Below are 115343 nucleotides of genomic sequence, written 5' to 3'. Positions count from 1 at the left end.
ACAAGTTACCATAGTCATAAATAAACAAAATAATTTAAATTGTAGATAATTGTTTTTAAAACTCTTTTGAAATATTCAAAATTTATCTACACAATAATCTTGTTAGTTATTTATAATATTAAAAGAGAGAGGGGGAATAAACTTTTGAAAAATATATTTAATCCATTACAGAGGCTTCATTTCTATGCAGCGTTATTTATTACGCCGCTACTGATTACGTTAACAATTTCGGGCATTGGGTTTCTGTTTTTCCAAGAAGTAGAAAATAATATTTATAAGACAGAATTTTTCGGTGATAGTCCTGTAAAAGAACATCAATCACTTAATCAGGCAGTCGATCAAGTAGAAGATAAATTTGATGGTTTTTACATAAGTAAAGTTAGTATTTTAGAAGAGCCTTATAATAGTAGAATTACATTAGATGATATGGCAGGGAACCAACGTTATGTTTTTCTAGATCAAAATAATCAAATTGTTGCTGATCAAAATGCAAAACATACGTATGCGAACGTTGTACGAAATATACATAGCTCATTATTTACTGAAAATACTTTTATTAATTACTTGGTAGAACTGACAGCGTGTTGGACTGTTTTCATGATATTGTCTGGAACGTATATGTTAATTAAGAAAAAATTAATTACAAATAAAAGTAAGCGATTAAGATTCCAAAAATGGCATGCTACACTTGGGATTATCATTGCCATACCGGTGTTTGTGCTTGTATTGACTGGCTTGCCATGGTCTGGATTTATGGGGGCTAAAATTGCGAGTGTTATGGATAATTCTGGAGAGTTGGGACAGTCAGAATTGGCTGTTAATCCACCTAAATCAGATGTGAATGAAATACCTTGGGCAACACGTAAAAATAAGCAACCAGAGTCTGAGAGCGGATCTGCGCATCATGGTAGTGGTGAAATGCCAAGAACAGATATTGAAAAACAAATTTCGATTGATAAAGTTGTTGCAGAAGCACAAAAAGATGGCATTACGAAGCCATTTTCAATTGTTTATCCAACGAGTGAAGAAGCGGCATTTACAGTTTCGAAAGGTAGTAATACAGGTGTGACAGGCTTAGACGTGTCACCTTACGATGAACAGACGTTATATATAGATCAATATAATGGTAAAGATTTAGGTAAGGTGAAATATCAAGAGTACGGCATAATTGGTAAATGGTTCACATGGGGTATTCCTCTGCATGAAGGTCATTTGTTCGGTATTGCCAATAAAGTGATTAACTTGCTTGTATGTATCGCATTACTTGCTGCGGTAGGACTGGGTCTAACGTCTTGGATTAAGAAAATGAAAGCAACGCAAATTAAAATACCAAAAAGAGTTAAAAAGCCAATGTCTATTCCATTGGTTATCATACTGGTTATATTAGGGATATTGATGCCATTATTTGGTTTTTCTCTTATTATCGTTTTCTTAATAGAGCTATTGCTTTATTTTAAGGATAAAAAGAATCGATAGTGCACGAACGGAATTTTACTGCTTTCAGACTGTCGACAAAGTCTCCGACTTTGTTGGCAGTTTTTTTATGCACACTTTCCGCGGCACTGCCTTAGCCTGTAGTCTTTGGCTAGTGCTATTCCCACAGGAGTCGACATAAATCACTGTCAATAAAATATTGACTTGATTGCATAGGTGAGCCTACGAGAACTCTATTAGAAAATTTGATTTCTGCCCCACTCTCATTCTGTATTAAAAATAAGACTAATAATTAAAATAGATAAACTCCGCGCATATACTTGCGCAGAATTTGTCTACATTCAAAAAGCAGGGAGGTCTCTATGAGCCTCCCTGCTTTTTGTGTAGTAATCACATTAAATGTATAGATTACATTTCCATTTCATGTATTTTCATCATTAAACCATGTGGAATATCGTCGTGTTTTACAACTTCTTGTTTATAGAATGTTTTGCCGTCATCTTTAGAAACTAATTTAACAAAGTCACCTTTTTTAGGTTTGAAATCGTCATTTTTATTGTCTATTTTAACGTTTTTAGTCACGAGACCATCTTTTTCACTGACTACTTTTTCAGCAGTTGTACTATCTGACATATAGCCATAATATGTGCTCTTTTGACTCGATGTAATCATAAAGATGGTGAAGACGACACCAATAATGACTAAAATACTAATGATAGAAATTGTTAATTTTTATTCATATACTCTGTCTCCTTTTATGTTAAGCATAAAGGATTAAAGTAAATTCGTATATAACCTTTTAAAATGTTGCTAATTTTGTCAAAAAATAAATTGCTATTCAGTTTAGGGATGGAAATAAGCGTGTTCAGAGATCAATACTCTGACACCACGATAAATATTTTTGATCGTATACCAAACGGTTATGACGAATAAAATAATTGCCACTGTAATCATTATCACACTGGTAATGGTAGAACTATTATTGATTAAGACGCCACCAAATCCAATGCTGAGAATTAAAAGTATCGGTCCAATATACGTTATAATATGATAAGCTAACGATTTAGCTGCGTGGTTAGAAGTAGGTCTATCAGCAAAAATCCATATAAAAATAGGTAATATGATTGGTGCAAAAAAGATACTAAAATAACTCAGTGCTGCGAGAACGCGTTCTCCTTGTCTACTGTTTTGTATAACTCTGTCATTCATTTGTATCACCTCATTTAGTATACTAAATGAGGTAGTTTCAAAAAATATAGAGTAAAAGCTTAACATGACAGTATTGTTAGTTAATCCAATTGATTATGGTAATCATGCGCATATGCATACGAAAAGAGAGGATGGTTAATATGAAAATATATTTGGTAAGACATGGTGAGTCACAATCAAATTATGATAAGAAACAAGGGAAAAATTATTTTTGTGGACAATTAGATGTACCACTTACTGAGAGAGGCACATGGTCAGCTCAATTATTACAGAGCTATTTTGACAAAAAAGCAATAGATCATATTTATATTTCGGATTTATTACGGACACGTCAAACTTATAATGCGATATTTGATAAATCGATTCCGGCAAGCGTGACCCCTTTGTTAAGAGAGCGTTCGCTTGGTGTTTTTGAAGGTAAAATTGTTGAAGCAGTGGAACAAAATTCATCTTATACACGCTATTTTGAAGATCAAAATTATCTTGAATTTCGTCACAGTTTTACGCAAAAGGCGCCAGAGGGAGAAAGTTATGCGGATGTTATGGAACGTGTTAAACAATTTTTTGAAAATGAAATTGATGATTCACTCGATTCCATTGCTATCGTAGCACATCAAGTTGTTATACGTTGTTGCTTCGTATATTTAGGATATGATTCGGAAGCTACAGTGATTGATAGAAAAATTGAAAACTGTGTACCTTATGAACTAGAAAAATAGCCATTAACATAAAAAGCCTGAACTACGACATCGTCGGTTCAGGTTAATATCTTTTAGCTGCTGTTAAGCTATCATGAAATCCTTGGAATAGCGTGTTGAAATTGTCTAAAAAACTTCCGACAATTACGGCAAGTATGACGTAAGTTACACTAAGTGCGATTGTTTTATAAGAAACAACGCCATATTTTTCTTTCTTCTCAAAGAGATTAAAAGCTATGAAGATAGCAGCCATGGCACCTATTAAAATTGTTAATATCATAAAGGTGTTTCTCCTTAAAATTATTACTTGATTGGCTGAGCTTCGATTCATTTGTTCTTTAACTTATAAATAAGCATAACAAATGTTACTTTGTGAAAAAAAGGGATATCATATTAAAAAAACTTACAATTAAGTAAGGTTTTTTACAGAAATAAGTCATAGACCATGGTTAATATGGATATAAATAGGCTTGAGCCCTTTATAAATATGAAAAGGCGTCATGTAATCTCTTTGTAACTTAACCGAATATTTTGTAAATACTTAGGTAGCGACAGAGTTGGAAAACATATCTAAACTATAAGTTTGTCACTTATTTGTCGACGGCGTCAGATTTAATGCCTTTATCTTTTAAGAATTTTTTGATTTTATCTTGTTGTTTCCCGTTAACATCTCCAGCATATTTTGTTGGTACATCTGCAACATTAAGTTTGTTTTGTGGCTGGTAATCTAATTGCTCAATGTCTTCGTCAGCATTTTTGATTGTACTATTTAAGGCTGTAAAGTAATTAACGATTCGATCGAGGTTTTCTTCATACCCATCTGGGAATTTGTTGTTTTTTACGAACTTTTTGAAACGCACATCATTTTTAACTGAGTTATGTGATAGTTCGGATAAACGTTTTGCTTGTTTATCGGTAATCTTTGTATCTGTACCTGTTTGCTTATCTAATTGGTATTGGATTAGATACTTATTGTCTATAATATCTGAGTTCACATCTAGATATTTTTTAATTGCTTTTTTAGCTTCTGCTTCGCTTAGTGTTTCGCCACTTTTGTCAGAATTAAAGATGTCTTGTTCAGTAATTGTTTTAACATTTTTAGGTGCGTTTTTTCCACTGTAACCTTTGTCATCATCGGATTCATCATTTGAACATGCTGCGAGTATCACAGTTAGCACTAAGACCAATGAGAGTAATATACTTTTTTTCATAAATAAAAACTGCTCCTTTAAAAATAATCATACGTATATAACAAACTAATGAATGTATAAACACGTTCTTAAAAATTATAACTTAAGTGTATCATGTAGTGCTATTTATTTGAATGATGTATTAAATAATAAAACGCACAATCTTTTGAACAAAATATAAAAGAAAAGAGATGAACTTAGTAATTTTAAAAATATTCATTAGAATTTCATAATAAAATGTTACTTAGATATGTGCTGTATTTCAATTAATCATCAAATAAGCTATATGATGTGAAAAAGCATATGGGAGATGAATACCTCTAGTTGACACGGTGATTCGTTTTACAATGAGATGTCAGTCATTTCCTTATGTGAAAAAGTCTTAATTTTTGGGCATTCATATATTGTAGTGATTTTGTAATTTGCTGACGCCGTGGGGAAATAGTATGAGTGAGAGACTATAGATTTGAACCAGATTTTAGGCAAACATGGACGGTCTAAATAGTGAGATTTTAAATATAAAGAGGAGCCTAAAACATCTATTTATGTCTCAGACTCCTCTTATTTGAGAATGGGGGGATTTATATCTCAAATTTTTAATTTTCAGTGACGATAATGGGTATTACTAATGTCTGATAATATAATCAAAAGCATTTAATGCTGCATTAGCACCTGCGCCCATTGAAATAATAATTTGTTTATTGCGATCATCAGTGACATCGCCTGCCGCAAATATACCTGGGATACTTGTCGCATTCGTGCGGTCTACTTTAATTTCTTTGGCATCATTTAGTTCTACATAATTGTTTAACCACTCTGTATTAGGTAGTAATCCAATTTGTACAAAGATACCTTCTAAATCTAGAGTATGTTCCTCACCTTGTGCCTTATCCTGATATTTAATACCAGTCACTGCATCGTCTCCAAGTACTTCGGTTGTTTGAGCATTTTTAATAACTGTTACATTAGGTAAGCTGTTTAAACGTTCCTGTAAAACATTGTCTGCTTTAAGGTTAGCGTTACGTTCAAGTAATGTAACATGTTCAACGATGCCAGCTAAGTCGATTGCAGCTTCGACGCCTGAATTTCCGCCACCTATAACAGCGACATTTTTATTTTCAAATAACGGGCCGTCACAGTGTGGACAGAATGCAACACCTTTATTGATTAATGCTTCTTCACCTGGGACTTCTAGTTTACGCCAACGCGCACCTGTTGAAATAATAACCGTCTTACTCGTCAATTGAGCACCATTATCTAATGTTACGACAATACCGTCATCCGTTTTTTCAATATCACTGGCACGAATACCTGTCATGACATCGACATCATATTGCTTGATATGATCTTCTAATGCAGATGAGAATTTAGGCCCATCTGTTTCTTTAACAGTGACAAAGTTCTCAATGGTAGCTGTATCGTTGACTTGACCACCAATACGGTCTGCGACGATACCAGTACGTAAACCTTTACGTGCAGTGTAAACTGCAGCACTACCACTTGCAGGACCACCACCGACAATTAATACGTCGTATGGTGCTTTATCATTAAATTCAGCTGGATCTGCTTGGCTACCAAGATTTGCTAAAATATCTTGGATCGTCATGCGTCCATTTCCAAATTCTTCGCCATCTAAGAAAATAGCGGGTACTGCCATAATATTTTCAGATTCTTCTCTGAAAATAGAGCCATCTATCATTGTATGAGAAATATTTGGATTTAATAAACTCATCAAATTTAATGCTTGAACTACGTCGGGACATTTTTGACACGTTAAGCTAATATACGTTTCAAAATGTAGTGGACGATCGATTGCTTTAATTTGATCTATAATGGCTTGTTCTTCTTTTGGTGGACGACCACTTACTTGTAACAAAGCAAGAACTAGAGAATTAAATTCATGACCCATTGGTAAACCAGCAAAAGTAATGCCTGATGTTTCATTAGGTTTATCTACTGAAAAGCTTGGTGTACGTTTCAAGTCAGATGCTTCTATAGTAATGTAATCGGACGCGGCAGATACTTCATCTAAAAGTTCTTTCAGTTCTTTAGATTTATCATCTGAACCAAGGCTCGCTTTTAGAACTACGTCGCCTTCCATCAATTGAAGTAATTGTTGCAATTGTGATTTAAGCTGATTATTTAGCATTTAAATCAATGCCTCCTTAGATTTTACCTACTAAGTCAAGACCAGGTTGTAATGTTTCTGAACCTTCTTCCCATTTTGCTGGGCAAACTTCGCCTGGGTGTTGACGTACATATTGTGCTGCTTTGATTTTGTGTACTAATGTGCTAGCATCACGGCCGATACCGTCAGCGTTAACTTCTGCTGCTTGTACAACGCCATCTGGATCTACGATAAACGTACCACGTTGTGCAAGTCCTAGTTCTTCATCTAATACATCAAAATTGCGTGTGATTGTTTGAGAAGGGTCACCAATCATAGTGTATTGAATTTTACTAATTGCATCTGAATGATCATGCCAAGCTTTGTGTACGAAGTGTGTATCTGTTGATACAGAATATACGTTGACACCTAATTCTTGTAATTTATCATATTGACCTTGTAAGTCTTCTAATTCAGTAGGGCATACGAATGAAAAGTCTGCTGGGTAGAAGCAAACAACACTCCATGAACCTTTTAAGTTTTCATCTGAAACTTCGAAGAATTCATCCTTTTGTGGATCGTATGCGTTAGCTGTAAATGGTAAAATTTCTTTATTTATTAATGACATAAAAATATCCTCCTATTTAATAATGTATTTTCAATTAGAATTAAGTAAGGGTAGATTTTTCTGTTTCTTAATTATAATAATTCTAATCTTCGTATTCTATTATTGCATTTCCCTCATTATTCGTCAACACAGAAGAATTTTGAGAAAACGCTTAAAAAAACCACTTTGACTCTGTGTTTCAGTATACAATCAAAATGTATTTTTACATTAAAATCGAGCGTTATACTTTATAAAATAACGCTGTATAAATAATAAATAGCCTTTAAATTCTCAACTAAAACATGAAAATGAGAAGAAAGGCTATTTAAAAAAAGTATATTATTATTGGGTGCTGATTAAATTCATATAGATGAATATTTACGTGCTTATGGTCTGTTCATATTTTATAAGCTATATAGCAATCAATGATTTCATTGTTTAGACGGATAGCAGACTGTCCTGAGCGGTGTTATTCAATTTGTTAAATAAAATAACGCAACATCCACCAAATCATGCCCGCGATCGGGAAGAATAGCCACCAGTGTCCAGCTAAAAATTCCCAACCATTCATGCCTCTTTTTTGATGATGATACGATACAGGATCTTGATATGTTTCAATGATTGTTTTTTTAAACTGTTTGTCGCCTTTGATTAGTTCGTCTAAAGAGATATCAAACAAATCACTCATTTTAATGAGCATATCAATACTTGGATAAACTTTGTTTAATTCCCATTTTGAAATACTTTGCCTTGAAATATTCAATATCTCTGCAAGTTCGTCTTGAGACCAGTGTTTTTGTTCGCGTTTTTCTTTTGTTTTTGATCCGATTTCCATAATAATCACTCTCTTTACGAATAATTTAATATAGAGCCTTTAATGCGTCACGCACCAAATCATATATTTTAAAGCAACCTAAAGGTGCATCTGTGATTTAAAAGTATTTCATAAAAAAATATAGAAAAATTATGTATAACATATCGCAATTATTGATTGAATGATTTTAATTATATTATACCCATTAATTGGATTTGTACCGTGATATAAAATAATTTAACTATTAATAAACCATGCATGGTGCGATTTTTTTATAATGATACGATTAATCTGTATTGCAATAAGTAAGTTATTTACCTCTAAGTCTTTTAATAGTAATGAAAACGGGTAAACATAATGTAAACAAAGCAGTCGCTGTTTTGTTATGCTATGAGTAACTTTATGTAAAGAGGAGCGGTTAACATTGTCTGAGCATGTATACAACTTATTGAAGAATCATCATTCAGTTAGAAAATTTAAAAAGGAACCAATATCAGAAGCGCATATAAAACAACTGGTAGAAGCTGGTCAAAATGCATCAACTTCAAGTTATTTACAAGCCTATTCAATTATTGGTATCAATGATCCAGAAATTAAGGAAGAATTGAAAGAAGTATCTGGGCAACCTTATGTTGTTGAAAATGGCTATTTATTTGTTTTTGTAATGGATTATTATAGACATTCCATTATCAATGAGGAATCTAAACATGATATGCAAACATCATTTGAATCTGCTGAAGGATTACTTGTAGGCACTATTGATGCGACATTAGTAGCTCAAAATATTGCAGCGACAGCTGAAGATATGGGCTATGGCATGGTGTATTTAGGTTCATTGAGAAACGATGTGGAAAGAGTAAGAGAAATTTTAGAATTACCTAAACATACTTTCCCACTTTTTGGTATGGCATTAGGTATTCCAGAAGATGATGAAAATGGTAGCCCTAAACCAAGATTGCCATTTGAACATGTATTTCATGCTAATAAATATGATAGTGATAAAGATAGCCAACGTGAAACATTAAAAGCATATGATCAAACAGTGAGTGACTATTATAGTTCACGTACAAATGGCGAACGTACTGAATCATGGTCTAATCAAGTTGCTAACTTTATGAGCGCGAAGCAACGACTAGATATGTTAGAACAACTGAATAAATCAGGATTTATTAAAAAATAATTCATTGAAAAACTGAGATTTACTTATAATAATTTCAATATTTTTAATATCCTGAGATAACTCGAAAGGGGGGATTAAGTTGAATATGTTTGATAAGATTTTTAGAAAAAAATCAGATGCTTCGGAGCTTCAGAATAAAAATGAAAACTATATTTATTCATCAAATAGTAAACTCACGCCCGATGAAGCCCAACACTATTGGGAAAAGATGGCTCAAAAATTAATTGTCGGTGTTATTAATTCAGTAGATTATACGGCAGAACGCATCTTCATCTTGATCTCCTTTGATGAAAAAGACCCTACGATTGATATATTCTTCCAAATGAATGGACAGTTAAGAATCTGGAATGATTTAGATAATGAAGCGCACAAAAAGGTCATTTCAAATAGTATCGTTACTCAGGCGCCTAATATGGTTAAACAAATAAACTGTATATATAATAGTGTAGATATGAAGAGACTCGCGTATTCTCAAGTTCAATATGAATTTGAAAGTAAAGCGTGGTATCTTCACGACATTACCGAAGACAGTATAGAAGCACAATTAGAGAAAACACCTGCATTTCTAAAGTGGTTTGATGATGTGTCAAAATCAATCGATACACTGTCGCTCGATGGAAAACATAAAATCACGTGGGGACCTTTTAAACCAGAGTATTAGACGCAATTAGTGATATTAAATAAGAAGTTGATAAAAACTATAAAAAAGGTTGGAACACAACGTTCAACTATCTCTTGTGAGACAGTGAAACGAGCAGTATGTGTTCCAACCTTTTTCCATTTACTTGAATTATGACTAAACTTGCTACTCGGATTTAGTGATTAATTCAAATATATTAGTTTGTAATCTCGGCATATTCATTGTCGTTATAAGTGTCTTTGTCTAGGTTGTTTGTTAATTTTGCTGTACCTGTACCTGCAAGCATAGAGTCATTAACATTCAATGCTGTACGACCCATATCAATTAATGGTTCAACAGAGATTAAGACACCTGCAAGTGCGACTGGTAAGTTTAATGTAGATAATACAATAATGGATGCAAATGTTGCACCGCCACCTACACCAGCGACACCAAATGAACTGATAATAACGACACCGATGACAGATAATATAAATTGTAAGTTAACTTCTACACCAGCTGCTGGCGCTACCATAACAGCAAGCATTGCTGGGTAAATACCCGCACAACCATTTTGCCCGATTGATAAACCGAATGAAGCAGAGAAGTTAGCGATACCATCAGGTACACCTAAACGGTTCTTCTGAGTTTGCACATTCAGTGGTAATGATCCTGCGCTTGAACGAGAAGTGAAGGCGAACATAAGCACTTCGCCAGTTTTCTTAACAAATGTGACAGGGTTGAGACCTAAACCTGAAACAATGATTAGGTGAATGATATACATAACAATGAGTGCTGCGTAAGATGCAATCACGAACTTACCTAATGTCCAAATAGCACCAAAATCACTTGTCGCAATGGTAGATGTCATAATTGCTAAAATACCATAAGGTGTTAAACGTAAAACAAATGTCACGATTGCCATTACTAAATTATATAATGCATCGATACCACGTTTAAGTAAGTGTCCACTTTCAGGTTGTTTACGCATAACACGTAAAAATGCAAAACCGATAAACGCTGCGAAAATAACGACCGCAATTGTTGACGTTGTACGTTGACCAGTGAAATCTAAGAATGGATTACTTGGTAATAATTCTAAGATTTGTTGTGGTAATGTATTAGCAGCCATATCTTTAGCTTGGCTTGCGATTTCACTACCTCTTGAACTTTCGGCACTGCCTAAGTCAATAGATGAAGCATCTAGTCCGAATACGAGTGCTGAAATAATACCAATGATTGCTGCAATAGCAACGGTACCAATTAAGAAAATAAAAATATAAATTCCAATCTTAGCGAATTTGTCCCCAATTTTAATTTTAGTAAATGCTGAAACGATTGAAATGAAAATAAGTGGCATTACAATCATTTGTAGTAATGCAATGTAGCCATCACCAACGATGCTAAACCAATCCATGGACTGTTTAGTTACTTGTGAATCCACGCCGTAAATTAAATGAATAACGACACCAAAAACAATTCCTACCCCTAAGGCAGAGAATACACGTTTAGGAAATGATACATGTCTTTTAGCCATTACATATAATCCAACGAGGAAGGCCACAAAAATAATAATGTTAAGAATAGTTAATAACATAAAAAAAGACCTACACTTTCTTAATAATAATTTTTTGAAATCCGATACGTATACTAAGGATATTAGCAATTTCAATAATATTCAAGTCTATGACTCAAGAAATTCATGAATTTTAAATGACTTTATTTTCTGATAATTTAAAGGTAGCAAAACGATGATTTCACCGTTTAGAGAATGAAATAAAAAAACGAATTCTAAATCACATTTCTGTGATTTAGAATTCGTTTAGTTTGATAGTTAATTAGCACCATTTATTAAATAGTTTATAGATTGAATAGGCGTGCGAAGAAACCTTTACGTTCTTCTTTTGGTGTGTCATTTGCAACTGATGAAGACTGCGCATGTGTATCTTCAGTTGGCTGCGTTTGTGTGTTCGGTTTCGTTATTTCTTCATTAATAGATGAATTATCAGTAGATGATGTAGAAGTTTCATCTGTTTTGTCATCTGCTTTGACTTGTTCAGCAGAAGCCATTTCTCTTTTTGTAGCTGATGTTGAAGCATCTGTATCAGCTGTTGTCGTTTCAGTTGGTTGTTCGCTGATTTGAGTGATTTCAGATTCTTCAGTCGCAACTTGCGCAGATGATTTATCAGTTGGGTTAGAAGCAGTTGCATCAGTTGTATCAGCTACAGTTTCAGAAGTTGTAGAAGTAACTTTATCATCAGATTTTTCGTCATTGCTCGCACTCTCAGTTGAATGTTCTGTTAGCGCGTCGCTGTTATTCGTTGTTGTATTAGCAGTGCTAACATGTTCAGTTTCAACATTTGATTTAGCTAACTCAGATTGTTCTTTTTGAGAATCTTGGATAACGCTCTGTGTCGTTTTGATTTCATCTGTTGACGTTTGAATCGCTTTTAGAGATTCTGTATTTGCGTCTAATTTTGTAGTGATTTGGTTCTGCATTTCGTGTAATTCCTGTTGTTGTTGATGTACTTGGTTAATCATTTGACCAAGCATATGACGTTCATCACGCATTTTTTGAATTTCCGAACGTAAATCTTCAACAAGTTTAGAAACATTTTGATCTGTAGGTAAATGATTACCGTCATCTTTGACTAATACTTGTAAGAAGTCTTTTTCTTTTTCTAATTCTTCAAAAGCTAAATCATAACTATTTGTTTGTTTAACTTTATCGGCGATATCTTGGAATAGTTCGATATCCTCTTCTTGGAAATCTGTAGCTTCACGGCCACGGTATTCTGTTTTACTAAGTTGGTAACCGCGTTCTTCTAAATGCTGAACGATTTTACGGACTTGTTTTTCACTTAGCTCCACGCGTTGTGCAAATTCTTTGGTTAACATAGAAATAAGTCCTTTCATTAATTAATTTATGTATACCGACGTTTGTCTTCGGTCAGTGAAACGTCAGTCTTACCTCTATGTTAGTTTAAACTGTTTTAACAGTGATTTCAAGTGGTGATAACTATCGTTTGCGTAATTCCATTTGTTCAAGCAACGGATAAATAACACTTCGAGAAATTCTGTTTGCAAAAACATACTTGAGAATATAATTTGATTTCACGCTTGGTCCATAGATATCTTTTGTTAATTCAATATTTGACTTTATAAATAAATCCATAGGTTCGCCGCTCGCATAATCTTGGATATTAGGGGCTAAATAATCAATTTCATATTGTTTTTCAAAACCATGTTCATATAAAAATTGGCGTCTGTTATCCATGATTTGAACGACATCTTCAGAAATGTCTTCGGGTTCTTTAGGCACTTCCAACATAATGAAATTGACATCATGTGCATGCAGTTGATTCGACAGAATGTTTATTTCTTTTTGAATACGTTCAAGCGTTTTTGTGATAATTTCATCATGCTCGTGTTTATCTTTAGCAATTAAATAAATTAAAAAAGATGAATTTGTCGTAGCTTCATAATGCGCTGTGGCTAAACTCACTACTTCATCTGATTCAACGCCTACTAAAAAGATGTAATCATCTTTTGTACGTTCGTTTCTTAAGGACTGTTTAAAAATTTGTTCGTCTTCAGATAGACCGATATCAAATTTAGCATCATATAACTTCAATGCAGATTTAAATAACGGATCATCGATTGATGTTATTGTCTTAAACTCCATAGGTACACCCCCAAATTATTGCGTTCATTATAACATAATAGAGAAAATATGAATCGAATTGCAACTTAATTTAATTTGCAGTTAAACATAAAAAGGGTCGAGACATCAATATGTGTGTCTCGACCGACTAAATTATAAGGGCGTTATATGTTTACGTTAGTACTGCTTATACAAATGTTGTAGTATTAATCAAACAGTATCTCAGTACTTAATCTAACTTCGCAAATGCGTCTCAAAATGGTTTTGGTGAAATGAGAGTTTAAGCTGACGCCTCCAGTACCATCTTTGATTTACGTATAACGTTTGGATTATGATTTTGGTCCGTTTGTTTCTTCGGAGTAATGGCTATTACTTTTAGTTTGGTTCGTTTCGAAAGCAACGTTGGCTTTGTCGGCTTCTACGTGTGAAGTCGTATCCTTTGTAGCAACAACGAGATAATTATCGTTTAATATTTCTTTCTTATAGCGTTCTAATTCTTCTTCAGGTAGCTTGTAGTGAGCCAATACGGCTTCTTCACCGTCTTCGCCAGTTAAAATTTTAGCCATCTTATCACTGAACGAACCACTTGTAGCAGTTAGATTGACTTCAGAATCATGTAACGCATCAATGTGTAATTTTGTTTTACTAATTACGGTCATTTCCGATTCTTTATAACCCTCTGATAGTTTAGATTTTATTGCATCGATAAGATCTTCTTTGTTTTGTACAATAGTGAATTCTGACATTTAGTGTTCCTCCGTTCATTATTATATGAATTATTTTGTGTTTACCCTTAAGTTATTATATAAAACGAATACAATTACATTGTATAATGAACTTACACAACTGACAAACGATATTTTCATGCATATGTGAATGTTTTCTGAAAAAATATGAAAAAGAAGTAAAAGCTTTTGTGAAGCGTTTACAATCAATAAGTGTATTGAAAATATTGCCAAAATTTGCTATCATCAGTTAATAATTTATCTAACTCATATAATCTGAAGGATACGGCTTTAGAAGTTTCTACCATGTTGCCATTAACAACATGACTATGAGTAACCAATACAATACACTAGCGATTCAAATTGAGAAGTTATGAAAAGTTGTGAAAGAAACTAGACTTTTTAAAGCGCTCATACATATAAGCTTTGTTCATTAAGAATACTTTTTTTACATAGTTAAAGGGAAATGAATGTAAAAAAATTAATTTTAAGGACATATATTGTAATTGAAACGATGCTGCTTTGGTATTGCACGTTCACTCATAGATCCTGAAACTAAGTTAGTTTAGGATTTTTTTGTACACAAAATGAGGAGGTTTTTTTCGAGTGGATTTGTTGAAGCAGAAAGTTGAAGCAGATGGTGTTGTGATTGATGAAAAGATATTGAAAGTTGATGGTTTTTTAAATCATCAAATAGACGCAAGGTTAATGCACGATGTGGGACAAACATTTTATGAGCAATTTAAAGATGAAGGTATTACGAAGATATTAACGATAGAAGCTTCAGGTATTGCACCAGCAATTATGGCCGCGATGCACTTCGACGTACCTTGTCTTTTTGCTAAAAAAGCGAAGCCGAGTACATTGAAAAAAGGTGTTTATCAAGCAGAGATTCATTCTTTCACAAAAAATACGACAAGTACCGTTGTCGTGTCTGATGAGTTTTTAGGTGAAAATGATCGCGTATTAATCATCGATGATTTCTTAGCCAATGGTGATGCTTCACTTGGGCTAAATGAAATTGTGAAACAAGCTAAGGCTACAACGGTAGGTATAGGTATTGTCGTAGAGAAAAGCTTTCAACCAGGCAGAGAACGTTTAGAAGAAGCTGGTTTAACCGTTTCATCTTTATGTAAAGTGGCATCATTAAGTGGTAATAAAGTGACGTTTGTAGGAGACGAAGCATGAAAACGTTCATCTTAAGCTTACAACATTTATTAGCGATGTATGCAGGTGCGATACTGGTTCCTATTATTGTAGGTACTAGCTTAGATTTCACGCCAGAACAAATCGCTTTTTTAGTAACAGTTGATATTTTCATGTGTGGTGTAGCAACCTTCTTACAAGTATGGAAAGGCACAGGAACAGGACTGCCAATCGTATTAGGCTGTACATTTACAGCTGTGGCACCGATGATTTTAATTGGACAAACAAAAGGTATTGGTGACTTATATGGTTCATTATTCTTATCGGGTATACTAGTAGTTCTTATCGCACCATTCTTTTCTTATTTAGTTAGGTTCTTTCCACCCGTAGTTACAGGAAGTGTCGTTACGATTATTGGTATCAATTTGATGCCAGTTGCGATGAACTACTTAGCAGGCGGTGAAGGTGATAAACATTACGGTGATCCTAAAAATATCATCTTAGGTGTCGTTACGCTGATCATCATTTTAATTGTACAGCGTTTTACTGCTGGATTCCTAAAATCTATTGCCATACTTATTGGACTGATTGTTGGCACAGTATTAGCTGCACTCTTTGGTATCGTGGATGTTAATCAAGTTGGCACAGCACATTGGTTCTCTTTACCACAACCATTTAGGTTCTCAACGTTTAGCTTTGACTTAGGTGCAACGCTCGTATTCTTTATTGTCGCATTAGTCAGCTTAATAGAATCAACTGGTGTATATCACGCATTGAGTGAAATTACAGGTAAAAAATTGGAACGTAAAGATTTCCGAAAAGGTTATACAGCAGAAGGTATTGCTATCATTTTAGGGTCAATCTTTAATGCGTTTCCGTATACCGCTTATTCACAGAATGTTGGGTTAGTGTCATTATCTGGTGCGAAAAAGAATAAAGTTATCTATGGCATGGTTATCTTGTTAATCATTTGTGGTTGTATTCCTAAATTGGGTGCACTTGCTAATATGATTCCTCTACCAGTATTAGGTGGAGCGATGATAGCAATGTTTGGCATGGTCATGGCATATGGTGTTAGTATATTAGGTAATATTAATTTTAAGAATCAAAATAATTTATTGATTATTGCTGTATCAGTTGGACTAGGAACGGGTATAAGTGCAGTACCGCAAGCGTTCAAAGCTTTGGGTGAGCAATTTGCATGGTTAACACAAAACGGTATTGTTCTTGGCGCAATTTCAGCAATTATTTTGAATTTCTTTTTTAATGGTATAAAACAGCAACAAGATACGGAAGTTATGAAATAATGATGTTATCAAACAAATATTAGGAGGCTGTAAGCGTATGTGGGAAAATAAATTTGAAAAAGAGTCTTTAACTTTTGACGATGTGTTATTGTTACCAGCAGAATCAGATGTGTTACCGAAAGAAGTGGATTTAAGTGTGCAATTATCAGAAGGTATTAAATTAAACATCCCTGTTATATCAGCAGGTATGGACACAGTAACTGAATCAAAAATGGCAATCTCAATGGCACGACAAGGTGGACTTGGTGTTATTCATAAAAATATGAATATTGAAGATCAAGCTGATGAAGTACAAAAAGTAAAACGTTCAGAAAATGGCGTTATTTCAAATCCATTCTTTTTAACTCCAGAAGAAAGTGTTTTTGAAGCAGAAGCATTAATGGGTAAATATCGTATTTCAGGTGTGCCAATTGTGAATAATAAAGAAGACAGACAATTTGTCGGTATTATTACTAACCGTGATTTACGCTTTATTGAAGACTTCTCAATTAAAATTTCTGATGTGATGACAAAAGAGCAACTCGTTACAGCTCCAGTTGGTACGACATTAGATGAAGCAGAAAAGTTATTACAACAACATAAAATAGAAAAACTTCCATTAGTTAAAGAAGGCCGTTTAGAAGGTCTGATTACAATTAAAGATATTGAAAAAGTACTAGAATTCCCTAATTCTGCAAAAGATGAACACGGCCGCTTATTAGTTGGTGCTGCTATCGGTATTGCTAAAGATACAGACATCCGTGCTCAAAAATTAGTAGAAGCTGGTGTAGATGCATTAGTTATTGATACAGCTCATGGTCACTCTAAAGGTGTATTAGAGCAAGTTAAACATATTAAAGAAACATTCCCACAAGTTACATTAATCGCAGGTAACGTAGCTACAGCCGAAGGTACAAAAGCGTTATATGAAGCGGGTGCTGATGTAGTGAAAGTTGGTATTGGTCCTGGTTCTATTTGTACAACACGTGTCGTTGCTGGTGTTGGTGTACCGCAAATTACAGCAGTTTATGACTGTGCAACAGAAGCGCGCAAACATGGTAAAGCAATTATTGCTGATGGCGGGATTAAATTCTCTGGAGACATCATCAAAGCATTAGCGGCTGGTGGCCATGCAGTTATGTTAGGTAGTCTACTTGCTGGTACTGAAGAAAGCCCAGGGGCTACAGAAGTATTCCAAGGCAGACAGTACAAAGTATATAGAGGTATGGGCTCATTAGGCGCAATGGAAAGCGGCTCAAACGACCGTTATTTCCAAGAAGATAAAGCACCTAAAAAATTCGTGCCAGAAGGTATCGAAGGTCGTATTGCATATAAAGGTTCATTACAAGATACAATTTATCAACTTATGGGCGGCGTAAGATCTGGTATGGGTTATACAGGTTCTAGAAACTTAGAAGCATTAAGAGAAGAAGCACAATTTACGCGCATGGGACCTGCTGGACTAGCAGAAAGTCATCCACATGACGTTCAAATTACAAAAGAATCACCAAATTATTCATTCTAAGTTAAAAGGAGATAAAAAAGATATGGAAATGGCGAAAGAGCAAGAGCTCATACTTGTTTTAGACTTTGGTAGCCAATACAACCAATTAATTACACGACGCATTCGTGAAATGGGTGTATATAGTGAATTACATGACCACGAGATTAGCATGGAAGAAATTAAACGTTTAAATCCTAAAGGGATTATCCTTTCTGGTGGTCCTAACTCAGTTTATGAAGAAGATTCATTCACAATTGACCCAGAAATTTATAACTTGGGAGTACCTATTTTAGGTATTTGTTATGGTATGCAACTAACTACAAAACTTTTAGGTGGAAAAGTAGAGCGTGCCAATGAACGTGAATATGGTAAAGCCATTATTAATGCGAAGACTGATGAGTTATTCTTTGGTTTACCAGAAGAACAAAATGTTTGGATGAGCCACTCAGATAAAGTGATCGAAATTCCAGAAGGTTTCGAAGTGATTGCTGATAGCCCAAGTACCAACTATGCAGCAATTGAAGATAAATCTCGTCGCATCTATGGTGTGCAATTCCACCCAGAAGTACGTCACACAGAATACGGAAACGATTTACTTCGTAACTTTGTACGTCGTGTATGTGACTGTATAGGTGAATGGTCAATGGAAAACTTCATTGAGATTGAAATTGAAAAAATTCGTAATCAAGTTGGCGACCGTAAAGTCCTATGTGCGATGAGTGGTGGCGTAGACTCATCTGTAGTAGCTGTATTGTTACACAAAGCGATTGGCGACCAACTGACGTGTATCTTTGTAGACCATGGTTTATTACGTAAAGGCGAAGGCGACATGGTTATGGAACAATTTGGTGAAGGTTTCAACATGAATATTATTCGTGTCGATGCACAAGAACGATTCATGAGCAAATTACAAGGTGTTTCTGATCCAGAACAAAAACGTAAAATCATTGGTAATGAATTCATCTATGTATTTGATGATGAAGCATCTAAATTAAAAGGTGTGGATTTCTTAGCACAAGGCACATTATATACAGACGTTATCGAATCTGGTACGAAGACAGCACAAACAATCAAATCACACCACAATGTGGGTGGTTTACCAGAAGACATGGAGTTCCAATTAATCGAACCCATCAATACACTGTTTAAAGATGAAGTGCGTGAATTAGGTATCGAGTTAGGTATTCCTGAACATTTAGTATGGAGACAGCCGTTCCCAGGTCCTGGATTAGGTATCCGTGTACTTGGTGAAATCACAGAAGACAAACTTGAAATTGTACGTGAATCAGACGCCATTTTAAGACAGGTCATCCGTGAGGAAGGTCTTGAACGTGAGATTTGGCAGTATTTCACAGTGTTACCTGGCATCCAATCTGTAGGTGTTATGGGAGACTACCGTACATACGATCACACGGTAGGCATCCGCGCTGTTACATCGATTGATGGTATGACAAGTGACTTTGCACGTATCGACTGGGAAGTCTTACAGAAGATTTCTAGTCGTATTGTAAATGAAGTGGACCACGTTAACCGCGTTGTCTATGACATTACATCTAAGCCACCAAGCACAATTGAGTGGGAATAATCGTATAGAATGAAGTAACCCCTTAGGCATAGGCTTAAGGGGTTGTTTTTTTATGTTTTGAAATTACAAAAACCAAATTAAAATTTTCTGACCACGTATATATTACAAAAGTCGCTATCTAGCTAAAATATCCTATGTAAATAAGTAGTGACACAAATGATATGCCAGCTAATACAAAGAAGAATGCTTCGACGTAGATGCGTAGTTTAGACATCGGTTCTACATTATAATGTTTTCTTTTATGATTATGGTGTTTGAGTGTTAATTTCATACCGATATAAGTATAAAGAATAACAAAAATAATTCCCAAGACAATCGCAATTGGTATTGGTAAATGCATGAATAGCCACCTTTTTTATCTAAGCGTAGCATAAAGATAATATGTTGTTAACAATACAATAAACATCTGTTTAAAAAGTGATTAAGTAAAATTGGTGAAAAATAACTATTAAAATAGCCGTTTTCAAAAAACTATTATGGATAGTTTTAATGTTGAATACAATGTAAATGGATTAGAAATATGTTATTGTAAACTTAATAATTTGATAAGAGGGGTTGGCTGCTGTTATGAAAAAGACTATTATTGCTACATTTGCCGTGAGTCTATCAGTTCTATTAGCAAGTTGTAATAACGAAGCTTCAGAAAATAACGAACCTAAAGAAAAAAGTGAAAATACAGATAACACGAGCAACTCAGATAAAGACAAATCGGAAAATAACAAAGACAACAGCAAACAAAATGAACAAAAAACAGAGCAACAAAATACCAATACAAACAATGATGGACGTAATCAGTCTGCTCAAGACAAGAATGAAACAACTGATGAAGACGAAGGTGCTTTAAATCAATACAATAATGAAGAAATTGAGTATGCTCGCGTGTGGAATCAACTAGGACCACTGAAAAATAATATGGATGGTATGGATTCATTAAATGTAGAAAAATTGCCAAAAGGTTCTAAAGTAAATCCACAAGCTGAGGACAGTGCTGTCTTTAAAGAAGACGTTGTAAAATTAAAAGCTCCTATGCGTGTAGGTGGTTCAGTGACATATAGTAGCAATGGTGATGGGTCAATCAATGTATATAAAAATGTTCCATATGATTGGCGTGATTCAAGGACTGATGCAAATATGAAAGAAGCAACAACAAAAGCGATTGAAGAGAATGTTGAAACGGTCACGATTAATCAAGGGGATGACCAGACAATCGCAGATTTAGCTGGAAAAATTAAGTACAGCAATTAATTTAAAATCGCTTTAGATGGGGTATACAGTTTTGTTTGGAAAAGTATAAATTTTAATGAGGTATGGCAAGAAAGCTTAACCATTAAGGTTATTAATTCAAGGCGAGTGATTAATTAATAGTAAGTGGGTGTTTATATGAGTATATTAAAAATGATATTATACGTGGCATTGCTCGTTTCATTTTGTATTTTAATGTTCCAATCCATCTATTTTGTACTTGTATTTTGGAAATTGAAAAATAAGAAAATTAGCGAATATGATTATGAGCAATATAAACAAAAATATGAAAAACCAACGTTTATCAACTTAGGAGTTTTAATGGCTGTAACAGCGTTATTTAACTTATTAGAATGATGTACTTGGTGATTTCATTGAATGAGTAAAAAGCGTCTTTTCGAAATTAAAAAGGCGCTTTTTGATTCATAGATTACAAGTTTTAATCAGTAGTCTTGTATTTTTTCTTAACAAACAAATAGTTCAAAACCCCAAGTATAATCAAGGGAATTAAGACCGTGATTAGGGGGTACTTAGATATTAAATCAAAGTTTGTGTTTGACGGCCCTAAATACCTTGTGAGAATTGAAATGACTAAAAAATAAATGAACCAAGTGCAAGTTCTAGACAATGTTTCTAAAATGATTAAACGCTGTTTTTCACTGTAACGTGTCTTATCACGTTTATTAGCAGTTGCTGCATCCGGTAAATAGTTAATGATAATCATTGACCAAATCATTGAAAATACAAAAATTGTGACGAAGAATAATGCTGTTTTCAATATAAATACTCCTAAATATTTTATAAATGAAATTTAACGTATTTATATATAAAGTGTCAAACTGTGCAAAGGCATCATAATGAAGTGCGTCAAGAATCATTCAAGATCTATTTCTTTATTCACTTGATTATAGATAGCAGATTTTATATCATCTGCAATTGGTTTGAGTTCTGGTAAATAATTATTAGCAAAGCCAATGATAATTTTATGTTTGATATGAAGTGATAAGTCTCGTGGCATCTTGTCTTCTATTAAAGCTAGTAAATTCTTATATGAGATAGCTTCTCCTTTATGCCTGCTCACATATTGTATGAATGATAGAAATAGTTTGTCAAAGTATTCATGTTCGATATCTAGATCTAAAAATATGAGACTAATAGATTTAGTTTCAAACTGATTATCTCCCATTTCTGCTGCAAGTTCACTAATAGCTTGATAGAGTAATCTAAAACTTTCTTTGTTTTCTATCAAGATACCCCTCCTTAAATATTTCTACACTATATTTTAAAAATAACATATATTCAAAAGTAATTTAAATAACATCAAACCAACCATGTATATCATGAAATGAGGTAGCATGATTTTACAAAATCACGTTTATATTTATTCAATATTAGGCATTTAAATAAACAAATAAGCCTGAATTTTGATGATTATTTTATTATTGTTCACAAATTTGTTCACAATTAAAAAATGACCTTTAAAATACTTATATATGCGTAAATAACCTTTGGTGACAGGGTTTATCAGTTTATAACCCCTTTCAAAATAATTTATAAATTCTTAATTGAATGTCTGCATAAAATTAAAAATCATAAATATTTTTAAAAGCATGTAAATTTAATATATGAGTGGAATTTTGTTTATGATAAAATATATTTTGTAGAAAACTAGCATTTGGACAATGTTAGGTTGAAAAAGGGGATGAACAAGAGTGAAAGTTATCAAAAAAATAAACTTACCGACCCAAATTATCATAGCATTAGTGCTAGGGGTAATTTTAGGGAGTATATTACATGGAAATAAAGATGTAATTAATTATATACAACCTTTTGGCGATGTATTTATAAATTTAATTAAAATGTTAGTCGTACCTATCGTATTCTGTTCTTTAGCGTTATCGATCTCAAATGTAGGGGATACAAAAACGATTGGACGTTACGGTGGTAAGACATTATTATACTTTGTTATTATGACAAGTTTCGCGATATTTATGGGCTTGATTTTTGGTAATTTATTCAAACCAGGTGTTGGACTAAATCCTGATTTGCTTCCAAAAGGTGATATTTCTAAATATGAATCAACTGCAAAAGCTGCAGAACAATCTACATATGACAATCACTTGATCGATACAATTGTAAATATTATACCAACGAATATCTTCGAGGCATTTGCTTCTGGAGAATTATTACCAGTTATATTCTTCTCAGTATTTTTTGGTTTAGCATTAGCGGCAATTGGACAAAAAGCACAACCGGTTAAAGACTTTTTAGGCGGTGCACTAGAAGCAGTATTCTGGATGATTGGAAAAGTATTATTATTAGCACCAATTGCAGTATTTGCATTTATTACTACAACGATTATTACTTTCGGATTATCTGCATTAATTCCATTGTTCAAATTGTGTTTAACTGTGGTAATTGCAATGCTATTCTTTATTTTTATTGTATTAGGCATTGTTTCAAGAGTTTGTGGTGTAAGAATTACACAAGTTATCAAACTATTAAAGAACGATTTAATGTTGGCATTCTCGACTGCAAGTTCAGAAGCAGTATTACCTACAGTAATGAAAAAAATGGAGCGTTTTGGTGTGCCGAGAGATATTGCATCTTTCGTACTACCAACCGGCTATTCATTTAACCTTGATGGTGCGGCCATGTACCAATCTATTGCGGCGCTATTTGTTGCTCAATTATATGGTGTTGATTTAAGTATTGGTGAACAGATCTTATTAATGATTACATTAATGTTAACGTCTAAAGGTATGGCGGGTGTACCAGGAGCCTCAATCGTAGTATTACTAACTACATTAGGATCTGTAGGATTAAATCCACAAGGTTTAGCATTGATTATCGGTGTAGATAGAATACTTGAAATGCTTAGAACATGTGTAAACGTATTAGGAAACTCAGTAGCTACAATCTTTATCGCTAAAACAGAAGGTGTTTATGATAAAAAACAAGGCGAAGAGTATCTGAAAACAATTTAACAAAATAATAAATCTACAAGCACGCCTTATAAATAAAAATAAGGTGTGCTTTTTTCTGAAAAAAATGGATGATATACTGCAATTATTAAACTCATTTTAAATAGGGTATACAATTAAAACGTTTATAAATTGGAGGAAGATAAAATGAGTAATATAAGAGGTATTAACCATATTGGCATGACAGTGCCTAATATTGAAGCAGCATTTAAATTTTTGAAAGATGCCTTTGATGCGAAATATGCATATGATGGCTTAACTTACGATGATGAACCTAGAAAAGGTCCAGAAGTAGAGCGCATGTTAGGCCTATCTAAGGGGTCTGCTATTGTTAAACAACGTATGATTGTGATTGGCAATGGTCCGAATATTGAGATGTTTGAGATAGAAAGTGACGATAAAAGGGAACCACTTGATTTGGAAGATAATGGGTATCATCATATTTCGTTATTTGTCGACGATATGGATCGTGCAATTCAACAAGCTGTTGATGCAGGAGCGAGCCCTTTATCTGAGAAACATGATAACTCTAGATATGAAGACAGTGAAGGTAGCAGTAGTGTATATTTAAAATCGCCATGGCATAGTCTGATAGAGTTACAATCAATTCCAAATGGTTATTATTATCCTGAGGATAGTGAAAGTAATGTATTTATTCCATAATTTCGAGTTATTGTATGTACTTAAGCACTGAATTTTATACTTTTAATTAAAAAAGGTATGAACCAAAAGTAAATAAAAACCAGTAGACATCGTCACATTTAGAAAAAACATGAAACGAAACTGTTCCCCTGTCATTGGTTCAGTGCGATGTTTTTCAGCTTTTTTATTAACCTTCTGTCGTGTAGAAATGGTGTTGTTCCAAGAACTGATACTGACGAAAAGTATACCTAAAAGGATTTTTAATAGGAAGTTGATTTTCGACACACCTTCCAGCATTTAATAACTTAAATAATATATGTTATTAAAAGTTATATTATGTTACTTTGTAAATAAGATAACATGCTGTTTTAAAATTGAAAAATGTTAAAATGAATGTCCTTGTACTGTAATAAGTGCGAGGATATTTTTAAATTAAGAAAACTAAAAGTATTAAATTAAGCACATAATTAAAATGATTTGGTATTGAGAAACATAATGTAACAACAATGAAAATGGAGTGGACTGAAATAATTATAGGGAGAGCAAATTAGTGAAACAAAAACTTAAGCATAACTTAAATAAATATGTAGAAAACGGTAAGTTAGAACAAGGCTTGTATAAAGTAAGCCATAAAATTAGAGACAAAAAGGAAAAGATTATTCTAAGTATGTTAGCAAGATCATGAATTTTATAAGAAAAAAGTGTGATGATATAGGTTCTGGTTGTATCATTACAAATTAAACGAAAATAAATTGTGTAATTCGGAGTTAAAAGTACCGCTATTTTATAGCTTATGTAATAATATGCAAAGCAAGTATAAATTAAACAATGGGGTGTCAGGATGACAACAATTTTTCCTTATTTGAATTTTGAAAATACAAAAGAAGCATTAGCATATTATGAAGAAGTATTTGGTGCTACAAATATTACAAGATTACCAGTTGGTAAAGATCAAGCAGCTCATTTTAATATGAGTGAAGCAGAAGCAGCTAATGCGACAATGCATGCGCAATTTGATATTGCTGGTACTACAGTGCTTGCATCTGATTCATTTGGTAGAGCAGAAAGAATTAACAATGGTATTTCATTATTAATAGACTATGATATTAATAATGAAGATGACACAAGAGAAGTTGAAGCGTTATATCATCGTGTTAAAGAAGCGGTAGATGTTGAAATGCCTTTAGAAGAACAATTCTGGGGTGGTAAAATGGGCGCATTTACGGATAAGTACAATGTACGTTGGATGTTACACGGTCAGGATTATACAAAAATCAACAAATAGCGCTCAGGCGGTTACGGATTAAACTTAAGAAAGTGTGGACTTATAGATTAAGTTGCCTTTCTTTTTATATTGTGAACTCATAAATCATAAAAATTGTCTTGATCTTTAAATTAACTGAGAACAATGCATGAATCGTGTGAAAATTAAGTCGGTCAATACAATATAATGACGAGAATGATTAAATAATAAAAGTTATTTTCAATTAGGGGTGTACAAACTCAGAAGTAAACGCTATAATAGGTATTAAGTAATTTAGTTCGTGAAATTGATTTGTAGTTTTATTCTTTTGAATTTACTCCTTTTGATTTTTTAAGACAGATTACAAATATTCGTGCAAAAGCACATATGGAGGAATTTAATATGAATAACGGTACAGTTAAATGGTTTAATGCAGAAAAAGGTTTTGGTTTCATCGAAGTTGAAGGTGGAAACGACGTATTCGTACACTTCTCAGCAATCGCTCAAGAAGGCTACAAATCATTAGAAGAAGGACAAGCTGTTGAATTCGAAATCGTTGAAGGCGACCGCGGTCCTCAAGCAGCTAACGTTGTTAAACTATAATAACGGCTAAAAGACGAGTATAACTCGTCTTTTTTTTATGCCCAAAATACAAATATTGAATAATTAACCCCTTCATGTAGTGAAAACATATGAAGGGGTTTTTGCTTTTTATGAAGTTATTTCAAACTGCTTAAGCTCCCTGTTTCTTAAGTAGATAAATAAAATATTTATCATACAGGCCAGTATGCCAATAAAGATAACAAAATTCGATCCTAAACTTGCAATAAATATGCCGCCCAAAAATGTACCTATGGTTGTACCAGAATTCACAGCAGATAGAAAAATACCATTTGATAAATCAGGTGCATCGGGCGCAACTGAGATAATGACATATTGTGTAATATTTGCTGAAATACCTGCGAGTATACCCCAAAGTACTGAAATCATCATCATTGGAATTAAAAATGAGCCAATACCAAACATGGCCACATAAATAATTATCAATGAAAAAGGTAAAAGAAAAATTGCTTTTTTGGGAATCGTTGTTAATAGCTTACCTGCAATGACATTGCCTAAAATATTAGAGGCACCATATAAAAAGAGAATAATAGATACTGCATGACTTGGCGCGTTAGTTACAATATTTAAAAAATCGGTCAAATAACTATAGACACCAAAAACTGCAGCATTAAACAATATAGATACAATAATGGATAGCCAAGTTAAAGGGCGTTTAAGTACACGTAACTGTGTTCCATATGTTACTGCTTTTTTAGCGGGCATTTTAGGTATAAAGATTATAGTGAGAATCAATACAATCATATTAATTAATGCGAAAAATGCTAACGCAGCATATAAATTGAATTGATTTGCCAAGAAATTAACGATAGGCACACCCACGACTATGCCAGCAGAGACACCAATAAATACTCTAGCTACTGCTTTTGGAGCATCTTTTGAATTAACGGAATCAGAAGCAACAGAAAATGCTAACGCAATGTATACAGGATGAAATATGGCCGGTATGATTCTTGCAATGAGTAATATGCTGAAGCTTGTTGTGAATAATGAGACAATGTTACTGATAATAAAGATAACAAGTACAGCAATCATTACTTTTTTACGTTCTATTTTTGAAAGTAATAAAGGCATAATAGGTCCAGATATCGCAATGCCTATAGCAAAAACGGAAACTAACCAACCAGCAGTAGATGTACTTACATTAAAATGTTCAGCAATCTGAGGGATTAATCCAATAAACCCCATTTCAGTATTTAATATACCGAAGACGCCAATAGTTAAGATGAATATGATTAATTTATTATTTTTCATCATTTGTCCCTCCCAAACTTTAATAATTTTAGTTTAGGCGGTAGAATAAGATATGACAAATACTTATTTTAAAGTTTTAGTTATGCTTATTTTGAATAACTCAAAGGAGATGCCTTATGGAACTAAAGACACTTCAATATTTTGTGAGAATAGCGAGGGAAGAAAGTATTACGCGTGCTGCGAATGCGTTACATATCACGCAACCAACATTATCTAGACAAATAAAAGAATTAGAGAAAGAGCTAAATGTGAAACTTTTTAAAAGAAGTAATCATAATATTCAACTAACGGATGAAGGACAACTATTAAAAAATAGAGCTGAAGAATTACTTGAAATGTCTAATAAAATACAAGAAGAATTCAAAGTAATTGATAGGAGTATTGAAGGTAATGTGTATATAGGATGTGGTGAAACAAAAGGTATGGAAGTTATCGCAAATATTTTTAAGGATATTCACAATGAACACCCTAATATTCAATTTCATATTTATAGTGGTAATGCGGACGATATCGCAAATAGGCTTGATAAGGGATTATTAGATTTTGGAATTCTGATTCAACCAGTAAGTTTAAATAAATATAAGACATTGTATTTACCTACTTCAGATCATTGGGGTGTTGTGGTTAAAAAAGGTGATCCATTGTCATAAAATAAATATATTAATAATAAGTATCTAGTAGATAAACCATTAATATGTTCAAGACAAGTATTAGATACAACATTGGATAAAAATGATTTTGCAGAATGGTTTGGTACACAATTTGACGATTTAAATATCGTTAGTACTTTTAATTTGGCTTACAATGCTGGGTGGATGGTAAAGGCAGGATTGGGTTATGCGATTACATTGGACAGTATTATTGATACGTCTACAGAAAGTGAACTTACTTTCATTCCATTGAAACCAAAATTAGTTTCGAAACATAATTTAGTATGGCGTAAGGATCATACATTTTCAAAAGCGGCACAATTATTTTTAGACAAAACCAAAGCAACATGTCAGTAAATACATCATAGACCAAATCAAATGAATCCCCTCACATTACTGATGTGAGGGGATTTTTTATATTAAATTTCACGGCTATTGATTGTTTCTTTTTTAGTGCGAATCATTAAGGTTAAGACGAAACCGATGATCATTAAAATTGCCGTGAAGGCAAATGCAGCATTGATACCAAGCACTGTAGCATGTTGCATGATTTCTGTTTTACTTTGCGAACCACTAACATGTTCAGTGTAATTAGATCTAACAATCGTTAATATTGTAATCATAACTGCTGTACCAATAGCGCCTGCAATGATTCTTAAAGAATTAATAATGGCAGTGCCGTGGGAAATATTTTTTGCTTCTAATGCGTTAATACCAATCGTATTTAACGGCATAATAATGAGTGCTACTGCAAACATTCTGATAGCGTAAATAATGACAACATACCAATAAGGTGTGTCTGTAGTTAAGAAACAATGTAAAATTGTCATAATAATTAATATGATGAATCCAGGTACGGCTAATATTTTCAAACCATATTTATCATAAATTTTGCCGGTATAAACGGACATAAATGCATTGACAATGGCTCCGGGCAAGATGACGAGTCCGGATAAGATAGCCGACAGTCCTAGACCAGTTTGAATATACATGGGTATTAATAAAGCCGGACCTACGATACCGATAAATAGTACCATAGATGCGAATGCAGATAGTGAAAAGGTTCTATTTGCAAATACACGCATATTTAATAATGGGTTATCGATTCTAATTTGTCTCATGACAAAGATACCTACGATGATAATACCAAGTATTAATGAAATGATAACAATGGGTGAAGAGAAACCAAGATTACCGGCACTACTAAAGCCGTAAAGCATTAGTCCAAAACCAAACGTGGAATACATAACAGACGTTTTATCTAGTTCTGTACGTTTTGTTTCGTTATTACTTTCGACAAATATAATACCAATAATAAAGGCAATGATAGCAATTGCTGCAACTACGATAAAAGGAGCTCTCCAACTAAAGGTGTCTATGAGAAATCCAGTTAATGTAGGGCCAATTGCAGGTGCTGATTGCGCAACAATTCCTGTAAGCCCCATGGCAAATCCTCGTTTTTCAGAAGGAAAGAGGGTGAAGACAGTGAATTGCATTAATGGTAGTAAAATACCTGCCCCAATAGCTTGAATCACTCGAGCAAACATAAGTAAACCAAATGATGGTGAAAAAGCAGCTATAATGGAACCGATTAAGAATGCACTCATTGAAAAAATATAAAGTGATCTTGTATGAAACCGATCCATAAGGAATGCAGTCATAGGAATCATAATTCCGTTAACAAGCATGAATCCTGTAATGAGCCATTGAGCAGTTGTTTCAGTGATTTCAAGACCTGAAATAATGGCAGGAAGTGCAGTGTTGAGCAATGTTTGGTTGAGCATCGCGACAAAAGCACTGCTGAGCATAACTAAAATAATAGTATTTCGTTTCTTATTTGATATTGTAATTTCCGACATTACGATTACCTCTCCTTTTATAACATCCCAACGATAAATTTTATGCCTTTTAAGTTAGCAAAGCAAACCATTAAGGTTAAAAATCTAATATTTTTTGCAATTATTTTTTAAAAAATAAGGATGGTATCAAGTTGTTCGGAATATATTTAATAGCATATAAAATATAACGGATAGGTAATCGAAGCATGATAGGACAATGGTTGTTCATGTATACTATAAAAAAATAGGTGAGGAAGTGTGCAATTATGAAAATAGATGTTCAATCACATCAAAAGCAATGGATAATGCAATTTGAAAATGAAAAGCAAAAAATCCTTTCAATATTGGGTGATGAAGTTATTGAAATACATCATATTGGTAGTACGTCAGTTCCTGGCTTAAAGGCAAAGCCTATTATAGATATATTGCCTGTTGTACAAGATATAAATAAAATAGATCATTTTAATGAAGCAATGGCAAATATAGGTTATAAGGCATTAGGAGAAAATGGGATAACAGGGAGACGCTTTTTTAAAAAAGGAGAAAATCCTCGAACACATCATGTGCATGCATTTCAACAAGAAAATCATTATGAAATTAATCGTCATTTGGCAGTTAGAGACTATTTAAGAACAAATGTGGCAGTTGCACATGCATATGGAGAATTAAAAGTAGCGTTAGCACACCAGTTTCCATATGATATAGAAGGATATTGTGACGGAAAAGATGCATTTGTAAAACGGCTGGAAAGCCAAGCACTTGAATGGTATCTTAAATAAAAGTGTCTGTGATTCAAATTAATAGTAGTAAGTGTGTGTATAAAGCACATGAACCCTCTTAAGTGTTATCTGGACTAATGCGAGTGGTTAGAAATCTGTTCAGAGAATAGAATAATCGTCATTTTATTAAGTCGTATGCGATTAACGATGTCAAAAATGTGTTGTATACTTACATCAGTATATAAGTATCAGTTTATTAAATGAAAATGAGAAAGTTGGTGGAGAATGGCTGAATTAACTCAGAACCATAAAGTTCAAAAAATTGGATTGTTGTTATAGCAATCATTCTTATTGCATCAACTTTAAGAGCGCCATTAACTTCTGTAGGACCTGTGATTCATGAAATTAAAGAAGCGATGTCAATCAACGATAGTATCGCAGGTTTTCTAACAACGATTCCACTCATTATATTTGCAATCGTTTCACCCTTAGTATCTAAAGTTACAACACGTTTGACCATGTCCTATACATTACTTTACTCGACGTTATTGTTAATTGTAGCTTTAATATTACGTATTATGGGTGACTTTAATGTGTTTATTATCGGTACTATTTTATTAGGGGTTGCCATTGCATTTGGAAATGTTGTCCTACCGAGTTATGTAAAGTGGTACTTCCCAATGCAGATAGGACTTATGACTGGCATTTATAGTGGGACAATGAATTTTACTGCAGGATTGGGCGGAGGGTTGAGTCATCCTTTATCTGAAATGACGCTATTAGGATTCAGATTGTCGTTAGTGTTTTGGGTCATATTAGGGCTGGCTGCAATAACGCTTTGGCTATTAACCGTGCGCAGTGGATCGAATCTCGAAGCAAGAACGATTGAAAATGCTGAATTAAACAAAAATAAAAAATTAAATATGATAAAATCTAAAATCGCATGGATGGTTGCATTAACGATGGGATTTCAGTCAATGATTTTTTATACGATGGTCGCATGGGTGCCCTCTATTTTGATGGACAGAGGTATAGATCCTAATACTGCAGGTTATTTATTGATGTTGAATCAATTTGCGCAAGTACCAATGACATTTATATTTCCAGTAATAGCTGCGAAATTAAAAAATCAACGTATTTTAGTGATTATTGTCACATTGCTCTTTTTAATAGGATTTGGATTAATTTTTGCACAATCCTTACCAGTACTTATTATGGGTATGGTTATTGTAGGTTTAGCAATGGGGGCATGTTTTAGCTTATGTATGACTTTCTTTTCAATACGTGCTCGTACTAGCAATGGTAGTATTTCGTTGTCTGGCTTTGGACAGTCTGTTGGTTATTTCATAGCTGCATTTGGTCCATTTTTGATTGGATTGCTTCATGACCTTACAAACAGCTGGGACATTGTCATTATTGCATTTATTATGATGTCTATTTTAGTTTTCATTTTTGGGTTCGCAGCCGCTAAAAATAGAGTGGTGGAAGAAGAAACTTAATACTTTTAAAAAGATATGAATCGAACACAGTGATGATATGAACAGTGACTGTGATTGATTCATATTTATTTTGCTTCAATCGCGTCCTTAAGGGCCTGAGCAAAATCATATAGGGTCATACTCCAATTACTTTGATCAGAACGCGAATTAAATGATAAATCTTGGTTATTAAAGAAAGATTGACGTAAACCTGTAGTCAATTCTAACTGTACACCTGCATTTTCAGCGTTCTTATTGGCAATGTTTTGGCTGTATTCACCTTCTAGATGACTAGGAGATACCTCTACATTAAAGCCATTTTCAGTTAGTTCATTTTCAATTGAATCTTTAAGTGTTTCATCTTTGCCCCCAATGTATATTGTGGCATCATTACCATCTGCCCCGTGAATCATTACAGAACTGGAAACCTTTTGTTGCATTGATTCAATGATAGGTTCATCAAAATTTGTGGAAGTTACATGGAGATCAGAATTGTCTGATGGTCGAATACCTTCAAACGCATAGTAGCGATATGCGCCTTTATTCGCAGTTAATTTTGCGGCTTCAGAAGTTCCAGCTTCAATGTTACCACCGTGAATAGCACCGATAAGTGTGTCACTATTATTATCGTTATAACTGAGTTCCCAATCTGTACCTTCGTTTGTATTATCCATTAAGTCAGTCATAGACTGATAAGTATCTTCAGCTCTTAAATCTGGAGAGAAAATAATTAAAAGCAACATTAACAAGATAGTTATAACAGAGAGACGGAAATTGTAAATTTTGATGAATAAGCGTAATTTATTATTTTGAAAAGACATATATTGCTCCTATAGATGTTAATAAAAATTATATAAATATAATATTATCACTTTATAATGATAAAAATAAAATATTTATATAATTTAAGGGGAGAATGTATAGATGTTTTAGTTGAAAGTTAAATGGGATATACACATGATGTTGTTATTAAAATGTAGGAAATAACTGAATGATAAATATAAATTTAATAACAAAGAAAAGGAGGCTTAAAAATTGATAAAAATTATATCAGCCATAGGTTCAATTGGTACCTTTGTTATGGCATTGTTTTATTTTGTTTCAGTCAGTATTCAACTCTATCAAATGAAGGTCAGTTTTTACCAGCGCTGGATTTCAATCAAATTTTAATTAAACGTAGTAATGAGCAATTACAATTGAAAAATGTTGGTATTGAAAGCGATTCCGAACAAGATTATTTGAAATTATATAACCTAGGTGGCGGAGCAGCTAAAAATATAAAAATTGAAATTTATATTGGCGAACAAGATGTATTACAAAAGAAATATGTGAATATACAACCTAGTAATGAAGGTTATTTATTGCCAATTAATCGTGATGTTTTTAGTGAAATTGAAAAGACAATCAAAAATAATGGCTATGAATCAGATTTAAATGTAAAAATATCATATCAACATAATGTAAGTCGAAAAACACAAGTACTGTATTTAAATGGTATTATTGATAGCTTTAATGTTTATAATGATGAATCTATTTATGAATTACAGTTTTTCAGTAAGAATTAAGCATAGGAAATTGAATTTGTAGTACTTCCTTTTAAAGTGATATGTTGTGTCTATCATTTTGAAAGGAAGTTTTTTAATTGTATGATTAAAATGAAAGATTTTGTTGGACAAGTTCTTTTCAATTACAATACATAAAGAAACTAAAATTTGGAGTGACAAATAATGATAAATGTGAAGGCACCGAATCCAATATTTTTGGAACATGAAGCGTCTGAAAAGGCGATATTATTGCTTCATTCTTTTACAGGAACCGTACGAGATGTAAAACTATTAGCAACAAAATTACATGAAGCGGGATTTACCTGTTATGTACCAGCATACAAAGGACATGGTTTAATGCTTGATGAATTAATGGCATTTGATGTTGATGATTGGTTAGCAGATGCAACGGCCGGTTACCAATTTTTAAAAGATAAAGGATATTCAGAAATTAGTGTGTGCGGTATTTCGCTAGGTGGTATCTTGTCATTGAAATTGGCAGAAAGCAAAGAGATAAGTTCAATAGCGATTATGTCTACACCTTATAGAAAAAGTGATGCGGGTCTTTCGGGTAGACTTGAAGTTTATGGACAGCGTATGGGGAGTTTAGTTGGTCTTGAACAAGCAAATATTGACCAACAGTTGGCTGAAATTGAAAATTATAGTCCTCAGCTATATAAGTTTCAATTATTGGTAGAAAATGTCATGGCGCATTTAAAAGATATTACTGAACCGATTGCAATTAAATATGGCGAGCAAGATGATGATGCTTATGAAACGAGTGCACGTTATATTTATGATCGCATCCAACATGAAGACAAAGAAATGAAAGGCTATGGCCCGTCTAAACATTTGATGACTTATGGTGAGGGTCATCTCGAAGTAGAACAAGACATCATCGCATTTTTTGAAGATTATTAGATAAAATATTCAAAAGGGTGGTATGTGTCAATGAAACAAGTAGAGAGAAGACTTGATAAGTTCGATAAAATTGCACTTGTGATATCGGTAATACTTTTTATCGTGAACGGGGTGTTCATGTTTAATATCATATCTGTTCATAGAGGCGTCTCGTCACTTGTTTTAGCACTATCCATGATAGTACTTTATTATGTCATAGTTAAGAAACAATCGAAAAAACTAGGATACTTGTATCTAATCTGCGCTATTTTATTTTTAATATCTGGAATTATGGCTTTTATATAAAAATAGAACCTATAAACATTTGCTTTAGCCATTTAAAAAATATTTCCAATTTATTATTAAAATGATAGTGAAATATTTAAATAACTCATATGAAGTGATTTTACTGAATAAATAGAATCATGAACAGAACCCCCTCACTGGAAAACTAGGTGAGGGGGTTTTGTATGTGGTTTTCGTCTTTAGTGAATCAGCACAAAAAAGAAAGATGTATTTTTCAAGTTATGGTCTCCAGAATGTATCACAATGGGATTTATCATCTATATTGTATTGAATTATAGATTTTAATAACGTGTAATTTACGTCTTGACTCCATTTTATTCGAAAAAGGTTGCTGGTCTGCGAGTAACCAGCTGCCTCAATTTGTTGTGTATATTCCTTTAAAGCTTTAGCTTCGGGAGCGATTGAAAAATGTTGTTTCGCAACGCTAAATCCAATGATAAATGTGCCGTGATCCGTAAACATAGGTTGATTCCATTTTATTGTTGTTTTTAAGTTAGGAAACGTATCTGCAATCCAGTTCAAAACTTCAGACAATGTTGCTTTGTGTTTGTCGTTATCAATTGTTTCTAAAAATGTATTGAATGTATCCATGATAATGCTCCATTCTATATGTTTTATTAATCAAATGACAATTGCATATATTTGTTTATACTGATTATAACAAATGACGATAATATATATCTTCTTGTAGCTAAAAAAGAGTATTCGTCTACCTCATTTAATCTAGGTAACGAATACTCAATGAATTTCAAATCATATATTTAAGTATGGCATGTCAGACTATTTAAGATGTACTGACGGTTTTATTTTTTAAGAAATAATCAATGATTAATCCAATAAATAATAAAATAATGAATGGAAGTAACCAGCTTAATTGTATATCTGATAATGGTAGCACTTTATATAATGAAATTAATGGTTGGAACAGGTTAAAATCATTAAATATTTGTAACAACGAAATGAATAGTGTCATAAGTGTTGGTAATATAAATGCATATTTCATCTCAAATGGGATGAAAATACTTACCAATGATATAAGGACTAATACAATCGATGTTGGATAAATAAATGTTAAGAGTGGCACAGCGATTTGTAAAATCAATTCTAAGCCTAATGTTGAAACTAAAAAGCCTAATAAAGAAAAGATTAAAACAAACATCTTGTAGGATATTTTTGGTAATTTCTTCATAGCAAAAGCTGCGCAAGCATTAACTAAACCAATACATGTTGTTAAACATGCCAAGATAACGATAACGCCAAACAATAAGTTTCCGATTGAACCAAATACGCGTAACGAATTGAATGTTAATATACCAGTTCCATCTTTAAAGCCTTCATGACTTGTAGTCGCACCCACATACGCCAGTGCAAAATAGATAATTAATAATAATATGGCTGAAATCAGTCCGGATTTAATTACATTTTTTACAAGCGTCTTATGATCGTTTACACCGCTCATTTTAAACATTTGAACGATGACTACGGAAAAGGCTAATGCCGCTACTAAATCCATGGTGAAGTAACCTTCTAAAATACCTGACACGATAGGTGTTTGAGCATATTCGCCACTCGCTTGTCCGATTGAACCTTCAGGATTAATGATTACTAATATACATAAGACTGCAATAATAATAATTAATATCGGCGTTAAATATTTTCCAAGGTTATCAATAATACGATTTGGATAAAGCGCAATTAGATAAACAACTAGGAAAAAGATAAGCGAGAATATAATTAAAGTGAAATGATTATGTACCGGTAAAACATGGTTGGTTCCGATTTCATAGGCAACGTTAGCCGCCCTTGGAATACCATAAAGTGCTCCAATAGATAAATAAATACAGATAGCAAAAACAGTACCAAAGATTGGGTGTACTTTATTCCCAATACTTTCAACGCCACCGTTCATATATGCCACAACGATTACAGTTATGTAAGGAAGTAAAATACCTGTAATAGCGAATCCAGTCATAGAAACCCACATATTTTCTTGAGCTGTATAACCTAACATAGGTGGAAATATTAAATTTCCGGCCCCGAAGAAAAATGAAAATAACATAAGACCAGAAATTAGTATGAGTTTATTCATTCTTAATACCTCGATTTCAAGGAGATTGTCTTGTACAAAACACATGCTACTTTATCATAAATTGAATATATATTCAATGAAATGTCAGATAATTTATAATATTTAAAGTATTTTTCATATGAAAGTTCATGAAACATTCATATGTTATTATAGCTTGCTATGATTGGTGTCATGGTTTTAATAAGGAAATCATGTGTAAAAATATATTGAGTCAGTCATAAAAAAATGTTATAGTAGATGCTATGTCACGCGAACGCTTTAACGCAATAAAGCTTTGTAAAATATAAAGGATGTAAAAATAATGAATAAACAATCACAATGGAAATCCTCGACAGGATTTATTTTAGCAAGTGCTGGCTCTGCTATCGGACTAGGAGCTATGTGGAAATTCCCATATATGGCTGGCATATATGGTGGTGGTGCGTTTTTACTAATGTTTCTAGTATTTACGATATTTGTAGGATTGCCACTACTTATAATGGAATTTACTGTAGGTAAAATGGGGAGAACCTACACAACTAAAATATATGAAAAATTAACGAAAAAGCGTTGGCTTAATGTCATTGGCTGGAACGGTAATTTAGCAGTATTTATATTATTTGGTTTTTATAGTGTCATTGGTGGCTGGATCGTTATATATATCATCAATGTAGCGTTTCAAATATTAACTTTTAGTAATGATCAATTAGGAAGTATAGCATTTGAGACGATTATAGGAAATCCTTGGTTAACCATTACAGGTCAAGGTATCTTCATTTTATTAACAATGATTATTGTTATGATGGGTGTCGAAAAAGGCTTAGAGAAAGCATCTAAATTTATGATGCCATTACTGTTTATCTTTTTAATTGTGATTGTGATTAAATCATTTTCTTTAGAGGGTTCAATGGAAGGCTTGAAGTTTATCTTAGAACCACGTTTAGAAGATATATCCATGGAAGGTGTCTTATTTGCACTTGGACAATCATTCTTCACTTTATCTTTAGGAACAACGGGCATGATTACTTATGCCAGTTATGCTTCGAAAGAAATGACTATTAAGACTTCTGCAGTTTCAATTGTTGCTATGAACATTTTGGTGTCGGTATTAGCAGGAATGGCGATATTCCCAGCAATCGCTGCATTTGGTTACAGTCCAACTGAAGGTCCTGGCTTATTATTCAAAGTATTACCCAAAGTATTTGATCAGATGGCTTTTGGACAAGGATTCTATTTAATTTTTCTAATTTTATTCTTGTTTGCAGCACTGACTTCTTCTATATCATTACTTGAATTAAACGTCTCAAACTTTACTAAAAATGATAATTCAAAACGTAAACCTGTTGCTTTTTATGCTAGTTTATTAGTGTTTATGATTAGTATACCTGCTACATTGTCATTTAGTAGTTTAAGTGGTATTCAATTTGGCGCAGGTTCAATATTTGATAATATGGATTTTTTAGTTATTAACATATTAATGCCTTTAGGTGCATTAGGGACAACGTTAGTGGTAGGACAAGTGCTAAACAAAGATGATTTAAAAGCCCATTTTGGAAAAGATAAATTTAAATTATTTATGCCGTGGTATTATCTAGTGAAATTTATTTTACCGGTCATCATCGTACTAATATTTATTGCTCAATTTATCTAAAATGTACTCGTCGTTATTTGGCGAGTGCTTTTTTGATTGCGCAAAATTAAATTGCACTCTATCGTTGGCTTGATAGCAGTTATTTAGTAAAATCTAATTAAATTATTTATTAAAAGTTTTAATTTTTTAGATACGATGTATGGACTTAATGTCTTAAATTATTCTTTTGATAAATAAAAATTTTCGGAAATGATGTAAGCGTTTTCTTTTAAAGGAGTTGAGTCGTATGAAAGCTTTAATTGGTAAGTTTTTTGAACTGATACCACGTTTTATCGTTAATCTTTTCATATAGTTTTATTTGAATGTGTATAAAATCATTAACCAAGAGGTGTTGAATATGGATAAAAGACAAAACAAGTACAGTATACGTAAATTTACTTTCGGCGCTTCTTCAATTTTAATAGGTTCATTACTATTTTTAGGTGTAGGGACAGCTCAGGCTGCTGAAGAAGACCATCATACTGAAACAAAGGTACAACAATTGAATGGGAATCAATTGGGGAATGATAAACAAGAAAAATTAGTGAATGAAACATCAGCAATACCGGTTGAAAATGATCATACACAAGCGAATGATGAAAAAAATACGAATAATGCAAGCTTACATACTGAACAACAATCCGATCAAACAAAAACAATTGATAATAAAAATACAGTAGATCCGGAATACAACGCAAAAGATAAAGTGCAACAAGAGCATGCAGATGAAGTAGATCCAGAATACAACGCAAAAGATAAAGCGCAACAAGAACAAGCAGACTAAGTAGATCCGGAATACAATGCAAAAGATAAAGCGCAACAAGAGCAAGCTGTTAACAAAACAGCTGAACAACCAAATAAAACTGCTAAACAAGGACAGTATAAAAAACAAGACCCAATCATTTTGGTTCATGGCTTTAATGGTTTCACAGATGTTATTAATCCATCTGTTTTATCGCATTACTGGGGTGGCGACAAATTGGATATTCGCCAAGACTTAGAAAGTAATGGATATGAAACATATGAAGCAAGTATAGGTGTATTAAGCAGTAACTATGACCGTGCTGTTGAACTTTATTAATACATAAAAGGTGGTACTGTGGACTATGGTGCAGCACATGCTGAAAAATATGGACATGACCGTTACGGAAAAACATATGAAGGTGTGTATAAAGATTGGCAGCCAGGACAAAAAGTACATCTAGTAGCGCATAGTATGGGTGGACAAACGGTAAGACAATTAGAAGAACTGTTGCGTAACGGCAACAAAGAAGAAATAGAATATCAAAAAGCGCATGGTGGTGAAATTTCACCATTATATCAAGGTACGAATGACAATATGATTAATTCTATTACGACTTTAGGTACGCCACATAATGGTACAATTGCCGCAGATAAATTGGGTAATGAAGCCTTTGTAAGACAGTTGGCCCTTGATTATGCGAAATTCAAAGGTAATAAAAACTCTAAAGTAGATTTTGGATTTGGACAATGGGGACTTAAACAAAGAGAAGGCGAATCATATGTTAAATATGTACAACGTGTACAAAATAGTGCACTTTGGACAACGCAAGATAATGGTTTCTATGATTTAACACGTGAAGGCGCAGAAAAGTTAAATAAAAAAACGTCCCTAAATCCTAATATTGTATATAAAACCTATACTGGTGAATCTACAAGACCGACATTATTAGGTAAGCAAAAATCTGATATCGGCATGTTCTTCCCGTTCACTGTTACAGGTAATGTGATTGGGAAAGCAGCAGAAAAAGAATGGCGTGAAAATGATGGTCTGATTTCTACAATTTCAGCACAACATCCATTTAATCAGGCATATACAGAAGCAACAGATCAAATTCAAAAAGGTATATGGCAAGTAACACCTATCAAACATGGTTGGGATCATGTAGATTTCGTTGGCCAAGATGAAACGGATTATAGCCATCCAACAGAAGAACTACAACAGTTTTGGCATGGTTTAGCCGATGATTTAGTACGTAACGAACAATTTGATGCATAATTTGTGCGATAAATTTTGCGAAGGAGGTTATGATGACGTCAGGTGACTTATTCGATTTATTAGGTTCTTTCTTCAGAGTAATAAAATCTTTATTCTTTTAATAAAATAGTAAAATATGATATCAGTTCGCTAAGATGATTTGAACATCTAAACGTAAGTTAGCTATTCACGTAAAGCTTATTAAGTAAAATCGTATTTAAGCTATATATCACAAGCTCTTTCTTAAAGTAGGCACGCAATATGTGTAAACTTTTTAGGAAGAGCTTTTTTATGGATGAAAGTATATTTATTAAATGATCATGCGTATAATATGTACTAATAGTTGGGAGGCGTTTCAATGATTCCATTTTCAAAAGGTGAATTAGCAGTCATAAACGATGCTATAATTGATGAAATTTATTATTGGAAGTATGAAGAAAAGCTACAAGCAGCTAAAAAATGGAATGGACCGTATATTAATGAACCCAAAATAGATAAATCTACATTTTTTGAGCGAACGAAACAAGGGCGTTACATTTATCCAAATGTAGAAAGTACGTTAGCTATTATGGCTGATGGTCAATTTATAGGTACAGTTGGATCGTACTGGGTGGATAAAAATACAAATTGGTTAGAAATAGGTATTGTCATCTATGATACAAAGTTTTGGGAAAGTGGTATTGGTTCTGAAGTATTTAAATTGTGGGTAGATTATTTATTTGAACAGAACTTTGTACATCGACTTGGTATTTCCACTTGGTCTGGTAATAAACGGATGATAAAACTTGCAATGAGGGTAGGTATGAAAGAAGAAGCTTGTATTCGCCAAGCAAGAATTGTAGAAGGCCACTTATATGATGCGATTAAAATGGGCATACTGCGTGAAGAATGGGCAAACGTAAATGATTAACATGGAAAAGGTTAAAAAGGAGTCAGCGCTTGCACCTATGCTCTAATAAAAAAGGGGCTTGAGACAACAATTTATGTCCCAAACCCATCAAATAATTTTTAAAAATTATTTACCTGTGAATAAACCAACGATTTTTTTGATGATATCAATGATAAAGCTCATGTAACTCACCTCGCTTTGTTTTGTTACCCTTACTTTAATATAATTGCGCTCAATTGTATTGAGTAATACCTAAATGGTAAAAAAGCATTCGCAAATGGTATAGCGAGGAAAAATAAAAACAATTGCGCATGCTAAAGTGTCTTGAATGGAATTGTTTTATTTTTTCAGCAAAATGAATAGGCCGAAACTTCATTAGAAGTTTCGGCCTATTCATTCATATACACAGCAGTTAGCTGTTTTTTTAAATGTAAAACACAAGTTCATGAAATAGATTGCTAGTATAACTAGAACATGATATTAAAATCGTTTAGTCATGTTTCAAATGTGGTTCTAGTGCTAGAAATAACTATTAATAACAAGCGACATTACGCTGCTACTTGCCTATAAAGAAAATTTAGTCTGTGATAGCTCCTTTTGAAGCGGATGACACAAGCTTAGCATACTTAGCTAGCGTACCTCGATTGGCTTTTAAAGGTGGTGCTTGCCATTGTTTGTTACGACGCTCAAGTTCTTCGTCTGATACATCAAAACTAATTTCAAGTTTTTCTGCGTCAATGGTAATCGTGTCGTTTTCTTCTAATAATGCCATCGGACCGCCAACTTGTGATTCTGGCGCTGCGTGTCCGATAACAAGACCATGAGAACCGCCAGAGAAACGGCCATCTGTGAGTAACGCTACAGATTCACCTAATCCCTTACCCACAAGAATGGATGATGCAGATAGCATTTCAGGCATGCCAGGTGCACCTTTAGGGCCAGCATATCGAATAACGACCACGTCACCTGGTTTGATTTCGTCATTTAAGATGGCTTTGGTAGCCTTAGATTCGGAATCAAATACGCGTGCGGGTCCTTTGATATAAGTTACGCTCAGACCTGAGATTTTTGCAACGGCGCCTTCTGGGGCAAGATTTCCTTTCAAGATAACAAGCGGTCCAGTAGCATGTTTTGGATTGTCAAAATCAATGATAGATTTATTATCGGTTAGGTCAGGTTGTTGTTCAAGGTTTTCAGCAACAGTCTTGCCAGTTACGGTCAAGCAATCTCCATGGATTAAGCCTTTGTCATGTAATAATTTCATAACTGCTGGAATACCACCGACTTCATCAAGATGTGCCATGACATATTTACCACTTGGTCTCAAGTCAGCGATATGTGGGACACGCTTACGAATTTTTTCGAAATCATCAAGTGTTAAATCGACTTCGATTGTATGTGCAATAGCAAGTAAATGTAAAATTGCATTGGTAGATCCTCCAAGTGCCATGACTACAGTAATTGCATTTTCAAATGCTTCTTTAGTCATAATATCTTTTGGATAGATGCCTTTTTCTAATAGTTTATAAACGGCTTTACCTGCTGCTCTGCTGTCTTTGGATTTATTTGTAGAAACTGCTGGATGCGAAGCACTTCCTGGTAAACTCATGCCCATGGCCTCAATAGCAGATGACATCGTATTGGCAGTGAACATACCACCACAAGCACCGGCCCCTGGACAAGCGGCACATTCTACTTTGTGAAGTGCCTCTTTATCTATTTCGCCATTATTATACTGTCCGACGCCTTCAAAGGCAGAAACAGCATCTAAATCTTTACCATCCAATTTCCCAGGCAATATTGTGCCGCCATAAACAAAGACAGCTGGTAAATTAAGACGAGCGATACCAATCATACATCCCGGCATGTTTTTGTCACAACCACCAATAGCGACAAGTGCATCTAAATTTTCAGCACTGACAACTGATTCTATAGAATCCGCGATAATTTCACGACTTGGTAAAGAGAAGCGCATACCGTCTGTTCCCATTGAAATACCATCTGATACTGTAATGGTATTGAAAATAAGTGGCGAAGCACCTGCCTCACTAATGCCTTGTTTTGAAGCACGAGCTAAACCATCAATATGCATATTACATGGCGTGACTTCACTCCAAGTACTTGCAACACCAATCATTGGTTTTTGAAAATCTTCATCTTCAAAGCCGAGTGCCCGTAAATAAGCTCGATTGGGTGTACGACTGACACCTTCACTAATTACTTTGCTGCGAATACGTAAATCTTTTTGTTGTTCGCTGTGTTCTTTAGTCAAATAATTACCCCCATTAAAATAGTTTGATAGATATTGAAATATGAATTTAAAAGTTTGAAAAATCAGAAAAATTGAATTGTTAAGCTATAACAACTTTAAAAACATCGAATATACACCGTATCTATTTATTAGTCTAGTGTCAAATCTATCAATACATATATGTATTGTCTTACCCGTTTTTGTTATTTGCAAATAATAAAAATTGAAAAAATCGATAAATGTGTAATGTAGATAAATTGTATTAGTCTAGCAAAATTTATTAAAATGAATTGTATTAGTCTAGCAAAATTTATTAAAATGAATTGTATTAGGGAGTATTTTAAATTTAAAAAGGGTGAAGACAATGACCGATTTTAAACCATTAGAAGATTACTTAAATATTAATACAGAAAATTATCGTGACAATGATTTAACAACAATAAATCATTATATATATCAATATGTTATTAATGTACCTTTTGAAAATATCAATGTGCAAAATAAACAACCGATTGCTTTAGACGATGAGGCGATGATTTATAAAATTGTTTCAGAGCACAGAGGTGGTTATTGTTACGAACAGAATCGTTTGTTCCATAGTTGGATAACGTCCAAAGGGTTTGATGCTTATATGATATCAGCAACAATCAATACGGGTAATGGGTGGGCCATGGCCGGTTCTCATATGGCATTAATTGTACAAATAAATCAAGAAAAATATTTAGTGGATGTGGGTTATGCCGATGTACCTAAACAAGCGATGCCATTAAAAAATGAAACGGAAGTGATTGAGGATGTGAATGGAAAATTTCAAGCGTCGTGGATTGATACGCAAACGATTGATATGAGCAAATATAAAGATGAGGCTTGGGAAATTCAATATCGCGCGATTGACAAAGCGCAAGCAATCATGGATTTCGATGAAGCGATTCATTTTAATCAGTATGATGCGCATTCTATATTTGTAAAAAAATTAATTGTTAGTAAAGCAAAGTTGTATGGACGCGTAACATTATCTAATAATCATTTAACGATTACGGATCATGGTGAAAAAGAAAAAATTCCTGTAACACAAAGTAATTATCAGACACTATTAAAAGCATATTTTGGTATAGAAAATATAAAATTACGACCTTTTGAATAAATCTTTGTTGTTTGCGGTTTAATTTGAACGCAACCGAGTTGTTCTCTTTTGTAATGATAATGTAATATAATTAATATACTCATTTACAGGTCGAGGGTGTATAATAAACAGGTGAGTATAGAGATGAAGCGAAAAAAGAGAATATTTGGGAGGTTTACATAAATTGCGTAAAAAAATTATTGCAACTGTAATCGGGACAAGCGCATTAGCTGCAGTTACTTGGACAAACGCAGATGCTGCAACAACTTATAAAGTTAAGAGCGGCGATTCATTATGGTCAATAGCGAATAAATATAATATGTCAGTGGCTAAGTTAAAGTCGCTTAATAATTTAACGTCAAACGTTATTTTTCCGAATCAATCGTTGAAAGTATCTGGTTCAACAAGTTCTAGTACATCGTCAAATACATCTACGGGATCAACATACACGGTTAAATCGGGTGACACTTTATCAGGGATTGCTGCAAAATATGGCACAACGTATCAAAAAATTATGAGCCTAAATGGTTTATCAAATTTTAATATTTATCCGGGACAAAAATTAAAAGTATCAGGTGCAGCGTCTTCAAGTAGCTCAAATACTTCAGGGAACACAAGTAGTGGCAGCACAACAACCTATACAGTTAAATCGGGTGACTCATTATCAGCGATTGCTGCAAAATATGGCACAACGTATCAAAAAATCATGAGTTTAAATGGTTTAACTAACTTTAATATTTATCCAGGTCAAAAATTAAAAGTATCAGGTAAAGCATCTACAGGTGGTTCAGGATCAAGTTCTACTGGATCTGCTGGGTATAAGACACCTGTCTTTAATCATTCAAATTTATATGACTGGGGTCAATGTACGTGGCATGTATTCAATAAACGTGCCCAAATTGGTAAAGGAATTAGTACATATTGGTGGAATGCCAATAACTGGGATACAGCTGCTGCAGCGGATGGTTATACAATAGACCGCAAAGCGACTGTTGGTTCTATCTTACAATCTGATATGGGCTATTATGGTCATGTAGCGTTTGTAGAATCTGTAAATGCTAACGGTAGTATAACGATTTCTGAAATGAACTATAGTGCATCACCAGGTATTGTGACTTATAGAACAATTCCTGCTTCACAAGTAAGTTCTTATGTATATATTCATTAATAATAAATTAAAAAAAAGACTCGAAGCATAGTATGGATGTCCATATTGTGATTCGAGTTTTTTTAAATAGAACTTGGGTTGGTTTGTTGGTGACTAGATACTTACTTCACCTTTACGAACAGATTTTAAGCGTTTTACTGTTGAAAATAGTGTGCTCGCAAGTGTGAAAGTTGAAAATACTTTTGCGAATTTACGTGGTGATTTTAAAGCTGTATAAAAATCTAACACAGCCCCAACACTAGTGATGGCAATGCTTGCGTAAATTAATTTTTTATTTCTTGATTGATAGGCATACCAATTAAAGCCTTCTACAGCAATGCCTACAAAATTAAGTGTGTTAGAAATGCGATTTATTTTAGTTTTTTTAGCCATTTATCGTAAAGCCTCCATTTTTGAAAATAGTTATCTTGTTTCGTATTATACCATTAATATACATTCAATTAAGATTGTCTGAAATTTAATGTGTATGGATAATAAAATATGATAACATAAGCGTTGATAGTATAAAACCAGTTTGATTCATTAATATAAAGTTAGTATGGAACGGAAATTGATGCTGTGGGGTGTTGAGTAATGATTAAATGTGTGTGTTTAGTAATTGAAGAACAAGAGAAATTATTGCTTGTTCAGTCAAGGAATAGAGAAAAGTATTATTTTCCAGGCGGCAAGATTGATATAGGAGAGACGTATAAACAAGCGTTACAAAGAGAATTAAATGAAGAACTACAATTAGATATACCTGAGTCATCTTTAATTTATATGCATACCGTTGTTGGCGAAGCCTACCCACAAAAAAATATGAAAACAGAACTCAATTGTTTTTATACGACGGCAGATATAGATTGGTCTACCTTGGTACCAAGTCAAGAAATCACTGATTTACAATGGATAGATAAAAAGGATGAACATAAAATTGCGCCTGCCGTTATTACATGGATAGAAGAACAGCAACATTTTAAAAATATAGAACGAGAGATATCTTTCGTTGAGCTTGTTCCCTATACTGAGAAATTAATAAGTGATGTGAAGCATATAGCGTTAGATATTTCCGATCGTCAATTCACTAAGACACCTGTTGAAAATATCAAACTCGCAGCGCATGATAGTGAAAGGCATCCTACGCTAATTTATAATCATAAGCACCAATGTGTTGGCTTTTTTACTTTACATGAGGGGCAAGGCGTGGCACCATATACTACAAATAAAGTCGCAATATTTTTTAGGTCATTTAGCATTGATAAAAACCAACGTGGGAAAGGTTACGCTAAAAAAGTAATGGATGCACTGCCAGGCTACTTGAGTAAACAATTTCCAGATATAGATGAAATTTATCTCACTGTTAATAATGACAATATCGTAGCACAAGCATTGTATAAACAGGCCAATTATGAAAATGCGGGAACATCTACTTTAGAAGGTCGATCTATTTATATTTTAAGGCGGACAATTAAATAGTTATGATATGGAATGCGTTAGAAAAGGTAACATAAAGTGTTATTTTTCCTGACGCATTTTTGCTATTCATATGGAATGGGTTTATGCTCCGGTATAAAGGAGTGAGTGCTATGAATATGAATGATACATTATTTTTGTTTCTTTGTACGTTACTAGTGTGGTTAATGACACCGGGGTTAAGTTTGTTTTATGGGGGATTGGTTCAATCTAAAAACGTATTGAATACAGTCATGCAAAGTATGTCGGCAATTGTTATAGTAACGTTTGCATGGATGTTATTTGGATTTAGCTTTAGTTTTGGATCTGGGAATTCATTTTTTGGAGATTTTACATATATAGGTTTAGCTCATGTTGGTTTTAGTACACAATCAGCAATTTCACCGCATATACCTTTAGCGCTGTTTATGCTATTTCAGTTGATGTTCTGTACCATTGCAGTTTCAATTTTATCAGGATCAATAGCTGAAAAAATGAAGTTTATACCTTATTTAATTTTTGTGTTTTTATGGGTTATCTGTGTATACAGTCCTGTTGCACATTGGGTATGGGGTGGAGGTTGGATTGATCAATTAGGTGCGATTGATTATGCAGGTGGAACAGTTGTGCATATAACGTCTGGTATATCTGGTTTGGTCTTAGCAATTATGATTGGTGCAGGGAAAAACTTTGATAAAAGACCGCCACATAACCTTATTATTACACTTATTGGCGCAATTTTCGTTTGGATTGGGTGGTATGGATTTAATGTAGGGAGCGCATTGTCGTTTAATAAAATAGCGATGATTTCATTTGTGAATACGGTGCTCGCAGCGAGTGCAGGTGCCTTAGGTTGGTCAATGATAGAGTATTGCATGAAGAAAACGACGAGTTTGATAGGTATGTTGTCGGGCATGCTTGCAGGATTAGTTGCTATTACACCAGCTGCCGGTTTCGTAGGATATATGAGTGCTGTGGTGATTGCGCTTATAGGCGGTGTGTGTTGTTACTTCGTCATTAATTACATTAAAGGGAAATTACATTATAATGATGCCTTAGATGCATTTGGCATACACGGTGTAGGGGGGGTGGTCGGTGCACTTTTAACTGGTGTATTTCAGTCACATCATATTAATGGCGATGTGGTAAATGGGCTTTTATTAGGCGGAGGTATGATGCCCGTAATCAATCAGTTGATAGCTGTAGCTATTACCATTGTATTTAGTGGGATCATGACTTTTATTATTGCGAAAGTGATTGCCCAATTTAGTGAACTAGGGACAGATACAGAAGAAGAGGCACAAGGCTTGGATTATGTTGTACATGGGGAGCGCGCTTATTTTAGTGGCGAATTAAATAAATTAAATAGACGTAAATAAATATAAAAAACCAGTCTGAAACAATCGTTGATGTTTCAGACTGGTTTTTAGTTAGTTATGAGATGGCAGCACTGAACATACAATTTATGACATCTATGATTACATCCACAGCGCAACATAATATGAGGTAGGATGATGCTTTGAAACAATACAAAGAAGAACTGTGGATACGCTGTCCTTAAAATTAACGATGGGTGTCTGGTGCTTTTTGATTTTTGATTAATAATGCTGTTAACCATGCAGTAATTGGGATGCTTATAGCAACTGCGATACCGCCAAGAATAATAGAAATGAATTCTTGTGCGAAAATTTTAGAATTTATAATGTGCCCAAAGGAATAGTTAAGCTTGAAAAACCAGAAAAACAATGTCAATTGACCACCGAAATAAGCGAGATATATCGTATTGGCTGATGTTGCTAATATTTCACGACCGACCCGCATACCTGAATGAAATAATTCTTTTTGTGTTAAATTAGGATTTGTTTCGCTTAATTCATACATTGGAGAACTGATTGTAATAGCTAAATCAATAACAGCGGCGATCACGGCAAGTACGATGGTAAATACCATAAATTTCACCATATCTATACCGATATTCATAGAAAAGATATAAGTTTCGTCCTGTTGTTCGGTTGTAAACCCTTGTAAATGTCCGATTGAAACGGATAAATATATAGCTGCGATTAATATGACTGTCGTAACGATTGTAGCGTAAAATGCAGCTTTTGTTTTTGTATTATAGCTATTTAGTACAAACAAATTACAGGCTGCAATAACAATGCAGAATATAAGTGTAACTAGATAAATAGGCACACCGAATATGATGAGTATAATTGAAATAAATAAAATGACAAAATTTAAAAACAGTGTCAGATAAGAAATCAATCCCTTTTTCCCACCAAAGATCAACATTAATATAAATAATATGAGACCTAATAATGTTATCGCACTCATGATTTAACACCTCGCAATTTAAACCAAACTTGCATCAATAGAATGGTGATGGGAATTGTTAAGACAATGCCAATACCACCCGTGATTGCCCGGGAAATTTCCAATGACCAATTCATAGAAATTGTATACGTAATGGTGTTTGCATTTTTTAAGTAAATTAGGAGCATAGGCAAACTTCCGGATAAATATGAAAATAGTAATATATTTGTCATTGTTCCCATAATGTCTTGTCCGATGTTACATCCTGCAAGTGCCCAACGTCTCATACTGATATCAGGTGTACGACGTAGAATTTCAGCCATACCACTGGCAATTGTAATAGCAACATCCATGACAGCGCCTAGTGAACCAATCATGACAGAAGCTAAGAATACTTCCTTTGGTGGCAAGGTTAGAAAACTCATAGTTTCGAATTTTAAACCAGAGCCATCAGTTATTTGAATGATGCATTGCGTAATACCTACGCATAAGAATGTGCCAAGTAAAGTGCTGATAATGGTGATGAGTGTCCGCCATTGCCAGCCTGTGACGAGGACTAGCGTTAATGTCGTAGAAATGAAGATGGCGATGCTCATTAGGCCGAACAGACTGATATTTGGCGATTGATTATGAATATAAATCGCTAATAATACAATACATGTATTGAGCGCAAGAGATAGAATCGATTGTAAACCTATTTTTTTACCTACTAGTAACACGGTTAATAAAAATATACCAGTTATCGCAACGACTAAACTATCGCGTTTCTTTTCCGTTATATAGGCGGTGGTGAGATTTTTGTCAACGTGCAATAAGACTTTATCATTTTTTGAAAATGCTTCACTGTCTGCTTGTGACTCGGTATATTCATGTGTGATTGTAGTTGTTTTACCTTCGAATTTACCATTTAAAATATGAATATGTAATGTTTCTTTATGCTTAGTATCTTTGTTGTGATGTTCATCTGACACTTGTGTTGATTGAGTATTGTTTATTTGTGTAATTTGCCCAATCGGTGTGTCATAGAATTTAGCATTAAAAAAAGTGAATATGAATAATCCAACAAAAATAATGCAAAAGGTAAGTACAACCCAATTGAAGGGGCGTGTTAATAATGTTTTAACAGACTTCAAATAAATTCAGTCCTCTCTTTATAGACAATGCGATTATACGCGCATCGAGAACTGAATTCAAAGATTTATGAAAAGTATTTAATGATATGTGGCGCTACGACTTAATAACTGGTCAATCGTAGATAACATGAGTTGAATATCATTTTTTCTATTATCACGACGAATGATGCTACATATGGTCCGTTTTAACTCTGTGTGTTCTAATGAGATATCTATCCATTTTTGGGGATTTTTATCTAAGAGTTGATAAGATGGTGCGATGATATAGCCTCGACCTTTATTTAATAAGTATTGAGCTAACTGTGTACTAGTTACAGTGCGAATAGGCGTTTCTACGACATTAGCTAATGTTTGTTTGATGTGCGGTGGCAAAGCATAGAGTTCATAAATCGATTTGTTTGAAAATTGTATTAAAGGTGGATTCGTTGCCATAGTAATTGGATCATCTTTAGGGACGTAGATATGAAAATTTTCTTCAAATAACGGATTTATTTTTAATGATGTATTTTGTTTGATTTTTTGTGTTAAATCCATAAAGGCGATATCGATTTGGTTTGTAATGAGAGCGTTCAATATTTCGCTTTCTTTCATTAGAATAGGTTCAATAATAGAATCACTGTTATTTTCAAATGCTTGTATCAATAAAGTGAGTACTTGAGAAATATAACATTCAACATAGCCGATTCTTATAATGAAGTGATTTGACTCTGATTGATTGTGGAACAAACGGATTGTTTCATCAAGTTGGTCGATAATTTTGGTTGCTTCGGAGAAAAACTGTTTTCCTTCATCTGTTAAATAAATATTTCGACCTTCTCTTTTGAATAGGGTAACTTGAAGTTCATTTTCAAGATGAGCAATTTGGCGACTGATTGCTGATTGTGCAATATTTAATTCTAATGCTGCTTCTGATAAATGTTCTCTTTTTGCAACTTCTATAAAATATTTCAATTGTTTAATTTCCATGTATAACCCTCTTTTCAACAATTGTTCTAATAATTAGAATGATATCATCTATTATATATATTGAACAGATTGATCAACTGCTATATAGTTTACTTACTTATTTAATTTTCAGAATTTTCGTAAAAGAGGTGAAGATCATGGTCGAGTATAAAGAGAAATTGGGGTTATATGATAGTCGCGAGGAACATGACGCTTGTGGTATAGGATTTTACGCCAATATGGATAATAAAAGAAGTCATGATATCGTGGAAAAATCATTAGAAATGTTACGTAGATTAGATCATCGTGGTGGTATAGGTGCTGATGGTGTCACAGGTGATGGTGCAGGCATTATGACTGAAGTACCATATGCATATTTTTCACGACACCTTGATTTTGATATACCTGAAGAAGGTCAATATGCAGTAGGTATGTTTTTTACAAACGAAAAAATTAAAGGTTCTCAACATGAAGCGCAGTTTAACGCGCATTTTGAAGCGGAAGGTCTAACTGTGCTTGGCTATAGAGAAGTGCCTGTAGATATTAACGCGATTGCAGCACATGTAGCAGAAACAATGCCGTATATTCAGCAAGTATTTGTTGCGTTAAATGATACTTCACATATAGAGCGCACATTATTTTTAGCGAGAAAACAAATTGAAAATTACGCAAATCAACAACAATTGGATTTGTATTTCACGAGTTTATCGCATAGAACAATTGTATATAAAGGTTGGTTGCGTTCAGATCAAATTAACGCATTATATGAAGATTTGAATCATGAAGATTTCGTGTCAAAACTAGGTCTGGTTCATTCTCGTTTTAGTACAAATACTTTCCCGAGTTGGAAACGTGCACATCCTAATCGATTGTTAATGCATAACGGTGAAATTAATACAATTAAAGGTAATGTAAACTGGATGCGTGCAAGACAGAATGAGCTTATAGCTACCATTTTTGGTGAAGATAAGGATAAAGTCAAAGATATTGTAGATGAAGATGGTAGTGATTCTGCAATTGTTGATAATGCATTAGAATTTTTATCTTTAGCTATGGAACCAGAGCGAGCGGCAATGCTGATGATTCCAGAACCTTGGTTATACAATAAAGCAAACAACGCTAATGTACGTGCGTTTTATGAATTCTATAGTTATTTGATGGAACCATGGGATGGACCGACGATGATTTCATTCTGTAACGGCGATAAGATTGGTGCGCTAACAGATAGAAATGGTTTGAGACCAGGTCGCTATACCATTACTAAAGATAATTATATTGTCTTTTCATCAGAAGTAGGTGTAGTAGATGTACCAGAAGACAATGTTGCATTTAAAGGCCAATTAAACCCAGGAAAATTACTATTAGTTGATTTTAATGCACATAAAGTGGTTGAAAATAATGAATTAAAAGCACGTATTGCAGATGAACATCCATATGAGAGTTGGTTGAGTCAATTTAAAGTTGATTTGAATTTAGAGCATGTGTCTTATCAACCATCTTCTTGGAATGAAGCAACATTAACACGTATGCAAAAACAATTTGTCTATACCAAAGAAGAAATAGATAAATATCTTACAGAATTGGTTGAAAGTAAGAAAGATCCTATTGGTGCGATGGGTTATGATGTGCCGATAGCAGCATTAAATGAACATGATGAATCACTCTTTAATTATTTCAAACAATTATTTGCACAAGTTACTAATCCTCCTATTGATGCTTATCGTGAAAGGATTGTAACGAGTGAGTTGTCTTATTTAGGTAGCGAGGGGAATTTGTTACAACCGAGTGAAGATGCGTTAAATCGTATTCAATTAAAACGCCCTGTCATGACGGAAGCGCAGTTAAATGTCATTGAAGAAAGCCGATTTAATGTCGCGCGTTTATCAACGGTATATCATGATGATTTAGAAGACGCGCTAGATGTACTTGGTAATAAAGCTATTCAAGCAGTAAAACGTGGAGAAGAAATTTTAGTTCTCGATGATAGTGTTTTAGTTTCAGAAAAAGGTTACGCGATGCCGATATTATTAGCTGTGAGCCATGTTCACCAATTGTTGATCAAAGAAGGATTGCGTATGCGAACAAGTATTGTTGCTTTGTCGGGCGAAGCAAGAGAGGTTCATCACATTGCTTGTTTGCTAGGTTATGGTGCTAATGCGGTTGTGCCATATTTAGCGCAACGAACAATTGAAGAATTAGTGCAAAATGAACGTTTAGAAGGGGATATTTCTGAAAATGTTCAAACTTATACAGATACATTGTCTGAAGGTGTAATTAAAGTAATGGCTAAAATGGGTATTTCAACAGTTCAAAGTTATCAAGGGGCACAAATCTTTGAAGCAGTTGGATTATCAGATGAGGTTGTTGAAAGATATTTCACTGGAACGCAAACAAAATTATCTGGCATATCACTTGAGATGATTGATAAAGAGAATAAATCTAGACAGACACCAAAAAGTGAGTACATTGAATCGGGGAGTACATTCCAATGGCGTAAGCAAGGTCAACGCCATGCTTTTAACCCTACATCTATTCATTTATTGCAACATGCGTGTCGATTGAATGATTATGAAAAATTCAAAGCATTTTCAAACGAAGTTAATCATAAGCGTACGGATCATATTCGTCACTTGATGACATTTAAATCATCGCAAACACCAGTCGATATCAGTGAAGTAGAACCTGCAAGTGCAATTGTTCAACGTTTTAATACAGGTGCAATGAGCTATGGTTCTATTTCTGAAGAAGCCCACCAAACATTAGCAGAAGCAATGAATCAAATGGGTGGTAAAAGTAATAGCGGTGAAGGCGGAGAAAATCCAGAGCGCTTTATAGTTGATGAAGAAGGACGTAATCGTTCAAGTGCGATTAAACAAGTGGCATCCGGTCGTTTTGGTGTGACAAGTGACTACTTGCAACACGCAAAAGAAATACAAATTAAAGTTGCGCAAGGCGCTAAACCAGGGGAAGGCGGACAATTACCAGGAACCAAAGTATATCCATGGATAGCTGAAGTAAGGGGCTCAACACCAGGTATTGGCTTGATATCACCACCGCCGCATCATGATATTTATTCGATAGAAGACTTAGCACAGTTAATACACGATTTAAAAAATGCCAATAAAGATGCCAATATAACAGTTAAGCTCGTATCTAAAACAGGTGTTGGTACCATTGCAGCGGGCGTAGCAAAAGCCTATGCCGATAAAATTGTTATTAGTGGTTACGATGGTGGTACAGGGGCATCACCGAAGACGAGTATTCAACATGCAGGCGTGCCATGGGAGATTGGATTAGCTGAAACGCATCAAACATTGATGATGAATAACTTGAGATCACGTGTGAAGGTAGAAACAGATGGTAAGTTACTCACTGGCAAAGACGTAGCCTACGCTTGTGCGTTAGGCGCTGAAGAATTTGGCTTTGCGACTGCACCATTGGTTGTTTTAGGATGCATCATGATGCGTGTTTGTCATAAAGATACATGTCCGGTTGGTATTGCAACACAAAATAAAGACCTACGCGCACTATTTAATGGTAGAGCGGATCACGTTGTGAATTTTATGCATTTTGTTGCTGAAGAATTGAGAGAGATTCTTGCGGAACTAGGATTGAGAACAGTGGATGAATTAGTAGGTAGAACGGATTTGTTAACGCGTAAAACCAATCTTGCAACGCGTCAACCTAAAGCTGCATCTATGAATGTTGAAGCATTATTGTATCAACATGATGGAGATAGATATAAGAAGATTGAACAAAATCATCATTTAGATATAGGATTTGACTTAACTGAATTGTATCCTGATGCACAAACAGCGATAAGATCTGGCCAATCATTCGAAGGTCAATATCGCTTAAACAATGAACAGCGTGATGTGGGTGTTATTACTGGCAGTATGATTACAAGAGCGCATGGAGCAGAAGGATTGAGTGAAGACACGATATATGCACAAACGACGGGTCATGCAGGTCAAAGTTTAGCTGCGTATACACCAAGCGGACTGACAATTCATCATACAGGTGATGCTAATGACTATGTTGGAAAAGGCTTATCGGGCGGAAAAGTAATTGTTAAAGCACCTAATCAACAACGTGAAAATGAAATTATCGTAGGTAATGTTTGTTTTTATGGCGCATCTCACGGTAAAGCTTTTATTAATGGTAAAGCTGGCGAGCGTTTCTGTATTCGTAATAGTGGTGTCCAAGCCGTCGTGGAAGGTATCGGAGATCACGGTCTTGAATACATGACTGGAGGCAGAATCATTATATTAGGAGACGTAGGTAAAAACTTTGGTCAAGGTATGAGTGGTGGCGTTAGTTATGTTTTTCCATCTGATGTAGCGCAATTTAAAGCGCAGAATCAACTTGAGAGTTTAGACTTTGATGCGATAACAGTAGATGAAGAACGCAACGTCGTCAAAGATATGTTAGAAGCACACGTTAAATATACCGACAGTACTAAAGCGAAAGAGATATTAGCAGATTTTGATCATATTGCAGATAAGGTAGTAAAAGTGATACCAAAAGATTATAAATTAATGATGCAAAAGATAGATTTGCAAAAACAACAGACGGATGCTTTGGATGAAGCTTTATTAAATGCCTTTAATGATAAGCGTACGCACTTAATGTCAGAACAACAAAAAACAGCCGTATATTAAATCGTAAAGGAGGGATTGTCATGGGTGAATTTAAAGGATTTATGAATTATGACAAACAACAATTACACGAATTATCTTTAGTTGATCGTTTGAAAAATCATGACGCATTCCAGCAAAGGTTTACAAAAGACGAAGCTGCACAACAAGGTGCACGTTGTATGGATTGTGGTACGCCATTTTGTCAGACAGGTGAACCATTTGGCAGAGAAACGATTGGTTGTCCTATCGGTAACTATATACCTGAATGGAATGATTTAGTTTATAGACAAGATTTTAAGACGGCATATGAGCGATTAAGTGAAACGAATAATTTTCCAGAATTTACAGGTAGAGTATGCCCAGCGCCATGTGAACAATCATGTGTTATGAAAATAAATCGTGAATCAGTAGCTATTAAAGGTATTGAAAGAACGATTATTGATGAAGCATATGAAAACGGTTGGGTTAAACCAATTGTGCCAGAACAACGTAAAGATGAGTCTGTAGCCATCGTTGGTAGTGGCCCAGCAGGATTAACGGCAGCAGAAGAACTTAATAAATTAGGTTATCATGTAACGGTATATGAACGTGCGCATGAAGCGGGCGGTCTACTGATGTATGGCATACCTAATATGAAATTAGATAAAGATGTCGTGCGTCGTAGAATATCTATTATGGAAGCTTCGGGCATCCGATTTGAAACAGATACAGAGATTGGTGTCGACGTGAGTAGAGAAGCATTAGAAGAGAAACATGACGCAATCATCTTATGTACAGGATCTCAAAATGCGAGAGATTTACCATTAGAAGGGCGTATGGGATTCGGCATACATTTTGCGATGGATTATTTGACGGAGCAAGGTCAGTATTTGAATGGTGAAATCAAGGAACCAACGATTTCTGCAGAAGGTAAAAATGTGGTCGTTATTGGAGCGGGAGACACGGGAGCCGATTGTGTTGCAACAGCACTTCGTGAAAACTGTAAGTCTATCGTCCAATTTAATAAGTATACGAAACAACCTGAAGCGATTGAATTTGATGAAAATACCTATTGGCCATTAGCAATGCCAGTATTCAAAATGGATTACGCGCATAAAGAATATGAACAGCGCTTTGGATTTGAGCCGCGTGCTTATGGTGTGCAAACGATGCGTTATGATGTTGACCGTATTGGTAATGTGAAAGGTGTTTATACTCAAATTCTGGAAGAAACAGACGAAGGCATGGTGGTCGTAGATGGAACAGAACGCCATTGGCCTGCAGATCTAGTATTGTTATCGATTGGTTTCATAGGTACAGAAACAACAGTACCGCATGCTTTTAATATTCAAACAGAAAGAAACAAAATTGTAGCTGACAACAAAGATTTTAGAACCAATCAACCGAACATTTTTGCTGCTGGAGACGCTAGAAGAGGTCAAAGTCTTGTGGTATGGGCTATTCAAGAAGGAAGAGCTGTCGCAAATGCAGTGGATGAATATTTAAAAGAAAAAACATTAGTATAAGGTAATGATTTTAATTGACTTTTGTCATGGACTATAATATTATAAATATTGTGTTTGGAGGAATACCCAAGTCCGGCTGAAGGGATTGGTCTTGAAAACCAACAGGGGCTTAACGGCCCGCGGGGGTTCGAATCCCTCTTCCTCCGCCATTATATTTAAAATACCAAGACTAATGATATAGATAAAGCAAGTATTCAATGAAAAATTTGGATGCTTGCTTTTTTAATGCGCTTTTCTACATATTCGAAATTTAAGTTAGGCTAAGTACTTTTATATAGAAAAAAGATGTAAGGTCATTTCCGTAAATTTATCAAAGAAGTACATGATTATGATGTAACCATCTATAATTTGAGCCCCCTAATAACGCCAACTCATTGTTATAGGTGGTTTTAAATATTTAGATTGTAGCCCTGTAGTCGACGAGCAAACCACCCTTTTATGAAAACCTTTACAAAACTTGTATAGACAAGTTATACTTCTAGTAATATCTAAAGTTTAATTATAAGGGAGTGAATCATCATGGCTGTTAAAAAGAAAGATGTACAAGATATCGTCGAAGCTATTGGGGGCAAAGACAACTTGGACACAGCAACACATTGTGTGACACGTCTAAGACTGGTCTTGAAAGATGATGATAAAGTAGATAAAGATAGATTGAGCAATAATGATTTAGTGAAAGGACAATTTAAAGCAGACAACCAATACCAAATCGTTATTGGACCTGGCACAGTAGATGAAGTTTACAAGCAATTCATCCAAGAAACAGGTGTCAGTGAAGCATCTAAGGATGATGCAAAAGCGGCAGCAGCGAAGAAAGGAAATCCGATTCAAAGGTTGATTAAGTTATTGGGAGATATCTTTATACCGATTTTACCTGCAATCGTAACTGCTGGTTTACTGATGGGGATTAATAACTTACTGACGATGGAAGGGTTATTTGGTCCAAAGCCACTGGTAGAACAATTTCCGCAGCTAGGTGATATTTCGAATATTATTAATGTCATTGCAAGTACAGCGTTCATATTCTTACCCGCGTTAATCGGTTGGAGTAGTATGCGTGTGTTTGGTGGGAGTCAAATTCTCGGTTTGGTTTTAGGCTTGATTTTAATGAATCCACAGCTTGTATCACAATACGATATAGCGAAAGGTCATATTCCAACCTGGGATATACTTGGTTTAGAAATTAAGCAATTAAACTATCAAGGACAGGTATTACCGATCTTGCTTGCTGCATATGTATTAGCGCAGATTGAAAAATTCTTAAATAAATTTGTGCATGATTCAATTAAAATGTTGGTCGTTGGACCTGTAGCACTATTGATTACAGGGTTCTTAGCATTTATTGTTATTGGTCCTGTTGCGTTATGGCTAGGTACTGGCATCACAAATGGCGTAACATTTGTGTTTGAACATGCTGGTTGGTTAGGTGGTGCCATCTATGGTTTGTTCTATGCACCATTAGTTATTACTGGTTTACACCATATGTTCTTAGCAGTTGATTTCCAATTAATGGGTAGTCAGCTTGGTGGCACATATCTGTGGCCAATTCTTGCAATTTCTAATATCTGCCAAGGTTCTGCAGCATTTGGTGCTTGGTTCGTTTATAGAAGACGTAAAATGGTCAAAGAACAAGGTTTAGCAATGACTTCAGGCGTTTCAGGTTTCTTAGGTGTCACAGAACCTGCACTATTTGGGGTGAATTTACCACTGAAATATCCATTTATCGCCGCGATTTCAACTTCTTGTATCTTAGGTGCAGTATTAGGTGCGACGCGTGTGCTAGGTAGTGTTGGTGTTGGTGGTCTTCCAGCATTTATTTCAATAAAAAGTGAATACTGGGGAGTATATTTAGTAGTGACAGCTATAGCATTTGTAGTTCCTGCCATATTAACAGTATTCCTATCAAGATTTAGTAAAGAAGAAGCGAAAGAAATGGTTGAAGAATAGGCGTCAATGACAGAGAAGTACAATTAAACTCGCTAAAATTACTTAGCGGGTTTCTTTTTTAAAATATTAAAAGTAGAGGTGGCAATAATATGCAACAAAATGATTGGAGAAAATCAGTCGTTTATCAAATTTATCCGAAGTCATTTAATGATACGACAGGTAGTGGTGAAGGTGACTTACAAGGAATTATTGAAAAATTAGATTATATACAATATCTCGGTGTGGACTATATTTGGCTAACACCGGTATATGAATCGCCTATGAATGATAATGGTTATGATATTAGCAACTATTATAAAGTGAATGAGAAGTTTGGGACAATTGAAGATTTAGAAATGCTAGTGGCTGAAGCGCATAAAAGAGATATCAAGGTTATGATGGACATCGTGATCAACCATACGTCAACAGAGCATGAATGGTTTAAACAAGCATATGCTGATAAAAATAGTCCTTATAGAGATTATTATTTCTTTAGAAGATCGGCAAATGAAGAACCACCTACGAATTGGGAATCCAAATTTGGTGGAAATGCCTGGAAATATGATGAAAAAACGGATGAATATTATTTACATTTATTTGATGTGACACAAGCAGATTTGAACTGGGATAATCCTGAAGTCAGACGTGTGCTATACGACATCATTAATCACTGGATTGATTTTGGAATAGATGGTTTTCGATTCGATGTCATTAACCTCATTTCAAAAGGTGAATTTAAAAACTCCGAAAAAATCGGCAAAGAATTCTATACAGATGGTCCACGTGTTCATGACTATTTACACGAAATGAATCAGCAAACATTTGGTGATAAACAATTAATGACTGTTGGCGAAATGTCTTCGACAACCATAGATCATTGTGTGAAATATACTTCGCCTGAACGACAAGAATTAAGTAGTGTGTTTAATTTTCATCATCTTAAAGTAGATTATGTAGACGGAGAAAAATGGTCGAATGCTAAATTAGATTTTCATAAGTTGAAAGACATTCTAATGGAGTGGCAACTTGGTATTTATGAAGGTGGCGGTTGGAACGCGATATTTTGGTGTAATCACGATCAGCCTCGTGTCGTTACGCGTTTTGGTGATGACACATCTGAACCACTACGTAAACAAAGTGCTAAGATGCTAGCGACTGTACTGCATATGTTGCAAGGGACGCCATATATTTACCAAGGCGAAGAAATTGGTATGACGGATCCAGGCTTTAATGACATTAAACAGTATCGTGATGTTGAATCTTTAAATGCTTATGACAAAATGAAAGCAGCAGGATATGAGGAGCAAGAAATTTTAACTATTCTTGGACAAAAATCACGTGATAATTCTAGAACGCCTGTTCAATGGACAGCAGGTGAACATGCTGGTTTCACTTCAGGTACACCATGGATTGATATCCCTAATAATTTTGATAAAATAAACGTTGAAGCAGCTGTTGAAGATGAACAATCCATACTTCAGACATATCGACATTTAATTCAATTACGCCATGAGCATGACATTATTACTTATGGAAATATTGAACCACTATACATGGATCACAATGAATTGTTTATATATAAACGTCATTATAAAGGTGAAACTTGGATAGTGCTTGCAAACTTTTCAAAAGAACGCATAGAAATACCAGAAGGATTAAAGTTAGATGGCGAAGTCATAGTGCAATATGGCCAGTTGATAGATGGAAAGATTGATGGATTTGGCGTCATAGTAGTTGCACAATAATCTATAAAAGGCAGTGAGCGAAACGATGACACAGAAGAAATTTATTACGATATATGAAACATTGCGGAAAGATATTATTGAATCACGTATATCGTATGGTGCTCAATTGCCATCGGAACATGAATTGGTAGAATCTTATCAGGCATCACGTGAAACTGTGCGTAAAGCGCTAAATTTACTCGTTAGAGAAGGAATGATACAAAAGATTCGAGGGAAAGGTTCTATTGTTATTTATCAAGGTGTAACAGAATTTCCTTTTGCTGACTTAACCAGTTTTAGAGAAGTGCAACGCGGACTAGGTTTACAGCATGACACAGAAGTGAAGATGATCGAAAGCATTACTGCGGGCGATGTTCCGAGAGTCAAAGAAGCTTTAAATATTAGTATGAATACTGTCTTATGTCATGTGGTACGTACTAGAAAAATAGATGATAGAGTAAAAATCATTGATGAAGACTATCTAATAGAAGAAATTGTGCCGAATGTTACAGCGGAAATTGCTACAAACTCTTTATATCAATACATTGAGGAAACATTAGGGTTGGAAATTAGTTATTCAAACAAATCTATAACATTTGAACCGTTTGGAGAGATGGAGTATGAAGTGTTTGGTGAAATCAATCCAGCGTATACAGCGACGGTACGTGGCATTGTTCATTTAAAAGACACTACGATATTTCAGTATAATATTTCTAAACATTTAGCGACCGAATTTAAATTCAATGATTTTTCTAGACGTCATAAACTATAAATGTACAATGATAAGACTGATGTGTGAAGGATTTGTAAAGGTTTTACTAGCCATGCAAAAGGTAATACTTGCATTCTAATATGAGATTATAGTATGATATATCTTGCCGTGCTAGGTGGGGAGGTAGCGGTTCCCTGTACTCGAAATCCGCTTTATGCGAGACTTAATTCCTTTGCTAAGGGTGCGTTTTTGTGAAGTCTGCCCAAAGCACGTAGTGTCTGAAGATCTCGGTCCTATGCAATATGAACCCATGAATCATGTCAGGTCCTGACGGAAGCAGCATTAAGTGGATCATCGTATGTGCCGTAGGGTTGCCGAGATTTAGCTGTCGACTTTGGTAACGTTTGTGATACGCATTCGAAGCGAAGGTGCACGGTTTTAATTTTTAAAACTAATGAAATCATATACATATATAAAGAGTGACTTATCTTTTGATAGCGGTCACTCTTTTTTTATATTAAAATATAAACAATACTTTGATGGCATATTGGAACCGTCTTAAAACTTGTTGGAAATCGATGTTATGACATTAAAGTCTTGAACTGAACGTTTGGGGGGAAACCAATGCAAATATATTTAAGTACGCTAACTGAAAATGATTATGACACAAGCTTGAAAGCAATCGAAGCAGCATTTGCAGATGTTACAGAGTCGAATCATGATGAACAAAATTTGGTAGCTAAACTGAGGAACGCACCTGAGTATAATTATGAGCTTGAAGTGGTAGCTAAAAATAATGACGGTGATGTGGTCGGTCACATTATGCTATCTGAAATAACAGTCATTAATGGAACGAAGCGATATACTGTTCTGGCATTAGCCCCACTATCAGTATTGCCGGAATATAGAAATAAAGGCTTGGGTAAGGCGTTGATACAAGCTGTAGAAGAACGTGCGAAAACACAAGACTATACAACCATTATAGTGCTAGGTGACCCAAAATATTATAATCAGTTTGGATACGAACCAGCAGCAGATTATGACATAACATGTCCATTTGACGTGCCTTCAGAATATTTCATGGTAAAATTCCTGTGGGATCAACTATTAGAACAGCCTCAAGGTGATGTCGTGTACTCAGAAGCTTTTAATTGATATTCAAAGTACGAAGTTCAATGCTATAATAGTTTGTGAATGCAATTGGAGGTGCGAAAGTGAATTATCAAGCTTTATATAGAATGTTCCGACCGCAGAGTTTCGAAGATGTTGTAGGTCAAGAACATGTAACTAAAACACTACGCAATGCAATTTCAAAAGAGAAACAATCCCATGCATACATTTTCAGTGGTCCAAGAGGGACAGGTAAGACAAGTATTGCGAAAGTGTTTGCGAAAGCAATTAACTGTCTTGAACGTTCAGATGGCGAACCGTGTAATGAATGCGCAATTTGTAAAGGGATTACACGAGGGACTAACTCAGATGTGATTGAAATTGACGCTGCGAGTAATAATGGTGTAGATGAGATTAGAAATATTAGAGATAAAGTAAAATATGCGCCGAGCGAATCAAAGTTTAAAGTTTATATTATTGATGAAGTGCATATGCTAACTACAGGTGCTTTCAATGCATTGCTTAAAACATTGGAAGAACCACCAGCACACGCTATATTTATCTTAGCAACGACAGAACCACATAAAATACCTCCGACAATAATATCAAGAGCTCAAAGATTTGATTTTAAAGCGATAAGCCAGGAAGAAATTGTGGAAAGATTAAAGTTTGTAGCGGAATCGCAAGCGATTGAATATGATGAAGCGGCATTAAACTTTATCGCCAAAGCATCCGAAGGTGGTATGCGTGATGCATTGAGTATCATGGACCAAGCAATTGCTTTTGGAGATGAACATTTAACGTTAGAAGATGCATTGAATGTTACTGGTAGTGTAGATGCGAAAGCTTTAAATGAATTATTTAAGGAAGTTGTAGAAGGTGATGTGAGAAACGCCTTCTCTACGTATCATCAATTCATCTCACAAGGTAAAGAAGTAAATCGTTTGATTAACGATATGATCTACTTTGTCAGAGATACAATCATGAATAAGACATCTAATGAAGAAACTGAATATGATGCGCTGATGCATTTTGATTTAGAAGTACTTTACAAAATGATTGGTATCATTAATGATACACTCGTTTCTATTAGATTTAGCGTAAACCAAAGTGTGCATTTTGAAGTCTTGTTAGTAAAAATCGCAGAAATGATAAAAGAAAAACCAGAAAGTGTTCAAACATTAGCGACTACAAGTGTAGCAACAGAACCAAACAATGATGTGTTACTGCAAAGAATGGAACAATTAGAAAGTGAATTAAAAACACTTAAAGCGAATGGTGTAACAACGAGTGCGCAACCACAACAATCAAAACGTTCTACAACTAAAAGTAGTCAGTCTAAAAATGCATTTTCTATGCAGCAAATTGCTAAAGTATTAGATAAGGCTAATAAAGATGATATCAAGCAGCTTAAAGATCACTGGCAAGAAGTGGTTGATCATGCTAAAAGTAATGATATGAAGTCATTGGTCAGTCTTTTACAAAATTCTGAACCGGTGGCTGCAAGTGAAACGCATGTACTAATTAAATTAGAAGAAGAAATTCATTGTGAAATCGTGAATAAAGACGATGAAAAACGTGAAAATATCGAAAATGTTGTTTGTAATATTATAGATAAAACCGTTAAAGTGGTTGGCGTACCTGCAGACCAGTGGATGCGTGTGAGATCAGAATACCTTCAAAATAGGAAGCAAGGAACATCAGAAGATACACATAACAATGGTACGGATATAACAGAACCTGAAGAAGTAGACGTAGTTCAGAAAGCGAAAGACCTATTTGGTGAAAGTACGGTAAATATCATAGATGAAGAGTGATACATGACAATGATTAAAAAGGCATGTATAATGAAACGAAAGATGAATGATATTCAATATAATATATAAGTTTTAAGGAGGATATATTTATGCGCGGTGGCGGAAATATGCAACAAATGATGAAACAAATGCAAAAAATGCAAAAGAAAATGGGCGAAGAGCAAGAAAAGCTTAAAGAAGAAAAAGTACAAGGTACAGCTGGTGGCGGTATGGTTACTGTAACAGTTTCTGGTCATAAAGAGGTGCTTGACGTGGAAATTAAAGAAGAAGCGGTAGACCCTGATGATATTGAAATGTTACAAGACTTAGTAATTGCTGCAACGAATGAAGCAATGAATAAAGCTGATGAACTTACACAAGAACGTTTAGGTAAGCATACGCAAGGCTTAAACATCCCTGGAATGTGATCATATGCACTATCCTGAACCAATTTCGAAACTAATTGACAGTTTCATGAAACTGCCAGGCATTGGGCCAAAAACAGCTCAACGTCTGGCGTTTCATGTATTAGATATGAAAGAAGATGACGTTGTACAATTTGCTAAGGCATTAGTAGATGTGAAACGAGAACTTACTTATTGTAGTGAGTGTGGGCATATTACAGAACAGGATCCTTGCTATATATGTCAGGATAAACAACGAGATCGCTCGGTTATTTGTGTAGTCGAAGATGATAAAGATGTTATTGCAATGGAAAAGATGAGAGAATATAAAGGTTTATATCATGTCTTGCATGGATCTATTTCGCCGATGGATGGTATTGGACCAGAAGACATTAATATCCCTAGTTTGATTAACCGACTCAAAGATGAAGAAGTTAAAGAACTTATATTAGCGATGAACCCTAATTTAGAAGGTGAATCGACAGCGATGTATATATCTAGATTAGTAAAACCTATTGGAATTACTGTCACTAGATTAGCTCAAGGTTTGTCTGTTGGTGGCGATTTAGAATATGCTGATGAAGTTACATTATCTAAGGCTATCATGGGCAGAACAGAGATGTAATATGGTTGAAATACAATATGAAGTAAGCGATAAAGCTATCTTAAACAGATAGCTTTATTTTTTTGTAAATAAAATTAAAAAAAATGTAAAAGAAATCAAAGTATGGTTATTGAGCAGTAAATCTATGATAAGTGTAGTGTTACAATCTTTAAATTGTCTAAAACCGTACTTTAAAAAATATATGTATAAGGAGGTTTGCTTTTTGATGAAAACGCAATGAAAACACGGAGTTATAGTGTAAATTTTACCGTTGTTAAAAGTAAATTAAGCGTGTATAGTATTATCTTGTCGGACGAAACAAAACGACAAACACAAAAACGAAATGAAAAACACAACGAAAAATAATTTTTAAAAGTTCTTGACTTTCTGAGTCAAAGCGAGTAAAATTAATTCTTGTGATTGAAGAAATGAACATTGAAAACTGAATTGCAATATGTCAACGTTAATTCCGAACGCAACATTAAATTGTTGGTTCAAAACAAGTGTTAGAGATAACACAAATTAGTATTTTATGAGCTAATCAAACATCATAATTCATTTATGGAGAGTTTGATCCTGGCTCAGGATGAACGCTGGCGGCGTGCCTAATACATGCAAGTCGAGCGAACAGATAAGGAGCTTGCTCCTTTGACGTTAGCGGCGGACGGGTGAGTAACACGTGGGTAACCTACCTATAAGACTGGGATAACTTCGGGAAACCGGAGCTAATACCGGATAACATTTGGAACCGCATGGTTCTAAAGTGAAAGATGGTTTTGCTATCACTTATAGATGGACCCGCGCCGTATTAGCTAGTTGGTAAGGTAACGGCTTACCAAGGCAACGATACGTAGCCGACCTGAGAGGGTGATCGGCCACACTGGAACTGAGACACGGTCCAGACTCCTACGGGAGGCAGCAGTAGGGAATCTTCCGCAATGGGCGAAAGCCTGACGGAGCAACGCCGCGTGAGTGATGAAGGGTTTCGGCTCGTAAAACTCTGTTATTAGGGAAGAACAAATGTGTAAGTAACTGTGCACGTCTTGACGGTACCTAATCAGAAAGCCACGGCTAACTACGTGCCAGCAGCCGCGGTAATACGTAGGTGGCAAGCGTTATCCGGAATTATTGGGCGTAAAGCGCGCGTAGGCGGTTTCTTAAGTCTGATGTGAAAGCCCACGGCTCAACCGTGGAGGGTCATTGGAAACTGGGAAACTTGAGTGCAGAAGAGGAAAGTGGAATTCCATGTGTAGCGGTGAAATGCGCAGAGATATGGAGGAACACCAGTGGCGAAGGCGACTTTCTGGTCTGTAACTGACGCTGATGTGCGAAAGCGTGGGGATCAAACAGGATTAGATACCCTGGTAGTCCACGCCGTAAACGATGAGTGCTAAGTGTTAGGGGGTTTCCGCCCCTTAGTGCTGCAGCTAACGCATTAAGCACTCCGCCTGGGGAGTACGACCGCAAGGTTGAAACTCAAAGGAATTGACGGGGACCCGCACAAGCGGTGGAGCATGTGGTTTAATTCGAAGCAACGCGAAGAACCTTACCAAATCTTGACATCCTTTGAAAACTCTAGAGATAGAGCCTTCCCCTTCGGGGGACAAAGTGACAGGTGGTGCATGGTTGTCGTCAGCTCGTGTCGTGAGATGTTGGGTTAAGTCCCGCAACGAGCGCAACCCTTAAGCTTAGTTGCCATCATTAAGTTGGGCACTCTAGGTTGACTGCCGGTGACAAACCGGAGGAAGGTGGGGATGACGTCAAATCATCATGCCCCTTATGATTTGGGCTACACACGTGCTACAATGGACAATACAAAGGGCAGCTAAACCGCGAGGTCATGCAAATCCCATAAAGTTGTTCTCAGTTCGGATTGTAGTCTGCAACTCGACTACATGAAGCTGGAATCGCTAGTAATCGTAGATCAGCATGCTACGGTGAATACGTTCCCGGGTCTTGTACACACCGCCCGTCACACCACGAGAGTTTGTAACACCCGAAGCCGGTGGAGTAACCATTTATGGAGCTAGCCGTCGAAGGTGGGACAAATGATTGGGGTGAAGTCGTAACAAGGTAGCCGTATCGGAAGGTGCGGCTGGATCACCTCCTTTCTAAGGATATATTCGGAACATCTTCTTACGAAGATGCAGGAATAACATTGACATATTGTATTCAGTTTTGAATGCTCATTGGAGTATTCATTGCATTATTTTGTACATTGAAAACTAGATAAGTAAGTAAAATTTATGATTTTACCAAGCAAAACCGAGTGAATTAGAGTTTTTTAACAAGCTTTGAATTCAAAAAGAAATAATCGCTAGTGTTCGAAAGAACACTCACAGATTAATAACATTTTGGGTTTTCAACCGACTTGTTCGTGTTGAAAGTCAAAAAAGATTAAGTTATTAAGGGCGCACGGTGGATGCCTTGGCACTAGAAGCCGACGAAGGACGTTACTAACGACGATATGCTTTGGGGAGCTGTAAGTAAGCTTTGATCCAGAGATTTCCGAATGGGGAAACCCAGCACGAGTTATGTCGTGTTATCGATATGTGAATACATAGCATATCTGAAGGCAGACGCGGAGAACTGAAACATCTTAGTACCCGCAGGAAGAGAAAGAAAAATCGATTCCCTGAGTAGCGGCGAGCGAAACGGGAAGAGCCCAAACCAACGAGCTTGCTTGTTGGGGTTGTAGGACACTCTATACGGAGTTACAAAAGAACAGACTAGACGAATCATCTGGAAAGATGAATCAAAGAAGGTAATAATCCTGTAGTCGAAAGTTTGTTCACTCTTGAGTGTATCCTGAGTACGACGGAACACGAGAAATTCCGTCGGAATCTGGGAGGACCATCTCCCAAGGCTAAATACTCTCTAGTGACCGATAGTGAACCAGTACCGTGAGGGAAAGGTGAAAAGTACCCCGGAAGGGGAGTGAAATAGAACTTGAAACCGTGTGCTTACAAGTAGTCAGAGCCCGTTAATGGGTGATGGCGTGCCTTTTGTAGAATGAACCGGCGAGTTACGATTTGATGCAAGGTTAAGCAGTGAATGTGGAGCCGTAGCGAAAGCGAGTCTGAATAGGGCGTTGAGTATTTGGTCGTAGACCCGAAACCAGGTGATCTACCCATGACCAGGTTGAAGTTCAGGTAACACTGAATGGAGGACCGAACCGACTTACGTTGAAAAGTGAGCGGATGAGTTGTGGGTAGCGGAGAAATTCCAATCGAACCTGGAGATAGCTGGTTCTCTCCGAAATAGCTTTAGGGCTAGCCTCAAGTGATGATTATTGGAGGTAGAGCACTGTTTGGACGAGGGGCCCTTATCGGGTTACCGAATTCAGACAAACTCCGAATGCCAATCAATTTAACTTGGGAGTCAGAACGCGGGTGATAAGGTCCGTGTTCGAAAGGGAAACAGCCCAGACCACCAGCTAAGGTCCCAAAATATATGTTAAGTGGAAAAGGATGTGGCGTTGCCCAGACAACTAGGATGTTGGCTTAGAAGCAGCCATCATTTAAAGAGTGCGTAATAGCTCACTAGTCGAGTGACACTGCGCCGAAAATGTACCGGGGCTAAACATATTACCGAAGCTGTGGATTGTCCGTAAGGACAATGGTAGGAGAGCGTTCTAAGGGCGTTGAAGCATGATCGCAAGGACATGTGGAGCGCTTAGAAGTGAGAATGCCGGTGTGAGTAGCGAAAGACGGGTGAGAATCCCGTCCACCGATTGACTAAGGTTTCCAGAGGAAGGCTCGTCCGCTCTGGGTTAGTCGGGTCCTAAGCTGAGGCCGATAGGCGTAGGCGATGGATAACAGGTTGATATTCCTGTACCACCATTATTCGTTTTAAGCGATGGGGGGACGCAGTAGGATAGGCGAAGCGTACGATTGGATTGTACGTCCAAGCAGTGAGATTGAGTGTTAGGCAAATCCGGCACTCTTAAGATTGAGCTGTGATGGGGAGAGGAAATTGTTTCCTCGAGTCGTTGATTTCACACTGCCAAGAAAAGCCTCTAGCTAGAATTGTGGTGCCCGTACCGCAAACCGACACAGGTAGTCAAGATGAGAATTCTAAGGTGAGCGAGCGAACTCTCGTTAAGGAACTCGGCAAAATGACCCCGTAACTTCGGGAGAAGGGGTGCTCTTTAGGGTTAACGCCCAGGAGAGCCGCAGTGAATAGGCCCAAGCGACTGTTTATCAAAAACACAGGTCTCTGCTAAACCGTAAGGTGATGTATAGGGGCTGACGCCTGCCCGGTGCTGGAAGGTTAAGAGGAGTGGTTAGCTTCTGCGAAGCTACGAATCGAAGCCCCAGTAAACGGCGGCCGTAACTATAACGGTCCTAAGGTAGCGAAATTCCTTGTCGGGTAAGTTCCGACCCGCACGAAAGGCGTAACGATTTGGGCACTGTCTCAACGAGAGACTCGGTGAAATCATAGTACCTGTGAAGATGCAGGTTACCCGCGACAGGACGGAAAGACCCCGTGGAGCTTTACTGTAGTCTGATATTGAAATTCGGCACAGCTTGTACAGGATAGGTAGGAGCCTGAGATACGTGAGCGCTAGCTTACGTGGAGGCGTTGGTGGGATACTACCCTCGCTGTGTTGGATTTCTAACCCGCACCATTTATCATGGTGGGAGACAGTGTCAGATGGGCAGTTTGACTGGGGCGGTCGCCTCCTAAAGAGTAACGGAGGCGCTCAAAGGTTTCCTCAGAATGGTTGGAAATCATTCATAGAGTGTAAAGGCATAAGGAAGCTTGACTGCGAGACTTACAAGTCGAGCAGGGTCGAAAGACGGACTTAGTGATCCGGTGGTTCCGCATGGAAGGGCCATCGCTCAACGGATAAAAGCTACCCCGGGGATAACAGGCTTATCTCCCCCAAGAGTTCACATCGACGGGGAGGTTTGGCACCTCGATGTCGGCTCATCGCATCCTGGGGCTGTAGTCGGTCCCAAGGGTTGGGCTGTTCGCCCATTAAAGCGGTACGCGAGCTGGGTTCAGAACGTCGTGAGACAGTTCGGTCCCTATCCGTCGTGGGCGTAGGAAATTTGAGAGGAGCTGTCCTTAGTACGAGAGGACCGGGATGGACATACCTCTGGTGTACCAGTTGTCGTGCCAACGGCATCGCTGGGTAGCTATGTATGGACGGGATAAGTGCTGAAAGCATCTAAGCATGAAGCCCCCCTCAAGATGAGATTTCCCAACTTCGGTTATAAGATCCCTCAAAGATGATGAGGTTAATAGGTTCGAGGTGGAAGCATAGCGATATGTGCAGCTGACGAATACTAATCGATCGAAGACTTAATCAAATTTTAAATGTTTTGTTTGGTTGAATCATATTTTACTTACTATCTAGTTTTGAATGTATAATTTCATACATTTCATTGTCTGGTGACAATGGCAAGGAGGTCACACCTGTTCCCATGCCGAACACAGAAGTTAAGCTCCTTAGCGCCGATGGTAGTCGGACTTACGTTCCGCAAGAGTAGGACGTTGCCAGGCAATCAGAGACCCAAGCGGGTCTCTTTTTTTGTGTCAAAAAAGCTTAACTTCTCCAGTTCGAAGAACTGAAAAACCTAAAATAAGCTATTATGAGAAAGCGTTTGAAACTGACGAACTGAACAAAAGACGAAGCGAGCTTACAAGCGGTGTTGATTAAATGAACATACGAGTCAAAACTCGTATGTAAGAATATTTAGTTGAATATAATGACTATAGAGAAGTCGCTAGGGACATGTTAAAATATAGGGACATATAAAATAGAATTTCAGTTTGAAAAGTAGGGGATTTAATGACATTACCATTAACAGATCGGCTCAATCATTTATTGAATAAGAAACCAATTTCCATGCATGTACCTGGCCATAAAAATATGACGATAGGCTATTTAAATGAGTTGAAAATGGAAATGGATATGACAGAAATTACAGGATTGGATGATTTGCATCAAGCTGAAGATGTTATTGGGCAAAGTATGCAACATATCAACAAGCATCCTGATTATGATGCTTACTTTTTAGTCAATGGAACGACATCCGGTATATTAGCAGTGATACAAAGCTTTTCTAAAGTAAAGGGAGAGTATATCATCGCAAGAAATGTACATAAATCTGTTTTTCATGCTTTGGATTTAGCGCGTGCTTCTAGTAAATTATTAAAAACGAGCGTAAGTAGTAAGACAAAACAGTATGTTGGTCCAGACGAAGTGTCACTAAAAACTCAGGTAGATAAAGCGAAATTAGCAGTTTTCACTTATCCTAATTATTATGGCGAGTGCTTTGATGTAGCGTCTACGATTAAGTATATGAAAGCATGTCAAATTCCTACATTAATAGATGAAGCTCATGGTGCGCATTTCAATTTAATGGGTTTTCCAAATTCTACATTGAATATGGGGGCGGATTATGTTGTGCAGTCTTATCATAAAACGTTGCCATCACTCACGATGAGTTCTATTATTTTTATACATAAAAAGGCGCCGTTACGTGAAGATATATTGAAATATTTAACTTACTTTCAATCTTCAAGTCCATCCTATCTTTTGATGAGTAGTTTAGAATTAGCACATGACTTTTATAAAAGCTATGATAGTAGTCTGTTTTTTGAAAAAAGATCACAGTTAATTAAAGTGTTAAAAGATAAAGGTATGCGTATTATTGATGTAGAAGATCCACTCAAATTGAATATTCAGTGTAATGGTTATACAGGAATCGAACTTCAAACACTTTTTGAAAACCAAGAGATTTATGTAGAGCTTGCGGATGACTATCAAGTTTTACTAGTCCTACCTTTATGGCATAAAGGGGATCAATTTCCATTTGATGATTTGTTAGCAAGAATAAGCGCAATAAATATAGAAACAAGAGTTGCGTTTGAAGTAACGGATGTACCCTTTTACAATGAAGAAGGTACGTATGATTATAGAGAAATAGATAAGGTTAAGAAGATAGATATAGATAAAGCATATAATAAAATATTGGCGACGCATTTAACTCCTTATCCTCCGGGTATTCCAATCATGCTAAGAGGAGAAATTATCACTAAAAATATGATAAAATTAATGAATTATTGGTGTAATCATCAAATTAGAGTTGAAGGTATGAAAGATAATAAAATAGAAATTAAGGATGAATAAGATGTCTGCATTTATAACTTTTGAAGGGCCGGAAGGTTCAGGTAAAACTACTGTGATACAACAAGTAGCACAAAAATTAGAAAATCAATACAGTGTTGTGCTCACAAGAGAGCCCGGTGGCGTAAAGACGGGAGAGCAAATTCGTGAGGTATTACTTGAGGGTGACGACATGGATGATCGTACAGAAGCATTATTATTTGCAGCTTCAAGACGAGAACATCTTGTGGGTAAAGTCATTCCATCTTTAGAAAATGGGAAATTAGTATTGTGTGATCGATATATAGATAGTTCTTTAGCATATCAGGGCTATGCACGGGGTATAGGAATAGAAGAAGTAAAGTCTATTAATGAATTTGCAATAAATGGTTTATATCCTGATATTACAATTTATTTAGATGTGAGTGTAGCTGTAGGTCGGGAACGTATTTTGAAAAATCAACGAAATCAAAATCGTCTTGATCAAGAAGATGTAAAATTTCACGAAAAAGTAGTTGAAGGATATAAAAAAATTATTCATAATGAGTCTGAACGCTTTATCGTGATAGAGGCAGATAGAAGCATAGATGAAGTTGTGAACGCAACATATGAATCTATAAGCAAATACTTAGAAAAATTATGATATAATACTGGGAAGAGGTGTTTAGTATGAAAATGATTATAGCAATTGTACAAGATCAAGATAGTCAAGAGCTTTCAGACAAACTTGTTAAACATAACTTTAGAGCAACGAAACTTGCAACAACCGGTGGATTTTTAAGAGCGGGTAATACAACATTCCTATCAGGTGTCGAAGATGACCGTGTAGACGAAATGTTGAAAGTGATTAATGACACTTGCGGTAATAGAGAACAACTTGTATCACCTATAACACCAATGGGTGGAAGTGCAGATTCTTATATACCTTACCCAGTTGAAGTAGAGGTTGGAGGAGCAACGGTATTTGTAATGCCTGTTGAAGCTTTCCATCAATTCTAGAATTATGGTTGCTATATATGGTAACCTTTCAAATTACATTTTTGTTTAGGACACATATAAGATGGTCTTAAGAAATGTGCTTTGTAAGGTAACTATGTATGAGCAGCCTTTTTATATAAAGGAGTAACTTTATGATGGATGAACAAGAAAGACTGACGAAAGCGTATCAATCAAACAAATTGTCGCATGCTTACTTATTTGAAGGCGATGATGGCCAAACAATGCAGCAAGTCGCTATTGATTTTACGAAACTTATTTTATGTAATGGAGATTATCAATGTCAGTTAAAGGTAGAAACATTTAATCATCCTGATTTTATGTATATATCATCAGAAGAAACAACAATAAAAAAGGATCAAGTTGAACAATTAGTACATCACATGAATCAACTTCCAATCGAAGGCGATTATAAAGTGTACATTATTGAATCTTTTGAGAAACTAACAGTTCAAGGCGAAAATAGCATTTTAAAGTTTTTAGAAGACCCTCCAGAAAACACAATAGCCATCTTATTAACTACAAAACCAGAACAAATTCTAGATACGATACATTCTAGATGCCAACATGTTTATTTTAAACCAATTGATAAAACCAAGTTTATTAATCGATTAGTTGAGCGAGAAATTACTAAACCAGTAGCTGAATTGTTAAGTACATATACAACGCAAATTGAAGTCGCTGTTACGCTTAATGAAGAAACCGATTTAATGGCTCTACGCAAGAGTGTTGTTAAATGGTGCCAATTATTGTTAACCAATCGTTCAATGGCTTTGATAGCTATTGTGGATTTATTAAAACAAGCTAAAAATAGAAAATTACAGTTAGTGACATTAGCAGCAGTTAATGGTTTCTTTGAAGATGTCATGCATGCTAAAGTAGGTATGGATCAAGATATGATATATCATGATTTAAAGGAAGATATCAAAGCATTTTCGAAAAAACTAACATACAATCAAATTATTTTGATGTATGATCAAATAACAGAAGCACATAAAAAATTGAATCAAAATGTTAACCCGATGTTAGTATTTGAACAAATTGTAATAAAAAGGGTGAATTAATAATGCAAAATGTAGTCGGAATAGATTTTCAAAAATCAGGTAAAATGGAATATTATTCACCAAAGGGTTTCGATTTAGACGTTGGCGACTGGGTAGTCGTAGAATCAAAAAGAGGATTAGAAATGGGACGCGTGAAATATGCACCATTAGATGTTGCGGATCAAGATGTCACATTGCCATTAAAAGAAATTGTTCGTCTCGCTACAGAAGATGATTTGCTACAATATGAAAAAAATGAGTATGATGCGGATGAGGCAATGGCATTATGTAAAGAGACGATACAACAACACGAGTTAGAAATGAGATTGGTAAATTGTGAATACACACTAGATAAATCAAAAGTTATCTTCAATTTCACTTCTGATGAACGTGTCGATTTTCGAAAGTTAGTTAAAGTATTGGCGCAGAAGTTAAAAACACGTATTGAGTTAAGACAGATTGGTGTCAGAGACGAAGCTAAATTACTAGGTGGTATAGGGCCATGTGGCCGTTCACTGTGTTGTTCTACGTTTTTAGGTGATTTTGAACCAGTTTCTATTAAAATGGCAAAAGATCAAAATCTATCTCTCAACCCCACTAAAATATCTGGAGCCTGTGGTCGCCTAATGTGCTGTCTTAAATATGAAAATGATTATTATGAAGAAGCACGCGCGCAATTACCAGATGTCGGAGACGCTATTGAAACGCCTGAAGGTAATGGAAAAGTCATAGGTTTGAATATTTTAGATATTTCTATGCAAGTTAAAGTCGAGGGCCTAGAGCAGCCACTTGAATATAAAATGGAAGAATTAGAAACATTAAATTAGGAGGCTAATACAACATTGAATCGTAGCGACATATTTGAAAAATTAGCAAATCTAGAAGCCAATATAAACCAAATCAACAGTGATATGGGAAATTTAAAAAAACTTACCGTTGAAGTGATTGAAGAAAATGTCGCCTTACAAATAGAGAATGAAAATTTAAAAACTTTAATAGACAAAGAAGAAAAATCTAAAGCGGTTGAAAATGGGAAAAAGCTACCAAAGAAACAACCGCTACGTAGCAAAGATAATTTAGCAATGCTTTATAAAGAAGGTTTTCATATTTGTAATGGAGAATTATTCGGTAAACACAGAAAAGGTGACGATTGTTTATTTTGTCTTGAAGTATTAAGTGAATAATCGAACTGATTTAAATGGTTAATGTATAATGATGACATGTGATTGAGGATGAGGTGTAGCGATAGGCTTGATTATTAAGCATCGTTATCTCGTCCTCTTTTTTTAGGGAGGAAAGGGAAATGTTGTTAGAGAATGAGAGGTTAGACTATTTATTAAAAGAAAACCTTAGAATTATACAAAATGATAATGTATTTTCTTTTTCGACGGATGCGTTATTACTTGGTCACTTTACCAATGTGAAAAAGCGCGATAATATAATGGATTTGTGCTCTGGTAACGGCGTAATTCCTTTAGTATTATCGAATAAAGGGCAACAAATGATAGATGCTGTCGAAATTCAAGAGCAATTAGTAGACATGGCTAGAAGAAGTATTACATATAACCAACTAGAAGAGAGAATCCATATGTATCAAATGGACTTGAAAGAAGCACATAGATATTTCAAGCCGTCTCAATATGATTTAGTCACTTGTAATCCTCCTTATTTTAAAACAAATCAGCAACACCAACATCAAATAGATGCGCATAAGATAGCGAGACATGAGATAATGTGTACATTAGCAGATTGTTGTTATGCTGCAAGGCATTTGTTAAAGCAAGGTGGTCGATTTATCATGGTTCATAGGGCGGAACGTCTAATGGATGTCTTAAGTCATATGAGAACTTATCAAATTGAACCTAAAAAAATTTATTTTATATACAGTAAACTGGATAAAGCGGCTCAAACGATTGTTGTTGAAGGTAGAAAAGGCGGGAATCAGGGCTTAGAAATTCAACCACCATTCTACATATATAACAAAGATGGCACTTATACCGAAGAAATGAGAGAAATATATTATGGATAAACATTATATATATATTGTTAAGTGTAAAGATGGCAGTCTATATACAGGATATGCAAAAGATATAGAAAAAAGAATTATCAAACATAATAATGGTCAAGGTGCCAAATATACAAAAATAAGACGTCCTGTACAATTAGTTTACCAAGAAATGTTTGATACCAAATCTGAAGCATTGAAACGTGAATATGAAATCAAGACATTTTCACGTCAAAAAAAACTTAAATTAATAAGTGAGGGATAGCTTATGTCAACGTTATATTTAGTAGGAACGCCCATCGGTAACTTAGCAGATATTACTTATCGTGCAGTAGATATATTACGGAATGTAGATTTGATAGCTTGTGAAGATACGAGGGTGACAAAAAAATTATGTGCGCATTATGAGATACAAGCACCACTCAAGTCCTATCATGATCACAACAAAGAACAACAAACAGATTATTTAATTGAACAATTACAAGAAGGTGTGGATATTGCACTCGTATCAGATGCAGGCTTACCACTTATTAGTGACCCGGGATATGAACTTGTTGTAGCTGCAAGAGAAAAACAAATTAGAGTAGAAACAGTACCTGGACCTAATGCGGGTTTAACTGCACTGATGGCAAGTGGGTTGCCTTCTTTTACTTATACATTTTTAGGATTTTTACCTAGAAAAGAAAAGCAAAAACATTCGATATTAGAACAGCGTATGTATGAAGATAGCACGTTGATTATTTATGAATCACCGCATCGTGTGAAAGATACCTTAAAAACAATTCTAAACATAGATGAAGCGCGTAAAGTATCAGTTGGAAGAGAACTTACTAAGAAGTTTGAGCAAATTGTCACAGGCTATGTAAGCGAAGTGATTGAGCAACTTGAAGATGGAAATATTCCGTTGAAAGGTGAGTTCGTTGTCCTTGTTGAAGGTGATGAACATGCAGAGGATACTTCGTGGTTTGAGGATATGTCTATTAAAGAACATGTAACGTATCATATAAATCAAAATATGAAACCTAAAGCAGCTATAAAAGTTGTTGCGGAAGCACGTCATATGAAAACGAGCGAAGTATACGACATTTATCATGAGGTTAATTAATCATTTTATAAGTCTTCAAAAGAGACGTGAAAGTGACTTAATATAAAATCATATATAAACAATAAAAAAGAGTTGAAAAACTCCCATAACATGCGTGATTTATGGTAATGTAGATAAGATAGAGATTATTAACCATTATTAAATCATATCAATAAAAAAGTGGAAAAAACGCATATGAATCGTACACTATCCATATAATTCGTTAATATGAAATGCATATAAAAACAGTACAGAAGCATACGTCTACTTTATTGAAAACAATATTAAATTTAGATATATTAATGATGTAAGAAACGAGGAGGAACATTGATGGCGAAAGAAACATTTTATATCACTACACCAATATATTATCCAAGTGGGAATTTACATATCGGTCATGCTTATACGACAACAGCTGGTGATGTAATCGCACGTTATAAAAGAATGCAAGGCTATGATGTTCGTTATTTAACGGGAACGGATGAACATGGACAAAAAATTCAAGAAAAAGCACAAAAAGCTGGGAAATCAGAAATCGAGTACCTTGATGAAATGATTGCTGGTATTAAAGATTTATGGGGAAAACTAGAGATTTCAAACGACGATTTTATACGTACAACAGAAATTAGACATAAAGAAGTTGTACAACAAATATTTGAACGTTTATTGGCTCAGGGAGATATTTATCTTGGTGAATATGAAGGTTGGTATTCTGTTCCGGATGAAACGTATTATACTGAAACACAATTAGTCGATCCAATTATGGAAAACGGAGTGATTGTTGGAGGTAAGAGTCCTGATTCTGGTCATGAAGTAGAATTAGTAAAAGAGGAAAGTTATTTCTTCAATTTATCTAAATATACAGACCGTTTATTAGAATTTTATGATGAAAATCCTGAATTTATTCAACCGCCTTCACGTAAAAATGAAATGATTAATAATTTCATTAAACCAGGACTTGAAGATTTGGCAGTATCAAGAACATCATTTGATTGGGGTATTCGTGTTCAATCAAATCCTAAGCATGTTGTTTATGTTTGGATAGATGCGCTTGTAAATTATATTTCTTCATTAGGTTATCTATCAGATGATGACAGTCTATTCAAGAAATATTGGCCTGCAGACATTCATATTATGGCTAAGGAAATTGTACGATTCCACTCTATTATATGGCCGATTTTATTAATGGCACTAGACATTCCATTACCTAAAAAAGTTTTCGCACATGGTTGGATACTTATGAAAGATGGGAAAATGAGTAAATCTAAAGGTAATGTTGTAGATCCTAACGTATTGATTAATCGTTACGGTTTGGACGCAACACGTTACTACTTAATGCGTGAATTACCATTTGGCTCTGACGGTGTATTTACACCAGAAGGATTTGTAGAACGTACAAATTATGACTTAGCAAATGACTTGGGTAACTTAGTTAATCGAACAATTTCAATGGTGAACAAATATTTTGATGGTGAACTACCAGCATATCAAGGTCCTAAACACGAATTAGATAAAGATATGGAACAAATGGCACTAGATACCGTCAAAACTTTCCATGAAAATATGGACGACTTACAATTCTCAGTAGCACTTTCAACTATATGGAAATTCATTAGTCGTACTAATAAATATATCGATGAAACGTCACCATGGGTTTTAGCTAAAGATGAGGATCAAAAAGAAATGCTTGGTAACGTAATGGCACACTTAGTAGAAAATATTCGTATTATTGCGGTATTATTAAGACCATTCCTTACACATGCACCAAAACAAATCTTCAGCCAATTAAATATTAATGCACCAGAACTTTTTGAATTAGAAAGTATTGAACAGTATGGCGCATTAACTGAACCGATTATGGTGAGTGGTAAACCCGAACCAATCTTCCCACGTTTGGATAGCGAGGTTGAAATTAGCTATATCAAGGAATCAATGCAACCAGACAAGATTGAAGAAGAAGTTGAGGAAGAGTTGCCTAGCAAAGCGCAAATTGATATCAAAGATTTTGATAAAGTAGAAATCAAGGCTGCAACAATTATTGACGCCGAGCAAGTGAAAAAATCTGATAAGTTATTAAAAATTCAAGTTGATTTGGATAGTGAACAACGTCAAATCGTTTCAGGTATTGCAAAATTCTATCAACCTGAAGATATTATTGGCAAAAAGGTAGCAGTTGTCACTAATTTAAAACCAGCTAAATTAATGGGTAGAAAATCAGAAGGTATGATACTTTCTGCTGAAAAAGATGGTGTACTTACACTTGTAAGCTTGCCTAGTGCAATTCCAAATGGTGCAATAATTAAATAATCACAAATTGAGGGAGCGGAATTAATATGCTAATCGATACACATGTTCATTTAAATGCAGATCAATATGATGAAGATTTAGAGGAAGTCATTGAACGCGCAAGAGAGAATGGTGTGGATCGTATGTTTGTTGTTGGTTTTGATACGCCGACAGTAGAACGTACGATGGAGCTCATTGACCAATATGAATTTATCTATGGCATTATTGGTTGGCACCCTGTAGATGCGATTGATTGTACTGAAGAGCGTTTAGAATGGATTGAAAAACTTGCAGCACACCCTAAAGTGATTGGCATTGGTGAAACCGGATTAGACTATCATTGGGATAAGTCGCCCAAAGATGTTCAACAAGCATTGTTTAGAAAGCAAATTGCATTAGCAAAACGCGTAAATTTACCAATTATCATTCATAATAGAGAAGCGACACAAGATTGTGTAAATATTCTTAAAGAAGAACACGCTGAAGAGATTGGTGGCATTATGCACAGCTTTAGCGCGTCACCTGAAATTGCTGACGATGTTATCAATAAATTGAATTTTTACGTATCATTAGGTGGTCCTGTTACATTTAAAAATGCAAAACAACCAAAAGAAGTTGCAAAGCATGTGCCTTTTGATAGACTGTTAGTTGAAACGGATGCACCATTCCTATCGCCACATCCCTATAGAGGCAAAAGAAACGAACCTGTCCGCGTAACATTAGTTGCGGAACAAATTGCTGAATTACGTGGTGTGAGTTACGAAGAAGTGTGTAAACAAACAACTGAAAACGCAGAACGATTGTTTAAATTAAAAGCATAATCATATTTCAAAAAGGTATCGGTCTGAGATAGAGCTTAGTTGATATAAGGCATACTAAGTGGTAATCACAATTAAAACCGATACCTTTTTTATTTTTATCTAAAATGAATTAAAGTAACGAAAGGTGAAGCAATAAATGAAAATAAATGAATTTATTGTAGTTGAAGGTAGAGATGACACTGAACGCGTAAAAAGAGCTGTTCAATGTGATACGATTGAAACAAATGGTAGCGCCATTAACGAATCAACGTTAAAGGTAATTGCACAAGCCTATGAAACAAGAGGTGTTATCGTATTAACTGACCCTGATTTCCCGGGTGATAAAATCCGCAACACGATACAAAAACAGATTCCCGGTGTGAAACATGCATATATTGATAAAGAAAAAGCTAAAAATAAACGTGGAAAAATTGGCGTAGAGCATGCACAATTAAGTGATATTAAAGAAGCTTTAATGAATGTGAGTACACCTTTTGAAGAAGGTCATGAATCAATAAGTAAAGATGTTTTAATCGATTTAGGATTAATCGTTGGTAAGGACGCACGTCATAAAAGAGAAAAGTTAGGTCGCAAACTGCATATAGGCCATTCTAATGGTAAACAGTTAATCAATAAGTTGAATGCATTTGGCTATACAGAAGAAGATGTTAGGTCTGCTTTAAGTGATGAAGAAGGAAGTGAATCGTAAATGGATTATAAAGATATTGCCACACCAACACGTACGAAAGCTTTACTTAATCAATATGGCTTTAATTTTAAAAAAAGTCTCGGTCAAAACTTTTTAATTGATGTGAATATTATTCATAATATTATTGACGCAAGTGATATTGATGAACAGACAGGTATAATAGAAGTGGGTCCTGGTATGGGGTCATTGACAGAACAATTAGCAAAAAGTGCTAAAAAGGTTATGGCATTTGAAATAGACCAACGTTTAATACCTGTATTAAAAGATACGATGAGACCTTACGATAATGTAACCGTGATCAACGAAGATATACTTAAAGCAGATATCGCACATTATATAACAGAACACCTGACTGATTGTGAAAAGATTATGGTTGTCGCAAACTTACCGTATTATATTACGACGCCAATATTATTAAATTTAATGCAGCAGAAATTACCAATTGATGGCTATGTAGTCATGATGCAAAAAGAAGTTGGAGAACGACTTAATGCACAAGTTGGTACCAAAGCCTATGGGTCACTCTCAATCGTTGCACAATATTATACAGAAACAAGTAAAGTATTAACGGTGCCTAAATCAGTTTTTCTTCCGCCACCTAATGTAGATTCCATTGTTGTAAAATTGATGAAACGTCCAACACCTATCGTTGATATTGACGACGAAAATAAATTTTTCAAAATGACAAAAGCGGCATTTAGTCAAAGACGTAAAACGATCAATAATAATTACCAAAGCTTATTTGTAAACGGTAAAGTGAATAAAGAAAAAATATTAGAATGGTTAGAAGCGGCTGGCATCGATCCTCGAAGACGTGGAGAGACACTTTCAATAAAAGAATTTGCAAATTTATACAATGAATTGCAAAATTTCACAGAATTAGAATTTTAAATTATTGACAAGCGCGTCCGACATTGCTAAAATTGATATTTTATTTGACAAAAACCTCCATTTTGTGTTATTATACAACTTGTAGCGAGGTGGAGCAATATGCCAAAATCTATTGGAGACATCAAAAATTCACTTGATTGTCAATTAGGAAACAGAATTGTACTTAAAGCGAACGGTGGACGTAAAAAAACAATTGAACGTAGTGGTGTGTTAAAAGAAACTTACCCTTCTGTTTTTATTGTGGAACTAGATCAAGATATTTATAATTTTGAACGTGTGTCTTATACATACACTGACGTTTTAACTGAAAACGTACAAGTTTCTTTTGAAGATGATAATCATCAAGAAGCAATTGCACACTAAATAAAAGTAATTAAAGTCATGTTTGATTGTCAGAATCTTACTTTCACAATAGACTTTAATATTCGAACGATTGATATAAAAAGGTATGTTGGTGTATAACGCCGACATACCTTTTTTTTGATTTTTATACATATAAAAGAAAATTATTTTATCTAGTAAACACGTTATTGTAAAATAGTGAATTAAGAAATGATTTGATTTTTCGACATAGTTGAAAGTTTATTTTTTAATTTTTATTTATTTGTATTTTGGCGCAATATATTAACTTTTGAAAAAACCGACAACACAATGATAACAATATGTTAAAATCATTTTATTACCATATCGAAATTGAAAGAGGGTGGGAATATGATTTATGAAACTGCGCCAGCTAAAATTAACTTAACGTTGGACACACTCTTTAAACGAGATGATGGTTTTCATGAAGTTGAAATGATAATGACAACGATAGATTTAAACGATCGCTTATCATTTGAACTGCGTAAAGACAAAAAAATAGTTGTTGACGTAGAACAGACTTATGTTCCCTCCGATAATAAAAATTTGGCATATAAAGCTGCAGAACTAATGAAAAAGACCTATAATTTACAACAAGGTCTGACCATTACGATTGATAAAAACATACCCGTGTCAGCAGGGTTAGCAGGTGGATCGACAGATGCTGCAGCTACGATGAGAGGCATGAATCGTTTATATAAGTTAAATAGACCGTTAGAGGAACTATGTGCATTAGGAATACAAATTGGAACGGATATTCCTTTTTGTATATTAGGTAAGACTGCTTTGTGTAAGGGCAAGGGCGAAATAATCGAATATTTGGATAAACCGCCTTCTGCTTGGGTTGTGGTTGCTAAACCTGATTTAGGTATATCGTCACCAGATATATTTAAGAAATTAGATTTAACACAACCGCATACAGTGCATACTGAAGCATGTGAAAATGCTTTAATTTCTGGAGATTATGAACAATTATGTAAAAGTCTTTCAAATCGCTTGGAACCTGTTTCGGGAAAGATGCATGATGAAATATTAAAAATAAAAGCCAATATGTTAGAAAATGGTGCGGATGGTGCTGTTATGAGTGGTAGTGGCCCGACAGTTTATGCGTTAGCTAGGAAAGAGAGACAAGCAAGACACATATATAACGCGGTTAATGGTTGCTGCAATGAAGTACATATTGTAAGATTGTTAGGCTGAAAAAGAAGGGATGAAATGAATGCGCTATAAAAGAAGTGAACGTATTGTGTATATGACACAATACTTAATGAATAATCCAAACAAATTAATACCACTAACATATTTTGTACAAAAGTTTAAACAAGCTAAATCTTCAATTAGTGAAGATGTACAAATTATTAAAACAACTTTTCAAAAAGAAAAGCTTGGCACGGTTATTACTACGGCAGGTGCTAGCGGTGGTGTGACCTATAAACCAGAAATGAGTAAAGCGGAAGCGACGGAAGTGATTGATGATGTTATTGCTCAACTTCAGGAGAAAGACCGTTTATTACCAGGTGGATATTTATTCTTATCCGATTTAATGGGGAATCCTACTTTACTTAATCGTGTTGGTAAATTAATTGCAACACTGTATATGGATGAAGAGATAGATGCCATTGTAACGATTGCAACTAAGGGGATCTCATTAGCCAATGCAGTAGCGAATGTATTGAACTTGCCAGTAGTTGTTATTAGAAAAGATAATAAGGTTACTGAGGGATCAACAGTTTCTATTAACTATGTCTCAGGCTCATCTAGAAAAATTGAAACGATGGTGCTTTCTAAGAGAACATTACCAGAAAATTCTAACGTGCTCGTGGTTGACGATTTTATGCGTGCTGGAGGTTCAATCAATGGTGTTATGAATTTGATGAATGAGTTTAAAGCTCATGTTAAAGGGGTATCTGTACTAGTAGAATCAAAAGAAGTTAAGCAAAGATTAATTGAAGATTATACATCCTTAGTTAAACTATCTGATGTAGATGAATACAATCAGGAGTTTAAGGTGGAACAAGGCAACAGTTTAACTAAATTTTCTTAAAAGGAGCGATTTCGACATCATGAAAGTTATTAATACTGAAAAGGCACCTGAAGCATTAGGGCCATATTCGCATGCAACAGAAATTAATGGACTTGTGTTCACATCAGGACAAATTCCTCTAAATTTAGAAGGACAAATTGTTAGCGATGATGTAAAAGAGCAAACGAAACAAGTCTTAGAAAATTTAAAAGTTGTGTTAGACCAAGCTGGATCAGATTTAGATTCAGTAATTAAAGCTACTATTTTCATTGCTGATATGAATGAATTTCAAAATATAAATGAAATTTATGGCAAATACTTTAGTAATCATCAACCAGCGAGAAGTTGTGTTGAAGTGGCAAGATTGCCGAAAGATGTTAAAGTTGAAATAGAGTTAATTGCAAAAGTGAAATAAGGATTTATAATTTTTAATAAAATTGTTAAGCTTCTAACAAAGAGATACTAGGGGGGCTCACTACATGAAAGTGACAGATGTAAGACTTAGAAAGATACAAACAGATGGAAGAATGAAAGCGCTTGTTTCAATTACATTAGACGAGTCATTTGTTGTACATGACTTACGCGTAATTGAAGGCAACACAGGTCTATTCGTCGCAATGCCGAGTAAACGTACACCAGATGGTGAATTCCGAGACATTGCTCATCCAATTAACTCAGAAATGAGACAAGAAATACAGGATGCAGTAATGAAAGTATATGAAGAGACTGATGAAGTCATCCCTGACAGAAATGCGCAATCATCAGACGATTCTGAAGAAGCTTAAATAAAATACGTTCAGCTATTTGAGGGAAAATAGTTGTTATATACACGACCGAATAGGGCGGAAAATTTATTTTCAAAATGATTTTTTTGCTCTATTTTAGTAGATGTGACTATTTAAATGGATAACTTAGCTAAAGTGATGCATAAGTGTGACTGATTTTTTATGTGAATATGCAGTACTTTATGGAAAAGTTATTTTATAATTTCGATATAGTCATTTAACGTCTAATTGATATAAACCAGACCGAAACATATATGTTCGGTCTGGTTTTTTGCATATTTATCGCTTTAAAAATAAAAAGTGTTGATTTTAAAAAGGTGACAGAAATGATTTGTTTTAGGGAATGGAAAATAAATGGGAATAAAATGAATATTGGTTAATTTTAAATAATATAAAAATAAGAAATACAAGTTTGACTATGTTGATATTTTCGTAAATAAAAAATTATATTATATTAGAGATATTATAGATTTCGCATAAATTTTGAAGCGCTTCCATAGCTATTCAATAATGACAAATAGGGTTATGCAATTTTTTAATATTAGTAATAAAAATATTTCTATTATATAACATTGGTGCTTTGAGCCTTGAAAGTGTGACTAGCGTTAAATTATAATAGGTAAGAAGTGTATATTTTAATGGAGGGTTAACATACATGCAAAGACATGCAATAGTACTTGCAGCAGGCAAAGGTACGCGTATGAAATCAAAGAAATACAAAGTACTTCATGATGTAGCAGGTAAAACGATGATCGAACATGTTGCAGATAATGTGAAGCAATCTGGAATAGATCAGCTTGTTACCATTGTTGGACACGGTGCAGATAGTGTCAAAGAGACACTTGGAGACACATCGCTTTATAGTTTTCAAGAAGAACAATTAGGTACAGCACATGCTGTTAAAATGGCAAGTGAGCATTTAAGTGAAAGTCAAGGGACGACGTTAGTGGTTTGTGGAGACACGCCATTGATTACGACAGCAACATTGAAATCATTGGTTGAACATCACGAGAACAATCAAGCACATGCAACAGTTTTATCAGCGACAGCAGAAAATCCATTCGGTTATGGACGTATTTTACGTGACTCAGAAGGACGTTTGGTGAGTATTGTTGAGCAAAAAGATGCAACAGATGCAGAGCAACAAATTAATGAAATTAGTTCAGGTATTTTTGCGTTTGATAATCAAGTCCTATTCGAAAAACTAGAATTAGTCAAAAATGACAACGCACAGAGCGAATATTACTTGCCTGATGTACTTTCTTTAATTTTAGAAGATCGTGGTATTGTTGAAGTTTTCCATACGAATGATTTTGAGGAAATCATGGGCGTGAATGATAGAGTAATGCTTAGCGAAGCTGAAAAAGCTTTTAGAAAACGCATTAACGAACAGCATATGAAGAACGGTGTAACAATTATTGACCCTGTGACGACTTATATCGGAGCTGATGTTAGAATTGGTGAAGATACAGTAGTTGAGCCTGGTGTGAAACTCTCTGGCAATAGCGTAATTGGAGAAGATACTGTTATTGGACAACATACGGAAATTACGAATAGTAAAATAGGTTCAAATGTCACAATTAAACAATCTGTCATTAATGAAGCGATAGTGGATGATTATGCTACGATTGGTCCGTTTGCACAACTTCGTCCAGGTGCAGATTTAGGTAAAAAAGTAAAAGTTGGTAACTTTGTTGAAGTTAAAAAATCAGTGGTGAAAGCAGGAGCCAAATTACCTCACTTAAGTTATATTGGTGATGCTGAAATAGGTGAAAGAACGAATGTTGGATGTGGTTCTATCACAGTTAACTATGATGGGATTAATAAATTTAAGACGGTCATTGGTGATGATTCCTTTATCGGATGTAATACGAATCTCGTTGCACCAATTACTTTAGGTAATCGTTCATTTATAGCTGCAGGATCAACAATCACTGATAATGTACCAGAAGACAGTTTAGCGTTAGCGAGAGCTAGACAAACGACTAAAGAAGGTTATTTGAAAAAATAAACACAAATGTTTAGACAAGCTTACTTAAACTGTTAAAATCAATATAGTTAAAGATAATCATAACAATTATTTATGTTGCTGAGCGATATAAGTTTTGCCTTGTCTACAAACCAAAACGAATTGAAAGAATTAATTGGAGGACTATAAATGTTAAACAATGAGTATAAGAATTCTGCTTTGAAAATATTTTCTTTGAAGGGTAATGAACCGTTAGCCCAAGAAGTGGCAGATCATGTTGGAATTGAATTAGGGAAATGTTCTGTAAAACGTTTCAGTGATGGAGAAATTCAAATCAATATTGAAGAAAGTATTCGTGGTTGTGATGTTTTTATTATTCAACCAACATCAAATCCAGTAAATTTACATTTAATGGAATTGTTAATCATGATAGATGCTTGTAGACGTGCTTCAGCAGCGAACATTAATATCGTTGTTCCATATTACGGCTATGCACGCCAAGACAGAAAAGCACGCAGTCGTGAACCAATCACAGCAAAACTTGTTGCAAACTTAATTGAAACTGCTGGCGCAGACCGCATGATTGCATTGGATTTACATGCACCTCAAATACAAGGTTTCTTCGATATGCCAATTGACCATTTAATGGGTGTGCCGATTTTAGCGCAATACTTTAAAAATGAGACAGATATCGACCCTGAAGAGTGTGTTGTTGTATCACCAGACCACGGTGGGGTGACAAGAGCTCGTAAACTTGCAGATATACTTAAAACACCAATCGCGATTATAGATAAACGTCGTCCGAAGCCAAATGTTGCAGAAGTGATGAATATTGTTGGTGAAATTGAAGGTCGAACAGCAATTATTATTGACGATATTATAGATACGGCTGGTACGATTACTTTGGCTGCCCAAGCGTTAAAAGACAAAGGTGCGAAAGATGTTTATGCTTGTTGTACGCATCCCGTACTATCAGGTCCTGCAAAAGAACGTATTGAAAACTCAGCGATTAAAGAACTTGTAGTTACAAACTCCATTCAATTAGATGAAAAACGTAAACCAGAGAATACTAAAGAATTATCAGTAGCAGGGTTATTGGCTCAAGCAATTATACGTGTATATGAACGCGAATCAGTTAGTGTGCTATTTGACTAATAGCCTTTAACAATGTATAATGATTTCGTTCGTGAAATATCACGATAAATAAACATTTGCAAGCAACAGATTGTTGATGGGCAAATGAGGAGCTCTTAGATAGAGCATTTATGAAAGGTGGAAACTGAATATGGCTTCATTAAAGTCAATTATTCGTCAAGGTAAACAAACGCGTTCAGACCTTAAAACACTAAGAAACACTGGTAAAGTACCAGCAATCGTTTATGGTTACGGTACAAAAAATACTTCAGTTAAAGTAGACGAAGTAGAATTTATCAAAGTTATCCGTGAAGTTGGACGTAACGGTGTAATCGAATTAGGCGTAGGTTCTAAAACAATTAAAGTAATGGTTTCAGACTACCAATTCGACCCACTTAAAAACCAAATCACTCATATTGACTTCTTAGCAATCAATATGACTGAAGAACGTACTGTAGAAGTACCAGTTCAATTAGTTGGTGAAGCTGTAGGAACTAAAGAGGGCGGCGTTGTTGAACAACCATTATTCAACCTTGAAGTTACAGCTACTCCAGATAACATCCCTGAATCAATCGAAGTTGATATCAGTGAATTAGAAATAAATGATAGTCTTTCTGTTGAAGATATCAAAGTTTCTGGTGATTTCACTATTGAAAACGAAGCTAGTGATTCAATCGTAACAGTAGTTCCTCCAACTGAAGAACCTACTGAAGAAGAAATCGAAGCAATGGAAGGCGAAGCAGCTACTGAAGAGCCAGAAGTTGTAGGCGAAGAAAAAGAAGATGAAAGTGGCGAAGACCAAAAAGAAGAATAATAATCTTTCTCTTTGAGTTGATGTCATGTGTTGATGTATCAACGCAATATTATCTTATAAAAAGCACCATGCTTAATACGTTAAGCGGGTGCTTTTTTATGTTATTATAGTGAATGATACAAAATACATAACTTGTAAAGCATATAATTTATATAAATATTAGATAATGAGCATACAGAGAGTGGAGGTAACGTAATGAAATGTATTGTAGGCCTAGGCAACATAGGTAAACGCTTCGAACAAACAAGGCATAATATTGGCTTTGAAGTCATAGATTTTATGTTAGAGCAAAATAGATTTTCTTTAGATAAACAAAAATTTAAAGGTGCGTACACAATAGAGCGTTTAGCTGGAGAAAAAGTAATGTTCATAGAACCTATGACAATGATGAATTTGTCAGGTGAGGCAGTGGCACCTTTGATGAAATACTATGACATTGATATAGAGGATTTAATTGTCTTATATGATGATTTAGATTTACCTCAGGGTGAAATTAGACTCAGACAAAAAGGTAGTGCTGGTGGACACAATGGTATGAAATCCATTATTCAAATGTTAGGAACAGACCAGTTCAAACGAATTAGAATCGGCGTTGATCGACCTTCAAATGGCATGGCCATCGTAGACTATGTCTTGCAAAAATTTTCAAATCAAGAAATGGAAACGATGAATAAAGTAATAGAACATTCTGCACGAGCGATCGAAGCTTATATAGAAAGTAATCGATTTGACCGTGTAATGAATGAATATAATGGTGAGATTAAGTGAAATCAATAATTACAGAATATATAAATGAAGACAAACGATACCAAGAGTTAAACGAAGTATTTGGTAAAGAAAATGTTTTAGTAACCGGACTATCTGGTGCCGCAAAAGCAACGATTATAGCTGAAAAATATTTGAATAGTGAGCAGCAACTACTTGTTGTTACAAACAATCTTTATCAAGCAGATAAGTTAGAAAGTGACTTACTGCAATTTGTAGAAGATAGTGAAATATATAAATATCCGATGCAGGATATTATGACAGAAGAATTTTCAACACAAAGCCCTCAATTTATGAGTGAACGCGTGCGAACATTAACGGCACTTGCTCAAGAAGAGAGAGGGTTATTTATCGTACCTTTAAACGGATTGAAAAAATGGCTCACGCCGGTAGATATGTGGAAATCGCATCAATTAACGCTAAATGTAGGCGACGATATCGACATTGACGAATTTTTAAATAAGCTTGTAAATATGGGATATCGTAGAGAAAGTGTCGTGTCACATATAGGAGAATTTTCATTACGTGGTGGGATTGTAGATATCTACCCATTAATTGGTAAGCCAGTACGTATTGAATTTTTCGATACTGAAGTAGACTCTATACGTGATTTTGATGTAGAATCTCAACGTTCTGAAGGCAATATCGAACATGTTGATATCACAACTGCTAGTGACTATATCATTACCGAAGATGTGCTTAAACATACAAAGCATAAACTAAAGCAAGCATATGAAGACACACGTCCAAAAATTGAAAAGTCTGTGCGAAATGAATTAAAAGAAACTTATGAAAGTTTTCAATTATTCGAAGCAGAAATGTTTGATCATCAAGTGCTTCGTAGACTAGTAGCATTTATGTATGAACAGCCAGCAACGATTATGGATTACTTTAAAGAGGATGCCATTATTGCTGTAGATGAATATAATAGAATTAAAGAAACTGAAACAACTCTTGTAACTGAAATAGATGAATTTATGCAAAATTTAATTGAAAGTGGAAAAGGTTTTATTGATCAAAGTTTTCTACAATATGAAGGTTTTGAAAATTTATTAAAACCGTTTGCGGTTACCTACTTTACATTGTTTACAGCAACGATGCCTGTTCAATTAAATGAAATCATTAAATTTTCATGTAAACCAGTACAACAGTTTTATGGACAGTATGATATTATGCGTTCTGAATTCCAAAGATTTATTCAAAATGATTACACGATTGTTGTACTTGCAGAAACGGAAACGAAAAAAGAACGCATTCAATCTATGCTAAATGAAATGCATATACCTACCTTTATTGATACACCAAGTCGTCGAAATGAAGGTGGCAGTGCCATTATTACAGAAGGTAGTTTGTCAGAAGGTTTTGAGCTACCTTACATGCAATTAGTTGTTGTCACAGAGAGAGAATTATTTAAATCAAAACAAAAGAAAAAACCAAAACAGCATAAAACGTTAACGAACGCTGAAAAAATCAAATCTTACCAAGACTTGAAAGTTGGCGATTATGTCGTTCATGTCCATCATGGTGTTGGTAGATATTTAGGTGTTGAAACACTTGAAGTAGGTGGCGTGCATAAAGATTATATTAAATTACAATATAAAGGCACCGACCAGTTATTTGTTCCCGTTGATCAGATGGATCAAGTGCAAAAATATGTTGCGTCAGAAGACAAATCTCCTAAGTTGAATAAGCTTGGCGGAACAGAATGGAAAAAAACAAAAGCCAAAGTACAACAAAGTGTTGAAGATATGGCTGATGAATTGATAGAGCTATATAAAGCACGTGAAATGTCTGTGGGATATAAATTTGGACCTGATACAGCAGAACAAAATGATTTTGAAATTGATTTTCCATACGAACTTACACCCGACCAAAGTAAATCAATAGAAGAAATCAAACAGGATATGGAAATTGAGCGTCCTATGGATAGATTACTATGTGGTGATGTAGGTTACGGTAAGACAGAGGTTGCTGTACGTGCAGCATTTAAAGCAGTTATGGAAGGTAAACAAGTAGCATTTCTTGTGCCGACGACGATACTTGCACAACAACACTATGAAACGTTGATAGAGCGTATGCAAGACTTTCCGATAGAAGTACAACTCATAAGTAGATTTAGAACTACAAAAGAAGTTAAAGAAACGAAAGAAGGACTAAAGTCAGGATTCGTTGATATCGTTGTAGGAACACATAAATTGTTAGGTAAAGATATTCAGTATAAAGATTTAGGCTTACTTATAGTAGATGAGGAACAACGTTTTGGTGTACGTCACAAAGAGCGTATTAAATCACTGAAGAACAATGTAGATGTACTCACATTAACAGCGACACCTATTCCACGTACATTGCATATGAGTATGCTAGGTGTGAGAGATTTATCCGTTATAGAAACACCACCAGAGAACCGCTTCCCAGTACAAACTTATGTTTTAGAGCAAAATACGAATTTTATAAAAGAGGCATTGGAACGGGAACTATCAAGAGATGGCCAAGTATTTTACCTATACAATAAAGTGCAATCTATTTACGAGAAAAGAGAACAGCTGCAAATGCTTATGCCTGACGCGAATATCGGTGTAGCACATGGTCAAATGAATGAACGTGATTTAGAGGAAACGATGCTCAGCTTTATTAACCATGAATATGACATCATTGTTACTACAACAATTATAGAAACGGGCGTCGATGTACCAAATGCTAACACGCTGATTATTGAAGACGCTGATCGTTTCGGACTCAGCCAATTGTATCAATTAAGAGGACGTGTAGGACGTTCAAGTCGTATAGGTTATGCTTATTTCTTACATCCTACCAATAAAGTGTTGTCTGAAACTGCTGAGGACCGCTTACAAGCGATAAAAGAATTCACTGAACTAGGTTCAGGTTTTAAAATTGCCATGCGAGATTTAAATATTCGTGGTGCAGGTAATTTATTAGGTAAACAACAACACGGTTTCATTGACTCTGTTGGTTTCGATTTATATTCTCAAATGTTGGAAGAAGCAGTTAATGAAAAACGTGGCATAAAAGCAGAAAAACAAGATGCACCTGAGATTGAAATAGAACTTAATATCGATGCTTATTTACCAGCTGAATATATACCAAATGAACAATCTAAAATTGAAATCTATAAAAAATTGCGTAAAATTGAAAGTGAAACACAATTAATGGATGTTAAAGATGAATTGATCGATCGCTTCAATGACTATCCAATAGAAGTAGAAAGATTATTAGAAATGATGGAAATTAAAGTTCATGCGTTACACGCAGGTGTGACGTTAATCAAAGATGTTGGTAAGCAAGTAGAAGTCTACCTGTCAGAAAAAGGTACAACAGATATCAATGGTGAAACATTATTTAAACAGACACAGCCACTTGGTCGTACGATGAAAGTCGGAGTTCAAGAAGGCAAAATGAAAGTAACGTTAAATAAAACAGGTAACTGGTTAGACAGTCTAAAATTCCTAACGAAAAGTTTAGAAGAAAGTATGGTTATAACTGATGAAATCTAAAACGGATAAGTCATCTGCTTTTAACGGAGTAGTTGTGCTTACATTAGCACTCATCATAGTTAAAATATTAAGTGCAATCTATCGAGTACCTTATCAAAATATCTTAGGTGACGAAGGACTGTATGCGTATCAACAAGTTTATCCAATTGTTGCTTTAGGTGTTATTTTGACAATGAATGCCATACCGAGTGCTGTTACTCAAATGTTTGGATCAGACGGTCATCCTCGCCAATATATGAAGGTTTTAGTCGGATTGCAGATTGTCAGTACTAGTTTTTTCTTAGTTTTGTTAATCTGTGCAAAATGGATTGCTGCCTTAATGGGTGATGTTAACCTCGCACCAATGTTAAGCGCATCGAGTTTTAGTTTCTTATTTGTTAGTATATTGGGTATTTATAGAGGCTACTATCAAGCGCATCAAAATATGAATATACCTGCAATTTCCCAGGTTATAGAACAGTTTGTTCGTGTTGGCATTATCATTATCGCCATTGTTCTATTTATGACACAACAATGGTCACTGTATGCGGCTGGGACATTGGCGATTATTGGTTCAGCTTTTGGATTTTTAGCATCTAGTATATATCTTGTGTTGAAACGACCTTTCAAATTAACCGCATTTAAAGCGCAAAATATTGAACGTAATAAGGTTGTTGCATGGCGACAATTGGCATTAGCCATTGTGATTTTTGCTGTAAGTCAACTTATTGTGATTGTATGGCAAGTTGTGGATAGCTTTACCGTTATCCATGCTTTGCGGAATACAGGATTGAGTTTTCAAGAATCTACAACGCAAAAAGGCATTTATGATCGTGGTGCATCTTTTATTCAAATGGGGTTAATCGTCACTACCACATTTTGTTTTGTCCTTATTCCATTGCTGACAGATGCGATTAAAGTTAAGAATCATGTACTTATCAATAGATATGCGAATGCTTCTATTAAAATTACTATGCTATTTAGCATTGCTGCGGGTATCGGTTTGATTAATTTACTACCTATCATGAACCATGTATTTTTTAAAAATGATAGCCAAACGGGAACTTTAGCAGTGTATATGCTAACCGTTATATTTGTATCTTTAATTATGATGGATATTGCATTGTTACAAGTGAAGAATCAAGTGCGATCTATATTTCAAGCGTTTATTACTGGTGTAGTGAGTAAAGCGATTTTAAATGTAGTATTGATACCGCCATTTTTCATGTTAGGTGGTAGTTTAAGCACAGTGTTATCATTAATCTTATTTGCTGCCATTTTGCATTATCACGTATTGAAACATTATCAATTCCGTAATATGAAAAAATATGTCGCAAAGTTAATTTTTACAATGCTGATATTATCCGTTACCGTTCAACTAACAATGTGGTTACTTCCTACACAGGGACGCGTCGCAGGTATTGTTGAATTGGTCGTTGCTGCAGGTGTAGGCGTTATCGTCATCATCATTGCAATTGTTCGTACTGAGCTATTAAGTTTTAAAGAGTTAAAGCATTTACCATTGGGTGATAAACTCATCCATATGAAAAGAGGGAAACGATAATGACTGGAAAAATTATAATTGTTGGATTGGGTAATTATGGCATTGATGAATTACCCTTTGGAGTATATAAATTTTTGAAGCAGCACCCCTTCGTTTATACGCGTACGTTAGATCATCCAGTTATAGAAATATTGACTTCTGAGGGTATCGTATTTCAAAGTTTTGATGAAGTTTATGAATCAAATAGTGGGTTTAATGAGGTTTATGAAGACATTGTATCTCAACTTATGACTAAAGCACGAAATTCAGACACAGATATCGTCTATACAGTTCCGGGGCACCCTCGCGTTGCTGAGACAACCACTGTTAAGTTAGAGGCTCATGCGCAACAAGATGATATTGAAATTAAAGTCTTAGGGGGCAAAAGTTTCATTGATGATATCTTTGAAGCGGTTAAAGTTGACCCTAATGATGGCTTTACATTACTTGATGCTACTTCTTTAAGCAGCGAACAGTTGAATATTCGAACGCACACACTGATTACTCAAGTGTTTAGTTCCATGACTGCTGGAGATTTAAAAGTCACATTGATGTCGCGTTACGATGATGAACAAATTGTATTCATTATTGATGGTGCGCATGCTAGCGGTGCCAATGTCATTGAAACACCCTTATACGAATTAGATCACTATCCAGACATTTTCAGCAACTTAACCAGTGTATTTATTAAGCGTGTTGAAAATGATGCCACATATATGAGTGATTTTGACTATGCGACAGGAATTATCGACAGACTTGTAGATGATGAAATTGGATGTCCTTGGGATAAAATTCAAACACACCAAACGTTAAAACGTTATTTACTGGAAGAAACGTTTGAATTGTTTGAAGCGATAGATAATGAAGATGATTGGCATATGATTGAAGAACTTGGTGACATATTATTACAAGTGTTATTACATGCAAGTATTGGTAAAAAAGAAGGCTATTTTGATATAAATGAAGTAGTACAAAGTTTATCCGAAAAAATGATACGCAGACATCCACACATTTTTGGAGAGGCGCATGCAGAAACTGAAGAAGATTTAAAACACATTTGGGCAGACGCCAAAGCAAAAGAAGGAAAAGTCCAACGCGTGAAATTCGAAAAAGTGTTTGCAGAGCATTTCATGAAGTTGTATGATAAAACAAAAAATATGTCGCTAGATGAAGCTGCTTTAAAAGATTATTTAGAGCAAGGAGGAGATAAATCATGAGACTGGATAAATATTTAAAAGTATCAAGACTGGTAAAACGTCGTACATTAGCGAAAGAAATTAGTGACCAAGGTCGTATCACTGTAAATGGTTCAGTTGCTAAAGCTGGAACAGATGTTAAAGTAACGGACGAACTTGTCATTCGTTTTGGACAAAAAATTGTAACAATAAATGTTACAGGGTTAAGTGAACATGCAACTAAAGAAAACGCAAAAGGCATGTATGAGATTGTTAAAGAAGAAAAAGTTGGCGGAGAATAATAGAGGAGGTGGCAAGCATTGAGTAAAAAAGTTGAAAATATCGGAAATACGTTCACCTCTTCTGAAAATAAAAAGAAACAAAAGCAAAAAATGAGAAGACGTGTGATACGCAGACGTATCACTTTGTTTGGTGGGATACTGCTCGCGATTATTATTATTTTGTGTATCATGCTTGTCACTCAAAAGCAAAGTAATAATGACGATGCTGTAGAACGACAACAAAAAGAAGAAAAATATCAAAAGCAACAAGATGAGGAATTAGCATTAAAAGAACAACTTAACAACTTAAATGATAAGAGCTATATAGAAAAAGTAGCGAGAGATGATTACTATTTAAGTAATGATGGAGAAGTTATATTTAAGTTACCGAGTGATAAATCGGATGCAGGTTCAAAATCTTCTAAAGAAGATAAATAGCGAAAATTATTTTTTTGCATCATAATACCATTGTTAATTTATGCAAACAGGCATATAATAAGGTTAAAATCGAAACAAATCGGGAGGATTTATTTACAATATGTCAATCGAAGTAGGAAACAAGCTTAAAGGTAAAGTCACTGGTATTAAAAAGTTTGGCGCTTTCGTCGAACTTCCAGAAGGAAAAAGTGGCTTAGTTCACATAAGTGAAGTTGCAGATAATTACGTTGAAAACGTAGAAGATCATTTATCTGTTGGAGATGAAGTTGAAGTTAAAGTGCTATCTATTGCTGATGACGGTAAAATTAGTCTATCTATTAAAAAAGCAAAAGATCGTCCGCGTAGACCTCAAAGTAAACCTAGTCATAAACAACCACAACCCAAAGGTGAAGACTTTGAAAAGAAATTAACAAACTTCTTAAAAGATAGCGAAGATAAATTAACTTCCATCAAACGTCAAACTGAATCAAGACGCGGCGGCAAAGGCGCTAGACGCTAATAATAAATAATACAACTGTTTCATATATAACTAACTGATTTATTGAGAACAACGTACAATCAATGATTCCAATATTAAGTTTGAGCGTAACAATCTAAGACTGTTTTCTTACTTGAGGAAACAGTCTCTTTTTATTGTAATATGGGATGATTCCAAAGTGATTAGGCTAATTGTTGGAAGATTTAGAGTGAGTGGAGGTAGATGAAGCTGAACGTTAATACTGAGGGTTGGACGAAAGATAAGCACATTGTATTGGCGGTTTCTACAGGTGTTGATAGCATGGTGTTATTACATGAGTTAATCACAAGATTGAAAGATTCATACGCAAAATTAACCTGCTTACATGTAAATCACAACATCCGGCCGATAGCGAAGGAAGAAGAATATTTTCTCAAACAATTTTGTAAAGCGCATCATGTTGAGCTTTACGTTAGGCATTTAGATTTATCAGATGTTATTGAAAAAGGGAATAGTATTGAAAATGACGCAAGAGTAGCACGTTACCAATGGTTTGATGAGATGATGTATGAATTAAAGGCAGATATCTTACTGACCGCCCATCATCAAGATGATCAGATAGAAACTATTTTTTATCGAGTAATGACTGGACGTTCCACAAGAAGTAGTTTAGGTATGGCTTATCAAACTACACGCGCATCTTATCAGATATGTAAACCATTATTATCGACAACAAAAAATGAAATTCGTGATTATCAAGTTATGCATCGTGTACCTTATTATGAAGATGAAACAAATACACAAAATCATTATGTGAGAAATGACATTCGTAATCGTATTTTGCCTGAAATAAATGAAAATGCACAACTTGCTACAGATCAATTAATCAAACTAAAAGAGTGGCATGATGAACAACTTGAAGTGATAAATAACGAAGCCGTCGCATTTATAAAACAGGATATACTTAAAAGTGTTAAAACACAGAAGTATACGATAGCAAGATCACAATTTTTAAATTTAAGGCATAGTGTCAAGATGGCAGTGTTAGATAACCTGTTTGAACAACTTCAAATCACTCGCTCAATAACTGAAAAAACTTATAATGAGTGGTTTCAAAAATTAGAAGGAAATTTGACGCAATGCACATTATACACGACAGATAAATGGATAATTCATATCGCTTATGATAAATTTATAATAATGGCAAATTATGATGTGAAACATTTTCCGATTCAGATTACTCACCCCGGTATATACAACTATAGTCATTATCAAATTGACGTTAAACATGACTTTCCTGCTGGAGACTTTCCGTTAGTTATTCGTACACGAAGAGATGGAGATAAATTCGAGTTGAATGGTATGGAAGGACATAAAAAAATAAGTAGGTTGCTTATTGATCATAAAATCGTTCAATCCGAACGCAATCAATTACCAGTCATGGTTAATGCCCAAAATGAGATTATTGCTGTTGGCACATTATATTTAAAAAATAAATACGAACAATCAATTTTTATACGATATATGGGAGAGGAATGAAAACATGCGAGATGATTTAAAAGAAATATTATTATCAGAGGAAGATATTCATCAGATTTGTAAAGATTTAGGTGAAGAGATTACACGAGCTTATAATGGGAAACCACTTGTATGTATCGGCATATTAAAAGGTTCGGTCATGTTTATGGCAGACTTAATAAAATATATTGATACGCATTTAGCTATTGATTTCATGGATGTTTCAAGTTATCACGGTGGCACAGAATCTACTGGAGAAGTTCAAATTTTAAAAGATTTGAGTTCGTCAATTGAAAATAAAGATGTGTTAATTATTGAAGATATTTTAGAAACTGGAACAACATTAAAATCAATCACTGAGTTATTGGAGTCACGTCGTGTTAATTCACTTGAAATTGTAACATTACTTGATAAACCAAATCGTCGTAAAGCTGATATTGAAGCTAAGTACGTTGGTAAAAAGATTCCGGATGAATTTGTGGTTGGATACGGTTTAGATTATGCTGAACACTATCGTAACTTACCGTATATAGGGACACTTAAACCAGAAATTTATTCAAAGTAAGCAATACAATTTTATGAAACTGAAAATTATTATATAATGTAAGTCTAAGCGTAAATATATTAATCAGTATGTCTATGTGTTCGCTTTAAAAAGTATTTTTCATACATAAAACGAACGTGACTTAAATTATAAAATATTGAATTTTGTAACTTATGTGCACTAGGGACAATTTAAATTTAAAATAGAGCATTGAAAATTGTAAACATAGTACAAAAGTTGAAATACTAGCCGTAAACTCATGTATTGTGTTACAATTTTTGTTAGTTTTATTATTGAAGTAGGAGGAAACGACGCATGCAGAAAGCCTTTCGTAATGTGCTTGTTATCGCAATTATTGGCGTTATAATATTTGGTTTATTTTCATTTTTAAATGGAAATGGTAATATGCCAAAACAACTTACATATAACCAATTTGTGAAACAGCTAGATAAAGGTGATTTAAAATCACTTGAGATACAGCCTGAACAAAATGTATATATGGTAAGCGGTAAAACCAAAGATGATAAAGAATATTCTTCAACAATTTTATATAACAACGATAAAGAATTAGAAAAAATAACTGATAAAGCACAAAACCAAGACGGATTGAAATTTACAGTTAAAGAAGAAGAAAAACAAAGTGTATTTGTAAGTATTCTAACTACACTAATTCCTGTATTAATTATTGCATTATTATTTATTTTCTTCCTAAGCCAAGCTCAAGGTGGCGGCGGCGGTGGCGGTCGTATGATGAACTTTGGTAAGTCCAAAGCTAAAATGTACGATAGCCAGAAGAAACGTGTTCGCTTCTCTGATGTAGCAGGCGCGGATGAAGAGAAACAAGAATTGATTGAAATTGTCGATTTCTTAAAAGACAATAAACAATTTAAACAAATGGGATCAAGAATTCCAAAAGGTGTTTTATTAGTAGGACCTCCAGGTACAGGTAAGACTTTACTTGCACGTGCGGTTGCTGGTGAAGCAGGCACACCATTCTTCTCAATTAGTGGTTCTGACTTCGTTGAGATGTTTGTTGGTGTCGGTGCAAGTCGTGTACGTGATTTATTTGAAAATGCTAAGAAAAATGCACCATGTATTATTTTCATCGATGAAATTGATGCAGTGGGTCGTCAGCGTGGCGCTGGTGTTGGTGGCGGACACGATGAACGTGAACAAACGCTTAACCAATTACTAGTTGAAATGGACGGATTTGGCGAAAATGAAGGTATCATTATGATTGCCGCTACGAACCGCCCTGATATTTTAGACCCAGCATTATTACGTCCGGGTCGTTTTGATAGACAAATTCAAGTGGGTCGTCCAGATGTTAAAGGACGTGAAGCGATTTTACATGTTCACGCTAAGAACAAGCCACTTGATGAAACAGTAGACTTAAAAGCAGTTTCTCAAAGAACACCAGGCTTCTCTGGTGCAGATTTAGAAAACTTACTTAACGAAGCATCTTTAGTTGCTGTTCGTGAAGGTAAGAAAAAAATCGATATGCGTGATATAGAAGAAGCTACTGACCGTGTTATTGCAGGTCCAGCTAAAAAATCTCGTGTTATTTCAGAAAAAGAACGTAATATTGTTGCCCACCATGAAGCTGGTCATACAATTATTGGTATGGTGCTTGATGAAGCCGAAGTTGTTCATAAAGTAACGATTGTTCCACGTGGACAAGCGGGCGGTTATGCAATGATGTTACCTAAACAAGATCGCTTCTTAATGACCGAACCAGAGTTGCTAGATAAAATTTGTGGCTTACTTGGTGGACGTGTTTCAGAAGATATCAACTTTAATGAAGTTTCTACGGGTGCTTCTAATGACTTTGAACGTGCAACGCAAATTGCGCGTCAAATGGTTACAGAATACGGTATGAGTAAGAAACTTGGACCTATTCAATTCTCAAGCAGTAGCAATGGCCAAGTGTTCTTAGGTAAAGATATGCAAGGTGATCCTGAATACTCTGGACAAATTGCTTATGAAATTGATAAAGAAGTACAACGCATTATTAAAGAACAATATGAGCGTTGTAAAGACATTCTGTTAGAACATAAATCACAATTACTCTTAATTGCTGAATCATTACTAACAGAAGAAACATTAGTTGCTGAACAAATACAATCATTATTCCATGATGGTGTGTTGCCAGAAGTTGACTATGACGGAGCTAAAGTCGTAGAAGAAGACAAAAATGACTTCGAAGATGGTAAATACGGTAAATCATATGAAGATGTGCGTAAAGAACAATTAAATCGTAGTGACGATGATCAAAAAGACGATCATGAAGATGAAGAATCTGGTGACAATGAAAAAGACGGTGAAAATTCAGAGCCAACTGGCCATGAACAAGCACCTGACATTGACAGACCAGGTAATTCAAACGACCCTGGTCGTCGAAACTAAAGACTGAATTTTAAACTTTTTTCTGCTATGATACGAATAGTAGAAAAAAGTTTTTTTTATGGTTCATATAATTGCAAACAGATGTTTCGCAATTTTTGGTGCGAAAGCTTAAAATAAATTGCGTTATTAAAAAGTAACCCAAAATAGACATGAAAATGAAATGTTTTATAATAAACACAGTTAATATTAAAGGAGAAATTTTAAAAATGACAAATGATTATATAGTTAAAGCTTTAGCTTTTGGAGGACAGATTCGTGCTTACAGTGCCTTGACAACTGAGAGTGTGCAAGAAGCACAAACAAGACATTATACTTGGCCGACTGCTTCTGCAGCACTTGGGCGCACAATGACTGCGACATTAATGATGGGCGCAATGCTAAAAGGAAATCAGAAGTTAACAGTTACAGTAGATGGCCAAGGACCAATTGGCAAAGTTATTGCTGATGCAGACGCTAAAGGAAATGTACGAGGTTATGTCACAAACCCACAAACCCATTTTCCTTTAAATGATCATGGCAAGTTAGATGTTAGCCGTGCAGTAGGAACGAATGGTTCATTAACAGTTGTTAAAGATGTAGGATTGAAAGATTATTTTTCTGGTTCTAGTCCACTTGTTTCAGGTGAACTCGGCGATGATTTCACATACTATTTTGCAAAAAGTGAACAAGTTCCTTCATCAGTAGGATTGGGTGTATTGGTTAATCCAGATAATTCAATTAAAGCTTCTGGAGGATTTTTAATACAAGTTATGCCAGGCGCAGAAGACGAAACGATTAATAAACTAGAAGATGCGATTAATCATATGACACCTGTTTCTAAACTCATTGATCAGGGTTTAACACCTGAAGAATTACTTTTTGAAATATTAGGTGAAGAAAATGTACAAATATTAGAAAATGTTCCAGCACACTTTGAATGTAATTGTGGACATGACAAATTTTTAAATGCGATTAAAGGTTTGGGAGAAGCTGAAATTCAAAATATGATAAATGAGGATCATGGTGCTGAGGCGGAATGTCATTTCTGCAGAAATAAATATCAATTTTCTGAAGAAGAGTTACAGCAATTATTAGATAATATTAAATAAACCCGCTAGAATGAAACTAGACAGATAAGTATGTTAGGTTAAAGTTGGAAGAATAAGTTTTTGCAGTTGTATTTACAGAAAAATCTGATAAAATAGAATGTATATCCGATTGAAAAAGTAGGTTTTAAACTTTTTAACGAAAAGGAGCAATACTTATGACAAATAAACCAGTAGATAACATTGTAGAGGTAATTGGTAACACACCAGTAGTTAAATTAAATAAGGTAGTAGACGAAGACATTGCAGACGTATATGTTAAACTTGAATATCAAAATCCAGGTGGTTCTGTAAAAGATCGTATTGCATTAGCGATGATTGAAGAAGCTGAAAAAGCAGGCAAAATCAAACCAGGTGATACGATTGTTGAACCAACAAGTGGTAACACTGGTATTGGTTTAGCATTTGTTTGTGCTGCTAAAGGTTATAAAGCCGTTTTCACTATGCCTGAAACAATGAGTCAAGAGCGTCGTAATTTATTAAAAGCATATGGCGCAGAATTAGTATTAACGCCTGGTTCAGAAGCTATGAAAGGCGCGATTAAAAAAGCAAAAGAATTAAAAGAAGAACATGGTTATTATGAACCTCAACAATTTGAGAACCCTGCTAATCCTCGTGTTCACGAATTAACAACAGGTCCAGAATTAGTTCAGCAATTTGAAGGTAAAACAATTGATTCGTTCTTAGCTGGTGTTGGTACTGGTGGTACATTAAGTGGTGCTGGTAAAGTATTGAAAGAAAACTACCCAGACATTAACTTAGTTGCGATTGAACCAGAAGATTCACCTGTATTAAGTGGTGGCGAACCTGGTCCACATAAACTACAAGGTTTAGGTGCAGGATTTATTCCAGACACTTTAGATGAAAATATCTATGACGAAGTAGTTCAAGTAGGTAATGAAACTGCAATGGACATGGCGCGTAAAGTTGCTAAAGAAGAAGGTATCTTATGTGGTATTTCTTCAGGTGCTGCTATTTATGCGGCTATTGAAAAAGCGAAACAATTAGGAAAAGGTAAAACAGTAGTGACTGTATTACCAAGTAATGGTGAACGTTACCTTTCTACTCCTTTATTCGCATTTGATGACTAATCCAATATAATGTGAAATTGAGCCGGGCACATATAAATGTGCACCGGCTTTTTGTTTTGCAGTGCCTTTTAATATGTTCAAGGATAATGTTAAATTTTAGGTTGGTATATGTATGGATTAAGCGCTGATTACTGAAAAATATAGCAAATAACGTTATTATAGAAATAAGATAACAACTTAAAGATAAAATCATTTTATAAGTGAAAGGAAGCAAAATGATTATGACACATACAAAAATTATGGGCATATTAAACGTTACACCGGATTCATTTTCAGACGGCGGTAAATATAATACAGTCGATCGTGCAGTGAAAAGGGCAGAGGAAATGGTAGAAGAGGGTGTGGATATTATAGATGTTGGTGGTATATCTACAAGACCAGGATTCGAAGAAATTACTGTAGAAGAGGAATTGGACCGTGTATTACCGGTAGTGAAGGCATTGAGTCACTTAGACGTTCAACTATCAATCGATACATATAGAAGTGAAGTAGCAGAAGCAGCGATGAAATTAGGTGCAACGATGATAAATGATCAATGGGCTGGACTAAATGATGCACGTATATTTGATATTGTTGCAAAATACGAGGGAGAAATTGTGTTAATGCACAATGGCGATGGTCAAAGATCAGAACCAGTTGTTGATGAAATGTTAGTGTACTTGCTTAAACAAGCAAATAAAGCTGAAATGGCTGGCATTCCTCAACATAAAGTTTGGCTCGATCCAGGTATTGGGTTTGCAAAAACTAGAGAAGAAGAAAAAGAAGTCATGGCACGATTAGACGAACTTGTAGCTACAGGTTACCCAGTACTATTGGCAACAAGTAGAAAAAGATTTATTAAAGAAATGATTGAGCAAGAGACCACACCTGTTGAACGAGATGAAGCAACAGCTGCTACTACAGCCTATGGTATAATGGAAGGCGTAAAAGCGGTTAGAGTTCATAATGTCGCGCTGAATGTTCGTTTAGGACAAAGCATGGATTATTTAAAGGAGAATGATAATGAGCGACACAATATTTCTTAATGGTATGAGATTTTATAGTTATCATGGTGCGCTACCAGCTGAAAATGAAATTGGCCAAATATTTATCGTTGATATTACGATGAATGTTGATTTGAGCACAGCGGGTCAGTCAGATGATGTTAAGGATACGGTACACTATGGTGAAGTATTTGAAGATGTTAAAGCAATTATGGAAGGTGAGCCGGTAAATTTATTGGAGCATCTAGCGGAACGTATTGCAAAACGTATAAATTCACACTATAATCGTGTAGTGGAAACGAAAGTCAGAATCACTAAAGAGAATCCACCCATACCAGGTCATTATGATGGTGTAGGTGTAGAAATAGTGAGGGAGAGTCGCGCATGACATACGCATATTTAGGTTTAGGAAGTAATGTTGGGGAGCGGTTGACTCAGCTTGAAGCGGCCATATCGATTTTAAATGATAAAGAGGGCATTACAGTTACACAGAAGTCACCGATTTATGAGACGGACCCAGTAGGTTATGTAGATCAACCGCAATTTTTGAATCAATGTATTGAAGTTCAAACCACATTGGAGCCTAACGAATTATTGAAAGCCTGTTTGGATACTGAGCAACAACTACATCGAGTGAGAGATATACGTTGGGGGCCAAGAACCTTAGATGTTGATATCTTATTATATGGAGATCAAATTATTAATGAACCTGAGTTAATAGTGCCACATCCACGTATGTTGGAACGTTCGTTTGTACTTATTCCATTGAATGACATTGCAACGAATGTCATTGAACCTAATTCAAATAAGGAAATAGGGCATTTAGTGATACCAGATGAGTCAGTTAAAAAATATGAATTTTAATAAATGTGCGTAAATGCGTATTTTTGAAGCGGCTATGTGCACGTACATTATATGGATTGAATTTAATGAGTTACTGTCAGTCGTGTGAGTACATGTGGAGCGATTTAGGCATATAAAATATATGCATGCACCCATTGCCGTGTATAACTTAGTGCTTTTTATGAAGAACTGCATATGTAACTACCAGTATTTAATCACCGGCCGCGTGTCAGTTGCACGATTATCTATTTGAAATTAAGTATTTATAAGTGAATCAATAAAATGCAGAAAAAAGTTTAAATAACTTTATTCCGTTTGCATCGTCTAGTAGAATTGAAGAGTGAGAAAGTTGGAATGTGAGAAGTAAATATGAATGTGTTTAGCTATCCTTAAGGATACTCACTTCTAAGAATAAACAAAGCAGAAAATGTTTTGTTAAGTTGAAATTCGGTAATAAATGATCATTTTTATTTAAATATTTCAATTAGAAGTCCAAGCAATAGAAAGCGAAAGTAGAACAAGAAGCATAAAGGAGAGAAAGTTATGTCAGAAGAAATGAATGACCAAATGCAGGTCCGTCGCCAAAAATTACAAGAACTATATGATTTAGGAATAGATCCATTTGGTCAAAAATTTGATCGTACTTCAATGGCAACCCCATTACATGAAGACTGGGATCAATTTAGCAAAGAAGAATTACATGAAAAAGAAGAAGAAAGTCATGTAAGTATTGCTGGACGTTTAATGACGAAACGCGGAAAAGGTAAAGCGGGCTTTGCACACGTTCAAGATTTAAGTGGTCAAATACAGATTTATGTAAGAAAAGACCAAGTAGGTGAAGATCAATTTGCTATTTGGAATTCTGCAGATCTTGGAGATATAGTAGGCGTGGAAGGCGTAATGTTTAAAACTAACACTGGTGAACTATCAGTTAAAGCACAGTCATTCACTTTATTAACAAAAGCCTTACGTCCACTCCCAGATAAGTTCCATGGCTTACAAGATATAGAACAACGTTATCGTCAGCGTTATTTAGACCTAATTACTAACCAAGATAGTACACAAACATTCATTAAACGTAGTAAAATATTGCAAGAGATGCGTAACTATTTAAATCAACAAGGATTTTTAGAAGTAGAAACACCTATGATGCATCAAATCGCAGGTGGAGCAGCTGCACGTCCTTTCGTTACACATCATAATGCGTTAGACGCTACTTTATATATGAGAATTGCGATTGAATTACATTTGAAACGTTTAATTGTTGGTGGATTAGAAAAAGTTTATGAAATAGGTCGTGTATTTAGAAATGAAGGTGTGTCTACAAGACATAATCCGGAATTTACTATGATTGAATTATATGAAGCTTACGCTGATTATCATGATATTATGGATATTACAGAAAATATGATTAGACATATATCTGAAAAAGTATTAGGTACTGCGAAAGTAACGTATGGAGAAGAAACAATAGATTTAGAATCTAAATGGAAACGAATCCATATGGCCGATGCCGTTAAAGAAGAAACAGGTGTCGACTTCTTCAACATTCAAAGTGACGAAGATGCGAAAATAGCTGCTAAAGAACACGGCATAGAAATTACAGATAATATGAAATATGGTCATATATTAAATGAGTTCTTTGAACAAAAAGTTGAAGAAACACTCATTCAACCAACATTTGTATATGGTCACCCAATTGAAATCTCTCCATTAGCTAAGAAAAATGCGGAAGATCCAAGATTTACAGATCGTTTTGAGTTGTTTATTGTTGGAAGAGAACACGGTAATGCATTTACTGAATTAAATGATCCAATCGATCAAAGAGCAAGATTTGAAGCGCAATTAGTAGAAAAAGAACAAGGCAACGATGAAGCACATGAAATGGATGAAGACTTTATCGAGGCGTTAGAATATGGTATGCCTCCTACAGGTGGATTAGGGATCGGAATTGACAGATTGGTTATGTTACTTACAGATTCTGCCTCTATTAGAGACGTATTACTGTTCCCTTATATGAGACAAAAATAATAGCGATAAATATAATAGAACTGGATCAATCTTTATACATCATGTAATTGATGTGTGAAGATTGATCTTTTTTTATGCTATTTACAAGGCGTGTTTATCGCGAATATAATATAACTTAGAAGAAAATCAGTACATGAATTTAATTCTTTAAAGTAATAAGATACATTTAAGTAAGATTCTGCTATAAAAATATAAAAATAAACTGAAAAAAGGATGGAAAAGTCAGTTTCTATATGGTAAGATAGTTCAAGTCGAGTTAAAGAAACGAGATACGGCTTAACAAATGCAACAAAATAATTTAAGTAAATGTTTGAAAAGCTATTGACTTAAATGTTAAAACGTTGTAATATATAAAAGTCGTCAAAAACGAGTTATTACATAACAAATATTCAAGTGAAGATCTTGTAAAGAAAATTTAAAGATAGTGTAAAATTGACTATTGCAAATAATCGTTAAACAATGTATCATTAATTAAGTAAGTTATTTTGTCTGGTGGCAATAGCAAAGAGGTCACACCTGTTCCCATGCCGAACACAGAAGTTAAGCTCTTTAGCGCCGATGGTAGTCGGACTTACGTTCCGCAAGAGTAGGACGTTGCCAGGCTTAGTAATCGAATTGATTTTATGTGGAGGATTAGCTCAGCTGGGAGAGCATCTGCCTTACAAGCAGAGGGTCGGCGGTTCGAACCCGTCATCCTCCACCATTTCAAATGAATAGCCGGCCTAGCTCAACTGGTAGAGCAACTGACTTGTAATCAGTAGGTTGGGGGTTCAAGTCCTCTGGCCGGCACCATTTCATGAGCCATTAGCTCAGTTGGTAGAGCATCTGACTTTTAATCAGAGGGTCAGTGGTTCGAGCCCACTATGGCTCATCCAGTTTCATTTTGCAGAAGTAGTTCAGCGGTAGAATACGACCTTGCCAAGGTCGGGGTCGCGGGTTCGAATCCCGTCTTCTGCTCCATTATTTTTGCCGGGGTGGCGGAACTGGCAGACGCACAGGACTTAAAATCCTGCGATAAGTGATTATCGTACCGGTTCGATTCCGGTCCTCGGCACCATCATTTTAATATAGCGCCCGTAGCTCAACTGGATAGAGTACTTGACTACGAATCAAGAGGTTACAGGTTCGACCCCTGTCGGGCGCACCATTTTAAAATGCATGTTAATTATATATACGGGAAGTAGCTCAGCTTGGTAGAGCACTTGGTTTGGGACCAAGGGGTCGCAGGTTCGAATCCTGTCTTCCCGACTCTTTTTGAAAATAGTATGGGGGCTTAGCTCAGATGGGAGAGCGCCTGCTTTGCACGCAGGAGGTCAGCGGTTCGATCCCGCTAGTCTCCACCATATTGATTATTAATGAAGAAATGAACATTGAAAACTGAATTGCAATATGTCAACGTTAATTCCGAACGCAACATTAAATTGTTGGTTCAAAACAAGTGTTAGAGATAACACAAATTAGTATTTTATGAGCTAATCAAACATCATAATTCATTTATGGAGAGTTTGATCCTGGCTCAGGATGAACGCTGGCGGCGTGCCTAATACATGCAAGTCGAGCGAACAGATAAGGAGCTTGCTCCTTTGACGTTAGCGGCGGACGGGTGAGTAACACGTGGGTAACCTACCTATAAGACTGGGATAACTTCGGGAAACCGGAGCTAATACCGGATAACATTTGGAACCGCATGGTTCTAAAGTGAAAGATGGTTTTGCTATCACTTATAGATGGACCCGCGCCGTATTAGCTAGTTGGTAAGGTAACGGCTTACCAAGGCGACGATACGTAGCCGACCTGAGAGGGTGATCGGCCACACTGGAACTGAGACACGGTCCAGACTCCTACGGGAGGCAGCAGTAGGGAATCTTCCGCAATGGGCGAAAGCCTGACGGAGCAACGCCGCGTGAGTGATGAAGGGTTTCGGCTCGTAAAACTCTGTTATTAGGGAAGAACAAACGTGTAAGTAACTGTGCACGTCTTGACGGTACCTAATCAGAAAGCCACGGCTAACTACGTGCCAGCAGCCGCGGTAATACGTAGGTGGCAAGCGTTATCCGGAATTATTGGGCGTAAAGCGCGCGTAGGCGGTTTCTTAAGTCTGATGTGAAAGCCCACGGCTCAACCGTGGAGGGTCATTGGAAACTGGGAAACTTGAGTGCAGAAGAGGAAAGTGGAATTCCATGTGTAGCGGTGAAATGCGCAGAGATATGGAGGAACACCAGTGGCGAAGGCGACTTTCTGGTCTGTAACTGACGCTGATGTGCGAAAGCGTGGGGATCAAACAGGATTAGATACCCTGGTAGTCCACGCCGTAAACGATGAGTGCTAAGTGTTAGGGGGTTTCCGCCCCTTAGTGCTGCAGCTAACGCATTAAGCACTCCGCCTGGGGAGTACGACCGCAAGGTTGAAACTCAAAGGAATTGACGGGGACCCGCACAAGCGGTGGAGCATGTGGTTTAATTCGAAGCAACGCGAAGAACCTTACCAAATCTTGACATCCTTTGAAAACTCTAGAGATAGAGCCTTCCCCTTCGGGGGACAAAGTGACAGGTGGTGCATGGTTGTCGTCAGCTCGTGTCGTGAGATGTTGGGTTAAGTCCCGCAACGAGCGCAACCCTTAAGCTTAGTTGCCATCATTAAGTTGGGCACTCTAGGTTGACTGCCGGTGACAAACCGGAGGAAGGTGGGGATGACGTCAAATCATCATGCCCCTTATGATTTGGGCTACACACGTGCTACAATGGACAATACAAAGGGCAGCTAAACCGCGAGGTCATGCAAATCCCATAAAGTTGTTCTCAGTTCGGATTGTAGTCTGCAACTCGACTACATGAAGCTGGAATCGCTAGTAATCGTAGATCAGCATGCTACGGTGAATACGTTCCCGGGTCTTGTACACACCGCCCGTCACACCACGAGAGTTTGTAACACCCGAAGCCGGTGGAGTAACCATTTATGGAGCTAGCCGTCGAAGGTGGGACAAATGATTGGGGTGAAGTCGTAACAAGGTAGCCGTATCGGAAGGTGCGGCTGGATCACCTCCTTTCTAAGGATATATTCGGAACATCTTCTTACGAAGATGCAGGAATAACATTGACATATTGTATTCAGTTTTGAATGCTCATTGGAGTATTCAAAAATAAATGGGCCTATAGCTCAGCTGGTTAGAGCGCACGCCTGATAAGCGTGAGGTCGGTGGTTCGAGTCCACTTAGGCCCACCATTTTTTGTACATTGAAAACTAGATAAGTAAGTAAAATTTATGATTTTACCAAGCAAAACCGAGTGAATTAGAGTTTTTTAACAAGCTTTGAATTCAAAAAGAAATAATCGCTAGTGTTCGAAAGAACACTCACAGATTAATAACATTTTGGGTTTTCAACCGACTTGTTCGTGTTGAAAGTCAAAAAAGATTAAGTTATTAAGGGCGCACGGTGGATGCCTTGGCACTAGAAGCCGACGAAGGACGTTACTAACGACGATATGCTTTGGGGAGCTGTAAGTAAGCTTTGATCCAGAGATTTCCTAATGGGGAAACCCAGCACGAGTTATGTCGTGTTATCGATATGTGAATACATAGCATATCTGAAGGCAGACGCGGAGAACTGAAACATCTTAGTACCCGCAGGAAGAGAAAGAAAAATCGATTCCCTGAGTAGCGGCGAGCGAAACGGGAAGAGCCCAAACCAACGAGCTTGCTTGTTGGGGTTGTAGGACACTCTATACGGAGTTACAAAAGAACAGACTAGACGAATCATCTGGAAAGATGAATCAAAGAAGGTAATAATCCTGTAGTCGAAAGTTTGTTCACTCTTGAGTGGATCCTGAGTACGACGGAACACGAGAAATTCCGTCGGAATCTGGGAGGACCATCTCCCAAGGCTAAATACTCTCTAGTGACCGATAGTGAACCAGTACCGTGAGGGAAAGGTGAAAAGTACCCCGGAAGGGGAGTGAAATAGAACTTGAAACCGTGTGCTTACAAGTAGTCAGAGCCCGTTAATGGGTGATGGCGTGCCTTTTGTAGAATGAACCGGCGAGTTACGATTTGATGCAAGGTTAAGCAGTGAATGTGGAGCCGTAGCGAAAGCGAGTCTGAATAGGGCGTTGAGTATTTGGTCGTAGACCCGAAACCAGGTGATCTACCCATGACCAGGTTGAAGTTCAGGTAACACTGAATGGAGGACCGAACCGACTTACGTTGAAAAGTGAGCGGATGAGTTGTGGGTAGCGGAGAAATTCCAATCGAACCTGGAGATAGCTGGTTCTCTCCGAAATAGCTTTAGGGCTAGCCTCAAGTGATGATTATTGGAGGTAGAGCACTGTTTGGACGAGGGGCCCTTATCGGGTTACCGAATTCAGACAAACTCCGAATGCCAATCAATTTAACTTGGGAGTCAGAACGCGGGTGATAAGGTCCGTGTTCGAAAGGGAAACAGCCCAGACCACCAGCTAAGGTCCCAAAATATATGTTAAGTGGAAAAGGATGTGGCGTTGCCCAGACAACTAGGATGTTGGCTTAGAAGCAGCCATCATTTAAAGAGTGCGTAATAGCTCACTAGTCGAGTGACACTGCGCCGAAAATGTACCGGGGCTAAACATATTACCGAAGCTGTGGATTGTCCGTAAGGACAATGGTAGGAGAGCGTTCTAAGGGCGTTGAAGCATGATCGCAAGGACATGTGGAGCGCTTAGAAGTGAGAATGCCGGTGTGAGTAGCGAAAGACGGGTGAGAATCCCGTCCACCGATTGACTAAGGTTTCCAGAGGAAGGCTCGTCCGCTCTGGGTTAGTCGGGTCCTAAGCTGAGGCCGATAGGCGTAGGCGATGGATAACAGGTTGATATTCCTGTACCACCATTATTCGTTTTAAGCGATGGGGGGACGCAGTAGGATAGGCGAAGCGTACGATTGGATTGTACGTCCAAGCAGTGAGATTGAGTGTTAGGCAAATCCGGCACTCTTAAGATTGAGCTGTGATGGGGAGAGGAAATTGTTTCCTCGAGTCGTTGATTTCACACTGCCAAGAAAAGCCTCTAGCTAGAATTGTGGTGCCCGTACCGCAAACCGACACAGGTAGTCAAGATGAGAATTCTAAGGTGAGCGAGCGAACTCTCGTTAAGGAACTCGGCAAAATGACCCCGTAACTTCGGGAGAAGGGGTGCTCTTTAGGGTTAACGCCCAGGAGAGCCGCAGTGAATAGGCCCAAGCGACTGTTTATCAAAAACACAGGTCTCTGCTAAACCGTAAGGTGATGTATAGGGGCTGACGCCTGCCCGGTGCTGGAAGGTTAAGAGGAGTGGTTAGCTTCTGCGAAGCTACGAATCGAAGCCCCAGTAAACGGCGGCCGTAACTATAACGGTCCTAAGGTAGCGAAATTCCTTGTCGGGTAAGTTCCGACCCGCACGAAAGGCGTAACGATTTGGGCACTGTCTCAACGAGAGACTCGGTGAAATCATAGTACCTGTGAAGATGCAGGTTACCCGCGACAGGACGGAAAGACCCCGTGGAGCTTTACTGTAGTCTGATATTGAAATTCGGCACAGCTTGTACAGGATAGGTAGGAGCCTGAGATACGTGAGCGCTAGCTTACGTGGAGGCGTTGGTGGGATACTACCCTCGCTGTGTTGGATTTCTAACCCGCACCATTTATCATGGTGGGAGACAGTGTCAGATGGGCAGTTTGACTGGGGCGGTCGCCTCCTAAAGAGTAACGGAGGCGCTCAAAGGTTTCCTCAGAATGGTTGGAAATCATTCATAGAGTGTAAAGGCATAAGGAAGCTTGACTGCGAGACTTACAAGTCGAGCAGGGTCGAAAGACGGACTTAGTGATCCGGTGGTTCCGCATGGAAGGGCCATCGCTCAACGGATAAAAGCTACCCCGGGGATAACAGGCTTATCTCCCCCAAGAGTTCACATCGACGGGGAGGTTTGGCACCTCGATGTCGGCTCATCGCATCCTGGGGCTGTAGTCGGTCCCAAGGGTTGGGCTGTTCGCCCATTAAAGCGGTACGCGAGCTGGGTTCAGAACGTCGTGAGACAGTTCGGTCCCTATCCGTCGTGGGCGTAGGAAATTTGAGAGGAGCTGTCCTTAGTACGAGAGGACCGGGATGGAC

At 35.6% G+C, this 115343-nt stretch carries 93 protein-coding genes, 10 tRNA genes, 6 rRNA genes, 1 other RNA gene, 3 pseudogenes and 1 riboswitch (1 of these 114 only partly in view); of the genes and pseudogenes, 89 read left to right on the top strand and 24 right to left on the bottom strand.

Annotation, left to right across the window (positions count from 1 at the left end; translation table 11 throughout):
- Positions 1-144 precede the first annotated feature (144 nt).
- Positions 145-1476, top strand: coding sequence for a PepSY-associated TM helix domain-containing protein (locus SSP_RS11780; RefSeq protein ID WP_011303937.1), 1332 nt, complete (start codon positions 145-147; stop codon positions 1474-1476).
- A gap of 366 nt (positions 1477-1842) precedes the next feature.
- Here SSP_RS11780 and SSP_RS11775 read toward each other — a convergent pair whose 3' ends face one another.
- Positions 1843-2157: a DUF4889 domain-containing protein gene (locus SSP_RS11775; RefSeq protein WP_041784850.1), complete on the bottom strand. Its 315-nt coding sequence runs from the start codon at positions 2155-2157 to the stop codon at positions 1843-1845.
- Positions 2158-2277: 120 nt separating this feature from the next.
- Positions 2278-2643: a DUF4870 domain-containing protein gene (locus SSP_RS11770; RefSeq protein WP_011303935.1), complete on the bottom strand. Its 366-nt coding sequence runs from the start codon at positions 2641-2643 to the stop codon at positions 2278-2280.
- Positions 2644-2783: 140 nt separating this feature from the next.
- Here SSP_RS11770 and SSP_RS11765 point away from each other — a divergent pair, with 140 nt between their 5' ends.
- Positions 2784-3362: a histidine phosphatase family protein gene (locus SSP_RS11765; protein ID WP_011303934.1), complete on the top strand. Its 579-nt coding sequence runs from the start codon at positions 2784-2786 to the stop codon at positions 3360-3362.
- A 43-nt stretch (positions 3363-3405) separates the two neighbouring features.
- On the opposite strand, the gene SSP_RS11760 is transcribed toward SSP_RS11765, so the two are convergent.
- The 5 genes from SSP_RS11760 to SSP_RS11740 form a co-directional block, all read right to left on the bottom strand.
- Positions 3406-3621: a hypothetical protein gene (locus SSP_RS11760; protein ID WP_011303933.1), complete on the bottom strand. Its 216-nt coding sequence runs from the start codon at positions 3619-3621 to the stop codon at positions 3406-3408.
- A 310-nt stretch (positions 3622-3931) separates the two neighbouring features.
- Positions 3932-4552 (bottom strand): NDxxF motif lipoprotein, encoded by a 621-nt coding sequence (locus tag SSP_RS11755; RefSeq protein ID WP_011303932.1) that lies wholly within the window; start codon positions 4550-4552, stop codon positions 3932-3934.
- A gap of 604 nt (positions 4553-5156) precedes the next feature.
- Positions 5157-6680: an alkyl hydroperoxide reductase subunit F gene (gene ahpF, locus SSP_RS11750; RefSeq protein WP_011303931.1), complete on the bottom strand. Its 1524-nt coding sequence runs from the start codon at positions 6678-6680 to the stop codon at positions 5157-5159.
- 16 nt (positions 6681-6696) lie between these two features.
- On the bottom strand, positions 6697-7266 hold the full coding sequence (gene ahpC, locus SSP_RS11745) for an alkyl hydroperoxide reductase subunit C (protein ID WP_002484274.1): 570 nt from the start codon (positions 7264-7266) through the stop codon (positions 6697-6699).
- Between the two features lie 460 nt (positions 7267-7726).
- The gene (locus SSP_RS11740; protein ID WP_011303930.1) at positions 7727-8080 is read right to left on the bottom strand and encodes a helix-turn-helix domain-containing protein; all 354 of its coding nucleotides are present in this window, start codon (positions 8078-8080) and stop codon (positions 7727-7729) included.
- A gap of 403 nt (positions 8081-8483) precedes the next feature.
- Between SSP_RS11740 and nfsA the strand changes: the two genes are divergently transcribed.
- The gene (nfsA, locus tag SSP_RS11735) at positions 8484-9239 is read left to right on the top strand and encodes an oxygen-insensitive NADPH nitroreductase (RefSeq protein WP_011303929.1); all 756 of its coding nucleotides are present in this window, start codon (positions 8484-8486) and stop codon (positions 9237-9239) included.
- A gap of 85 nt (positions 9240-9324) precedes the next feature.
- On the top strand, positions 9325-9900 hold the full coding sequence (locus SSP_RS11730) for a hypothetical protein (RefSeq protein WP_011303928.1): 576 nt from the start codon (positions 9325-9327) through the stop codon (positions 9898-9900).
- Positions 9901-10075: 175 nt separating this feature from the next.
- On the opposite strand, the gene SSP_RS11725 is transcribed toward SSP_RS11730, so the two are convergent.
- The 4 genes from SSP_RS11725 to SSP_RS11710 form a co-directional block, all read right to left on the bottom strand.
- Complete coding sequence (locus SSP_RS11725; protein WP_011303927.1) at positions 10076-11455, bottom strand: L-cystine transporter; 1380 nt, start codon at positions 11453-11455, stop codon at positions 10076-10078.
- A gap of 263 nt (positions 11456-11718) precedes the next feature.
- Positions 11719-12756 (bottom strand): hypothetical protein, encoded by a 1038-nt coding sequence (locus SSP_RS11720; protein WP_011303926.1) that lies wholly within the window; start codon positions 12754-12756, stop codon positions 11719-11721.
- A 121-nt stretch (positions 12757-12877) separates the two neighbouring features.
- Positions 12878-13543 (bottom strand): hypothetical protein, encoded by a 666-nt coding sequence (locus tag SSP_RS11715; protein ID WP_011303925.1) that lies wholly within the window; start codon positions 13541-13543, stop codon positions 12878-12880.
- A gap of 308 nt (positions 13544-13851) precedes the next feature.
- Positions 13852-14268 (bottom strand): general stress protein, encoded by a 417-nt coding sequence (locus SSP_RS11710; RefSeq protein WP_011303924.1) that lies wholly within the window; start codon positions 14266-14268, stop codon positions 13852-13854.
- A 226-nt stretch (positions 14269-14494) separates the two neighbouring features.
- Positions 14495-14597, top strand: a riboswitch (purine riboswitch).
- Positions 14598-14853: 256 nt separating this feature from the next.
- Here SSP_RS11710 and xpt point away from each other — a divergent pair.
- The 4 genes from xpt to guaA are packed head-to-tail and all read left to right on the top strand — an operon-like array spanning position 14854 to position 19768.
- Positions 14854-15435: a xanthine phosphoribosyltransferase gene (xpt, locus tag SSP_RS11705; RefSeq protein ID WP_002484266.1), complete on the top strand. Its 582-nt coding sequence runs from the start codon at positions 14854-14856 to the stop codon at positions 15433-15435.
- Positions 15432-16700 carry a xanthine permease PbuX gene (gene pbuX / locus SSP_RS11700; protein WP_002484265.1) on the top strand — a complete coding sequence of 423 codons (1269 nt, stop codon included), beginning with the start codon at positions 15432-15434 and terminating at the stop codon, positions 16698-16700. Before xpt ends, pbuX begins: the two co-directional genes overlap by 4 nt.
- 37 nt (positions 16701-16737) lie before the next feature.
- Entirely contained in the window at positions 16738-18204 is a 1467-nt protein-coding gene (gene guaB / locus SSP_RS11695; RefSeq protein ID WP_002484264.1) for an IMP dehydrogenase, read from the top strand.
- A 22-nt stretch (positions 18205-18226) separates the two neighbouring features.
- Positions 18227-19768, top strand: coding sequence for a glutamine-hydrolyzing GMP synthase (gene guaA / locus SSP_RS11690; RefSeq protein WP_011303923.1), 1542 nt, complete (start codon positions 18227-18229; stop codon positions 19766-19768).
- Positions 19769-19886: 118 nt separating this feature from the next.
- Here the strand turns inward: guaA and SSP_RS11685 are convergent, their stop codons facing one another.
- Entirely contained in the window at positions 19887-20108 is a 222-nt protein-coding gene (locus SSP_RS11685) for a hypothetical protein (RefSeq protein WP_011303922.1), read from the bottom strand.
- A 227-nt stretch (positions 20109-20335) separates the two neighbouring features.
- On the opposite strand from SSP_RS11685, the gene SSP_RS11680 reads away from it, so the two are divergent.
- Positions 20336-21013 carry a hypothetical protein gene (locus SSP_RS11680; protein ID WP_011303921.1) on the top strand — a complete coding sequence of 226 codons (678 nt, stop codon included), beginning with the start codon at positions 20336-20338 and terminating at the stop codon, positions 21011-21013.
- Between the two features lie 135 nt (positions 21014-21148).
- On the top strand, positions 21149-21367 hold the full coding sequence (locus tag SSP_RS11675; protein ID WP_011303920.1) for a hypothetical protein: 219 nt from the start codon (positions 21149-21151) through the stop codon (positions 21365-21367).
- An 82-nt stretch (positions 21368-21449) separates the two neighbouring features.
- Here SSP_RS11675 and SSP_RS11670 read toward each other — a convergent pair whose 3' ends face one another.
- Positions 21450-21788: a hypothetical protein gene (locus SSP_RS11670; protein WP_011303919.1), complete on the bottom strand. Its 339-nt coding sequence runs from the start codon at positions 21786-21788 to the stop codon at positions 21450-21452.
- A 96-nt stretch (positions 21789-21884) separates the two neighbouring features.
- Positions 21885-22259 carry a hypothetical protein gene (locus SSP_RS11665; protein ID WP_011303918.1) on the bottom strand — a complete coding sequence of 125 codons (375 nt, stop codon included), beginning with the start codon at positions 22257-22259 and terminating at the stop codon, positions 21885-21887.
- 463 nt (positions 22260-22722) lie between these two features.
- Here SSP_RS11665 and SSP_RS11660 point away from each other — a divergent pair, with 463 nt between their 5' ends.
- From SSP_RS11660 to cspD, 4 genes are all read left to right on the top strand, one after another.
- The gene (locus SSP_RS11660) at positions 22723-23997 is read left to right on the top strand and encodes a dicarboxylate/amino acid:cation symporter (RefSeq protein ID WP_011303917.1); all 1275 of its coding nucleotides are present in this window, start codon (positions 22723-22725) and stop codon (positions 23995-23997) included.
- A gap of 144 nt (positions 23998-24141) precedes the next feature.
- Entirely contained in the window at positions 24142-24657 is a 516-nt protein-coding gene (locus tag SSP_RS11655; protein ID WP_011303916.1) for a VOC family protein, read from the top strand.
- A gap of 820 nt (positions 24658-25477) precedes the next feature.
- Positions 25478-25921 carry a VOC family protein gene (locus SSP_RS11645; protein ID WP_011303914.1) on the top strand — a complete coding sequence of 148 codons (444 nt, stop codon included), beginning with the start codon at positions 25478-25480 and terminating at the stop codon, positions 25919-25921.
- Between the two features lie 360 nt (positions 25922-26281).
- Positions 26282-26482, top strand: a complete 201-nt coding sequence (gene cspD, locus SSP_RS11640; protein WP_011303913.1) for a cold-shock protein CspD — start codon at positions 26282-26284, stop codon at positions 26480-26482.
- Between the two features lie 108 nt (positions 26483-26590).
- Here the strand turns inward: cspD and SSP_RS11635 are convergent, their stop codons facing one another.
- Complete coding sequence (locus SSP_RS11635; RefSeq protein WP_011303912.1) at positions 26591-27754, bottom strand: MFS transporter; 1164 nt, start codon at positions 27752-27754, stop codon at positions 26591-26593.
- 116 nt (positions 27755-27870) lie between these two features.
- Here SSP_RS11635 and SSP_RS11630 point away from each other — a divergent pair.
- Positions 27871-28761, top strand: a pseudogene (locus SSP_RS11630) (LysR family transcriptional regulator).
- Between the two features lie 62 nt (positions 28762-28823).
- Here SSP_RS11630 and SSP_RS11625 read toward each other — a convergent pair.
- On the bottom strand, positions 28824-30263 hold the full coding sequence (locus SSP_RS11625) for an MDR family MFS transporter (RefSeq protein ID WP_011303909.1): 1440 nt from the start codon (positions 30261-30263) through the stop codon (positions 28824-28826).
- Between the two features lie 245 nt (positions 30264-30508).
- On the opposite strand from SSP_RS11625, the gene SSP_RS11620 reads away from it, so the two are divergent.
- The gene (locus SSP_RS11620) at positions 30509-31021 is read left to right on the top strand and encodes a GrpB family protein (protein ID WP_011303908.1); all 513 of its coding nucleotides are present in this window, start codon (positions 30509-30511) and stop codon (positions 31019-31021) included.
- A gap of 332 nt (positions 31022-31353) precedes the next feature.
- Positions 31354-32460, top strand: coding sequence for a CynX/NimT family MFS transporter (locus SSP_RS11615; protein WP_011303907.1), 1107 nt, complete (start codon positions 31354-31356; stop codon positions 32458-32460).
- Between the two features lie 65 nt (positions 32461-32525).
- Here SSP_RS11615 and SSP_RS11610 read toward each other — a convergent pair whose 3' ends face one another.
- Positions 32526-33260, bottom strand: coding sequence for a poly-gamma-glutamate hydrolase family protein (locus tag SSP_RS11610; RefSeq protein ID WP_011303906.1), 735 nt, complete (start codon positions 33258-33260; stop codon positions 32526-32528).
- Between the two features lie 214 nt (positions 33261-33474).
- Between SSP_RS11610 and SSP_RS11605 the strand changes: the two are divergent.
- Together SSP_RS11605 and SSP_RS11600 are read left to right on the top strand one after the other, a co-directional pair.
- A pseudogene (locus SSP_RS11605) lies at positions 33475-34004 on the top strand (hypothetical protein).
- A gap of 162 nt (positions 34005-34166) precedes the next feature.
- Positions 34167-34904, top strand: coding sequence for an alpha/beta hydrolase (locus SSP_RS11600; RefSeq protein ID WP_011303904.1), 738 nt, complete (start codon positions 34167-34169; stop codon positions 34902-34904).
- 504 nt (positions 34905-35408) lie between these two features.
- Here SSP_RS11600 and SSP_RS11590 read toward each other — a convergent pair.
- Positions 35409-35780 (bottom strand): iron chaperone, encoded by a 372-nt coding sequence (locus SSP_RS11590; RefSeq protein ID WP_011303901.1) that lies wholly within the window; start codon positions 35778-35780, stop codon positions 35409-35411.
- Positions 35781-35973: 193 nt separating this feature from the next.
- Positions 35974-37278 (bottom strand): branched-chain amino acid transport system II carrier protein, encoded by a 1305-nt coding sequence (brnQ, locus tag SSP_RS11585; RefSeq protein ID WP_011303900.1) that lies wholly within the window; start codon positions 37276-37278, stop codon positions 35974-35976.
- Positions 37279-37576: 298 nt separating this feature from the next.
- On the opposite strand from brnQ, the gene SSP_RS11580 reads away from it, so the two are divergent.
- The 3 genes and pseudogenes from SSP_RS11580 (at position 37577) to SSP_RS11565 (ending at position 41796) form a co-directional block, all read left to right on the top strand.
- Positions 37577-38908: a sodium-dependent transporter gene (locus tag SSP_RS11580; RefSeq protein WP_172606403.1), complete on the top strand. Its 1332-nt coding sequence runs from the start codon at positions 37577-37579 to the stop codon at positions 38906-38908.
- Positions 38909-39245: 337 nt separating this feature from the next.
- A pseudogene (lip, locus tag SSP_RS11570) lies at positions 39246-40907 on the top strand (YSIRK-targeted triacylglycerol lipase).
- 337 nt (positions 40908-41244) lie between these two features.
- On the top strand, positions 41245-41796 hold the full coding sequence (locus SSP_RS11565) for a GNAT family N-acetyltransferase (protein ID WP_011303895.1): 552 nt from the start codon (positions 41245-41247) through the stop codon (positions 41794-41796).
- 556 nt (positions 41797-42352) lie between these two features.
- Here the strand turns inward: SSP_RS11565 and ilvD are convergent.
- Positions 42353-44047, bottom strand: a complete 1695-nt coding sequence (gene ilvD, locus SSP_RS11560) for a dihydroxy-acid dehydratase (protein ID WP_011303894.1) — start codon at positions 44045-44047, stop codon at positions 42353-42355.
- Between the two features lie 343 nt (positions 44048-44390).
- Here ilvD and SSP_RS11555 point away from each other — a divergent pair, with 343 nt between their 5' ends.
- Positions 44391-45170 carry an arylamine N-acetyltransferase family protein gene (locus tag SSP_RS11555; protein ID WP_011303893.1) on the top strand — a complete coding sequence of 260 codons (780 nt, stop codon included), beginning with the start codon at positions 44391-44393 and terminating at the stop codon, positions 45168-45170.
- A gap of 163 nt (positions 45171-45333) precedes the next feature.
- Positions 45334-46317, top strand: coding sequence for a LysM peptidoglycan-binding domain-containing protein (locus SSP_RS11550; RefSeq protein ID WP_011303892.1), 984 nt, complete (start codon positions 45334-45336; stop codon positions 46315-46317).
- Between the two features lie 93 nt (positions 46318-46410).
- Here SSP_RS11550 and SSP_RS11545 read toward each other — a convergent pair whose 3' ends face one another.
- Positions 46411-46689, bottom strand: a complete 279-nt coding sequence (locus tag SSP_RS11545; RefSeq protein WP_002484239.1) for a hypothetical protein — start codon at positions 46687-46689, stop codon at positions 46411-46413.
- Between the two features lie 201 nt (positions 46690-46890).
- Here SSP_RS11545 and SSP_RS11540 point away from each other — a divergent pair, with 201 nt between their 5' ends.
- Both SSP_RS11540 and SSP_RS11535 read left to right on the top strand, forming a co-directional pair.
- Positions 46891-47772, top strand: a complete 882-nt coding sequence (locus tag SSP_RS11540) for a GNAT family N-acetyltransferase (protein ID WP_011303891.1) — start codon at positions 46891-46893, stop codon at positions 47770-47772.
- A 110-nt stretch (positions 47773-47882) separates the two neighbouring features.
- Positions 47883-49127 carry an ammonium transporter gene (locus SSP_RS11535; RefSeq protein ID WP_011303890.1) on the top strand — a complete coding sequence of 415 codons (1245 nt, stop codon included), beginning with the start codon at positions 47883-47885 and terminating at the stop codon, positions 49125-49127.
- A gap of 184 nt (positions 49128-49311) precedes the next feature.
- On the opposite strand, the gene SSP_RS11530 is transcribed toward SSP_RS11535, so the two are convergent.
- The 3 genes from SSP_RS11530 to gltC all read right to left on the bottom strand — a co-directional run bounded on the left by SSP_RS11530 (position 49312) and on the right by gltC (position 52160).
- A complete protein-coding gene (locus SSP_RS11530; protein WP_002484235.1) occupies positions 49312-50082 on the bottom strand; it encodes a YibE/F family protein in 771 nt (256 codons plus the stop codon).
- Positions 50079-51194: a YibE/F family protein gene (locus tag SSP_RS11525; RefSeq protein ID WP_011303889.1), complete on the bottom strand. Its 1116-nt coding sequence runs from the start codon at positions 51192-51194 to the stop codon at positions 50079-50081. The genes SSP_RS11530 and SSP_RS11525 overlap by 4 nt, the downstream gene beginning before the upstream one ends.
- 78 nt (positions 51195-51272) lie before the next feature.
- Positions 51273-52160 carry a glutamate biosynthesis transcriptional regulator GltC gene (gltC, locus tag SSP_RS11520; protein ID WP_011303888.1) on the bottom strand — a complete coding sequence of 296 codons (888 nt, stop codon included), beginning with the start codon at positions 52158-52160 and terminating at the stop codon, positions 51273-51275.
- Positions 52161-52297: 137 nt separating this feature from the next.
- Between gltC and gltB the strand changes: the two genes are divergently transcribed.
- The 63 genes from gltB to SSP_RS11210 form a co-directional block, all read left to right on the top strand.
- A complete protein-coding gene (gene gltB, locus SSP_RS11515) occupies positions 52298-56800 on the top strand; it encodes a glutamate synthase large subunit (protein ID WP_011303887.1) in 4503 nt (1500 codons plus the stop codon).
- 20 nt (positions 56801-56820) lie between these two features.
- Complete coding sequence (locus SSP_RS11510) at positions 56821-58284, top strand: glutamate synthase subunit beta (protein ID WP_002484230.1); 1464 nt, start codon at positions 56821-56823, stop codon at positions 58282-58284.
- A gap of 56 nt (positions 58285-58340) precedes the next feature.
- Positions 58341-58433 (top strand) — tRNA-Ser (locus tag SSP_RS11505).
- A gap of 370 nt (positions 58434-58803) precedes the next feature.
- Positions 58804-60231, top strand: coding sequence for a PTS system trehalose-specific EIIBC component (gene treP / locus SSP_RS11500; protein WP_002484229.1), 1428 nt, complete (start codon positions 58804-58806; stop codon positions 60229-60231).
- 89 nt (positions 60232-60320) lie between these two features.
- Entirely contained in the window at positions 60321-61955 is a 1635-nt protein-coding gene (gene treC, locus SSP_RS11495; protein WP_011303886.1) for an alpha,alpha-phosphotrehalase, read from the top strand.
- A 25-nt stretch (positions 61956-61980) separates the two neighbouring features.
- On the top strand, positions 61981-62706 hold the full coding sequence (gene treR, locus SSP_RS11490; RefSeq protein WP_011303885.1) for a trehalose operon repressor: 726 nt from the start codon (positions 61981-61983) through the stop codon (positions 62704-62706).
- A gap of 106 nt (positions 62707-62812) precedes the next feature.
- Positions 62813-63082, top strand: an RNA gene (ffs, locus tag SSP_RS12685) — signal recognition particle sRNA large type.
- Between the two features lie 188 nt (positions 63083-63270).
- The gene (locus SSP_RS11485; protein ID WP_002484226.1) at positions 63271-63801 is read left to right on the top strand and encodes a GNAT family N-acetyltransferase; all 531 of its coding nucleotides are present in this window, start codon (positions 63271-63273) and stop codon (positions 63799-63801) included.
- A 59-nt stretch (positions 63802-63860) separates the two neighbouring features.
- Positions 63861-65573: a DNA polymerase III subunit gamma/tau gene (gene dnaX / locus SSP_RS11480; protein ID WP_011303884.1), complete on the top strand. Its 1713-nt coding sequence runs from the start codon at positions 63861-63863 to the stop codon at positions 65571-65573.
- Between the two features lie 89 nt (positions 65574-65662).
- Complete coding sequence (locus SSP_RS11475; RefSeq protein WP_002484224.1) at positions 65663-65980, top strand: YbaB/EbfC family nucleoid-associated protein; 318 nt, start codon at positions 65663-65665, stop codon at positions 65978-65980.
- 4 nt (positions 65981-65984) lie between these two features.
- Positions 65985-66581, top strand: coding sequence for a recombination mediator RecR (gene recR / locus SSP_RS11470; protein WP_002484223.1), 597 nt, complete (start codon positions 65985-65987; stop codon positions 66579-66581).
- Positions 66582-67118: 537 nt separating this feature from the next.
- Positions 67119-68671, top strand: a 16S ribosomal RNA gene (locus SSP_RS11465).
- Between the two features lie 284 nt (positions 68672-68955).
- A 23S ribosomal RNA gene (locus tag SSP_RS11460) occupies positions 68956-71878 on the top strand.
- 78 nt (positions 71879-71956) lie between these two features.
- Positions 71957-72071: ribosomal RNA gene (gene rrf / locus SSP_RS11455) — 5S ribosomal RNA — on the top strand.
- The 16S, 23S and 5S rRNA genes sit together here, the layout of an rRNA operon.
- Before the next feature lie 289 nt (positions 72072-72360).
- Positions 72361-73704, top strand: coding sequence for an aminotransferase class V-fold PLP-dependent enzyme (locus SSP_RS11450; protein ID WP_011303883.1), 1344 nt, complete (start codon positions 72361-72363; stop codon positions 73702-73704).
- Between the two features lies 1 nt (position 73705).
- On the top strand, positions 73706-74323 hold the full coding sequence (gene tmk, locus SSP_RS11445; RefSeq protein ID WP_011303882.1) for a dTMP kinase: 618 nt from the start codon (positions 73706-73708) through the stop codon (positions 74321-74323).
- Between the two features lie 26 nt (positions 74324-74349).
- On the top strand, positions 74350-74679 hold the full coding sequence (locus SSP_RS11440; RefSeq protein WP_002484220.1) for a cyclic-di-AMP receptor: 330 nt from the start codon (positions 74350-74352) through the stop codon (positions 74677-74679).
- Between the two features lie 134 nt (positions 74680-74813).
- Positions 74814-75740, top strand: a complete 927-nt coding sequence (locus tag SSP_RS11435) for an ATP-binding protein (protein WP_041784847.1) — start codon at positions 74814-74816, stop codon at positions 75738-75740.
- A 2-nt stretch (positions 75741-75742) separates the two neighbouring features.
- Positions 75743-76546, top strand: coding sequence for a PSP1 domain-containing protein (locus tag SSP_RS11430; RefSeq protein WP_002484218.1), 804 nt, complete (start codon positions 75743-75745; stop codon positions 76544-76546).
- Between the two features lie 15 nt (positions 76547-76561).
- Positions 76562-76903 carry a DNA replication initiation control protein YabA gene (gene yabA, locus SSP_RS11425; RefSeq protein ID WP_011303880.1) on the top strand — a complete coding sequence of 114 codons (342 nt, stop codon included), beginning with the start codon at positions 76562-76564 and terminating at the stop codon, positions 76901-76903.
- Between the two features lie 119 nt (positions 76904-77022).
- Positions 77023-77748, top strand: coding sequence for a tRNA1(Val) (adenine(37)-N6)-methyltransferase (locus SSP_RS11420; protein WP_002484216.1), 726 nt, complete (start codon positions 77023-77025; stop codon positions 77746-77748).
- The gene (locus tag SSP_RS11415; protein WP_011303879.1) at positions 77741-77989 is read left to right on the top strand and encodes a GIY-YIG nuclease family protein; all 249 of its coding nucleotides are present in this window, start codon (positions 77741-77743) and stop codon (positions 77987-77989) included. The genes SSP_RS11420 and SSP_RS11415 overlap by 8 nt, the downstream gene beginning before the upstream one ends.
- Before the next feature lie 3 nt (positions 77990-77992).
- A complete protein-coding gene (rsmI, locus tag SSP_RS11410) occupies positions 77993-78829 on the top strand; it encodes a 16S rRNA (cytidine(1402)-2'-O)-methyltransferase (protein ID WP_002484214.1) in 837 nt (278 codons plus the stop codon).
- 309 nt (positions 78830-79138) lie between these two features.
- Positions 79139-81115 carry a methionine--tRNA ligase gene (gene metG, locus SSP_RS11405; protein WP_011303878.1) on the top strand — a complete coding sequence of 659 codons (1977 nt, stop codon included), beginning with the start codon at positions 79139-79141 and terminating at the stop codon, positions 81113-81115.
- 26 nt (positions 81116-81141) lie between these two features.
- Positions 81142-81915, top strand: a complete 774-nt coding sequence (locus SSP_RS11400; protein ID WP_011303877.1) for a TatD family hydrolase — start codon at positions 81142-81144, stop codon at positions 81913-81915.
- A 136-nt stretch (positions 81916-82051) separates the two neighbouring features.
- The gene (gene rnmV, locus SSP_RS11395; protein ID WP_011303876.1) at positions 82052-82603 is read left to right on the top strand and encodes a ribonuclease M5; all 552 of its coding nucleotides are present in this window, start codon (positions 82052-82054) and stop codon (positions 82601-82603) included.
- Positions 82604-83494 (top strand): 16S rRNA (adenine(1518)-N(6)/adenine(1519)-N(6))-dimethyltransferase RsmA, encoded by an 891-nt coding sequence (gene rsmA / locus SSP_RS11390; RefSeq protein ID WP_011303875.1) that lies wholly within the window; start codon positions 82604-82606, stop codon positions 83492-83494.
- Positions 83495-83593: 99 nt separating this feature from the next.
- A complete protein-coding gene (veg, locus tag SSP_RS11385; RefSeq protein ID WP_002484209.1) occupies positions 83594-83857 on the top strand; it encodes a biofilm formation stimulator Veg in 264 nt (87 codons plus the stop codon).
- 348 nt (positions 83858-84205) lie between these two features.
- Positions 84206-85054 carry a 4-(cytidine 5'-diphospho)-2-C-methyl-D-erythritol kinase gene (gene ispE / locus SSP_RS11380; protein ID WP_011303874.1) on the top strand — a complete coding sequence of 283 codons (849 nt, stop codon included), beginning with the start codon at positions 84206-84208 and terminating at the stop codon, positions 85052-85054.
- 19 nt (positions 85055-85073) lie between these two features.
- Complete coding sequence (purR, locus tag SSP_RS11375; RefSeq protein WP_002484207.1) at positions 85074-85898, top strand: pur operon repressor; 825 nt, start codon at positions 85074-85076, stop codon at positions 85896-85898.
- Between the two features lie 19 nt (positions 85899-85917).
- Positions 85918-86292, top strand: a complete 375-nt coding sequence (locus tag SSP_RS11370; protein ID WP_002484206.1) for a RidA family protein — start codon at positions 85918-85920, stop codon at positions 86290-86292.
- Between the two features lie 64 nt (positions 86293-86356).
- Complete coding sequence (spoVG, locus tag SSP_RS11365; RefSeq protein WP_011303873.1) at positions 86357-86662, top strand: septation regulator SpoVG; 306 nt, start codon at positions 86357-86359, stop codon at positions 86660-86662.
- 655 nt (positions 86663-87317) lie between these two features.
- Positions 87318-88673: a bifunctional UDP-N-acetylglucosamine diphosphorylase/glucosamine-1-phosphate N-acetyltransferase GlmU gene (glmU, locus tag SSP_RS11360; protein WP_011303872.1), complete on the top strand. Its 1356-nt coding sequence runs from the start codon at positions 87318-87320 to the stop codon at positions 88671-88673.
- A gap of 147 nt (positions 88674-88820) precedes the next feature.
- Positions 88821-89786, top strand: a complete 966-nt coding sequence (locus SSP_RS11355) for a ribose-phosphate diphosphokinase (protein ID WP_011303871.1) — start codon at positions 88821-88823, stop codon at positions 89784-89786.
- A gap of 130 nt (positions 89787-89916) precedes the next feature.
- Complete coding sequence (locus SSP_RS11350) at positions 89917-90579, top strand: 50S ribosomal protein L25/general stress protein Ctc (RefSeq protein WP_011303870.1); 663 nt, start codon at positions 89917-89919, stop codon at positions 90577-90579.
- A 195-nt stretch (positions 90580-90774) separates the two neighbouring features.
- Positions 90775-91347, top strand: a complete 573-nt coding sequence (gene pth, locus SSP_RS11345; protein ID WP_002484201.1) for an aminoacyl-tRNA hydrolase — start codon at positions 90775-90777, stop codon at positions 91345-91347.
- Positions 91344-94856 (top strand): transcription-repair coupling factor, encoded by a 3513-nt coding sequence (gene mfd, locus SSP_RS11340; RefSeq protein WP_011303869.1) that lies wholly within the window; start codon positions 91344-91346, stop codon positions 94854-94856. Before pth ends, mfd begins: the two co-directional genes overlap by 4 nt.
- Positions 94846-96399 carry a polysaccharide biosynthesis protein gene (locus tag SSP_RS11335; RefSeq protein ID WP_041784845.1) on the top strand — a complete coding sequence of 518 codons (1554 nt, stop codon included), beginning with the start codon at positions 94846-94848 and terminating at the stop codon, positions 96397-96399. Before mfd ends, SSP_RS11335 begins: the two co-directional genes overlap by 11 nt.
- Complete coding sequence (locus tag SSP_RS11330; protein WP_011303867.1) at positions 96399-97595, top strand: MazG nucleotide pyrophosphohydrolase domain-containing protein; 1197 nt, start codon at positions 96399-96401, stop codon at positions 97593-97595. Before SSP_RS11335 ends, SSP_RS11330 begins: the two co-directional genes overlap by 1 nt.
- A complete protein-coding gene (locus SSP_RS11325) occupies positions 97592-97855 on the top strand; it encodes an RNA-binding S4 domain-containing protein (protein WP_002484197.1) in 264 nt (87 codons plus the stop codon). The genes SSP_RS11330 and SSP_RS11325 overlap by 4 nt, the downstream gene beginning before the upstream one ends.
- An 18-nt stretch (positions 97856-97873) precedes the next feature.
- On the top strand, positions 97874-98272 hold the full coding sequence (locus tag SSP_RS11320; RefSeq protein WP_011303866.1) for an FtsB family cell division protein: 399 nt from the start codon (positions 97874-97876) through the stop codon (positions 98270-98272).
- Between the two features lie 100 nt (positions 98273-98372).
- Positions 98373-98771, top strand: coding sequence for a S1 domain-containing RNA-binding protein (locus tag SSP_RS11315; protein ID WP_002484195.1), 399 nt, complete (start codon positions 98373-98375; stop codon positions 98769-98771).
- Positions 98772-98972: 201 nt separating this feature from the next.
- A complete protein-coding gene (gene tilS / locus SSP_RS11310) occupies positions 98973-100268 on the top strand; it encodes a tRNA lysidine(34) synthetase TilS (RefSeq protein ID WP_011303865.1) in 1296 nt (431 codons plus the stop codon).
- A 4-nt stretch (positions 100269-100272) separates the two neighbouring features.
- Positions 100273-100812 (top strand): hypoxanthine phosphoribosyltransferase, encoded by a 540-nt coding sequence (hpt, locus tag SSP_RS11305; RefSeq protein WP_011303864.1) that lies wholly within the window; start codon positions 100273-100275, stop codon positions 100810-100812.
- Positions 100813-101106: 294 nt separating this feature from the next.
- Positions 101107-103197 carry an ATP-dependent zinc metalloprotease FtsH gene (gene ftsH / locus SSP_RS11300; protein ID WP_011303863.1) on the top strand — a complete coding sequence of 697 codons (2091 nt, stop codon included), beginning with the start codon at positions 101107-101109 and terminating at the stop codon, positions 103195-103197.
- A gap of 206 nt (positions 103198-103403) precedes the next feature.
- Positions 103404-104285, top strand: a complete 882-nt coding sequence (gene hslO / locus SSP_RS11295; RefSeq protein WP_002484191.1) for an Hsp33 family molecular chaperone HslO — start codon at positions 103404-103406, stop codon at positions 104283-104285.
- A 155-nt stretch (positions 104286-104440) separates the two neighbouring features.
- The gene (gene cysK, locus SSP_RS11290; RefSeq protein ID WP_002484190.1) at positions 104441-105373 is read left to right on the top strand and encodes a cysteine synthase A; all 933 of its coding nucleotides are present in this window, start codon (positions 104441-104443) and stop codon (positions 105371-105373) included.
- Between the two features lie 221 nt (positions 105374-105594).
- Positions 105595-106398 (top strand): dihydropteroate synthase, encoded by an 804-nt coding sequence (gene folP, locus SSP_RS11285; RefSeq protein WP_011303862.1) that lies wholly within the window; start codon positions 105595-105597, stop codon positions 106396-106398.
- Positions 106376-106744 carry a dihydroneopterin aldolase gene (gene folB / locus SSP_RS11280; protein WP_011303861.1) on the top strand — a complete coding sequence of 123 codons (369 nt, stop codon included), beginning with the start codon at positions 106376-106378 and terminating at the stop codon, positions 106742-106744. Before folP ends, folB begins: the two co-directional genes overlap by 23 nt.
- Entirely contained in the window at positions 106741-107220 is a 480-nt protein-coding gene (gene folK / locus SSP_RS11275) for a 2-amino-4-hydroxy-6-hydroxymethyldihydropteridine diphosphokinase (protein ID WP_011303860.1), read from the top strand. The genes folB and folK overlap by 4 nt, the downstream gene beginning before the upstream one ends.
- A gap of 522 nt (positions 107221-107742) precedes the next feature.
- Complete coding sequence (gene lysS, locus SSP_RS11270) at positions 107743-109230, top strand: lysine--tRNA ligase (protein WP_011303859.1); 1488 nt, start codon at positions 107743-107745, stop codon at positions 109228-109230.
- Between the two features lie 488 nt (positions 109231-109718).
- Positions 109719-109833: ribosomal RNA gene (gene rrf, locus SSP_RS11265) — 5S ribosomal RNA — on the top strand.
- Between the two features lie 24 nt (positions 109834-109857).
- Positions 109858-109933: transfer RNA gene (locus tag SSP_RS11260), tRNA-Val, on the top strand.
- Positions 109934-109946: 13 nt separating this feature from the next.
- Positions 109947-110022, top strand: a tRNA-Thr gene (locus tag SSP_RS11255).
- Positions 110023-110028: 6 nt separating this feature from the next.
- Positions 110029-110101, top strand: a tRNA-Lys gene (locus tag SSP_RS11250).
- 14 nt (positions 110102-110115) lie between these two features.
- Positions 110116-110190 (top strand) — tRNA-Gly (locus tag SSP_RS11245).
- Positions 110191-110198: 8 nt separating this feature from the next.
- Positions 110199-110287, top strand: a tRNA-Leu gene (locus SSP_RS11240).
- A 13-nt stretch (positions 110288-110300) separates the two neighbouring features.
- Positions 110301-110377: transfer RNA gene (locus tag SSP_RS11235), tRNA-Arg, on the top strand.
- Positions 110378-110404: 27 nt separating this feature from the next.
- Positions 110405-110478: transfer RNA gene (locus SSP_RS11230), tRNA-Pro, on the top strand.
- Between the two features lie 19 nt (positions 110479-110497).
- Positions 110498-110573, top strand: a tRNA-Ala gene (locus SSP_RS11225).
- A gap of 150 nt (positions 110574-110723) precedes the next feature.
- Positions 110724-112276, top strand: a 16S ribosomal RNA gene (locus tag SSP_RS11220).
- Positions 112277-112375: 99 nt separating this feature from the next.
- Positions 112376-112452: transfer RNA gene (locus SSP_RS11215), tRNA-Ile, on the top strand.
- 188 nt (positions 112453-112640) lie between these two features.
- Positions 112641-115343: ribosomal RNA gene (locus SSP_RS11210) — 23S ribosomal RNA — on the top strand (it continues 220 nt past the right edge of the window).

This window comes from Staphylococcus saprophyticus subsp. saprophyticus ATCC 15305 = NCTC 7292 (assembly GCF_000010125.1).
In the GTDB taxonomy this organism is placed as follows: Bacteria; Bacillota; Bacilli; order Staphylococcales; family Staphylococcaceae; genus Staphylococcus; species Staphylococcus saprophyticus.
Note: the sequence above shows the minus strand (reverse complement) of the source record. Positions and strands in the feature narration are given on the sequence as shown.

Coding starts and splice junctions, on each gene's coding strand:
- SSP_RS11335 (WP_041784845.1), top strand. CDS start 94,846: ATGAAATCTAAAACGGATAAGTCATCTGCTTTTAACGGAGTAGTTGTG.
- pth (WP_002484201.1), top strand. CDS start 90,775: ATGAAATGTATTGTAGGCCTAGGCAACATAGGTAAACGCTTCGAACAA.
- SSP_RS11430 (WP_002484218.1), top strand. CDS start 75,743: ATGCAAAATGTAGTCGGAATAGATTTTCAAAAATCAGGTAAAATGGAA.
- SSP_RS11675 (WP_011303920.1), top strand. CDS start 21,149: ATGAGTATATTAAAAATGATATTATACGTGGCATTGCTCGTTTCATTT.
- metG (WP_011303878.1), top strand. CDS start 79,139: ATGGCGAAAGAAACATTTTATATCACTACACCAATATATTATCCAAGT.
- treR (WP_011303885.1), top strand. CDS start 61,981: ATGACACAGAAGAAATTTATTACGATATATGAAACATTGCGGAAAGAT.
- SSP_RS11420 (WP_002484216.1), top strand. CDS start 77,023: ATGTTGTTAGAGAATGAGAGGTTAGACTATTTATTAAAAGAAAACCTT.
- rsmA (WP_011303875.1), top strand. CDS start 82,604: ATGGATTATAAAGATATTGCCACACCAACACGTACGAAAGCTTTACTT.
- SSP_RS11730 (WP_011303928.1), top strand. CDS start 9,325: ATGTTTGATAAGATTTTTAGAAAAAAATCAGATGCTTCGGAGCTTCAG.
- SSP_RS11545 (WP_002484239.1), bottom strand. CDS start 46,689: ATGGCTAAAAAAACTAAAATAAATCGCATTTCTAACACACTTAATTTT.
- SSP_RS11510 (WP_002484230.1), top strand. CDS start 56,821: ATGGGTGAATTTAAAGGATTTATGAATTATGACAAACAACAATTACAC.
- SSP_RS11330 (WP_011303867.1), top strand. CDS start 96,399: ATGACTGGAAAAATTATAATTGTTGGATTGGGTAATTATGGCATTGAT.
- hpt (WP_011303864.1), top strand. CDS start 100,273: ATGCGAGATGATTTAAAAGAAATATTATTATCAGAGGAAGATATTCAT.
- SSP_RS11475 (WP_002484224.1), top strand. CDS start 65,663: ATGCGCGGTGGCGGAAATATGCAACAAATGATGAAACAAATGCAAAAA.
- SSP_RS11755 (WP_011303932.1), bottom strand. CDS start 4,552: ATGAAAAAAAGTATATTACTCTCATTGGTCTTAGTGCTAACTGTGATA.
- gltC (WP_011303888.1), bottom strand. CDS start 52,160: ATGGAAATTAAACAATTGAAATATTTTATAGAAGTTGCAAAAAGAGAA.
- SSP_RS11760 (WP_011303933.1), bottom strand. CDS start 3,621: ATGATATTAACAATTTTAATAGGTGCCATGGCTGCTATCTTCATAGCT.
- SSP_RS11530 (WP_002484235.1), bottom strand. CDS start 50,082: ATGAGTGCGATAACATTATTAGGTCTCATATTATTTATATTAATGTTG.
- folB (WP_011303861.1), top strand. CDS start 106,376: ATGAGCGACACAATATTTCTTAATGGTATGAGATTTTATAGTTATCAT.
- SSP_RS11440 (WP_002484220.1), top strand. CDS start 74,350: ATGAAAATGATTATAGCAATTGTACAAGATCAAGATAGTCAAGAGCTT.
- guaB (WP_002484264.1), top strand. CDS start 16,738: ATGTGGGAAAATAAATTTGAAAAAGAGTCTTTAACTTTTGACGATGTG.
- SSP_RS11685 (WP_011303922.1), bottom strand. CDS start 20,108: ATGCATTTACCAATACCAATTGCGATTGTCTTGGGAATTATTTTTGTT.
- rsmI (WP_002484214.1), top strand. CDS start 77,993: ATGTCAACGTTATATTTAGTAGGAACGCCCATCGGTAACTTAGCAGAT.
- SSP_RS11370 (WP_002484206.1), top strand. CDS start 85,918: ATGAAAGTTATTAATACTGAAAAGGCACCTGAAGCATTAGGGCCATAT.
- spoVG (WP_011303873.1), top strand. CDS start 86,357: ATGAAAGTGACAGATGTAAGACTTAGAAAGATACAAACAGATGGAAGA.
- ahpC (WP_002484274.1), bottom strand. CDS start 7,266: ATGTCATTAATAAATAAAGAAATTTTACCATTTACAGCTAACGCATAC.
- SSP_RS11315 (WP_002484195.1), top strand. CDS start 98,373: ATGTCAATCGAAGTAGGAAACAAGCTTAAAGGTAAAGTCACTGGTATT.
- folP (WP_011303862.1), top strand. CDS start 105,595: ATGACACATACAAAAATTATGGGCATATTAAACGTTACACCGGATTCA.
- SSP_RS11600 (WP_011303904.1), top strand. CDS start 34,167: ATGATAAATGTGAAGGCACCGAATCCAATATTTTTGGAACATGAAGCG.
- glmU (WP_011303872.1), top strand. CDS start 87,318: ATGCAAAGACATGCAATAGTACTTGCAGCAGGCAAAGGTACGCGTATG.
- SSP_RS11540 (WP_011303891.1), top strand. CDS start 46,891: ATGATTAAATGTGTGTGTTTAGTAATTGAAGAACAAGAGAAATTATTG.
- veg (WP_002484209.1), top strand. CDS start 83,594: ATGCCAAAATCTATTGGAGACATCAAAAATTCACTTGATTGTCAATTA.
- SSP_RS11485 (WP_002484226.1), top strand. CDS start 63,271: ATGCAAATATATTTAAGTACGCTAACTGAAAATGATTATGACACAAGC.
- SSP_RS11710 (WP_011303924.1), bottom strand. CDS start 14,268: ATGTCAGAATTCACTATTGTACAAAACAAAGAAGATCTTATCGATGCA.
- ftsH (WP_011303863.1), top strand. CDS start 101,107: ATGCAGAAAGCCTTTCGTAATGTGCTTGTTATCGCAATTATTGGCGTT.
- lysS (WP_011303859.1), top strand. CDS start 107,743: ATGTCAGAAGAAATGAATGACCAAATGCAGGTCCGTCGCCAAAAATTA.
- rnmV (WP_011303876.1), top strand. CDS start 82,052: ATGAAAATAAATGAATTTATTGTAGTTGAAGGTAGAGATGACACTGAA.
- ispE (WP_011303874.1), top strand. CDS start 84,206: ATGATTTATGAAACTGCGCCAGCTAAAATTAACTTAACGTTGGACACA.
- SSP_RS11770 (WP_011303935.1), bottom strand. CDS start 2,643: ATGAATGACAGAGTTATACAAAACAGTAGACAAGGAGAACGCGTTCTC.
- cspD (WP_011303913.1), top strand. CDS start 26,282: ATGAATAACGGTACAGTTAAATGGTTTAATGCAGAAAAAGGTTTTGGT.
- SSP_RS11450 (WP_011303883.1), top strand. CDS start 72,361: ATGACATTACCATTAACAGATCGGCTCAATCATTTATTGAATAAGAAA.
- SSP_RS11680 (WP_011303921.1), top strand. CDS start 20,336: ATGAAAAAGACTATTATTGCTACATTTGCCGTGAGTCTATCAGTTCTA.
- SSP_RS11355 (WP_011303871.1), top strand. CDS start 88,821: ATGTTAAACAATGAGTATAAGAATTCTGCTTTGAAAATATTTTCTTTG.
- SSP_RS11635 (WP_011303912.1), bottom strand. CDS start 27,754: ATGAAAAATAATAAATTAATCATATTCATCTTAACTATTGGCGTCTTC.
- SSP_RS11725 (WP_011303927.1), bottom strand. CDS start 11,455: ATGTTATTAACTATTCTTAACATTATTATTTTTGTGGCCTTCCTCGTT.
- guaA (WP_011303923.1), top strand. CDS start 18,227: ATGGAAATGGCGAAAGAGCAAGAGCTCATACTTGTTTTAGACTTTGGT.
- SSP_RS11625 (WP_011303909.1), bottom strand. CDS start 30,263: ATGTCGGAAATTACAATATCAAATAAGAAACGAAATACTATTATTTTA.
- SSP_RS11435 (WP_041784847.1), top strand. CDS start 74,814: ATGGATGAACAAGAAAGACTGACGAAAGCGTATCAATCAAACAAATTG.
- cysK (WP_002484190.1), top strand. CDS start 104,441: ATGACAAATAAACCAGTAGATAACATTGTAGAGGTAATTGGTAACACA.
- folK (WP_011303860.1), top strand. CDS start 106,741: ATGACATACGCATATTTAGGTTTAGGAAGTAATGTTGGGGAGCGGTTG.
- SSP_RS11565 (WP_011303895.1), top strand. CDS start 41,245: ATGATTCCATTTTCAAAAGGTGAATTAGCAGTCATAAACGATGCTATA.
- tmk (WP_011303882.1), top strand. CDS start 73,706: ATGTCTGCATTTATAACTTTTGAAGGGCCGGAAGGTTCAGGTAAAACT.
- SSP_RS11620 (WP_011303908.1), top strand. CDS start 30,509: ATGAAAATAGATGTTCAATCACATCAAAAGCAATGGATAATGCAATTT.
- gltB (WP_011303887.1), top strand. CDS start 52,298: ATGGTCGAGTATAAAGAGAAATTGGGGTTATATGATAGTCGCGAGGAA.
- tilS (WP_011303865.1), top strand. CDS start 98,973: ATGAAGCTGAACGTTAATACTGAGGGTTGGACGAAAGATAAGCACATT.
- SSP_RS11400 (WP_011303877.1), top strand. CDS start 81,142: ATGCTAATCGATACACATGTTCATTTAAATGCAGATCAATATGATGAA.
- SSP_RS11610 (WP_011303906.1), bottom strand. CDS start 33,260: ATGTCTTTTCAAAATAATAAATTACGCTTATTCATCAAAATTTACAAT.
- SSP_RS11325 (WP_002484197.1), top strand. CDS start 97,592: ATGAGACTGGATAAATATTTAAAAGTATCAAGACTGGTAAAACGTCGT.
- SSP_RS11555 (WP_011303893.1), top strand. CDS start 44,391: ATGACCGATTTTAAACCATTAGAAGATTACTTAAATATTAATACAGAA.
- SSP_RS11535 (WP_011303890.1), top strand. CDS start 47,883: ATGAATATGAATGATACATTATTTTTGTTTCTTTGTACGTTACTAGTG.
- pbuX (WP_002484265.1), top strand. CDS start 15,432: ATGAAAACGTTCATCTTAAGCTTACAACATTTATTAGCGATGTATGCA.
- ahpF (WP_011303931.1), bottom strand. CDS start 6,680: ATGCTAAATAATCAGCTTAAATCACAATTGCAACAATTACTTCAATTG.
- brnQ (WP_011303900.1), bottom strand. CDS start 37,278: ATGAATAAACTCATACTAATTTCTGGTCTTATGTTATTTTCATTTTTC.
- SSP_RS11720 (WP_011303926.1), bottom strand. CDS start 12,756: ATGTTAACCAAAGAATTTGCACAACGCGTGGAGCTAAGTGAAAAACAA.
- SSP_RS11350 (WP_011303870.1), top strand. CDS start 89,917: ATGGCTTCATTAAAGTCAATTATTCGTCAAGGTAAACAAACGCGTTCA.
- SSP_RS11590 (WP_011303901.1), bottom strand. CDS start 35,780: ATGGATACATTCAATACATTTTTAGAAACAATTGATAACGACAAACAC.
- purR (WP_002484207.1), top strand. CDS start 85,074: ATGCGCTATAAAAGAAGTGAACGTATTGTGTATATGACACAATACTTA.
- SSP_RS11655 (WP_011303916.1), top strand. CDS start 24,142: ATGAGTAATATAAGAGGTATTAACCATATTGGCATGACAGTGCCTAAT.
- SSP_RS11765 (WP_011303934.1), top strand. CDS start 2,784: ATGAAAATATATTTGGTAAGACATGGTGAGTCACAATCAAATTATGAT.
- SSP_RS11740 (WP_011303930.1), bottom strand. CDS start 8,080: ATGGAAATCGGATCAAAAACAAAAGAAAAACGCGAACAAAAACACTGG.
- treC (WP_011303886.1), top strand. CDS start 60,321: ATGCAACAAAATGATTGGAGAAAATCAGTCGTTTATCAAATTTATCCG.
- SSP_RS11415 (WP_011303879.1), top strand. CDS start 77,741: ATGGATAAACATTATATATATATTGTTAAGTGTAAAGATGGCAGTCTA.
- treP (WP_002484229.1), top strand. CDS start 58,804: ATGGCTGTTAAAAAGAAAGATGTACAAGATATCGTCGAAGCTATTGGG.
- SSP_RS11715 (WP_011303925.1), bottom strand. CDS start 13,543: ATGGAGTTTAAGACAATAACATCAATCGATGATCCGTTATTTAAATCT.
- recR (WP_002484223.1), top strand. CDS start 65,985: ATGCACTATCCTGAACCAATTTCGAAACTAATTGACAGTTTCATGAAA.
- hslO (WP_002484191.1), top strand. CDS start 103,404: ATGACAAATGATTATATAGTTAAAGCTTTAGCTTTTGGAGGACAGATT.
- SSP_RS11645 (WP_011303914.1), top strand. CDS start 25,478: ATGACAACAATTTTTCCTTATTTGAATTTTGAAAATACAAAAGAAGCA.